Origin of the sequence: Collinsella sp. AF29-7AC, from assembly GCF_003475665.1 — a bacterium.
GTDB lineage: Bacteria > Actinomycetota > Coriobacteriia > Coriobacteriales > Coriobacteriaceae > Collinsella.
On the sequence record NZ_QRQX01000002.1, the window covers coordinates 57672 to 173014 of the forward strand.

At 59.2% G+C, this 115343-nt stretch carries 96 protein-coding genes, 1 pseudogene and 1 riboswitch (2 of these 98 cut by a window edge); of the genes and pseudogenes, 41 read left to right on the top strand and 56 right to left on the bottom strand.

Going from position 1 to position 115343, the window contains the following annotated elements; genetic code table 11:
• The 4 genes from DWZ15_RS01035 to DWZ15_RS01050 all read right to left on the bottom strand — a co-directional run.
• Positions 1-589, bottom strand: the 5' portion of a protein-coding gene (locus tag DWZ15_RS01035; protein ID WP_118448736.1) for a spermidine synthase. 290 nt of this gene lie to the left of the window's left edge; the window shows 589 of its 879 coding nt (coding positions 1-589); the start codon lies at positions 587-589; its stop codon lies beyond the left edge, outside the window.
• Positions 590-2497 (bottom strand): elongator complex protein 3, encoded by a 1908-nt coding sequence (locus DWZ15_RS01040; protein WP_118448739.1) that lies wholly within the window; start codon positions 2495-2497, stop codon positions 590-592.
• A 102-nt stretch (positions 2498-2599) separates the two neighbouring features.
• The gene (locus DWZ15_RS01045) at positions 2600-3499 is read right to left on the bottom strand and encodes a DUF4097 family beta strand repeat-containing protein (RefSeq protein WP_118448742.1); all 900 of its coding nucleotides are present in this window, start codon (positions 3497-3499) and stop codon (positions 2600-2602) included.
• Positions 3496-4212 (bottom strand): helix-turn-helix domain-containing protein, encoded by a 717-nt coding sequence (locus DWZ15_RS01050; RefSeq protein ID WP_118448745.1) that lies wholly within the window; start codon positions 4210-4212, stop codon positions 3496-3498. The genes DWZ15_RS01045 and DWZ15_RS01050 overlap by 4 nt, the downstream gene beginning before the upstream one ends.
• 267 nt (positions 4213-4479) lie before the next feature.
• Here DWZ15_RS01050 and DWZ15_RS01055 point away from each other — a divergent pair, with 267 nt between their 5' ends.
• From DWZ15_RS01055 to DWZ15_RS01065, 3 genes are all read left to right on the top strand, one after another.
• Positions 4480-5352 (top strand): hypothetical protein, encoded by an 873-nt coding sequence (locus DWZ15_RS01055; RefSeq protein ID WP_117563514.1) that lies wholly within the window; start codon positions 4480-4482, stop codon positions 5350-5352.
• Between the two features lie 118 nt (positions 5353-5470).
• Complete coding sequence (locus DWZ15_RS01060) at positions 5471-6310, top strand: tRNA (guanosine(46)-N(7))-methyltransferase TrmB (protein WP_118448748.1); 840 nt, start codon at positions 5471-5473, stop codon at positions 6308-6310.
• Between the two features lie 99 nt (positions 6311-6409).
• Positions 6410-9091, top strand: coding sequence for an RNA helicase (locus DWZ15_RS01065; protein WP_118448751.1), 2682 nt, complete (start codon positions 6410-6412; stop codon positions 9089-9091).
• A gap of 79 nt (positions 9092-9170) precedes the next feature.
• Here the strand turns inward: DWZ15_RS01065 and DWZ15_RS01070 are convergent, their stop codons facing one another.
• The 8 genes from DWZ15_RS01070 to DWZ15_RS01105 all read right to left on the bottom strand — a co-directional run bounded on the left by DWZ15_RS01070 (position 9171) and on the right by DWZ15_RS01105 (position 18331).
• Positions 9171-10928, bottom strand: a complete 1758-nt coding sequence (locus DWZ15_RS01070; RefSeq protein WP_118448754.1) for a DUF2130 domain-containing protein — start codon at positions 10926-10928, stop codon at positions 9171-9173.
• A gap of 140 nt (positions 10929-11068) precedes the next feature.
• Positions 11069-11833, bottom strand: coding sequence for a ChbG/HpnK family deacetylase (locus tag DWZ15_RS01075; protein WP_089573337.1), 765 nt, complete (start codon positions 11831-11833; stop codon positions 11069-11071).
• A gap of 77 nt (positions 11834-11910) precedes the next feature.
• Positions 11911-13359 (bottom strand): PTS transporter subunit EIIC, encoded by a 1449-nt coding sequence (locus tag DWZ15_RS01080; RefSeq protein WP_118448757.1) that lies wholly within the window; start codon positions 13357-13359, stop codon positions 11911-11913.
• A gap of 340 nt (positions 13360-13699) precedes the next feature.
• The gene (locus tag DWZ15_RS01085; protein WP_158572470.1) at positions 13700-14536 is read right to left on the bottom strand and encodes a PRD domain-containing protein; all 837 of its coding nucleotides are present in this window, start codon (positions 14534-14536) and stop codon (positions 13700-13702) included.
• Positions 14537-14609: 73 nt separating this feature from the next.
• Positions 14610-15155: a metallophosphoesterase gene (locus DWZ15_RS01090; protein ID WP_118448762.1), complete on the bottom strand. Its 546-nt coding sequence runs from the start codon at positions 15153-15155 to the stop codon at positions 14610-14612.
• Positions 15156-15221: 66 nt separating this feature from the next.
• Positions 15222-15401 carry a hypothetical protein gene (locus tag DWZ15_RS01095; RefSeq protein ID WP_118065551.1) on the bottom strand — a complete coding sequence of 60 codons (180 nt, stop codon included), beginning with the start codon at positions 15399-15401 and terminating at the stop codon, positions 15222-15224.
• A gap of 264 nt (positions 15402-15665) precedes the next feature.
• On the bottom strand, positions 15666-17045 hold the full coding sequence (locus DWZ15_RS01100) for an aldehyde dehydrogenase (RefSeq protein WP_118448765.1): 1380 nt from the start codon (positions 17043-17045) through the stop codon (positions 15666-15668).
• A gap of 8 nt (positions 17046-17053) precedes the next feature.
• Entirely contained in the window at positions 17054-18331 is a 1278-nt protein-coding gene (locus tag DWZ15_RS01105; RefSeq protein WP_369833162.1) for an iron-containing alcohol dehydrogenase, read from the bottom strand.
• Positions 18332-18527: 196 nt separating this feature from the next.
• Between DWZ15_RS01105 and DWZ15_RS01110 the strand changes: the two genes are divergently transcribed.
• On the top strand, positions 18528-19091 hold the full coding sequence (locus DWZ15_RS01110) for a ferritin family protein (protein ID WP_070097113.1): 564 nt from the start codon (positions 18528-18530) through the stop codon (positions 19089-19091).
• Between the two features lie 242 nt (positions 19092-19333).
• Here the strand turns inward: DWZ15_RS01110 and DWZ15_RS10455 are convergent, their stop codons facing one another.
• From DWZ15_RS10455 to DWZ15_RS01120, 3 genes are all read right to left on the bottom strand, one after another.
• Entirely contained in the window at positions 19334-19951 is a 618-nt protein-coding gene (locus DWZ15_RS10455) for a hypothetical protein (RefSeq protein WP_158572471.1), read from the bottom strand.
• Between the two features lie 21 nt (positions 19952-19972).
• Positions 19973-20215, bottom strand: coding sequence for a hypothetical protein (locus DWZ15_RS10385; protein WP_147352297.1), 243 nt, complete (start codon positions 20213-20215; stop codon positions 19973-19975).
• Positions 20216-20758: 543 nt separating this feature from the next.
• Positions 20759-22195, bottom strand: coding sequence for a PLP-dependent aminotransferase family protein (locus DWZ15_RS01120; protein ID WP_118448774.1), 1437 nt, complete (start codon positions 22193-22195; stop codon positions 20759-20761).
• A gap of 145 nt (positions 22196-22340) precedes the next feature.
• On the opposite strand from DWZ15_RS01120, the gene pdxS reads away from it, so the two are divergent.
• Positions 22341-23231 carry a pyridoxal 5'-phosphate synthase lyase subunit PdxS gene (gene pdxS, locus DWZ15_RS01125; protein WP_117840755.1) on the top strand — a complete coding sequence of 297 codons (891 nt, stop codon included), beginning with the start codon at positions 22341-22343 and terminating at the stop codon, positions 23229-23231.
• A gap of 20 nt (positions 23232-23251) precedes the next feature.
• The gene (gene pdxT, locus DWZ15_RS01130) at positions 23252-23839 is read left to right on the top strand and encodes a pyridoxal 5'-phosphate synthase glutaminase subunit PdxT (protein WP_118270739.1); all 588 of its coding nucleotides are present in this window, start codon (positions 23252-23254) and stop codon (positions 23837-23839) included.
• A 423-nt stretch (positions 23840-24262) separates the two neighbouring features.
• On the opposite strand, the gene DWZ15_RS01135 is transcribed toward pdxT, so the two are convergent.
• On the bottom strand, positions 24263-25171 hold the full coding sequence (locus DWZ15_RS01135) for a hypothetical protein (RefSeq protein ID WP_118448777.1): 909 nt from the start codon (positions 25169-25171) through the stop codon (positions 24263-24265).
• Between the two features lie 152 nt (positions 25172-25323).
• Positions 25324-26739, bottom strand: a complete 1416-nt coding sequence (locus DWZ15_RS01140) for an MFS transporter (RefSeq protein WP_118448779.1) — start codon at positions 26737-26739, stop codon at positions 25324-25326.
• A gap of 204 nt (positions 26740-26943) precedes the next feature.
• On the opposite strand from DWZ15_RS01140, the gene DWZ15_RS01145 reads away from it, so the two are divergent.
• Positions 26944-27354 (top strand): peptide deformylase, encoded by a 411-nt coding sequence (locus DWZ15_RS01145; protein WP_117655208.1) that lies wholly within the window; start codon positions 26944-26946, stop codon positions 27352-27354.
• A gap of 221 nt (positions 27355-27575) precedes the next feature.
• Here the strand turns inward: DWZ15_RS01145 and DWZ15_RS01150 are convergent, their stop codons facing one another.
• A complete protein-coding gene (locus DWZ15_RS01150) occupies positions 27576-29057 on the bottom strand; it encodes an aminotransferase class I/II-fold pyridoxal phosphate-dependent enzyme (protein ID WP_117757320.1) in 1482 nt (493 codons plus the stop codon).
• 202 nt (positions 29058-29259) lie between these two features.
• A complete protein-coding gene (locus DWZ15_RS01155) occupies positions 29260-30117 on the bottom strand; it encodes a LysR family transcriptional regulator (protein WP_117757314.1) in 858 nt (285 codons plus the stop codon).
• 118 nt (positions 30118-30235) lie between these two features.
• On the opposite strand from DWZ15_RS01155, the gene DWZ15_RS01160 reads away from it, so the two are divergent.
• Together DWZ15_RS01160 and DWZ15_RS01165 are read left to right on the top strand one after the other, a co-directional pair.
• Positions 30236-31147, top strand: coding sequence for a DMT family transporter (locus DWZ15_RS01160; RefSeq protein ID WP_118448782.1), 912 nt, complete (start codon positions 30236-30238; stop codon positions 31145-31147).
• Positions 31148-31286: 139 nt separating this feature from the next.
• Positions 31287-33533, top strand: a complete 2247-nt coding sequence (locus tag DWZ15_RS01165; protein ID WP_118448785.1) for a KUP/HAK/KT family potassium transporter — start codon at positions 31287-31289, stop codon at positions 33531-33533.
• A gap of 81 nt (positions 33534-33614) precedes the next feature.
• Here DWZ15_RS01165 and bsh read toward each other — a convergent pair whose 3' ends face one another.
• Positions 33615-34580, bottom strand: coding sequence for a choloylglycine hydrolase (bsh, locus tag DWZ15_RS01170; protein WP_117629622.1), 966 nt, complete (start codon positions 34578-34580; stop codon positions 33615-33617).
• 131 nt (positions 34581-34711) lie between these two features.
• Entirely contained in the window at positions 34712-35131 is a 420-nt protein-coding gene (locus DWZ15_RS01175) for a peptide deformylase (protein WP_117563534.1), read from the bottom strand.
• A gap of 193 nt (positions 35132-35324) precedes the next feature.
• On the opposite strand from DWZ15_RS01175, the gene DWZ15_RS01180 reads away from it, so the two are divergent.
• From DWZ15_RS01180 to DWZ15_RS01200, 5 genes are all read left to right on the top strand, one after another.
• Positions 35325-36638 (top strand): NCS2 family permease, encoded by a 1314-nt coding sequence (locus DWZ15_RS01180; RefSeq protein ID WP_118448788.1) that lies wholly within the window; start codon positions 35325-35327, stop codon positions 36636-36638.
• A 207-nt stretch (positions 36639-36845) separates the two neighbouring features.
• Entirely contained in the window at positions 36846-38618 is a 1773-nt protein-coding gene (locus DWZ15_RS01185; RefSeq protein ID WP_118448791.1) for a carbohydrate-binding domain-containing protein, read from the top strand.
• A gap of 271 nt (positions 38619-38889) precedes the next feature.
• The gene (locus DWZ15_RS01190; RefSeq protein ID WP_158572472.1) at positions 38890-40431 is read left to right on the top strand and encodes a carbohydrate-binding domain-containing protein; all 1542 of its coding nucleotides are present in this window, start codon (positions 38890-38892) and stop codon (positions 40429-40431) included.
• Positions 40407-40679, top strand: coding sequence for a hypothetical protein (locus DWZ15_RS01195; RefSeq protein WP_118448797.1), 273 nt, complete (start codon positions 40407-40409; stop codon positions 40677-40679). Before DWZ15_RS01190 ends, DWZ15_RS01195 begins: the two co-directional genes overlap by 25 nt.
• Positions 40680-40886: 207 nt before the next feature.
• The gene (locus DWZ15_RS01200) at positions 40887-41552 is read left to right on the top strand and encodes an alpha/beta hydrolase (RefSeq protein ID WP_118448800.1); all 666 of its coding nucleotides are present in this window, start codon (positions 40887-40889) and stop codon (positions 41550-41552) included.
• 60 nt (positions 41553-41612) lie between these two features.
• Here the strand turns inward: DWZ15_RS01200 and DWZ15_RS01205 are convergent, their stop codons facing one another.
• The 4 genes from DWZ15_RS01205 to DWZ15_RS01220 all read right to left on the bottom strand — a co-directional run bounded on the left by DWZ15_RS01205 (position 41613) and on the right by DWZ15_RS01220 (position 46174).
• On the bottom strand, positions 41613-42947 hold the full coding sequence (locus DWZ15_RS01205) for a uracil-xanthine permease family protein (RefSeq protein WP_118448803.1): 1335 nt from the start codon (positions 42945-42947) through the stop codon (positions 41613-41615).
• A gap of 122 nt (positions 42948-43069) precedes the next feature.
• Positions 43070-44203, bottom strand: coding sequence for a 5-methyltetrahydropteroyltriglutamate--homocysteine S-methyltransferase (locus tag DWZ15_RS01210; RefSeq protein WP_233544593.1), 1134 nt, complete (start codon positions 44201-44203; stop codon positions 43070-43072).
• A 155-nt stretch (positions 44204-44358) separates the two neighbouring features.
• The gene (locus DWZ15_RS01215; protein WP_118065591.1) at positions 44359-45255 is read right to left on the bottom strand and encodes a LysR family transcriptional regulator; all 897 of its coding nucleotides are present in this window, start codon (positions 45253-45255) and stop codon (positions 44359-44361) included.
• Positions 45256-45265: 10 nt separating this feature from the next.
• Positions 45266-46174, bottom strand: coding sequence for an HAD-IIB family hydrolase (locus tag DWZ15_RS01220; RefSeq protein WP_118448809.1), 909 nt, complete (start codon positions 46172-46174; stop codon positions 45266-45268).
• A 163-nt stretch (positions 46175-46337) separates the two neighbouring features.
• Positions 46338-46448: riboswitch (TPP riboswitch) on the top strand.
• Positions 46449-46499: 51 nt separating this feature from the next.
• Between DWZ15_RS01220 and thiM the strand changes: the two genes are divergently transcribed.
• Genes thiM through DWZ15_RS01235 form a run of 3 tightly spaced genes read left to right on the top strand, consistent with a single transcriptional unit; the run spans position 46500 to position 48376 of the window.
• Positions 46500-47339: a hydroxyethylthiazole kinase gene (thiM, locus tag DWZ15_RS01225; RefSeq protein WP_117736475.1), complete on the top strand. Its 840-nt coding sequence runs from the start codon at positions 46500-46502 to the stop codon at positions 47337-47339.
• 3 nt (positions 47340-47342) lie between these two features.
• Positions 47343-47684 carry a thiamine-binding protein gene (locus tag DWZ15_RS01230; protein ID WP_225093307.1) on the top strand — a complete coding sequence of 114 codons (342 nt, stop codon included), beginning with the start codon at positions 47343-47345 and terminating at the stop codon, positions 47682-47684.
• Complete coding sequence (locus DWZ15_RS01235) at positions 47681-48376, top strand: thiamine phosphate synthase (protein WP_118448812.1); 696 nt, start codon at positions 47681-47683, stop codon at positions 48374-48376. Before DWZ15_RS01230 ends, DWZ15_RS01235 begins: the two co-directional genes overlap by 4 nt.
• A gap of 236 nt (positions 48377-48612) precedes the next feature.
• On the opposite strand, the gene DWZ15_RS01240 is transcribed toward DWZ15_RS01235, so the two are convergent.
• The gene (locus tag DWZ15_RS01240) at positions 48613-49482 is read right to left on the bottom strand and encodes a patatin family protein (protein ID WP_199580000.1); all 870 of its coding nucleotides are present in this window, start codon (positions 49480-49482) and stop codon (positions 48613-48615) included.
• Positions 49483-49801: 319 nt separating this feature from the next.
• On the opposite strand from DWZ15_RS01240, the gene DWZ15_RS01245 reads away from it, so the two are divergent.
• The 6 genes from DWZ15_RS01245 to DWZ15_RS01270 all read left to right on the top strand — a co-directional run bounded on the left by DWZ15_RS01245 (position 49802) and on the right by DWZ15_RS01270 (position 57181).
• Positions 49802-52519, top strand: coding sequence for an EAL domain-containing protein (locus DWZ15_RS01245; protein WP_118448815.1), 2718 nt, complete (start codon positions 49802-49804; stop codon positions 52517-52519).
• A gap of 124 nt (positions 52520-52643) precedes the next feature.
• Positions 52644-54176, top strand: coding sequence for a diguanylate cyclase domain-containing protein (locus DWZ15_RS01250; protein ID WP_118448818.1), 1533 nt, complete (start codon positions 52644-52646; stop codon positions 54174-54176).
• 111 nt (positions 54177-54287) lie between these two features.
• A complete protein-coding gene (locus DWZ15_RS01255) occupies positions 54288-54911 on the top strand; it encodes a flavodoxin family protein (protein ID WP_118448821.1) in 624 nt (207 codons plus the stop codon).
• Between the two features lie 12 nt (positions 54912-54923).
• Entirely contained in the window at positions 54924-55265 is a 342-nt protein-coding gene (locus DWZ15_RS01260; protein ID WP_117746163.1) for an arsenate reductase family protein, read from the top strand.
• A gap of 86 nt (positions 55266-55351) precedes the next feature.
• Complete coding sequence (locus tag DWZ15_RS01265; RefSeq protein ID WP_118448824.1) at positions 55352-56482, top strand: GTP-binding protein; 1131 nt, start codon at positions 55352-55354, stop codon at positions 56480-56482.
• 99 nt (positions 56483-56581) lie between these two features.
• Positions 56582-57181 carry a tRNA (cytidine(34)-2'-O)-methyltransferase gene (locus tag DWZ15_RS01270; RefSeq protein ID WP_118448826.1) on the top strand — a complete coding sequence of 200 codons (600 nt, stop codon included), beginning with the start codon at positions 56582-56584 and terminating at the stop codon, positions 57179-57181.
• Positions 57182-57210: 29 nt separating this feature from the next.
• On the opposite strand, the gene DWZ15_RS01275 is transcribed toward DWZ15_RS01270, so the two are convergent.
• From DWZ15_RS01275 to DWZ15_RS01290, 4 genes are all read right to left on the bottom strand, one after another.
• Positions 57211-59706 (bottom strand): excinuclease ABC subunit UvrA, encoded by a 2496-nt coding sequence (locus tag DWZ15_RS01275; protein ID WP_233544594.1) that lies wholly within the window; start codon positions 59704-59706, stop codon positions 57211-57213.
• Positions 59707-59716: 10 nt separating this feature from the next.
• Entirely contained in the window at positions 59717-60835 is a 1119-nt protein-coding gene (locus tag DWZ15_RS01280) for an AAA family ATPase (RefSeq protein ID WP_089572898.1), read from the bottom strand.
• 93 nt (positions 60836-60928) lie between these two features.
• On the bottom strand, positions 60929-62932 hold the full coding sequence (locus tag DWZ15_RS01285; RefSeq protein WP_118448832.1) for a translation factor GTPase family protein: 2004 nt from the start codon (positions 62930-62932) through the stop codon (positions 60929-60931).
• Positions 62933-63236: 304 nt separating this feature from the next.
• Entirely contained in the window at positions 63237-63725 is a 489-nt protein-coding gene (locus tag DWZ15_RS01290) for an N-acetyltransferase (RefSeq protein WP_117629604.1), read from the bottom strand.
• A gap of 77 nt (positions 63726-63802) precedes the next feature.
• On the opposite strand from DWZ15_RS01290, the gene DWZ15_RS01295 reads away from it, so the two are divergent.
• Positions 63803-64099 carry a hypothetical protein gene (locus tag DWZ15_RS01295; RefSeq protein WP_117629603.1) on the top strand — a complete coding sequence of 99 codons (297 nt, stop codon included), beginning with the start codon at positions 63803-63805 and terminating at the stop codon, positions 64097-64099.
• 48 nt (positions 64100-64147) lie between these two features.
• Here the strand turns inward: DWZ15_RS01295 and DWZ15_RS01300 are convergent, their stop codons facing one another.
• Positions 64148-64852: a class I SAM-dependent methyltransferase gene (locus DWZ15_RS01300; protein WP_118448835.1), complete on the bottom strand. Its 705-nt coding sequence runs from the start codon at positions 64850-64852 to the stop codon at positions 64148-64150.
• Positions 64853-65288: 436 nt separating this feature from the next.
• On the opposite strand from DWZ15_RS01300, the gene DWZ15_RS01305 reads away from it, so the two are divergent.
• Positions 65289-65690: a hypothetical protein gene (locus DWZ15_RS01305; RefSeq protein ID WP_118448838.1), complete on the top strand. Its 402-nt coding sequence runs from the start codon at positions 65289-65291 to the stop codon at positions 65688-65690.
• Between the two features lie 130 nt (positions 65691-65820).
• Here DWZ15_RS01305 and DWZ15_RS01310 read toward each other — a convergent pair whose 3' ends face one another.
• The gene (locus tag DWZ15_RS01310; RefSeq protein WP_118448841.1) at positions 65821-66636 is read right to left on the bottom strand and encodes a putative RNA methyltransferase; all 816 of its coding nucleotides are present in this window, start codon (positions 66634-66636) and stop codon (positions 65821-65823) included.
• 236 nt (positions 66637-66872) lie between these two features.
• Here DWZ15_RS01310 and DWZ15_RS01315 point away from each other — a divergent pair, with 236 nt between their 5' ends.
• Complete coding sequence (locus DWZ15_RS01315; RefSeq protein ID WP_118448844.1) at positions 66873-68255, top strand: MATE family efflux transporter; 1383 nt, start codon at positions 66873-66875, stop codon at positions 68253-68255.
• Between the two features lie 27 nt (positions 68256-68282).
• On the opposite strand, the gene DWZ15_RS01320 is transcribed toward DWZ15_RS01315, so the two are convergent.
• On the bottom strand, positions 68283-69149 hold the full coding sequence (locus tag DWZ15_RS01320) for a LysR family transcriptional regulator (RefSeq protein ID WP_118448847.1): 867 nt from the start codon (positions 69147-69149) through the stop codon (positions 68283-68285).
• A gap of 158 nt (positions 69150-69307) precedes the next feature.
• Here DWZ15_RS01320 and DWZ15_RS01325 point away from each other — a divergent pair, with 158 nt between their 5' ends.
• Positions 69308-70210 (top strand): DMT family transporter, encoded by a 903-nt coding sequence (locus DWZ15_RS01325; protein WP_118448850.1) that lies wholly within the window; start codon positions 69308-69310, stop codon positions 70208-70210.
• 88 nt (positions 70211-70298) lie between these two features.
• Positions 70299-71027, top strand: coding sequence for a uracil-DNA glycosylase (locus tag DWZ15_RS01330; protein WP_118448853.1), 729 nt, complete (start codon positions 70299-70301; stop codon positions 71025-71027).
• A 5-nt stretch (positions 71028-71032) separates the two neighbouring features.
• Here DWZ15_RS01330 and DWZ15_RS10845 read toward each other — a convergent pair whose 3' ends face one another.
• The 8 genes from DWZ15_RS10845 to DWZ15_RS01370 all read right to left on the bottom strand — a co-directional run bounded on the left by DWZ15_RS10845 (position 71033) and on the right by DWZ15_RS01370 (position 84732).
• Positions 71033-75280, bottom strand: coding sequence for a leucine-rich repeat protein (locus DWZ15_RS10845; protein ID WP_147352298.1), 4248 nt, complete (start codon positions 75278-75280; stop codon positions 71033-71035).
• Between the two features lie 15 nt (positions 75281-75295).
• Positions 75296-77608, bottom strand: a complete 2313-nt coding sequence (locus tag DWZ15_RS01340; RefSeq protein WP_118448859.1) for a transglutaminase domain-containing protein — start codon at positions 77606-77608, stop codon at positions 75296-75298.
• A gap of 1 nt (position 77609) precedes the next feature.
• Entirely contained in the window at positions 77610-78782 is a 1173-nt protein-coding gene (locus DWZ15_RS01345) for a DUF58 domain-containing protein (protein ID WP_118448862.1), read from the bottom strand.
• 35 nt (positions 78783-78817) lie between these two features.
• On the bottom strand, positions 78818-79771 hold the full coding sequence (locus DWZ15_RS01350; protein ID WP_118448865.1) for a MoxR family ATPase: 954 nt from the start codon (positions 79769-79771) through the stop codon (positions 78818-78820).
• A 2-nt stretch (positions 79772-79773) separates the two neighbouring features.
• Complete coding sequence (locus tag DWZ15_RS01355) at positions 79774-81417, bottom strand: ATP-binding protein (protein ID WP_118448868.1); 1644 nt, start codon at positions 81415-81417, stop codon at positions 79774-79776.
• A 132-nt stretch (positions 81418-81549) separates the two neighbouring features.
• The gene (locus tag DWZ15_RS01360) at positions 81550-82230 is read right to left on the bottom strand and encodes an SDR family NAD(P)-dependent oxidoreductase (protein ID WP_117805920.1); all 681 of its coding nucleotides are present in this window, start codon (positions 82228-82230) and stop codon (positions 81550-81552) included.
• Between the two features lie 9 nt (positions 82231-82239).
• On the bottom strand, positions 82240-82962 hold the full coding sequence (locus tag DWZ15_RS01365) for a VUT family protein (protein WP_233539975.1): 723 nt from the start codon (positions 82960-82962) through the stop codon (positions 82240-82242).
• 156 nt (positions 82963-83118) lie between these two features.
• On the bottom strand, positions 83119-84732 hold the full coding sequence (locus DWZ15_RS01370; protein ID WP_118448871.1) for a peptide chain release factor 3: 1614 nt from the start codon (positions 84730-84732) through the stop codon (positions 83119-83121).
• 560 nt (positions 84733-85292) lie between these two features.
• Here DWZ15_RS01370 and DWZ15_RS01375 point away from each other — a divergent pair.
• From DWZ15_RS01375 to DWZ15_RS01385, 3 genes are read left to right on the top strand one after another with little or no spacing between them, the layout of a single operon-like run.
• Positions 85293-85673 (top strand): GntR family transcriptional regulator, encoded by a 381-nt coding sequence (locus DWZ15_RS01375; RefSeq protein ID WP_118448874.1) that lies wholly within the window; start codon positions 85293-85295, stop codon positions 85671-85673.
• Positions 85674-85696: 23 nt separating this feature from the next.
• Complete coding sequence (locus tag DWZ15_RS01380) at positions 85697-86578, top strand: ABC transporter ATP-binding protein (protein ID WP_118448877.1); 882 nt, start codon at positions 85697-85699, stop codon at positions 86576-86578.
• Positions 86575-87273, top strand: a complete 699-nt coding sequence (locus tag DWZ15_RS01385) for an ABC-2 transporter permease (RefSeq protein WP_118448880.1) — start codon at positions 86575-86577, stop codon at positions 87271-87273. The genes DWZ15_RS01380 and DWZ15_RS01385 overlap by 4 nt, the downstream gene beginning before the upstream one ends.
• 182 nt (positions 87274-87455) lie before the next feature.
• Here the strand turns inward: DWZ15_RS01385 and DWZ15_RS01390 are convergent, their stop codons facing one another.
• From DWZ15_RS01390 to DWZ15_RS01400, 3 genes are all read right to left on the bottom strand, one after another.
• On the bottom strand, positions 87456-88754 hold the full coding sequence (locus tag DWZ15_RS01390) for a chloride channel protein (protein ID WP_118448883.1): 1299 nt from the start codon (positions 88752-88754) through the stop codon (positions 87456-87458).
• Between the two features lie 125 nt (positions 88755-88879).
• Positions 88880-89413: a TIGR00730 family Rossman fold protein gene (locus tag DWZ15_RS01395; RefSeq protein ID WP_117758274.1), complete on the bottom strand. Its 534-nt coding sequence runs from the start codon at positions 89411-89413 to the stop codon at positions 88880-88882.
• 36 nt (positions 89414-89449) lie between these two features.
• Positions 89450-89875 (bottom strand): potassium channel family protein, encoded by a 426-nt coding sequence (locus tag DWZ15_RS01400; protein WP_055252221.1) that lies wholly within the window; start codon positions 89873-89875, stop codon positions 89450-89452.
• A gap of 213 nt (positions 89876-90088) precedes the next feature.
• Here DWZ15_RS01400 and DWZ15_RS01405 point away from each other — a divergent pair, with 213 nt between their 5' ends.
• Together DWZ15_RS01405 and DWZ15_RS01410 are read left to right on the top strand one after the other, a co-directional pair.
• Complete coding sequence (locus DWZ15_RS01405; protein ID WP_118448886.1) at positions 90089-92893, top strand: transporter substrate-binding domain-containing protein; 2805 nt, start codon at positions 90089-90091, stop codon at positions 92891-92893.
• A gap of 42 nt (positions 92894-92935) precedes the next feature.
• Complete coding sequence (locus DWZ15_RS01410) at positions 92936-93415, top strand: pyridoxamine 5'-phosphate oxidase family protein (RefSeq protein WP_118226627.1); 480 nt, start codon at positions 92936-92938, stop codon at positions 93413-93415.
• Between the two features lie 69 nt (positions 93416-93484).
• Here DWZ15_RS01410 and DWZ15_RS01415 read toward each other — a convergent pair whose 3' ends face one another.
• The 5 genes and pseudogenes from DWZ15_RS01415 to DWZ15_RS10875 form a co-directional block, all read right to left on the bottom strand.
• Positions 93485-95677, bottom strand: coding sequence for an ATP-binding protein (locus DWZ15_RS01415; protein WP_118448889.1), 2193 nt, complete (start codon positions 95675-95677; stop codon positions 93485-93487).
• Positions 95674-96543 carry an ABC transporter substrate-binding protein gene (locus DWZ15_RS01420; protein ID WP_118448892.1) on the bottom strand — a complete coding sequence of 290 codons (870 nt, stop codon included), beginning with the start codon at positions 96541-96543 and terminating at the stop codon, positions 95674-95676. Before DWZ15_RS01420 ends, DWZ15_RS01415 begins: the two co-directional genes overlap by 4 nt.
• A 142-nt stretch (positions 96544-96685) precedes the next feature.
• A complete protein-coding gene (locus DWZ15_RS01425; protein WP_117635836.1) occupies positions 96686-97900 on the bottom strand; it encodes a MalY/PatB family protein in 1215 nt (404 codons plus the stop codon).
• A gap of 112 nt (positions 97901-98012) precedes the next feature.
• Complete coding sequence (locus DWZ15_RS10870) at positions 98013-98192, bottom strand: hypothetical protein (protein ID WP_369833167.1); 180 nt, start codon at positions 98190-98192, stop codon at positions 98013-98015.
• 203 nt (positions 98193-98395) lie between these two features.
• A pseudogene (locus tag DWZ15_RS10875) lies at positions 98396-98758 on the bottom strand (SAM-dependent methyltransferase); the annotation flags it as partial.
• Between the two features lie 129 nt (positions 98759-98887).
• On the opposite strand from DWZ15_RS10875, the gene DWZ15_RS10460 reads away from it, so the two are divergent.
• From DWZ15_RS10460 to DWZ15_RS01455, 5 genes are all read left to right on the top strand, one after another.
• On the top strand, positions 98888-99715 hold the full coding sequence (locus DWZ15_RS10460) for a TipAS antibiotic-recognition domain-containing protein (protein WP_158572473.1): 828 nt from the start codon (positions 98888-98890) through the stop codon (positions 99713-99715).
• Between the two features lie 51 nt (positions 99716-99766).
• Positions 99767-100012, top strand: coding sequence for a glutaredoxin (locus DWZ15_RS01440; protein WP_117854828.1), 246 nt, complete (start codon positions 99767-99769; stop codon positions 100010-100012).
• A gap of 418 nt (positions 100013-100430) precedes the next feature.
• Entirely contained in the window at positions 100431-101717 is a 1287-nt protein-coding gene (locus DWZ15_RS01445) for a hypothetical protein (RefSeq protein ID WP_118226633.1), read from the top strand.
• A gap of 57 nt (positions 101718-101774) precedes the next feature.
• A complete protein-coding gene (locus tag DWZ15_RS10465) occupies positions 101775-102041 on the top strand; it encodes a hypothetical protein (RefSeq protein ID WP_055252529.1) in 267 nt (88 codons plus the stop codon).
• 8 nt (positions 102042-102049) lie between these two features.
• Complete coding sequence (locus tag DWZ15_RS01455) at positions 102050-102316, top strand: ribbon-helix-helix protein, CopG family (protein ID WP_055252530.1); 267 nt, start codon at positions 102050-102052, stop codon at positions 102314-102316.
• Between the two features lie 131 nt (positions 102317-102447).
• Here the strand turns inward: DWZ15_RS01455 and DWZ15_RS01460 are convergent, their stop codons facing one another.
• Positions 102448-103401: a tRNA-dihydrouridine synthase gene (locus DWZ15_RS01460; protein WP_118448895.1), complete on the bottom strand. Its 954-nt coding sequence runs from the start codon at positions 103399-103401 to the stop codon at positions 102448-102450.
• A 123-nt stretch (positions 103402-103524) separates the two neighbouring features.
• Here DWZ15_RS01460 and DWZ15_RS01465 point away from each other — a divergent pair, with 123 nt between their 5' ends.
• Both DWZ15_RS01465 and DWZ15_RS01470 read left to right on the top strand, forming a co-directional pair.
• Entirely contained in the window at positions 103525-104052 is a 528-nt protein-coding gene (locus tag DWZ15_RS01465; protein WP_117635840.1) for a DUF3592 domain-containing protein, read from the top strand.
• Positions 104053-104115: 63 nt separating this feature from the next.
• On the top strand, positions 104116-105249 hold the full coding sequence (locus tag DWZ15_RS01470) for a hypothetical protein (protein WP_118448898.1): 1134 nt from the start codon (positions 104116-104118) through the stop codon (positions 105247-105249).
• Positions 105250-105372: 123 nt separating this feature from the next.
• Here DWZ15_RS01470 and DWZ15_RS01475 read toward each other — a convergent pair whose 3' ends face one another.
• From DWZ15_RS01475 to DWZ15_RS01485, 3 genes are all read right to left on the bottom strand, one after another.
• Positions 105373-106638 (bottom strand): MFS transporter, encoded by a 1266-nt coding sequence (locus DWZ15_RS01475; RefSeq protein ID WP_117635842.1) that lies wholly within the window; start codon positions 106636-106638, stop codon positions 105373-105375.
• Between the two features lie 11 nt (positions 106639-106649).
• On the bottom strand, positions 106650-107714 hold the full coding sequence (locus tag DWZ15_RS01480) for an ornithine carbamoyltransferase (protein ID WP_117635843.1): 1065 nt from the start codon (positions 107712-107714) through the stop codon (positions 106650-106652).
• 121 nt (positions 107715-107835) lie between these two features.
• Positions 107836-109074, bottom strand: a complete 1239-nt coding sequence (locus DWZ15_RS01485; protein WP_117635844.1) for an agmatine/peptidylarginine deiminase — start codon at positions 109072-109074, stop codon at positions 107836-107838.
• A gap of 239 nt (positions 109075-109313) precedes the next feature.
• On the opposite strand from DWZ15_RS01485, the gene DWZ15_RS01490 reads away from it, so the two are divergent.
• On the top strand, positions 109314-109877 hold the full coding sequence (locus DWZ15_RS01490) for a TetR/AcrR family transcriptional regulator (protein WP_117563584.1): 564 nt from the start codon (positions 109314-109316) through the stop codon (positions 109875-109877).
• 202 nt (positions 109878-110079) lie between these two features.
• Here DWZ15_RS01490 and DWZ15_RS01495 read toward each other — a convergent pair whose 3' ends face one another.
• From DWZ15_RS01495 to DWZ15_RS01505, 3 genes are all read right to left on the bottom strand, one after another.
• Positions 110080-111360, bottom strand: coding sequence for an MFS transporter (locus DWZ15_RS01495; protein ID WP_118448901.1), 1281 nt, complete (start codon positions 111358-111360; stop codon positions 110080-110082).
• Positions 111361-111519: 159 nt separating this feature from the next.
• A complete protein-coding gene (locus DWZ15_RS01500) occupies positions 111520-114771 on the bottom strand; it encodes an ABC transporter ATP-binding protein/permease (RefSeq protein ID WP_118448904.1) in 3252 nt (1083 codons plus the stop codon).
• 221 nt (positions 114772-114992) lie between these two features.
• Positions 114993-115343, bottom strand: the 3' portion of a protein-coding gene (locus DWZ15_RS01505) for an FAD-dependent oxidoreductase (RefSeq protein WP_118448907.1). It continues 1341 nt past the right edge of the window; the window shows 351 of its 1692 coding nt (coding positions 1342-1692); its start codon lies off the right edge, out of view — the gene reads right to left on this strand; the stop codon is at positions 114993-114995.

Below are 115343 nucleotides of genomic sequence, written 5' to 3' on the forward strand. Positions count from 1 at the left end.
CGCGCACGGGCTCGGCACCGCCAAAGCAATCGCTCACGATCACGTCGTAGCGACGATGCCCCACGCTCGTCACGCCCAGGTACGAACGCGCCTCGGCAGTAATCACCCGCAGGCGATCGCCCGCCGTGCGCTCCAGCTCGTCTAGGTAGAACCAGCGGCGGGCCAGACGCGTAATCTCTCCGTCATACTCGATGACGTCCATGCGCAAACCCTCGTGCGACATCAGTGCAAACTTGGGATAGGCAAACCCGCCGCCACCCAGCATGAGCATACGGCTGATACCGTGACCATAAACGTCGCGCATCGCATCCTCGGCCTCAAACACGTCGTCAAACGCACGATAGTACGCAAAGGCGGGCTCAGCCCAACGCTCGCCAACGTAACTCGCGCTTTGGTAGACGCCGCCTTGCACCAACACGCGAATCTCATCGCCGCCCTCATCGTGCACGCGTTTCACACGCGCCAACCCATTGCGGGTTCGCGCAACCTGCAGACAGGCAGCACGAACAGCGACGGCGGCCGCACCAAGCGCCGCGGCTCCCAGAGCAACGCCGGCAACGACGCCAGCAGAAACACTCGGCTTGTTCATTTAGAGCTCCTTTTGCAGATAAAGGCCATGATCGTAAAAACCCAAATGCCGATAGTACTCGCGCGTACCAATCGCGCTGATCACGTTGATGCGCGCATAGCCCGCGTCCCGAGCAATATGGCACGCACACTCCACCAGCGACCGTCCCAACCCATGGTGCTGGGCTGCCTGGCCTTGATCCCCCACGCGCGCCGCCATGCCATACACGTGCACCTCGCGAATCATCGCCTCGTCCGGCGTCGTCGGCAACTCGTCCGCATGCGCGGCAACAAATGCGCGATCGGGCAGCGACAGCCGCAAAAAGCCCGCAATCTTGCCCTGCGGCGTCACCCACTGCAAAAAGCGCTCGTGCGTCACCGGCGTCTCGTACGTCACTTCTTCGTCAAGGGTCAACTCGCCCAGGTCGGCACCCGCCGTGCTGATCTCGCGATAGCGAATCTCACGCACCGTCGCACCGTCACCCCGAGCAGCCAGGCGGTTCTCAACGAGCTGACGCAGGTTGGGCTTCTTGTTGCCCACCATAATGTCGTCGGAGCTAAAGTCGCGAATCATGCGGCTGATGCGGCAGAACGCCGGCGTCACCACGATGTCATCGGCCAGTACGTCGAGCAGCTCTTCCTCGGTATAGGGGCGCCACTCGCCACGCTCGTAACAGCCCACCAGGCGCGAACCCTCGATGAGCGCACACGGGTAGACCTTGACCTCGTCGGGCATAAAGGCGCCCTCGGTCATAAAGCGCTCGTAGTCGCGCTTGTCACCCTCGGGCGTGGCGCCCAGCAAGTTGAGCATAAAATGCGCATGGATCTTAAAGCCAAACAGGCGCGCAAGCGAAAACGCGCGCTCGATCTGCGCCACCGAAATGCGACGCTCGTTGATATCGAGCAGATGCTGGTCGAGGCTCTGGATGCCCATCTGGATCTTGGTACAGCCCAGACGACGGATGAGCGTGAGCGCCTGCGGCGTTACAGCATCGGGGCGCGTCTCGATAACGAGTCCCACCACGCGATGCTTCGCCGTCTCGTTGATGCGTTGCTGCTGCTCAAGCTCCTCCATCGTTGCCGCCTGCCACTCGGCGACCTCGCCCCACGGCGTGCCGGGGCCGTACAGACAACGCACCGCGCGGTTATAGCCGCCCACGGCAGCATCCACACGCCCCTGCTCGTCGGCAACGCCGGCAGCGAGCTTGGCCTCGTCTGTCGCAATGTCGGCAGCCCGATAGCGCTCGCGGCGCTCTGTTACCACCGGCGGCAGGGCATCGGCGGGAGCATCATCGAGCAGGCGCCCTGCCTCGGCACGGCTGATGCCCGGACGCGCCAACATGGGGTTTGCCGCCACGCCGGCGACGGCATCGTCATTGAGCGCACGGAAGAGCTCCGACATAAACCATGCCTGATACCCTTGCGGATAGTCGCTCCAGGTACCACCGAGCACGATGAGCTCTATCTTGTCGGTCGCATGCCCCATCTGCGAAAGCGCGGTCAGACGAGCGCTCACCTGCAGATACGGATCGAAGCAGTTTTGCTCCGCACGGGCACACGCCGGCTCAGCGTGCAGATAGCTCTTGGGCATGCGCAGATCGTTGGGACAAAATAGGCAATCGCCCGAGCATGGCCAGGGCTTGGTGATGACGGTAATGGTCGCCACGCCCGAAGCCGTGCGGCGCGGCTTCATGCGCAGCACCTGCAGCAGTTGGCGTTCCAGATCGGAATCGACATTCCACGCAGCCCACCGAGCCGGCTCCTCACGTTTAACCCGCTGGTAGAACGGCAGCAGACGGCGCTTGGCCAAATCACGTTTGTCGGCACCCTCACGGCGCGCCTCGGCATGTATCAGTTTGACGAGCGCTTTGTCATCCACGGTCTCGCCGCGACGCAGAGCCTCGAGTATGTTCAAGATAATCTGTTCCATGCCCCCATTGTAAAGGCAAAGGCGCCGGAGCCGATCTCGGCTTCGGCGCCTTCATCAAACAGCGCGTCTAAGCATCTATGCTTGTGGACCAGCCCGCAGCCATCACTCCGGATCAAACGACATGTCGCCCGAACCGACCTCAAAACGATACGTGGCAGACTTGTCACCGTTATCGAATTCAAGATTCAAAATGGTCTCGCCGTCATAGCCAAGCGGAAGGAAATCGCTCTCGAAGTCGCCGCTGCCCAAGGTGAGGCTCGCCTTAAAGCCCGTCGAGTTCGGAACCGTCATCTCCACATCGCCCGAGCCCACACTCACGTCCATCGACTTCGCGGGGGCCTGGTAAAGCTCGAACGTCACATCACCCGAACCGACCTCAGCGCTGAGCGCATCAGTCACGCTGCCCGTAAACTCTACATCTCCCGCACCCAGGAAAAGATCGAAACCATCACAGATGACACCGGCAATCTGCAGATCGCCCGAGCCCACGTGCGCGTTGACTCCCTTCAGATGTTCGGCAACACGGCGCGGCAGCTCGACCGTAACTGAGCGATCGATTGCCTTACCGTCATCACTTCCAAACTGGGAAACCTTGAGCGTCGAGTCCTCGACGGATGCGATGTTTTGCGTCGCGGCCTTGGAGGCATCCATACCCTCGGCAACGCGCCCCCGCTCGATAACGCGAGTCTTGTTGCCATCAACAACCTTGACGTCCACCGAAGCCGCATTGATATCGAAATCGAGGTAGCGGAACTCATCGGCATCAAAAGTCGTGCTCGAAAGCTGCTGAGGCCGAGCGGAATAGTTGCCGCCATCCAAAAGATCGTCGTCGTCAAGCGCATCGTCCATACCAGACAAGCCGGATACAACATCGTCGAGATTCCACGGACCATCAAAATGAATCAATGTCCGCGAAATGCCAAAGACAAGCCCAATGATGAGCACAAACGCTCCGATGCCAACGCCCAAGCGTACCTTGGATTCATGTGAAAGCTTCATCATTCATCACCCTCTTTGGCAATCGGCTCAGCGGTAGTCGCGGTAGCCACGTCAGCATCAACCGAAGCGGAAACATTCTGAGCCCTAGCTGTCACCGGCGCCGGACCAACCTGGATATCCCCACGCGCCCAATCGCCATCGAGCGCACGTGCCACCCAGTGATAGATGGGGATCGTAAAGAAAATCAGCGCGGCAAAGGGGCCGGCACCAAACGGGAACATCAGCAAAAAGAACAGCAGCCAACACACAGCCCAATACGGGAACGACTGGAACGGGCCCTTCACCGGAGTCGAGCCAACCGCACCGCCACTCGTCGCCTGCGCCGTAGCGGCATTGGCGGCCTGCGCGCTCCAACTTGCCGCTTGCGCCGCCTTGGCGGCGGCATCACTCGCCTGTGTTGCCGCCTCGGTAGCACGTGCCGCTGCCTCATGGGTACGGGCGCGCTCCGCTGCCTCGGCCTCGCGCTGACGGGCGCGGTCCTCGTTCTCAAACTCGATATCGTCCTCGATCTCATCGCTCGGATTAAGGAGCTCGTCCAAACTCACGCCATAGAGTTTTGCGAGCGAGATCAGGTTCTCGGTATCGGGCGAGCTCTCCGCACGCTCCCATTTACTGACCGCCTGGCGCGACAGCCCCAGCTTTCGCGCCAGCCCTTCTTGGCTAAAACCCTTGCTGCGACGAAGGTCGGCGAGCCGCTGCGCAGTTTCTACATTCATGGTTCCTCCTATGCGATGCCAGCCGTGCCGCCGGACCGTTTTTGTTCTTAAGGCGCCTTGCACAGTTAAAAATCTATCCGCCACCGCCAAAAGCATGCCACCTATTCTAGTGAGATTTTTGACAACCGGCGGTTGCGGGCATATATGAGCTGCGGAAATGTGTCCAAACAAAGCAATGACCCGCAGCTCGGTTGTCCCCGTTGCGGCGTTAACGGTAGTATGGTCGTACTGTTTATTCCGCACCGCCAACGGAGGGAGTTCCGCGCCGTGAACCGCGATTTCGCCTCATCGCTCATTCAGCTCAACAATACGTTCTATCGCGAGCACTCCGCCTCCTTCTCCGATACGCGCCAGGCACCGTGGCCCGGCTGGGTACGCACCATGGACATAGCGCTCGAGCAGCTCGACGTCGCCACGATCGAGCATCCCGTCCGCGTCTTCGATCTTGCCTGCGGCAACATGCGATTCGAGAACTTTGCCGCCGGCGGCGCACTTTCCGCCAAGGGCGTCGACGGCGCAAACCCCTCGGCAGATGCCAGTTGCCCGTTTGAGTTCTATGGTGTTGACTCGTGTCAGGATTTGGCTATCGATGCGCACGGTCACGCCCTGCGCATTCCCAACCTGCACTTCCAGGAACTCGACGTACTCGATGCCCTCATGAAGCTCAACCCCGCCGAGACACCCGACGTGCTTTTCGACGCCCCGCTCGCCGACATCTCGGTCTGCTTTGGCTTTATGCACCACGTGCCGTCGTGCGAGTACCGCGTACGCGTGCTCGACGCCCTGGTGCGCCAGACGCGCCCAGGCGGCATCATCGCCATCAGCTTTTGGGAGTTTATGAACGACGAGCGCATGGCGCGCAAGGCCGTTCGCGCCGAAGCCCGCGCCGAGCTCACCCCGCCGTTTGAAAGTTACGATTCCGCGCAGTTTGAAGCCGGCGACCACCTCATTGGCTGGCAAAACGACCGCCACGCCTACCGCTATTGCCATCACTTTGACGATCAGCAGATCACCGACCTGGTGCGCGGCGTGCGCACATTCTACAAGAGCGGCGAGGTCCCCGTGCGCGAGCTTGAGCGCTTCCATGCCGATGGTCGCAGCGGCGAGCTCAACCGTTACGTGATTCTCAAGCGCCTGTAGGCATCGGCGACTTGCCGCCGAGCCGCACCGCAACTTTCGGGCAAGCTATGCCCCACCCTTTTCAACCCATTGATGGAACGTGCTGCCATGCGTTCCATACTCATGATCAAGGAGCCTCATGGGAGCCGTCCACGTTCGCACGCCTAAGAACTTTGTGCTCGAGGAGCGCCTGGAGCGCTACGCCGATGCGATTGAGACGAACCCCGAGGCCTATGCCGGAGATTGGCGCGAGGCTTGCGCGCCAGTTGGCAGCAAGCCCTTCGAACACCTTCACCTGGATCTTGGCTGTGGCAAGGGAACGTACCTTGTAGAGCGCGCGGCCCACGAGCCAAACACCCTCTTTATCGGTATGGACCAGGAGCCCATCTGCATCGCCTATGCCGCACAGAAAATCTGCGAGCAGGAGCTGTCCAACGCACTCGTCCTGCCCCGAGGCGCCGCATCGCTGCCGCAGTTGTTTGCCGCAGGCGAGCTCGATGCCATTACCATTAACTTTCCCACGCCGCAGCCCAAGGCCAAGTACGCCAAAAAACGACTCGTCCATGTCGACCATCTGATGCTCTACCGCCCGCTCTTTTCAGCCGGCGCCACCGTCACACTGCGAACCGACAGTAAGCCATTGCGCGACTACGCCCTGGGGCAGTTTGCCGCGGCCGGCTACGATACACTTTGGGTAAGTGACGACGTTCGCCGCGACCATCCCGAGCATCCCGAGACCGAGTACGAGTGCCGCACGCGCGAAATGGGTGCCGTCGTCTATGGCATTTGCGCCACACCCGGCGCGCAGCCCAGCGACGAACAGCTCGCGGCGGGCCGCGTGCAGGAACAAAGTCTTGCCTGCTACCTACCCAATAACCTCGATGAGCTCACCTATGTACCTCTGGGCATGGAAGAAGCCGTTGAGAACTTTAAAAACCGCGCCCGCAAGGGCAAAAAGTGCCTGCCTCAGGAACGCTAGTACCGCGCGCCCATTTCCTGCATTTTCTCGCGCGCTAGCACCCCGCGCCGCCGCTACGCCATAATAGTTGGCGGACAAACGGCGAGAGAAAGCAAACACATGGCACAGACCACGACAGATACCGCTGCCAGCACCGTCTCCGGTGCCGGCGCCGCCAGCTCATTCTCGGGCGGCACGGGAACCGAAGCCGAATTCGGCTCGCTCGGCGCGCTCTCCCCCACTTGGTGGGAGCCCGAGGACGGCAGCGAGCCCGAACCGTGGCTCACGCCCGATCAGGCCTTCGAGCGCTTCTTTGAATGGACGAGCGGCCGCGGCATTGAGCTGTGGGATCACCAAGAAGAGGCCCTCATGGACCTGGCCGCCGGCGATCACGTCATTTTGGGCACGCCGACCGGATCGGGCAAATCGCTCGTCGCGCTGGGCATGCTCTTTATGGGCATGGCGCAGGGCAAACGTTGCTATTACACGGCCCCTATCAAGGCCCTGGTCAGCGAAAAGTTCTTCGATCTGGTACAGGTGCTCGGCCGCGATAACGTCGGTATGATCACCGGCGACACGCATATCAACACCAAGGCACCCGTCATCTGCTGCACGGCAGAGATCCTTGCCAACGACGCACTGCGCGAGGGCGAAGATGCCGATGTTGGCTGCGTCGCCATGGACGAGTTCCACTACTTTGCCGACCCCGATCGCGGTTGGGCCTGGCAGGTGCCGCTGCTCACCCTGCCTCACACGCAATTCATGCTCATGAGCGCCACACTCGGCGATGTCACTGCCATCGCCGCCTCACTTGAGGAGCACACCGGCGCAACCTGCGACTTGGTTGTCGACGCCCCGCGTCCGGTTCCGCTGAGTTATGACTATGTGACGACCTCCCTCGAGGGCACGGTCGAGCTCGCCATGCGCCGAGGCGAGGCCCCGCTCTATATCGTGCACTTTAGCCAGGATGCTGCCCTTGCGACGGCACAGTCGCTCGCCAATTTTGGCATCGCCAGCAAGGAGCAGCGCGAGGCCATCAAAGAAGCGGCAAAGGGAACGAGCTTTTCCACGGCCTTTGGTAAGATTCTCAAACGCCTGCTTGGATGCGGCGTCGGCGTGCACCATGCTGGCATGTTGCCGCGCTATCGCCTGCTGGTCGAGCGCTTGGCGCAGCAGGGTCTGTTGCCCGTCATCTGCGGCACCGATACGCTCGGCGTCGGCATCAACGTACCCATCCACACCGTGGTGCTCACCGCGCTCACCAAGTTCGATGGCTACAAGATGCGTCGCCTACGCGCCCGCGAGTTCCACCAGATTGCCGGCCGCGCCGGCCGCTCGGGCTTCGATACCGAGGGCATGGTGATTGCCGAAGCACCCGAGCACGAGATCGAGAATGCCAAGCTTATGGCCAAGGCGGGCGACGACCCCAAAAAGCTCCGTAAGATTAAAAAGAAAAAGGCTCCCGAGGGCTTTGTCTCCTGGAACAAGCAAACCTTTGAACGCCTGATCGAGACGCAGCCCGAGACGCTCAAGCCGCGCCTGCGCATCACGCACTCTATGGTAATTAGCGTGGTCGAGCAGGGCGGTAACGCCCGCGCCCGCGTGCACGACCTTATCGAGACAAGCCTGCAGACCCCCGAGGAAAAGGCCAAGCTTGAGGTTCGCGCCGACGAAATCTTCGCCACGCTTATCGATTCCGGCGTCGTCGTGCGCACCGAAGTGCCGCCCGCGCCGGATGCCCCGGCCGACGCCGCACCGGACATCGACTATGCGCTGACGGTCGATCTGCCCGAGGACTTCGCACTCGACCAGCCGCTCTCGCCGTTTTTGCTTGCCGCGCTGGAGTTGCTCGATCCCGAGAGCGAGACCTATACCATGGATCTAATCTCAATGGTCGAGGCAACGCTCGAGGATCCCAAGCAGGTGCTGCGCGCACAGGAGCGCGCAGCACGCGATCGCGCTATGGCCGAGATGAAGGCCGACGACATCGAGTATGAGGAGCGCTTGGAGCGCATTCAAGACGTCACGTACGAAAAGCCGCTCGAGGATTTGCTCGACGCCGCCTTTGACAAGTACCGCCAGGAAGTACCCTGGGCAAACGACTACCAGCTCTCTCCCAAGAGCGTCCTGCGCGATATGCTGGAAAGCGCAAGCGATTTTAAGGGCTACATTCAAAAGCTGGGCATTGCCCGCTCCGAAGGCATTTTGCTGCGCTACCTGGCAGAGGCTTACCGTTCGCTCGATCGCACCGTGCCCATCGAGAAGCGCGACGAGCGTCTGCGCGACATTATCTCGTGGCTGGGCTTTGTGGTGCGCTCGGTGGACTCGAGCCTAGTGGACGAGTGGGAGAACGCCGGCAACCCGGCCGCACTCGACGCCGCGCCGCCGCAGGGCATCGACGAGGTCGTGGCGGACCGCCGTGGCTGCACGCTGCTGGTGCGCAACGCACTCTTCCGCCGCGTGACCCTTGCCGCCCGCGGGCACGTGCGCGACCTAGGTGACCTCGACGACGACTGGGGCATGAGCGAAATCCGTTGGCAAAAAGCGCTCGATGCCTATCATGAGCAGCACGAGGAGATTCTTACCAACGGCGACGCGCGCTCCTCTGCTATGTTCTCGATCGACGAGAGCGACGAGAAGGCCGACCACCTATGGCATGTGCACCAGGTCTTTGCCGACGAGGACGGCGACCACGACTTTGGCATCATGGGCGATGTCGATCTGGACGCCACGCAAGACGGAGGCGAGGTCGTCTTCAAAAACTACCGCGTCGGCTTTATCGAGGACTTGCTCGAGGACTAGCCGAACATATTGAAGCGAAACGAAGCGGGGCCGCTGGCAACATCGCCGGCGGCCCCGCTTTTACACGATCTGCTATGCCCTACTCGGCATCCTCGACCTCATACGAATCTGCCTCGGCCGGATCATCGTTTGTCTCTGGCGCGGCCTCGCGCGCCTCGTCAAATGCGGCCTTCATGGTTTTGTTGCCCCATGTGAGCTTGCGAATGGTAAGCTCATCAGCTTTGTTGTGGGCCAGGCGCAGGTTCTCGGTGCTGCGGCGCAGGTCGTCCTTGGTCTTCTCGAGCTGCTTGATGGCGGCATCGATTTCCTTGATCGCCGACTCGAATTGCTTACTCGCCAGGTTGTAGTTACGCGAGAAGCCATCCTTAAACTTTTCCATCTTGGCTTCGAAGTTCGTAACATCGATATTCTGCTGCTTGTACTCCGCCAACTCCTGCTTATAGCGAAGCGAACCCATGGCGGCGTTGCGCAGCAGTGTGATCATGGGAATGAAGAACTGCGGGCGGATCACGTACATCTTCTCGTAGCGATAGCTCACGTCCACGATCCCCGCGTTATAGAGCTCGCTCTCGGGCTCGAGCAGCGTGCAGAGCACCGCGTACTCACAGCCTTTCTGGCGACGATCGTGATCGAGCTTCTTAAAGAAGTCCTCGTTTTTATGCTTGGTCGCGGTCTCGTCGTTCTCGTTTTTCATCTCGAACATGATCGAAACGATCTCGTTGCCGCTCGCATCGCACTCGCGGAAGATAAAGTCGCCCTTGGTGCCCTCGGACGCATCGTTATCTTTCTCGAAGTACGCGTTAGGAAACGCCGTCATGCGCAGACGGTTAAACTCGGTCTCGCAGTGCTGCTCGAGCGACTCGCCCACCATCTTGGTGGACAGGCGGACTTTCATGTCCTTAAGGCGCTCGATCTCTTCATCCTTGTAGCGAATCAGCTCATCGTTCGCCCGTTTGGTCTGCGCAAGCTCGAGTTCGTGTGCCGCCTTGGCCTGCTCCTCGCGCGAATCGCGCACCGCAAGCTCGCTCGTCAGTTTGGCACGCGCCTCGTCGCGCTCTCGCTCCGCCGCGGCAACCGCCTCCGACAGATTCATTTTTGCCCTCAGTTCCTGCTCGCGCAGCTGGGCGCGCAGCCCCTCGGCCTCCTGCTCAGACTGAGCCTTTGCGGCGGAAAACTTCTCCTGCACCTTAGCCTGATAGTCGGCAAGCGTGCGCTCGGCCTCGCTGCGAGCGGCATCGAGCTCGCGCTGTGACTCAGCCGCGGCAGCGGCAAGCGCCATCTCCTGGGCCTTGTCCGCTGCGGCAAGCTTGGCCTGCAGCTCGGCAATCTGGGCATCACGCACAGCCACATCGTTTTGGGCAGCGTTGCGCGCCGCTGACTCGGCAAGCTTTGCTTCGTCATCCTTGCGCTCTAGCTGCGCACGCAAGTTATCGACTTCGCGTTGGAGCTCAGCATTCTCCTTTTGAGCGTCGGCGCGGGCCTCGACCGCCGCGCGCTGGCTTGCGCTCTCGCGCTCCGCGGCAGCGCCCTCGAGCTTGGCGCGCAGCTCGGCAAGCTCGGCATCGCGCTTGGCGACCTCTTGTGCCAGCTGTTGAGCTGCAGCGTTCTTTTGCTCGACAAGCTGAGCGTTACGCTGAGACTCCGCCTTTTGCAAAGCGGCCGTCGAACGCGAACGCTCAAGCTCCAGCGCCTGCTCGCCCTCGCGCTGGACTGCCTTCACACGCTCTGCCAGGTCGTGCGAGAACTCGGCATCGCGCACTTGCTTGACGATATCCGCATAGCCGGACGCATCGACCTTAAATACTTCGCCGCAATGCGGGCACTTAATCTCGTTCATGGCAGCTCCTCGATGGACGCAAACTTCAACCGCATACACTCTACCGCGCCGCACGGACAAAAAAAGGCGCCGCCGCCATAATGGCAACGGCGCCAGAACCACCACAAAGGTGACTGTCCCCTTTGTGGTGGCTTGGATCCTTACAGGTCGCGGTAGTCGATCAGGCGAAGATTGGGTTGAGACTCAAGCCAAGCGCAAAGCTCGGGGTCGATGAGTGCATCAACTTCCTTGGCACGATCGGTCGTAAGCGAGCTGCTCTCGAGGATAAAACGATCGAGATAGCCCGGATGGCACACAAAGACGACCGTCTCGCCGTCCTCCATCTCTCGAACCGCCTGCATAATCGAGTCCTTGGGTTCGTAGCCCGGCTCCATCGAGTGCATCACCATCCGCAGGTCGGTATCTCCGCAATGCACCACCGCCGTGGGGTCGAAGCTCGCCTTTTGCTCCTTAAGGCCCAGCTCTTGGGCAACCGTCGAGATCGCGCGGTTAAGGTTTTTGCTCATGACGGCATGGGCCTCAAAATAATCGGGTTCGCGGCCCACGATCTCGACAAAGCGGTCATGCTGCGCGCGAATCTCGATGCAGGCCTCGTCGAAGTCTATCAACTCCTCGCCGCGCTTAAAGTGCTCGCGGAAGGTACGGCTGCTATGGAACTCACCGTTCTCGTTGAGCATGCTCGGAATGAGCGCCGGGTCGGCACACGGCTTGCCCAGGCATACGTTGGTATGCTGGCCCACCGCAATGCCGGCATCCGCCACGAGCGACCAGCCGCGCTCAGCTTCGGGCATATTGGGCATCAGGCCCGCCGAGCGCACCAGGCCCTCATTGATACTGCGGGCAATCCCCAAGTCAACGGCATACGAATAACCAATATCATCGGCACGAATGAGCAATTGCTTCATATTGACCCCCATCTATGGAAAGGGGCACTTGAAGTGCAACCAAGTGCCCCAGGCAATTATCTTACCGAACAGACGCTTTAGGCCTTGGCGGCGGCAGCGTCCTCATCGAGCTGCTCTTTGGTGAAACCAAAGAGATAAGCGATGGCGGCGGCGGAAACAAACGCGGCACCCGATGCAATGCACCCCCATACGAGATTGGCAGTTCCGCCGGCAACATATCCGGTGATACCCAGAATATTCGTCGCGCCCAAAACATACGTCGTCACATTGGTAAGAGCCGCGATCAGGCCGCCGATAGCGCCGCCGGCAACCATGGCACCCAAGCAGCGGGTGTACTTAAAGCCGCAGCCATACAGCGCGGGCTCCGTCACGCCGCCGACAATGCCGGAGAGCGAGAAACCAAGCATGGCACCCTTTTCGTCAGTCTCCTTAAGGCGCAGGAAGGCGCCGAAGGCCATGCCCCACGTGGCGAACTGAGCGATAGCACCCGCGACCATAACGCAGGAGTCAGACCCTGAGGTGAGCACCTGCACAATGCCGAGGGCAATCAGAACCTGGTGCATACCGGTCATAACCAGGAACTCCCAAAGCGCGGCAATGGCGACGAGGGAGAGGATCGTGACGATGCCGCCAGCGTTTCCGAGGCCGAACATAAAGTTGCCGACCAGGTCGCCCAGAATGGAACCAATCGGAGCTAGGGCGCACAGGGAAACGGGGGTCATCACAGCCATGGTGCACACGGGCACAAACACCGTGGAGAGCATGTCGGGGATGATCTTCTTCATGAACTTCTCGACGACCATCAGCACCGGCATAGACAGCAGCATGGGAAGCACGGTCGCAGAATAGTTGTTCAGCTGAGCCGGGAGCACGCCGTAAACCATCGTGATCGTAGCACCAGAATCCGCAGCGGCGTTGACCAACGTCATGAACTCGGGGGCAATGAGCACGCCGCCGAGCATCATGCCGAGCGGCTGGCTGCAGCCGAGCTGCTTTGCGGCAGCCCAACCCAGATAGACAGGGAGGAAATAATAGCCGGCGTTGTAAATCCAGTTGTAGAAGAAGTTGTAGATGTCAGAATCTGCAGACCAGATACCGAGCATGCCGTCGCCGCAAAGTACGGCAAGCGTGCGGAACATGGCGGCGCCCATGATAATGGGGATCGTCATGCACATTGTCTTGGACAGGTAGTTAAGGGCCTTCTTGCCCGCAGTCTTGACCGTCAGTGGCTCCTTGGTGCCGTCATCGAGGTTCTCGTCAATGGAGCCTTCGCCCTTGACGCCCAGCGCAATGGCGGCGTCATAGACCTTCGGCACGTTCTGGCCAATGATGACCTGATACTGGCCGCCAGACCACTGTGCGCCCAACACACCCTTGATCTTCTTAACTTCATTATCATTGGGAATGGACTGATCTTTGAGGTTCAGACGCAAGCGGGTCATGCAGTGCGTCGCGTTCGTCACATTGGAGGCGCCGCCGACGGCAGCGAGCACGTCCTCGGCAATCTTCTTGTTATCGACAGTCATGTCGAATCCCTTCTCTTCCAACTAAAGGCCGTGGGACTTCACGGCACCAAGACGCACGATTCCGCTCGCGCCTGCGCAGCGCGCGATACCAGTTGGCAAGAGATTGATTTGCATGTGATTCCCGGGTGGATCGACATGAAAAAAGCCCCGCGCACAACCGACAGAGACCCAATTATGGTCTCGGCAGAATCGGTAGTGCCTCTCGGAGCTGCGCCGTGAGTAACACCCAACACACGGCGAGTATATGCGGCAGATGCGTTCGTTGCGGCTCAGATTACCGACGAACGGTAGCAAACGACCCGCGAACGGTCGCCATGACGGAAAGGAAATACCAGAGAGCCTATTTATCCGAGTGGACAGAAGCCACGCGATTCACATGCATGATCAGATAGACGAGCCCCTCTTGGGCCAATGGCTCGCCAAAGGTCTCTTGAATCAGATCGTCGACACGGTGAGCGCAACGCGATGCCGCCGGATACTGCTCCACGAGCACGTCGTAAAGACCGGAGTTCTCGGTATCGATCGGCTCTTTCTTTGCCACGCGGTCGAGCAGATAGCGCACATGAGTGGCAAAGCGGGCAAAGGCGAACGACGAGCGATCGACCGTCACACCCAACTCTTCTTGAATAATCGCGACCGTCATATCGAGCAGTCGCTCCTCGTGCTGCTCGGCAAGCACGCGCCGCTCGCTCGGCTTAACCGATGCGTTGACAATCGACATGGCAATGCCCGCGGCCTCGCTTCGGGGCATGCGCACATGAAAGCTCTTCTGGATACCGCGAACAGCCAGCTCGCCCAAGCGGTATTCGATGGGATGCAGCTGCTCAAGATCGCGCTCAAGCGGCAACGACACCACCATGTGTTCGCGGGCGCGCTTAATGGCAAACTGAATATGGTCTGCCAATGTAATGGGAAGGTTAGGACTCAATTCGTACGAAAGCTGTCCGGTCGCGATATCGGCCAGCTGAGCAGAAAACTCCAGCACCTCGGGATCGACCTCATCGATAAACGCCAGGTACTTTGAATCGATGCCGTAAAAGGTACGCGTGATGACATCCAGGTCGACCTCATGCGGCATATCGCCAAAGCCGATACCGCGGCCCAGCGCGATAAGCTGACGCCCCGCGCCGTCTTCGCAGATGGCAGCGTTATGGTTAATGCGCTGGATAGCCCTCATGGATTCATCGCTCCTACTGAAACGCGCCGCACAGACCATCCGCGCGGCGCGTTCATTCTACCTGCACTTACAGCTACAGTCCAAAGAAGCCTAGGATTTGGTCACGGCTTACGGGCTTGTACTCGTTGGCATCGAGGCCGACATCATAGCGAAAGATGGGGCGCTCGCGATCGCGGTTGCGCGCGTTGGTGCGGTCTCCCCTGCTGTGAATGTGCCCGTGCAACATGATGGCGCCACGCGCCTTGCCGTTCCAGCTGAGCATGGGGTAATGGCTCATTACCAGGCGATGGCCCTTAGCGTAACCGGGGGCGACCTCCAGATAATCGCGCACCTCATCCCAAATGTGCGGCGCGTCTGGATCTTCCCAGTCGCCGTCATGGTTACCGCAGATGAGCGTTACGTTCTGACATTCGATGCGCTCGCGCAGGCGCACCGCTTCCGCCAGGGGCAATCGATACGTAAAGTCTCCCAGGACATAAAGGCGGTCGTCCACAGCCACGCACTCGTTGATGGCATCGATGACACGGCGGTTCATCTCCTCGACCGAGTCAAACGGTCGATCCATGTCGTGCAGGATATTCGTATCGCCCAGGTGCAGGTCGGCGGTAAACCACATCATCGTCTATGTCCTCATTTCGCAACGCGTATAAGACCTGTCTAGTATACAGACGCAGCGACGAGACAATTACCCAAAGAGCCCACCGAACAGACCTCGGCGGCGCTTGTCCTTTTTATTCGAACCTTTACCCCGGGCGTTCTTATCCTTTTGCTTTTTGCGGTCCTGCTCCAACTCATCGTCATCGAGCAGCGAATCCCACTCAAACGGATCGTCTACCAGATTGAACAGGTCATCGTCATCAAACATGACCGCCTCCATCACCGATTAGCGAGTATCCACCACATAGTTGAGAAGTCTACGGGTTCGTGCGGACACAAATTCACCCCGTCCGTGTCTTTCAATCGTTTGCCGCAACGCTTGCGCAACGGAACGCTTGCAGATAAGATAGGAACACGGATGGCACCCGTGGCAGCGGGTCTTGCCAACTCCGATACACGTTTTCATCGTGAGAAATGGCCGTCTTCGCTTACGCGGGGACGGCCACTTTGTTTATCCCTATGTCATCTGATTCTAATGCACAAACATGCGCACGAACTTGTGCTTCCAGCTTGCGTAAGGAGCATAGCGGAATGGCACGTCGAGCCAGGTTGCCTTGTTCACGATGCTCTTCTTGTGACTAAACGTATCGAAGCTCTCGCGGCCATGGTACTGCCCCATGCCGCTCGCGCCCATGCCACCAAAGCCCATATGGCTCGTAGCCAGATGCATGATCGTGTCATTAACGCAGCCGCCGCCAAAGGGTACGTAGCGCACAAAGCGCTGCTGAACCGCGCGATCCTGACTAAAGACATACAGGGCCAGCGGCGTCGGGTGATTCGTGATGAACGCCTCGGCCTCATCCAAGCTCTCAAACGTCAGCACCGGCAAGATGGGGCCGAAAATCTCCTCCTGCATTACGGCGTCCTCAGGCGCCACGCCGTCCAAAATCGTCGGCTCAATCTTGAGCGAAGTCTCGCGCGCGGTACCTCCAAGCACGACCTTATCGGGATCGATCAGCCCGCGCACGCGCGCAAAATGCTTGGCGTTGACGATATGCCCGTAATCCTCGTTATCGAGCGGATGCTCGCCAAACATACGGCGGACCTCTTCCTTGATGAGACCCAGCAGCTCGTCGTGCACGCGCGTATCGACCAGCAGGTAGTCGGGCGCCACGCAAGTCTGCCCCACGTTGAGCCATTTACCAAAGGCGATACGGCGCGCCGCGACCTTCAAGTTAGCCGTCGCATCCACGATGCAGGGACTCTTCCCGCCCAGCTCAAGCGTCACGGGCGTAAGGTTTTTACTTGCGCGCTCCATAACGAACTTGCCGACCGGAACGCTACCGGTAAAGAAGATCTTGTCCCAGCACTCGTCGAGCAGCGCTTCGTTCTCGGCGCGCCCGCCCTCGACAACCGTCACCAGGCACGGATCAAATGCCTCTTCACAGATCTGCTTGAGCACCGCACTCGATGCCGGAGCATAGGCACTCGGCTTGATGACCACGGTGTTGCCTGCGGCAAGAGCGCCAGCGAGCGGCTCGAGCGTTAGCAAAAACGGGTAGTTCCAGGGGGCCATGATGAGCGCGACGCCATAGGGCACGGCTTGCGTCTTGCACACACTCACGGCGTTGGCGAGGTCGCACGGGCGCAGGCGCGGACGACTCCATCGAGCCACGTGCGCAATCTGATGACGGATCTCGGAAAGCGAGGTGCCGATCTCGCACATATAGGCTTCGTCATGTGACTTACCCAGATCGGTCTTGAGCGCATGGGCAATATCGGCTTCGTGCGCCCGCACTGCGTCGCGCAAGCTCACGAGCGCGCGACGGCGAGCGTTGACATCAAACGTGGCGTGCGTCTTAAAATAGGCGCGCTGATCGGCAACGATGCGCGCGATTTCCTCGGTGTTCATGGGCCCTCCTAGTTCTCGTCTTCAAACATACCACCCGCAACGACCTCGTACATATGCTCGAGCTCCAAACGGTCCATTAAAAGCGGAACGGGGTACAGGGGATTGGCCTCGGCATCGGCATGCGCCGCCATCTCAGGAATGTCGGAGCGGCGAATGCCCGTCACATATTTGGGTATGCCCAAGGCGGCGTTCATGCGGTCGACCCAATCGATAAAGGCCTCAGCAGCCACGTTGTCCAGCGCATTAGCCGGCGCAATGCCGGCCATGCGGGCGAGATCGGCGAGCTTGGGAGCAGCAGCTTCGCCATAGGCGCGAAGCATGTGCGGCAGGATGATGGCGTTGGCCAAGCCGTGGGGAATCCCGTAACGCCCGCCCAGGCTGTGCGCGATGGCATGGACGTATCCAACATAAGAGCGTGTAAAGGCAACGCCCGCTTTATACGCCGCCGAAAGCATATTGCGGCGCGCACGCATGTTGCCACCGCACTCATAGGCCTCGAGCAAATTGTCGTGGATGAGCTGCACCGCCTGGCGCGCCATCTTGCGCGTATAGGGCGTGGTGCTGCGCCCGATAAAGGCCTCGACGGCATGCGTCAGGGCGTCCATGCCCGTTTGCCCCGTAATGGAGGCGGGCAGGCCGCGCGTAAACTCGGGGTCGTGCACCGCAAAGCGCGGGATCAGCACAAAGTCGTTAATGGGATACTTGTAGTGCGTCTCGTCGTCGGTAATTACCGCTGCAAGCGTGACCTCGCTTCCCGTGCCCGCCGTGGTGGGAACGGCGATGAGCAGCGGCAGGCGACGATGGATACGCAACAGGCCGCGCATCTTGTTGATGGGCTTCTTTGGCTGCGCGATGCGCGCGCCCACGCCCTTGGCGCAGTCCATGGCCGAACCGCCGCCAAAGCCGATAATGGCCTGGCAGGTGCTCTCTCGATACAGAGATGCCGCTTCCTCCACGTTTGAGACCGTGGGGTTCGCACGTGTTTCGGCATAGACCGCAGCGCTAATTCCCTTGGACGCGAGCGCTGTCTCGAGCGGTGCCGTGAGCCCCAGACGGGCAATGCCGGGATCTGTCACGATAAGAACATGGTGTATTGAACGCTTTTGAAGCACTGCGGGCACTTCCTCAGCGTGCTCTAAAATGCGTGGCTCGGTATAGGGCAGCACCGGCAATGCGATGCGAAAAACCGTTTGATACGTTCGGCACCAGGCGCGGCGGGCTAGATGCATAAAGGAAGCTCCTTCATTTGTTGATTGGTCAACATTTGCTCGACCGATTGTACTCATCGGAGGTCGCACGAGGTCTAGCAATCGTTAATCAATCAACATCTACACATGCTTAAATTGTTTTATTAAAAATCATTCCTAATAGGCTTCACATTCGGTCTCATTTATGGATAATAGAACTCGTCAAGACGCACGTCCGGAGAGGGCCCTTACGGGACCGGACGAGCGCACCATCGCCATCGATCGAAAGGATCGAATCATGAAGTTTGTTTGCCCCGTTTGCGGTTATGTGGAAGAGTTCGACGGCGACCAGCTGCCCGAGGATTTCAAGTGCCCCCAGTGCGGCGTTCCCGGCTCTCGCTTCCTGAAGCAGGAGGAGGGCCAGCTCGAGTGGGCTGCCGAGCACGTCGTGGGCGTCGCCAAGATGGAGGGCGTCTCCGAGGACATCGTTGCCGATCTGCGCGCCAACTTTGAGGGCGAGTGCTCTGAGGTCGGTATGTACCTGGCCATGGCTCGCGTCGCTCATCGCGAGGGCTATCCCGAGATCGGCCTGTACTGGGAGAAGGCTGCCCACGAGGAGGCCGAGCACGCCGCCAAGTTCGCTGAGCTCCTGGGCGAGGTCGTGACCGACTCCACCAAGAAGAACCTCGAAATGCGCGTTGAGGCCGAGAACGGCGCCACCGCCGGCAAGACCGATCTTGCCAAGCGCGCCAAGGCCGCTGGCCTCGATGCCATCCACGACACCGTGCACGAGATGGCTCGCGACGAGGCTCGCCACGGCAAGGCTTTCGCCGGCCTGCTCAAGCGCTACTTTGGCTAAGCCAGCAGCCTGAGAGATAATCTCTAGCTTCATAAGGCCCGGGCTGCATGGTTCGGGCCTTTTTTCGTGTCTCGAGAACTCGTAAACGCCCTGAAATAGAGCTATCTTCGGCATCGGTCTCTCGTCAAAAACTAAGTGAGTAGACTTTTCGAAACTTGCCGAGCAGACCATCCGTATTGCTTTATAAAGTCACAGGTAAATGACTTGTTTCAAAACGGCCTGGTCGCCAAAGTGCCAAAAGCCTACTCACTTAGAACCGCAGCCGTCCACGATCGAGCTGTTTTGTGTCTAACGGGCATCTTTCCGTCAATTACTCCCAATTTTGTCCAGTCAACGAACAGTTCAGACCGGAGTAATGTCTCAGCCCTTTGCTCATCTGAGCTTTTATCACGATATTCAGCATCGAGCATCCTGCATACGGCCTTAACGATCGCGCGGAATCTATCCTCATCGGATATCTGTCTGTGTGTCAGGAGAATCACGTCGTAGCCCATAGCCTGAAGCGCCGTCATGCGGTCTGCATCACGCAAGCCATCCCCTGCGCGTCCGTGCGAGGCCTTTCCCTGACATTCAATGGCCACTTGTCGCCTGCCGTCCGGCGAAAAAAGAAGTAGGTCGATATATACACGGGACTTTCCCACAATCGCTCGAGCACTTGTGCTTAGCATCACTTCAACATTGAGCTCTATGCCGCAAAAACCTTCGCCTCCCAGGGATCGCGGCAGTGCAAGTAGCAAATACGCCTCGACCTCAAAAGGCGACGCGGCGCCCAATGGAACGAGTTGCGATACCGCTATAAATCTATTGCCGTAACGCATCCCACAAACATCTGAACAAAAACGGTCAAGATCTCCACCCAAAACCAAAGCGTCTCGACGCCATTAATTTGAGGCGGTGCCGTCCTCGGACGGGCAGCGCACCCAACCGAACGTTGTCGAAATCGCGCCCGAATCAATTGCACGCGAAAGCTCCGCCTCAAGTGCCGCCGGCAGGGCACACACCGCAAACAAGCCACACATCTCCGCCAATACCAAAAGAAGCTGAAGATCCGTCAGATGCCGCAACATGATGAATGCCGTCAGTAGAGGAGACGTAATCAAAACCCCATGCTCCGTTTCCAGCACGGATTCCCTGGGAAGCTCACCAAGAAACAGCCGCTGCCTAATGCTGGCAGGACAAGTCCGTTTGTTTCTCGACCGAACCAATGTATACAACGGAAAACCGAGCGCGACCGCAGCCGTCGGGTTGCGGGCGAGATCATATCGCTGCCGGTCTTCTTCCGGTCGTGGAAGCGGCGGACACAAAGCGCGGACTTGAGGAGGCAAACGCCAGTACCTAAAAGCTGATATGTCACAAAGTAGATTCTTCATAGGCACAGGAAAACACGAATTTCAACCCAGTCAGTCACGCATTGGCGCGAACGCACCAAAAATGGCGCCGAACAGACTGCCAAGTTTTCAACAGCCCTCCCCAACTGGCCAAAAGCTTGCCGAGAGCTGGACGAAGCCCTGTTGAAAACCCCATTTTTTTTCTCATGCAGGAGCTTTGCGCGGCAAGTGAGTAGACTTTTTTGAACATCCCGAGCAGGCCGGTCATCCTGCTTTTCAAAACCGCAGGTAGATAGCTTGTTACAAAACTACCTGGTCGCCAAAGTGCTAAAAGTCTACTCACTTAGGTTGCAGAGTGCCCCCCATTAGCTGCAATTCCAAGGTAGTTAGTACTTTTGGACTCAGATCGTCATACTGGACAAGGATTCGAGTCGGGTTTTCAGGGACAGGCGCGTCATCAGCGCACCAAAAGCAGTCATTGATATCGATATAAGGGATGCTCGAGCGCGTGAGGGCCCGTGCAAAAGAGCTTCCGCCCGCGTCACGTTCCACGGCCACGACGCAGTAAAGGCCGGCGTCCGCGTACTCGATCGAGACTTCCCCTGCCGGAAACGCTTTCCGTACAAGCGCCGCCAGGCCATCACGCGCCTCGCGAGCACGAACGCGCACGCGGTTCACATGTCGCTCGTAATCACCCGATTCCAGCAAACGCGCCAAGGCAACCTGATCAACAGAACTTACCGACGAGGCGTAGAAACCAAGGTTGCGTTTAAACCTCTCCATTAGTTCATCGGGCAGCACCATGTACGCCAAACGTAACGCCGATGAAAGGCTCTTCGAAAACGTGTTGGTGTAGATAACCGACTGGGCGGCATCGATCGACGCGAGCGCGGGAATCGGCTTGCCGGCAAGGCGAAACTCACAATCAAAGTCGTCTTCGATGAGATACCGACCTGGCCGCTCGGCGGCCCAGCTCAGCAACGCATAGCGACGTGCAATGCTCGTCACAAGACCGGTCGGATACTGATGAGACGGCATCAGGTGAAGGACATCGGTCCCGGTTTTCTGCAGCGCGCTCAAGTCCACGCCCTCAGCATCCAACGGGACATGCCGCACTTCGCAACCCATGGCCTGATAGATGCGCGTCAAGCGCAAATAGCCTGGATCCTCGACGGCATACACCTTGTCCGCGCCAAGCAACTGAACCAACATGGTATCGAGCAGCTGGGCGCCCGCACCGATAACGATATTGTCGGGATTGACATTCATGCCCCTTGTCCCGCGCAGATGGCGCGCAATCGCACGTCGCAGTCGAGCGGTGCCCTGCGCCGGTGCGGGCGAAAAGATTTCACGTTCGTCTTCGGACGTCAGCGTCGCCCGTAGCGCACTTTGCCAAAGCCGCGCCGCCTCCAAAGCGGAAGGAGAAAGTGCGTCGAATCGCTCTGCCTGCCCCATGGCATCATGCGCGCTGGGACCAACAGGGACAGCATCTCGGTCGATATCCCCCGCAGCCAAAGCCAAAACCGGCGCATCCGGGAGCTCGCACGCGTAGTAGCCACGACGCGGCATTGAGCAAATATAGCCCTCGGCAAGCAACTGGCTATATGCATTCTCGATGGTAATGACACTGATACCCAGATGACTCGCAAAGGCGCGCTTAGACGGCAGATGCTCCCCCGCCGCAATACGGCCAGCAACAATATCATCGCGAATTTGCTGGTAAACATACTCATAAAGCGATGCTTCGCCGCGATTTTCCAAATTGTAGTCAAGCATGGGTCTATCACCTGACCTTATTGAATCATTCAATCTGGCATTAGTCTGACCTTGTTATTATCTCGAAAACTGAGTATTTCGCCATACCCAGCTCCCCGATAGGATGTTCCGTTAAGCAATGCACATGCCAACCAAGGGAGCAACCATGGCAGAACAGACCAGCAAGGCCGATCGCGTCAAACTCAATCGCGAGCTCGCGCAGATGCTCAAGGGCGGCGTCATCATGGACGTCACCACGCCCGAGCAAGCACGCATCGCCGAGGAGGCGGGCGCCTGCGCCGTCATGGCGCTCGAGCGCATCCCGGCCGACATCCGCGCCGCAGGCGGCGTCTCGCGCATGAGTGATCCCAAGATGATCAAGGGCATCCAAAAAGCTGTCTCCATCCCCGTTATGGCCAAGTGCCGCATCGGCCACATTGTCGAGGCGCAGATCCTGCAGGCCATCGAAATCGACTACATCGACGAATCCGAGGTCCTCTCCCCCGCCGATGATGTCTATCACATCGACAAGACCCAGTTTGACGTGCCGTTTGTCTGCGGCGCCCGCGATCTGGGCGAGGCACTGCGCCGTGTTGCCGAGGGCGCCACGATGATTCGCACCAAGGGCGAGCCGGGCACGGGCGACGTCGTTCAGGCCGTGCGCCATATGCGCAAGATCCAAAAGCAGATCCGCGACGTTGTTGCCCTGCGCGACGACGAGCTCTTTGAGGCAGCCAAGCAGCTGCAGGTTCCGGTCGAGCTGGTGCGCGAGGTCCATGCCGCGGGCAAGCTCCCCGTCGTAAACTTTGCCGCCGGCGGAGTCGCGACCCCCGCCGACGCCGCGCTGATGATGCAGCTGGGCGCCGAGGGCGTCTTTGTTGGCTCGGGCATCTTTAAGAGCGGCGACCCCGCCAAGCGCGCCGCCGCCATCGTCAAGGCCGTGGCAAACTTCACCGACGCCAAGCTCATCGCCGAGCTTTCGGAGGACCTGGGCGAGGCCATGGTGGGCATCAACGCCGACGAAATCGAGATCATCATGGAGGAGCGCGGGCGCTAGTCCAGCAGAAAGGATCGCACATGAGCGATTATGCAGACCAAACGGTCGCCGTGCTGGCGGTCCAGGGCGCTTTTGCCGAGCACGAGGCAAGACTGTCCGAGCTGGGCGCACGTTGTATCGAGATGAGGCAGGCGGCCGATTTGCAGCAGAACTTTGACCGCCTGGTCCTCCCCGGCGGCGAGTCCACCGTTCAGGGCAAGTTACTTGCCGAGCTTGGTATGCTCGATGAGCTTCGCACCCGCATTGTTGAGGGCATGCCCGTCCTGGGCACCTGCGCCGGCTTGATTCTGTTGGCGCGCGATCTTGCCGCCCACGACGATAAGGGGACGCCGCGCTTGGCAACCATGGATGTGCTCGTTGAGCGCAATGCTTACGGCAGACAGCTCGGCAGCTTTCGCACCAAGGGGCAGGTAGGCGGTATCGACTGTGAGGTGCCGCTGACGTTTATCCGCGCGCCCCGCATCGTCGAAGTGCACGGCGACACTGAGGCCCTAGCCGAAGTCGACGGTCGCATCGTCGCCGCCCGCCAAGGCAACCAGCTCGGCGTCACCTTCCACCCCGAGCTCGACGAAGACACCCGCCTCCACGAACTGTTCCTGCAAATGTAGGCAGAATTTAAACGAGCGTGGATTTTCGGACATACAACAAATGAGAGTGGATAATCTCCCACTTTGAGCTTGAATGCAGGCTCAAACCGGGAGATTATCCACTCTCATGCTATGTAGTCGTTGGGGACGTTCTTAAACGACTAGTCAAACAAGAACGTCCCCAACGACCATATTGCGATAGACGACCACGTTTGCCCAGATAAAACCGACCAAAATAAACCTGTCCCTTTTTGGTAGGTTTGGATCAAGGCAACGCCGATGCTTTGGTACCGACAGCGAAAACCCGCCAGAGCGAGCAAGGTGCCTTGAAACAAGGCGGCATTGCCTTTTTGGTCATGCCGCCGAAGTTGAAAGGCAGATTGCCGCTCTGGCGGGTTTGCAGCGTCGAGCAGTTACGGCGTTTGGTAAAACGCCGTAACTCAACTAAAAGCGGTTGCCGCGGAAGCCGCCACCGTTGCGGCCGCCACGATCGCCACCGCGACCGCCGCGGTCGTTACCACGGTTGCCGCCGAAGCCGCCACGGTTGCCACCGCGATCGCCATAGCCACCACGGTTGCCGCCAAAGCCGCCGCGACCGCCACGGTCGCCGCCACGGTCACCAAAGCCGCCACGGCCACCGCGATCGCCACCGCGGCCGCCGCGGTCACCGCCACGGCCACCGCGATCGCCAAAGCCGCCGCGGCCGCCACGGTCGCCGCCACGGCCACCGCGGTCGTCACGGCCGCCGCGAGGACCGCGGTCCTCGTCCAAGCCCATGGCGACGAGCGGAGCGATAACCTTATCGAGAGCGGCCATCAGCTCGGTGGCCTCCTCGTAAGAAAGCTCGGGCAGGAGCTTCTCCTTCTTGTTGGCAAGCTCGGTCAGGCCCTCAGCGGCATCCTCGGCAGCGAAGACGACGATCTTGCGCATATCGCCCTCGGCGTCGTCGATGCGGCCGACCAGATCGGCAGCCTCGGCCTCGGCCATCAGGCCATCGAGCTCACGAAGGCGCATGCCCAGCAGGTCGGACATTTCCTTCTGCTCCATCTTGGGCTTGAGGTCAAGAAGCTTGATGGCGCGCTCGATGTTCGCCATGCGCTCGGCCTTGGCTTCCTCCTCCTTGGAAATAGCAAAGCGACGGCTGCGCAGCAGGCGGGCAGCCTTCTGCATCTTGTCCATCAGCTCTTCGTCATCGTAATCAGCGGCGGCCTCGACAACCTCGGCCTCCTCGGCGGAAACCTCGTCAGCAGCCTCAACCTCAGCAGCTTCGGTCTCCACGGTCTCGACTGCCTCGACCTCGGCAGCCATGGTCTCGTTCTCGGTCTCGTTCATGATCTCTTCGTTCTCGGACATGAGACTCCTTCTTGGCCCTCTCGGGCATCATCGCCCCATTCGCGGGGCCCGTCGCGCACTCTTTGCGCTTTATACATTCATGCCTCTCGGCAAAACGTCCATTAGTTTATGGTGTCGCCATCCAATCTAGCTGCAGAATCTATGTGCACACATTAATGCGACATGTGCGACTCGCGGCGAGCGTACACCAGCGACACCGCGAACCCGACAACGGCAATCACGGCCGCCACGCGCACGGCGGCTGCAAATCCTATCGCCTGGGCAACGTCCGACGCAACGCCTGCGGCGCCAGCAGCCACCGCAGAACTCGAAAGCAGGCCGATAAACAGCGACGGACCAAACGACGCGGCAATCATGTTCCACGTGTTAAGCAATGCCGTTCCGTGAGGATGCTCAGCGGCGGGAAGCGTCTCCAAACCGGCGGTCTGCGAGGGGCTCAGTACCAAACCGACGCCGGCATACACCACAACGGTCAGCAGCACGACAACGCCGATGTTCATGCTTGCCGCGGTCATCGAGATTGCCGTCTGCCCCACAGCGATCAGGGCAAAGCCGACCGGCAGCAGCGGCCACGCACCACGGGCATCCATCACGCGTCCGCCCACAATCGAGGTCACGGCGTTGCAGGCAATCGCCGGCAAAATGAGCAAGCCAGCAACAAGTGCGGTCATGCCGTATGCGCCCTCAAAATAGAGCGGCAGCAAAACGCTCATCGAGAACCTCGTCGTCATCGACACCACCACAAGCAGGCACGCAGGCCAAAAACGAACGCTCGCCATGGGGCGCACGTTAAGCACCGGATGCTCGAGCTTGAGCTGACGAACCGCAAACAGGCCGAGCACCACAACAGCGGCGAAAAGCGCCACGATACCGGTCATCACATTGGTCGAGAACTCGCCTACGGAATACACAAACGCCGTAATGCCGACGGCGAGCAAAACAACCGACAGAATATCAAGCGTGGAATTCGAGCGCTTTCCGACATTCCGAACGAGCCTTGCGCCCGCAGCGGCGACCACGACACCGCCCACCAGCGGCACTACGAACACCGCCCTCCAGCCAAACAACGTGCACATAAGACCGCTGATCACGGGTCCGAACGCCGGCCCTAGCGTAATGCAGGCACCGCCCAGGCTCAGATACAGACCGAGTTTCTCGCGCGGGGCGCAAGATAGCACCACATTCATCATGAGCGGAAACAAGATACCCGATCCCGCAGCCTGCAAAATACGACTTGGCAGCAAAACGGCAAACGACGGAGCGACCAGGCACAGGACTTCGCCGGCGACCAGGCATCCGCATGCGAAAAACAGCAGCTTGCGCGTCGAGAAACGACCGGACAGATAGGCCATGATGGCCGTAAAGATCGATGTCACGATCATGTAGCCCGAAACTAGCCACTGCGCCGTGGCGGCACTCACCGAAAAGGCCGCCATGATATCGTGCAGTGCCACGTTAATGATGTTCTCGTTAAACGCGGCAACAAAGGCTGCAATATACATTACGACGAGAAACGCCGAAGTGGCCAATAGCGTTGCTTGAACTTGTTGCTGAGATTTGCTCCCCATGCATTTCCTTCCTCTTGGAACGACAGTCGCATCGCCCCAGAGGAACAGTCCAGGGCGAGCATGAGCCCTAGACTTACGTCAGACGCCGCACGCGACGGATCCGACAACATGGTCCAACGTTGAAAGATTGTAACGCTGACGCGCAGCTTTCCTTCCGCGCTATTATTAAAAGTCCACGAAAGCACGAGACATGAGGAGCCCGCCATGATTAAGCCCATCATGAAATCCGAGTTCTTTTTGCGCCTGCCTTCCGAAGACGCGGGACCCGACGATGCCGCGACCGGGCAGGACCTCCTGGATACGCTCCATGAGCATGAGCACGAGTGCGTGGGCCTTGCCGCCAACATGATTGGCGTGCGCAAACGCATCATCTGCGTAAAGGACGGCAACAGGGCGCTGCTGATGTACAACCCTCAAATTCTTGAGCAGGTCAATTCCTATCAGACGAGCGAAGGATGTCTCTCGCTTTCCGGCGAGCGCCCCTGTACTCGCTATCGCCGCATTAAGGTTGAGTATTTGGACGAGAATTTCGTCCACCGCATCAAAAACTTCTCGGGCTACACCGCCGAGATCATCCAACACGAAATCGACCACTGTTGCGGAATCGTTATCTAGAAAGCCAAGGAAAATGACCTGCTTTCCTCCGTTGCATGCGGATCGTGATAACGATACAGGTTGAGCACACGCCAGCGAGCGAGCCGCATTTGCGCCAAGGTGACGTGAAATGAGAGGGCGCTGACCTTCTGGTCGCGCCCTCGAAATTGAACGTCAGATTGGCGTGAATGCGGCTCGCGCAGCGTCAAGTGGTCCGCCGTTCGGTAGAACGGCGGAACTAATTAGCTCTGGCGGTAATGGTCGAAGAAGTCGGCGAGGTCTTCGAGGGACTCTTTGAGCACTTCCATGCGCGGCAGGTACACGATACGGAAGTGGTCGGGCTCAGCCCAGTTAAAGCCGCCGCCGCGCGTGATCAGGATCTTCTTCTCGTGCAGCAGGTCAAGGGCGAACTGCTCGTCATCGGTAATGTTGAACTTCTTCACATCCATCTTGGGGAAGATGTAGAACGCCGCACGCGGCTTAACCACCGAGATGCCGTCAATCTTGTTGAGCGCCTCATACACAAAGTTGCGCTGCTCGTAGACACGGCCGCCGGGGCGGATGTAGTCGTTGACGGACTGATGGCCACCGAGCGCCGTCTGAACGATCGACTGAGCCGGCACGTTGGAGCACAGGCGCATGTTGGAGAGCATGTTAATGCCCATGATGAAGTCGCTCATGCAGCGCTGGTTGCCCGAAAGCACCATCCAGCCAATACGATAGCCCGCGATCATGTGCGACTTGGAAAGGCCGCTAAAGGTGACGCAGGGCAGATCAGGAGCGAGCGAGGCAATCGAGACGTGCTCGTAGCCGTCCATGCACAGGCGGTCGTAGATCTCATCGGCAAAGATCATCAGCTGATGCCTGCGTGCAACCTCGACGATGCCCTCGAGCACCTCGCGCGGGTAGACCGAGCCCGTGGGGTTGTTGGGGTTGATGATAACGAGGGCTTTGGTCGCGCTCGTGATCTTGGACTCCATATCCTCCAGGTCGGGATACCAATCCGCCTGCTCATCGCACAGATAGTGCACAGGATGACCGCCGGCAAGGGTTGCGCACGCCGTCCAGAGCGGATAGTCGGGGCTGGGGATCAGAATCTCGTCGCCATTGTCGAGCAGCGCGTTCATCGAAAGCTGAATGAGCTCGGACACGCCGTTGCCCGTGTAGATATGCTCCATCTGAACGTTGGGCAGGCCCTTGATCTGCGAATACTGCATGATCGCCTTGCGCGCGGAGAACAGGCCACGCGAGTTGGAATAGCCTTCGCAGTCGGGCAGCTGCTGGCGCATGTCCTTGATGACCTCATCGGGCGTGCGGAAACCGAAGGGCGCCGGGTTGCCGATATTGAGCTTGAGGATGCGCTCGCCCTCGTCCTCCATACGGGCGGCCTCGTCGACGACGGGACCGCGCACGTCATACAGGACGTTATCGAGCTTGGTGGATTTAGAAAAAGTACGCATGGTGGTGCTCCTTGCAATTTGAGCTGAGGGATGGGGTTCGGGCTTGGAATCGTTGCGGGGTGATGATGCCTCGCCTTGATCGGCGTCGCCGGCAAGCAGCCAGGTAACATCGACCTCCAAAATACGGGCGAGCAGCTCAGCCACATCGCGCCGCGGAATCGTCTTGCCGCTCACATATTGGCTCATCTGACTCTTGCCGAGTTTTTTGCCGAGCATCTCCGATGCGCGGATCACGTCCGACTGGCGAACGTCGCGATCGGACATAGCCTGTCGCAGACGATCGCTAAACGTCTCTTGGGCCACTAGAACCTCCTTGCTGGCAAAGTTCAATTTATACAACACGAATTGAACCTGAGTTCAATTTAGGCAGCAGTATAACGCCGTGCTATTTCGAAAAGTTCAATTTCAAAAATAAAATGAGCAAGACCTCGAGATTTATCCCAAGGCGATAACGACGTGCACGCATTTAGAGGTATTCGAGGAAACGAGCGGCGGCAAGCGAAACATCGGCCGTTCGATATATGGCGTTGATCTGCCGATGGGGATGCCCCTCGAGCGGACGCACAGCAACATCGAACTGGCAGCGACGCAAGATGAGCGCGGGAAGAATGCTCACGCCCAGGCCATCCTCGACCATAGCCATAATCGCATAGTCATCCCAAGTCGACAGTTTTGAGCGCACCGCCAGCCCCGCCCGACGGAATAGCGGCGTAATCTCATCATCGGTACCCCGTTCCAGCAGAATAAACTGCTCTCTTGCCAAATCGGTAAGAGAGACGAACTCCGCCGTGGCAAGCAACGAATCTGTCGGCACCACCGCCATCAGCTCATCACACACTAAAGACCGTGATGCCATGCCGTTTTCTCGGGGCTCACGCGGGATAAAGCCCAGGTCGCAGCGCCCCTCCGCCACCCATTGTTCAATCTCTGAGTAATCGCCCATCAGCAACTCATAATCGACGTCCGGGTGATCGGCGCGAAAACGCGCAATGACCGGTGGCAGCACGTGGGTCGCCACACTCGAAAACGTACCAATGCAGATCTTGCCGCGCATGAGCCCACGCATCTCGTCCACGTGTCGCTGCAGGCGGCCAAACTCCTCGCAGAGCGCCTCAACCGCCGGCATGATCTGCCGCCCATCGGCAGAAAGCACCACACCCTCGCGGCTGCGGTCGAGCACCTTAAAACCCCAATCGGTCTCAAGGTCGCCCACCATGCGGCTCACGCCCGACTGCGAATAGCTCAGCCGCTCGGCGGCGCGCGTAAAACTGCCGGCACGCACCGTCTCGAGCAGCACCTGCATCTTTTGAATATTCGTTTCCACGGCACCCCTCCACCTTTACATGAGTTTTTGTCATGTTATCCATGCATTATATTCGCTTTTCTTCTAAAGCCAGTTCACCCATAGTGAACATGCTCGGATATAGAGGGGATGTCAGCACATGAACAACGGATTGTTTACGTACTTAGCAGCATTGCTATTGTTTGGCTCCAACGGCATCATCGCCGCTGCCATCGCGCTGCCGAGCTCCGATATCGTACTGTTGCGCACGTTTTTGGGCGCTCTCACCCTTGCCGCCATCCTCTTCATAACCAAGCGCCATAACCTGCAGGCTCCGTCTCGCCCCCGCGAGGCCGCAGCGCTCATCGTCTCGGGCGCCGCGCTGGGCGCCAGCTGGATTTTCCTGTTCCGCGCCTATCAGACGATCGGCGTTGGTATCTCCTCGCTGTTGTATTACTGTGGCCCCATCATCGTTATGGCCCTCTCCCCGCTCATTTTTGGCGAAAAGCTGACCGGCAGCAAAATCGCCGGCTTTATCGCCGTCGCCTGCGGTGCTTTTCTCATTGCGGCACAAGGTCTAGGCGGCAATATGCCCATTGCGGGTATTGTCTGCGGCATCGTCTCGGCCTTCTGCTACGCATTGATGGTCATCGCTAGCAAGGGTGCGCCACACATCGAAGGCCTCGAGAACTCCACGCTCCAGGTGAGCGCCGCCTTTGTGACCGCGCTGGCCCTCACACTTATCACGCAGGGCGCTCCCTCATTCCTGTCCGCCGGCGTCGCCGCCAGTATTGATTGGCGCGCCGTCGCTATGCTCGGCGTCGTCAACACCGGCATTGGTTGCCTGCTCTACTTTAGCGCCGTCGCCAAGCTGCCCGTCCAGACCGTCGCCGTCGTCGGCTACCTCGAGCCGCTTTCGGCGGTCGTGTTCTCGGCCGCCCTTTTGGGTGAAGCCATAACACCGGTCCGCCTGATGGGCGCCGCGCTTATCATCGGCGGCGCGCTCTTTTGCGAACTCGCCGGCAAACGCGCAAACGTCAAGGCTGGCATCGCCCAGATAGCACGTGCTTAAAAGCCCCTGCTTTGAAATGCTACCTGCGTAGATAAATAATCCCCAGCTGAGGATTATTGTCTAAAATAACCCGATGTGCCAAACTGCTCTTGTATGTATAAAGACGGCATAAAGTTTTTTGTCCTAGACAGATAACCGGATGTCTAAGGGAGTCCTCGTGGCACACAACAAACTGGAGGCAAACCTCCAAGACCAGCGCGGGCAAGGCGGGCACGGAGCCATCCCCCTCTCCGCTGGCATGCTGCTCGTAACGCTCGGCGTCGTCTATGGCGACATCGGCACGAGCCCTATGTACACCATGAAATCAATCGTCGCCAACAACGGCGGCATCGGTACCGTCAGCGAGGACATGATCCTGGGCGCGCTTTCGCTCGTCATCTGGACCATGACGCTCGTGACCACGGTCAAGTACGTGGTAATCGCCATGAAGGCCGACAACCACAACGAAGGCGGCATCTTCGCCCTGTTCAGCCTCGTACGCAAGGTGGCACCATGGCTGATTCTGCCCGCCATGATCGGCGGCGCGGCGCTGCTCGCCGACGGCATCCTCACCCCCGCCGTCACGGTCACCACAGCCATCGAGGGTCTACGCACCATCGAATGGGGCCATGCGCTGCTGGGCGACGGCCAGACCAACGTCATCATCATCACCATCATCATTATCTGCGGCCTATTTGCCATGCAGCGCGCCGGCACCTCGTCAATCGGCAAGCTCTTCGGCCCGCTCATGACGCTGTGGTTCCTGTTCCTGGCAGGCGCCGGTCTGTTCAACATGCTCGGCAACCTGTCCATCTTGCGCGCGCTCAACCCCATCCGCGGCATTATGTTCCTGTTCTCGCCCATCAACCATTCGGGCATTATGGTGCTCGGCTTTGTCTTCCTGTCGACAACCGGTGCCGAGGCACTCTACTCGGACATGGGCCACGTGGGCAAGGCAAACATCTATGCATCCTGGCCATTTGTTAAGGCGGCCCTTATCCTCAACTATCTGGGTCAGGGAGCTTGGCTGCTCGCCAATAACTCCAACCCCCAGATGCTCGCGATGGATATCGTCAACCCGTTCTATATGATGCTCCCCGAGCCCCTACGCCCGTTTGCCATCGTGCTTTCGGCCGTGGCGGCCATCATCGCCTCACAGGCGCTCATCACCGGCTCGTTCTCGCTGGTATCCGAGGCAACGCGCCTCAACCTTATGCCGCACCTGCGCATCCACTACCCCAGCGACACCAAGGGCCAGCTCTATATTCCGCTCGTCAATAACATCATGTGGGTCGGCTGCATCTTCATCGTGCTGCTGTTCCAAAACTCCGAGCGCATGGAGAGTGCCTACGGCCTCGCCATTACCGTGACCATGCTTATGACCACCACGCTTTTGACGAGCTATATCGCCGGCATTCTCAAGCACAAGCTGGGCGCCTGCGTCTTCGCCCTGCTCTTCGGCGCCATTGAGCTGTGCTTTTTCGCCTCGTGCCTCACCATGTTCTTTGACGGCGGCTATGTGATGATCTTCTTGGCCGCACTGCTGTTTGGCCTTATGTATGTGTGGCGTCGCGGCACCGCCATCGAGCGCACGCAGACGATTCTGCTGCCCGTCTCCAAGTACATCGACCAGCTCAATCGCCTGCGCAATGACGAGACCTATCCCGTGCTCGCCGACAATCTGGTATTTCTCACCAACAGCCCCGACCCGCTCACACTCGACCGCGACGTGCTCTATTCCATCCTGGACAAGCACCCCAAGCGCGCCAAGGCATATTGGTTCATCAACGTGCACGTTACCGACGAACCCTATACGCACGAGTATTCCGTCGAGACCTTTGGCACGGACTTTTTGTTCCGCGTGCGCCTGGACCTGGGCTTTAAGGTCAACCAGCGCGTCAACGCCTATCTGCGTCAGATCGTCGGCGACTTGATGGCATCGGGCGAGCTGCCGCCGCAACATCACACCTACTCCATCTACGAGACGCGCGGCAACGTAGGTGACTTCCGCTTTTGCATGCTGCGCAAGATGCTTGCCCCCGAAACGGACATCAACCGCAATGACCACCGCGTGATGGCCATCAAGTACGCCGTCCGCCGCGCCTGCGGAAGCCCGGCACGCTGGTACGGTCTCGAGAACTCGGCCATCATCATTGAGTACGTACCGCTCTTTGCCCGCATGCGCCCGGCCGTCAAACTTGTGCGCACCCAGGTGCCGCTCGAGGTTCAGATCGAAGAGGCCGAGGAAATGGAGGTCGACATCTTCTCGGACGACTTGGTCAACGGCAACGAGGCCGGCAAGAGCATGAACGTCGATCCCACCGAGCTGCTCGAGAGCGTCGCCGATACGCCCGAACAGCAACTCGACGGACTCGAGAGCACCCAGTTCAACGACGCCAACTTCTAACACGCCACCAGCCATTGACGACAACGGCCTCGCATCTCATAGGAGGTGCGAGGCCGTTTTATGTCGCAACGGACCAGTGAGCTACGAACGACGCGGCTCGGGAACCACGAGCCTATCGGGGCTCGCGCCCTCGGCATCCATCAGGCTCACGTAGCGAATCGACGGATCCCCATACATCGCGTAGTAATAATTGCCCGTGCGCGCGCTAAAGCATCCGGTATAGATAGTCTTCTCGAACTTGCCATCGCCCATCCTGGACGCTCCCTCGATCATCACCACGCCCTCGAGCGAACGGAACATGCGAACGACGTTTTCGGTCTCGCTCTCCTTTTGCGGGTAATTGGCATTGAGGTACGCCGCCTTTACAAAACGGCTCGGCGAATAGCAATCGCCCGGAATGCCGCGCATGCCGGCACCGGCTCCATAGGGCTTAAGCTCGGCGCCACGCCATGTCGCCGTCTGCGGAAAATCGCTTGTGGCGGTGATATAGGTGCGCAGGTTTTCCATGTGCCACGGGAAGGTCGGCTGGTTGGCAAGGGTGTCGACCGGATCGTCGTATACATGCAGGCCGTCAGCCATCATCTCGACCACGATGCTGCGCTGGCTGTCGCCGATAATCCAATGGAGCAGCGACACGCCCAGCCCCTCTCCGGCAGATTTGGCGACAATCACCGTGTCGCGCAGCGCGGCCTCGACCTCATCGACCGTCGAGAACGTCGCTGCCACCCACAGGGGAAACTCATAGGCCGCGATATTGTTCTTGCCGTCGACAGGGCCCTCGGCATACTCGGCATAGCCGGGAAAGTTGAGCCCCGCCACAGCCAGACCCGCATCGTTACCACAGTCGAAAAACATGGGATAGTTCTTGTAATCGATGCACATGCCGATTACCGCGTGTGCCGCCGACGCATCGTCGATAAACGAATACGGAATGTGGAACCCGCGCGGCATCACGCGAACCTGTTGGCCGTAGTCAAAGCTCCAGTCGAGGTTGCGGCCCAGATACATGTGGCCAGAATTATCGGTAAATCGAATGCTCGTGCACATAGCGCCTCCTAGCTTTACGGTCCTGCTAAGGTTATTGTCACCAAACAAAAAGGCGCTAAACACAAAAGCCCGGACATGACAACAATGTCACGCCCGGACCAAAAGAGACGAAGTGCGGTGCTTTGGTCCCCTTAGACCAACTTTCCAAGACAGTGGTCGATCATATGCTGGACCATCTGCGCCTCGAAGCCCACAAAGTCCTGCTTGCGCTCGCGCATCTTGCCATCGACGATCTGGTCAAAGGCAACCTTGCACTTGATATAGCGCGTGGACTTGGTGACCTCCTCGTGCGTCAGGCAGCTCTCCTCCATCTTGCTGGCGCCCAGGCCAAACACCAGACGGGGGTTGTAGAGCACGTGGGGCTCGCCGGCGTCGTCCAGGTAGACGCAGACCTTCTTGGTAACGCCGATCTGGTTGGCGGCCAAGCAGCCGGCATCATCGAGCGACTTGATGGTATCGATCAGGTCCTGAGCAACCGACTCGTCCTCGACGGTCGCAACCTCGCAACGCTGGGACAGGATAGCCTCGTCGTGGCAAAGCTCTTTAATCATACGTTCCTCCATAGGGGTCGTTGTAACCGCTTAAGTATACGGTACCCACACATTTTCATGCGATAAATACCGTCCGTCTGTTACAAAGCGCCGAACATCAACATGCGAGGAACAGCAAGGTTGTAAAGGCGATATAGTAAATGAGTTCGTGTCAATCGGCCTAAACTCGGGGCCGAACAAGGAAAGGGTATGCATGGACGAACTTTTTCACGTCAGTGAGCGCAAGTCCACAATCGGGACCGAACTTCGCGCTGGACTGACAACATTCCTGGCGATGGCCTACATCATCGCCGTCAACCCCGCAGTGCTCTCGGGCGCTGGCATTGATGCGGGAGCGCTCGCCTGCGCCACCTGCCTGGGCGCCGGCATCATGACCATCTGCATGGGCATCTTCGCAAACCGCCCGCTCGCCTGCGCGTCGGGCCTGGGCATCAACGCCATGATCGCGGGCATCGCCACCACCATGTGCGGCGGCGACTGGCACGTGGCCATGAGCGTTATCTTCCTCGAGGGCATCGTCATCTTGCTGCTCGTCCTGTGCGGCCTGCGCGAGGCCATCATGGACGCCATCCCCGTGGTCCTGCGCCACGCCATCTCGGTGGGTCTGGGCCTGTTTATCGCCATAATCGGCCTGTGCGACGCCGGCATCATCACCGCTGGCGCCGGTACGCTTGTCGGCCTGGGCGACATCACCTCCCCCACCTTTATCGTCGGCATCATCTCCATCGTCGTGACGGTTGCCCTGGCTTCCCGCAACGTGCCGGGCTCGCTGCTCATCGGCATCATCGTCGCCGTTATCGCCGGAATCCCGCTGGGCGTCACCCATGCGCCCGAGGGCCTCATCGCACCGCTCGACTTCTCGACCTTCGGCGCCCCGTTTGCCAGCACTGCCGACGGCAACCTTGCCATCGTGAAGGTCCTGACCGACCCGATGCTGCTCGTCGTTGCCTTCTCGCTGCTCATGAGCGACTTCTTCGACACCATGGGCACCGCGATGGCCGTCGCCAAGCAGGGCGAGTTCTTGACCGAGGACGGCAATGTCGAGGACATCCGTCCCATCCTGGTCGTCGACTCCGTGGCCGCTGCTGCCGGTGGCTTTATGGGCGTCTCCTCCATCACCACCTTCGTCGAGTCCACCTCTGGCGCTGCCGACGGTGGCCGCACGGGCCTCACCTCCGTCACCACCGGTGTGCTGTTCATTCTCGCCGCGTTCTTCTCCCCCATCGTCACCATCGTTTCCAGCGCCGCCACCTGCGGTGCTCTGGTCTACGTCGGCTACCTCATGATGAGCGAGGCCTCCGAGATCGACTGGTCCGACGTGTCGCAGGGCTTCCCGGCGTTCATGATTGTCGCCGGCGTGCCCTTCACCTACTCCATCTCTGCCGGCATTGGTCTGGGCTTTATCGCCTACGTGGTCGTCGCGCTCTTTAAGGGCGAGGCCTCCAAGATCAAGCCGCTCATGTGGATCGCAGCCCTTGCCTTCCTCGTCTACTTCTTCGTAGCGTAGGCGCAAGATTCGCAATACCAAACAGCAAAGCGCGGAGTCGCATCGAGCGGCTCCGCGCTTTGCTTTTAAAGCCAGGCGCCACACGGACGCGCGATGTATTGCTTCGCAAGTTTTGGACGTTTTGCTCTCCAAACGGCACTACCGCCGGCTACATCCTGCAGATATGCTGGGCGTAATCGCATAGGCCCTATGAGGATGGGAGTAACCATGGCCGCCTTGTTCACGACCCCCAAGCGCAATGACAAAACCTCTGGAGCCCATTTTGTCGAGCCCGACGTGCGCCGTCGCACGCTGCTCGCACACGGCAGCTGGCGCCGCGTGACACGCCGCATCGTTGTAGGCGCCGTATGCGCGCTCACGGTAAGTTCGCTGCTCATGCCGAGCGTCTCGCTCGCGGCCGAGTGGGTGGACGTCGGCGGCACCCAATACAACGCCGGCACCGCGGCGGGCGACGCCGCCGGCACCTGGAGCTGGGACGGCGCCGACGACATGAAGCTCAACGGCTATAACGGCGGCGCGATCGAGGCAGCGGGCAAGCTCAACGTGAGCTACGAGGGCAACAACACCGTCACTAACGACAACGGCCGCGGCATCAAGGTTAAGGATGGCGCGAACGAGAACGCCGAGCTTAATATTCAGGGCGACGCGTCCAGCACGCTCAACGTGACATCTTCTCGTGACGCCATCACTTCCGTCGGCAACATCAACATCGACGGCGCTGGCACTGTCAACGCCACGAGCACCGAGCACGATGCCATCGATGCCGGGGGCGATGTCACCATCAAGGGCTCGGGAAACGTTAACGCCACGGGCGATTCGGATGGCATCAGGGCCGACGGCAACATCACGATCGACAACAGCGGAACCGTCACCGCCAAGGCCACCGAGGATCAGGGTATCGATGCTGACGAGAACCTCATCATAAAGGGCGGCGGCAAGGTAGAGGCAAGCTCTATCAAAGACAATGCGATTTGGGCCGACGGCAACATCGAGATCTCGGGTGGCAGCCAGGTCAAGGCAAGCTCCGAGGAAGACGCCGCCATCGACGGTAAAAACAGCCTCACGGTCACGAACGCTTCCCTCAACGCAAGTGGCGTTGGGTATGGCATCTATGTCTACAAGGGCATCACGCTCGATGGCGCGACCGTGACGGTCCGCGCAAGCTCAGATGGCGGGGAAGCCAGCGCACTCTTCACCGATGAGGACAACATCGTCATCAAGAACGGCTCGACTGTGGATGCGCTCGCAGAAGGCAGGTTCTCGGTTGCAATCTCCACCAGTAATTTCTACTCCGACGAAGCGGGTGGCCATATCTACATCAGCGACTCCGTTGTCAAGGCCATAGCCCGCTATGCCGAGACCGGCGGCGACGGCCCCGACCACTACAGTGGAGACCAAAACGACGAAATCATCCCTGAGTCCGAGGGCCTGAACATCGGCATCTTCGCGCAGACCGAGAAGGGCATCACGCCCGCGACCATCTCGATCGTCCGCAGCAAGGTCACGGCCGAGGGAGACACGGCGGCTATCTTCGCCCTTGCCATGAGCGCGGACGGCAAGGCGATCGGCACCATCGAAATCAAGGACGCCATCATCCAGACGCCTGCAGGCGGCAAAGTCATTGACTATCGCAACAAGGAAGAGCTCAGCGACGGCATCGTCTACGAGGCGGGGCAGACCATTGGCACGGGCGATGCCACGATTGACTCCCCCTATGACGCCGCTGTCGCCAAGAGCACGGTCATCGTGCCTCCCGAGGAGACCAAGCCCGAGGAAAAGCACGGCAAGACCAAGCCCGAGGGTTCCAAGTCCGAGGGCACGAAGACAACCAAGACCGTTGCAGTTGCAGCCAAGGGAGCCAAGACCGTCGGCAAGCTCGCGGCAACCGGCGACACCTCGAACGCAGCCATCGTGGCAGCCGCCCTTGCGGGAACAGCCGCCATCGCCGCAGGCGCCCTGGCGAGTCGCAAACGTTCGTAAACACTTTTTCGCACAGGACGGGTGGATCGCAGCCCTTGCCTTCCCCGTCTACTTCTTCGTAGCGTAAGGGCAAGGCTGCAAAAGCTGAACAATAAAGCGCGGAGTCGCCATGCGGCCCCGCGCTTTTCTTTTAGCGTCGGTCCCTGCGCCGGCGTGCGGCCTATTTCTCCCCCATTTTGGCCATTTTGCCCTCCAAACGGCACTACCGCCGGCAACATCCAGCAGATACGCTGAACCTAGCCGTATAGGCCCTATGAGAACGGGAGCAACCATGGCAGCCTTGTTCACGACCCCCAAACGCAATGACACTACCGCCGGAACCCATGTTGCCGAACCCGACGTTCGCCGTCGCATAGGACTCGCGCACGGCAGCTGGCGCCGCGTGACGCGCCGCATCGTCGTAGGCGCCGTGTGCGCGCTCACGGTGAGCTCGCTGCTCATGCCGAGCGTCTCGCTCGCGGCGGAATGGGTCAAGGTCGGCGAAACCAAATACAACGCCGGCACTGCGGCGGGCGACGAGACCGGCACCTGGTCGTGGGACGGCGCCGACGACTTGAAGCTCAACAACTATAACGGCGGCGAGATCCAGGCCGCAGGCAAGCTCAACGTGAATTACTCGGGAAACAACATCGTCACTGCCGACTGGATCGAAGGCATCAAGGCTTCTCATGGCAAGAATGAGAACGCCGAGCTCAATATCCAAGGCGACGCGGGCAGCACGCTCAGCGTGACATCTACTGAGGACGCTATCCTCTCCACGGGTAATATCAACATCGACGGAGCCGGATCCGTCAACGCCACGAGCGCTGGGTTTGATGCCATCGACGCCGAGGGCGATCTCGCTATCAAAGGTTCGGGCAACGTCAACGCCACGGGCGTATCGGATGGCATCAGGGCAAACGGCAATATCACGATTGACGACAGCGGGGCCGTCACCGCCAGGGCTACCAAGGACAAGGGTATCGGAACCGACAAGAACCTCACCATCAAGGGTGGCGGCACAGTCGAGGCAAGCTCAGCCGATGGTGAGGCCATTTGGAGCGGCGGCAACATCAATATCTCGGACGGCAGCCAGGTCAAGGCGAGCTCCGAGAAAGACGCCGCCGTCGAGGCCAAGGGCAGCCTCGCAGCCACAAACGCCTCCCTCAACGCAAACGGTGTTGAATATGGCGTCTATGCCCACAAGGGCATCACACTCGATCATGCAAACGTGACAGTCCGCGCAAGTAAAGGCAGATACGGTGACGCCATTGCCCTCTTCACCTACCAAGACGATATCGTCGTCAAGAACGGCTCCACCGTGGACGCGTTTGCGGAAGGCGAGGTTTCGGCTGCATTCTCCACCAGAAACGATCGACCCAACGAGGAGGGTGGCCACATCTACATCAGCGACTCCGTTGTCAAGGCCATAGCCCGCTATGTCGAGAACGGCGACGGCCCCATCCCCTACAGCGAAAACCAAGATGGTGAGACGAGCCCCGAGCCCCAAGGCGAGAACATCGGCATCATCGCCCAGACCAGCGAGGGCGTCACACCCGCAGTCATCTCGATCATCCGCAGCAAGGTAACGGCCGAAGGAGATACAGCGGCAATCTTTGCCCGTGCCATGAGCGCTGACGGCAAGACAATCGGCACCATCAAGATTGAGAACGCCGCCATCCAGACGCCCGAAGGCGGCAAGGTCATTGACTATCGCAAGCTCCGTGACGGCATCTACGAGGCAGGCCAAGCCATCGGCACGGGCGACGCTGTGATCGACCCCCCTATAACGAAGCTGTCGCCAAGAGCATGGTCATCGCACCTCCCGAGGTAGCCAAGCCGGAAGACCCCAAGCCCGACGAGACCAAGCCCGCAGAAAGCAAGCCCGCGGAGTCCAAGCAGAACCCCAAGCCTGAGTGCTCAAAGCCGACCAAGGCCGTTGCGGCTTCAATCACGAAAGCCAAGACTACCGGCGTGCTCGCGGCAACCGGCGACACCTCGGGTGCGGCCATCGTGGCAACCGTCCTTGCGGGAACAGCCGCTATCGCCGCAGGCACCATGGCGAGCCGCAAGCGCTCTTAGACGCCTCTGCGCACATGGCAGCTCCCGCGAAGGCCCCGAGTCCCAGCACCGTTTAACAACGCCACCGCCGAGCTCCCCTCCGGCGGTGGCGTTTTCCATATGCGTCCGCAGGGTATGCACGAGATTGTCTTTGGTCTAGCCCAACCTGCATGAGCCGGCGTGCGACAATGGGGGCCGTCGATATCACAACGCCGAGAGAAGCCCGTCATGGAAGCGCATCAAAAGCAGATAACCGTTCATGCACAGCATGCCGAAAGCGCACCAGTCATCTATCTTCCCGTGGTCATGGGCGACGGCACGGAGGTTTATGAACGCTGCCGAGAGCTCAACTGCCCGCCCTTCACGCTTGTCGGCATTGGCAGCCTCAACTGGAATCGCGAGCTGAGCCCCTGGGTATGCGACGGTACCGTGCGCGATGCCGAGCCCTTTGGTGGACAGGCCGCTGGTTTTCTTGACGAGTTGTTGAAGCAGATAATCCCAGAGGCCGAATCATCGCTCCCGCAACCGCCCACCTGGCGCGGCGTTGCCGGCCACTCGTTGGCGGGTCTTTTTGCACTGTGGGCACTTTGGCAAACAGATGTCTTTGAGCGCGCGGCGAGTGCATCGGGGTCGCTGTGGTTCCCCGGCTTTATCGACTACGCGCGCGAGCGCACGATGACAGCTACGCCCGACGCCGTCTATCTGTCACTCGGCAAAAAGGAAACCAAGACGCCCAACCGCATGATGCGGCACGTACTCGACGATACGCGCGCGATGGAAGAGCTGTTTATCGAGCGTGACATTCCAACAACGCTGGAGCTCAACCCCGGCAATCACTTTACCCAAACTGACCTGCGCATGGCACGCGGCATCCACTGGATACTGACGCATTAAAAATGGCATCCACGCGTACATACGCATGGACGCCATTTTTAATTTGGCTGAACGCAGCTGCTATTCAGCAGTCTCCTCAAGCTCGGAAGTATCGAACTCAAAGTCGTTACCGGGCAGGATGGCGTTGAGCACAATGCCCACCAGCGAGCCCACGGCAAGGCCGGAAAGCGAAATCGTCACGCCGCCCAGCTCAAGCACGATGGCGCCGGCGGTGCTGTACGCAATGCCGAGCGAAAGCACGAGCACCAGGGCGGCCACCAGCACGTTGCGGTTGTTTTGGAAATCGACCTGGTTCTCGATGAGGTTGCGGACGCCCACGGCGCTGATCATGCCATAGAGCACGAGCGACACGCCGCCGATTACACACGCCGGCATGGCCGCAATGACAGCCGCGAACTTGGGGCAGAACGAGAGCACAATGGCACAACATGCGGCAATGCGAATCACGCGCGGGTCAAACACACGCGTTAGGGCAAGCACACCGGTGTTCTCGCCATAGGTGGTGTTAGCCGGAGCGCCAAAGAGCGATGCGAGAATGGTCGCCAGGCCGTCGCCAAGCAGCGTGCGATGCAGGCCAGGATCGGCGATGTAGTTACGCTCGCAAGTGGAGCCGATAGCCGAGATGTCACCGATATGCTCGATCATGGTCGCAAAGGCCAGCGGCATAATGGTGATGATGGCCGTCGTGGCAAGACCGCTATCGAACTGCGGGCCAAAGAGCGCAAACACGGTGTTATCCCACACGACGGGCAAGCCAACCCAGGGAGCGGCTGCGACGCCCGAGAAATCAACCTCGCCGAGCGCAGTCGCAACGGCATAGCTCACCACAACGCCCAGCAGAATCGGCACGATCTTGACCATGCCACGGCCCCAGATGTTGCAGATGACGATCACCGCCACAGCGACAACGGCAACAAGCCAATTGGTCTGGCAGTTGGCGATGGCAGAGCTTGCCAAGATCAGGCCGATGGAAATGACGATGGGGCCCGTCACTACCGGCGGGAAGAAGCGCATAACGCGCTTGGCACCAAACGCGCGAAACAGGGCCGCCAGCACCGGATAGAGCAGGCCGGCACAGGCTACACCTAGGCAGGCGTAGGGCAAAAGTTCGGCCTCGCCGTTGGGCGCGATTGCGGCATAACCGGCAATAAAGGCAAACGAAGATCCCAAAAACGCTGGCACCTTGCCGCGCGATAGGAAGTGGAAGAGCAGCGTGCCCAGGCCGGCAAATAAAAGCGTTGCCGAAACCGAAAGGCCGGTGAGCACGGGCACCAACACCGTGGCGCCAAACATGGCAAACAGGTGCTGCAGGCCGAGCAAGAACATGCGCGGGCGACCGAGCGACGACGCATCGTAGATGGCATCGGCGACGGCGGGCGTCGAGGATTGGGACATGGATGTCCTTTCATAATGGAAGGGCGCCCGGGCATATCGGATTACCTGCCCGAACGATACGATCCGAACCATTGTACGCGATGCATGCCGCTCCGACCACGACGCCCCTGCGAACGGCAGCACTACTTCCAGACACGCTCGGCAATGCGCCTAACCAGCGCAATCTTTGCCCACTGTTCGTCCTCGGTCAGCTTGTTGCCGATCTCGCAGCTGGCAAAGCCACACTGGGGCGACAGGTACAGGTTCTCGAGCGGCACGTACTTTGCGGCTTCGCGGATGCGCTCGACGATAACATCCTCGTTCTCGAGCTCTGCCGCCTTGGTGGTTACCAAGCCCAGCACGACCTTCTTGCCCGGGGCAACGTACTTGAGCGGCTCAAAACCGCCGGCGCGCGGCGTATCGAACTCCAGGTAGAATGCGTCGACATCCTCATGTGCAAACAGGTACGGCGCGATGGGGTCATAGCCGCCCTCGAAAGCATAGGTAGAGTGGTAGTTGCCGCGGCACACGTGCGTGTTAATGACGAGGTCGTCGGGCTTGTCCTCGATGGCGGCGTTGTTGAGCGCCACGCCCAGCTCGCTCACCCTTTGCAGGTCAACCGGGCTCATGCCAGTCTTGGACACAAAGTCGGTATCGCAGTAAATGCCCCAGGTGCAGTCATCAAACTGGATATTGCGACAACCGGCAGCGTACAGGTCGGCGATCACCGTGCGATAAGCGGCTGCAATTGCGTCGGCAAGTTCCTCATCGGTCTTATAGACAGCGCGCAGGCTCTCCTGCTGGCCATCGCAGCGGTCGAGCGTAACCTCCGAGAACGTCTGGATCGGCGCCGGAATGGTCTGGCGCGCAACCTGGCCCTCGCCCTCAAGCACCTTGACAAACTTAAAGTGCTCGACGAAGGGGTGGTTCTCGCCGCTGATGGGGCCGGTCACCACGGCGGTGTCAGCCGTGGTCTCCTCGTCGTGGAACATATAGCCCGTACGCGAGGTGCGGCGTTCAATGCCGTTGAGCCCCCACATAAAGTCGAGGTGCCAGTAACTGCGACGAAACTCGCCATCGGTAATCACCTGCAGGCCAGCGGCCTTTTGCTTTGCCACCAAATCGCGAATGGCATCGTCCTCGACGGCCTTAAGCCCCTCGGCATCAAGCGTGCCTGCCGCATAGGCAGCGCGGGCGTCCTTTACGGCCTGCGGACGAAGAAAGCTGCCGACGATATCGGCGCGAAACGGCGCGTTCGGTTGAATCGAAGTGCTCATGGATATCTCCCTTTGCATTGGTTGCTTTACTGGGACAGAGTATGAGCGCTCATATGGCCACCGTAAAATATATGTTTATAACAGTTTGATATAGATGCTTCCTATATCAGCTAGGACTGCCATAAAGAGATTTGATCCGTGCAGAACACAGCAGCTTAGATGTGCTGACGAATCGCGTCAATATAGGCCCGACCGTAGCGCGTAAGCGTCGTGTTCTTGCGCGTGATGATGCCAATCTCCATGTACTCGTCCACATCGAGCGGAATGGAGATAATACCCGGCCCGTTGAGCTCGTGGCTGATCACGCCCGAACACACCGTGTAGCCGTTGAGGCCCATGGCCAGGTTGAACAACGTCGCACGGTCACGTACGCGGATATTCTTGCGACGCTCAAAGGTCGAGGTCAGTTCCTCGGAATAGTAAAACGAGTTATAGCTGCCCTGCTCGTAGGACAGGAACGGGTAGTCTTCCAAGTCCTCGAGCGTCACGCTCGAGCGGCCCGCCAGCGGATGGTCTGCGCACACGAAGACATGCGGCGTGGCGCAGAAGAGTCCCTCGAATACGAGCTCGTTGGCGGCAAGCATGCGCTCGATAACCTCGCGGTTATGCTCGGATAAGTATAGGATGCCCAGTTCGCTTTTCATATGCGCGACATCCTCGATAATCTCGTGAGTCTGCTCCTCGCGCAGGGTAAAGTCGTAACGCGTGGCATCGAACTCGCGGATCACGTCGACAAACGCGTTAACGGCAAAGGAATAATGCTGGCAGCTCACACTAAAGTGCGGCACCTGCTCGGATGCGCCCTTGTACTTGCCCTCGAGCAGGTCGGCCTGGTCGAGCACCTGGCGCGCATAGCCCAAGAAGGTCTCGCCTTCCTCGGACACAACGACGCCCTTGTTAGTGCGCTCAAAGATATGCACACCCATCTCGTTTTCGAGATCGCGGATCGACGCGGTAATCGAAGGCTGCGACACAAAGAGCCGGCGCGAGGCCTCAGTGATGCTGCCGCATTCGGCAACTTTGACGACATATCTGAGCTGCTGAAGCTTCATGGCTTTCTCCCTAGACGTTCGTGACGTCGAAACCCGTCGTGCTCATCTGACGCATAAACGACGGCATCTCCCCCGTCGCGGCGCAGGCGGCAATCTGATGCAGAGCCCCGGCAACCGCATCGTCCACCGCAGCGCCGATATGCCAGCGCGCGGCAGCCGTGACGGCCTCGTTGGCATTGGCGACTGCAACGGAGTTGGGGACGGCACCGATCATGGGCAGGTCGTTATCGGAATCGCCAAATACGGCCACCTCGTCGGACGTCAGGTCCAAAGCGCGCGCCAGCTCCAGCGCAGCGCAACCCTTGTCCCAACCTGCTGGAAGGATGTCGAACAGGCGCACACGATTGTTGGGAAACACGAGCGAGAGTTCCGGCACCTCGGCGGCAACGCACTCGCGTAGCTCCGCGAGCTCCTCACGCGAACGAGCACTCCAGATATTCGCCTTGAACACCGGTGCGTCATCGACGACAGGACGGCACGGGGCCTCTTCGCCCTTGAGCCATGCGTTGCCGCCCGACTCCATGGCGCGGCGCACACGCTCGGGGTCGCTCGTTACACAATAGGCATCGTTATCCCAAAAGTCGTCACCCAGGCTGTAGACCTTCAGATACGTATCGTCGGTCTCGTGCTCCAAGTAGTCAGCCAAGCGCATAAGGGCGGCGTTATCGGTCGCATGCGAGGCTACCACCTCGCCGTCCACAAACATGACCTGGCCGTTGCAGAACGCGCCGGTCGAGAAGCACTCGGCGCGATTGCGGAACATCCAGCCCATCGCGGAGGGCTGGCGACCCGAAACCGGGCCAAAGTGCAGACCCGCCGCCTGCATGGCATGAATGCCCTCGATGGCGTAGTCGCTGGCGCCGTCATGCCCGGCTGGAATCAGCGTATCGTCCATATCGGTCAGCACAAGTTTAATCATAAGGCCCCCTCGGTCATTCTTAATCCCGTCTATTGTACCGACCTGCCAAAAAGAGACAGGTTTATATTGGCAGGTTTTATCTGGGAAAACGCAAAGCCCCAGTTGTTACCTGCCAAAATAAACCTGTCCCTTTTTGGCAGGTGCGCTAGTATAGGGAACAACAGATTCGATGCGGGAGTGCCGGCGGTGCAAACCACAAGGCTGAGAGGGCATAGGGCCCAATCCTTTGAACCTGTCAGTTAATGCTGGCGTAGGGAGCATGCCGCCTTTTTAGGGGCGCTGTCTATGCACAGCGCCCCTTTTCTATGCCAAGGAGGCATGTGCAGTGATCGATTCGGAACAGCTTAAGCAAAATGTGGTCAAGGCCGTGGAGAAGATTCGCGCCACCAATCCCATGGCCGGCTCCATCACCAACACGGTGACGATTGACTTTGTCGCCAACGCGCAGCTCGCCGTGGGCGGTTCGGCCGCCATGGTCTATCTGCCCGACGAGGGCGAGGCGCTCGTTGCCGGCGGCGGCGCCATCTATCTCAACATGGGCACGCTCTTCCCCATCTACGAGCAGACGATTCCCCGCGCGGCCAAGGCGGCACACGACGCCGGCAAGCCCTGGGTGCTCGATCCGGTGGGCCTGGGCATCGGCAGCCTGCGCACCCAGCTGGTAGGCGAACTCAAGCAGTACAAGCCCGCCATCGTGCGCGGCAACGCCTCCGAGATCATTGCGCTCGCCGGCCTATGGGGACTTGAGGGCGAAGCGGCCGATCTGAGCCGCGTGCGCGGCGTCGACACCACCGATACGGTTGACGCCGCCCGCGATGCCGCCGCGGCGCTCGCCCGCTACACCGGCGGCGCCGTAGTGGTCTCGGGCGAAGTCGACCTGATTACCGACGGCACGACCGTGGCCAAGTCCCACGGCGGCAGCCCGCTCATGTCCAAGATCACCGGCTGCGGTTGCTCGCAGGGCGGCGTGTTGGCCGTGTACGCCTGCGCCACCGACCCGTTTACGGCGGCCATCTGCGGCACCGCCGTATACAACGTTGCCGGTACGCGTGCCGCCGCCGTTGCCGATGCCCCGGCAAGCTTTAAGGTCGCCTTTATCGACGAGCTCTACCGCGCAACCGCCCGGGACATTGCCGACAACCAACTCGAGCTCGAGGAGGCATAAGCCATGTCCGAGCCCGCAACCAATGCCGGCATGAACACCCTGGTCGCCGTGGCCATCGCCCCGTGCGGCACCGGTGACGAGCTATCCGCCGAGGTCGCCGAGGTCGTGCGCGTCATTCGCGAGAGTGGCCTTCCTAACCGCACCACCTCGATGTTCACCGAGATCGAGGGCGACTGGGACGAGGTCATGCAGGTCGTGCGCGACGCAACCTTTGTGTTGGCGAGCAAAGGTATCCGTACCGAAGTCGTGCTCAAAGCCGATATTCGCCCCGGTTTTACCGATACCATGACCGGCAAACTCGAGCGCATGGAAGCTCAGATCAAAAAGCAGGAGGAAGCACGATGAGCATCCGCGACAACCTTGATATCTCTGCCTATCTGGTACTCGGCCCCGAAAACACCCTCGGGCGACCCGTGGGCGATGTGGTGGCTCAGGCGCTCGACGCCGGCTTTACCTGCATCCAAGTGCGCTCCAAGGTGGCAAGCGCCCGCGAGATCATCGCACTGACGGGCGATGCCGCGCAGGCCATCGCCCAGGCCGGCAAAACCGGGCAGGTCGCGCTGCTGATCGACGACCGCCTTGACTGCGTACTTGCCGCACGCGAGCAGGGCATCCCCGTCGACGGCGTGCACGTGGGCCAGAGCGATATCCCCGTCGAGGTCTGCCGCAAGCTGCTGGGTCCAGATGCCATCGTGGGCCTTTCCGCCCGCTGCGAGGAGATGCTCGAGTACGTCAAGACCGCCGACATGAGCCTGGTCGATTACCTGGGCGTAGGCCCGCTCCACGAGACCGAAACCAAGCGCGACTGCGGACGTGCGGCCGACGGCTCCATCATCACCAAGAGCTTTGAGGACCTGGCCGCCCTCCATGCGGCAAGCCCCGTCCCCATTGTGGTGGGCGGCGGCGTCAAGACGGCCGATCTGCCGCAACTCAAGTCCACCGGCGTCGACGGCTTCTTTGTGGTGAGCGCCGTCTGCAGCGCCGACGACCCCTACGCCGCAGCCAAGGAGCTCGTCGATACCTGGCAGCAGGCATAAGCCTAGACCGAGCAGTTGCTCCGCAGTCCCATATCTTCAATAGCGGAAAGCGCATCCCAGTTTGGACGTCCATTCTGGGATGCGCTTTCCGCATGAAGCTCCGTTGGGAAACCGCATCCCATTCCAGACGCAAATTCTGGGACGCCGTTTCCAAAACCCGCCGTCCGGGAAACTGCATCCCGTTTTGAGCGCAAATTCTGGGATGCGCTTTCCGCCGACGACCGCGACCGCGGCCCCTACCCCGCCAGATACGCTTCCAACGCCGGCAAAGTCGCCTCTGCATCGTGGCGGCCGACCTGGTAGATGCGCTCGAGCTCATCCGGTTCGCGGCACAGCGACGGCACCTTCACCGATTCGCTCGGCCGCACCACAAAGATTTCCCCGGCAGCCTCTCGACGTGCCAGGTCATCGAGCGTGGCATTGTAGACCTCATGCCGATGCTCAAGCGCTGCAACAAACTCCGGATAGTGACGGAACACGCGCCGCAGCATGGGCATCACGCTGTTGGGCTGCTTCACAAAGCCCGCCGGCTGCGTGAGTACCACGATATTGCGGTCATACCCCTGCGCAAACAGCCATGCGCTGGGAATAGAATCAGCCACGCCACCATCCAGATACTTATGCCCGTCAATAGCAACGGGACGCGTCGCCACAGGAATCGCCGACGATGCCCGGATCCACTCGATATCCCGCTCGTCGCCATAGGGCAGGTCGTGGTAGACGGCCTTGCCCGTCTCGATATCGGTGCACACGCACGTAAACCGCATGGGGCAGGCGCGATACGCCTCCAGGTCGATGGGATCGCGCTCGATGGGCACCTCGTGATAGGCAAAATCGGCATTGAACATATCGCCGGTTCGCAGCCAGCTGGTCACGCTCGCATAGCGTTTGTCGGCGCAATAGGCCTTGTTATAGCGAATGGCGCGGCCGATCTGGCGCGATTTAAAGTTGTAGCCAAATGCCGCGCCCGCCGAGACGCCCACCATATGGTCGCAGGTCAAACCGTGCTCCATCCAAACGTCGAGCACGCCCGCCGTATACATACCGCGGTAGCCGCCTCCCTCGAGCGCCAGCCCCACCGTGCGCCTCATATTTGACTGTGCCATGCGACCATCTCCGTTCCTGCGTTTTAAAACGGAACAAGTATACCCATCAACAAATATCGTCTCAGTCGCATTTTCATCGAACATCGTCGCGTTACCGTTTGGCGAATAATGGCCGCCCGCAACATGGGCACCCCTACATAATTCCATACACTTGTTTATACTACTCAGTAGTTATCAGCCGAGAGCACGAACCGACAAATAAACCCAACGACGCAGCAAGGCGGGGGCTTGGAAACACGCAAGGCGTTGAGCAGCAACGCATGTGCACAACGAGCTCGCCCGACGCAATCCGCCCCGACCTCAGAAAGCCGCTTACAGTATGGATAACGCCAGCAATAATACCGAAACGCTCGAAAAGACCATCCGTGACCTTCTGGAGCGTCAGGACGATCTGATCAGGACCGCCTTTACCGACGAGCTCACCGGACTTGGCAACCGCGGCGGCTTTACCCGTTCCTTAGAGGAACTCTGGGAGCAGGAACTGCCCGTGACCATGGCGTTTATCGACATCGATAACCTTAAGCACTGCAACGACATCTTTGGACATGACGAGGGCAACCGCTATATCTTGCAGGTGAGCCTCTATCTCAAACTGTATATGAAGGTGGACGAGGCGGCATTTCGTCTGGGGGGCGACGAGTTCGCCATCCTATCTACGATTGCGACCGAGGACGACCTTGCCGAACGTCTGGAACACTGCCGAACGGTACTGCTCGAAAACAACGCTTCCAAGATGCCTCACTCGTTTAGCTACGGAGTGGCACACGCCGACCCCGCCCTGGGCGAAGCCCCCAATCGCTTGACGAACGATGCCGATCATCGCATGTACGACTACAAGCTACGTCATGCCGTGCACCTTGATCGACGCAATATCGCACAAGCCCACACCGACGACTTCGAAATAAGCGATCGCATTTTCGACGCCCTTTCGATGCTCAACGAAGGCCGATATTTCTTTATCGAGAACTTGGACAAACATCGAACCCTTTGGTCACAAGGCGCCTTGCGCGATCTTGGTCTTCCTTCGGAGCATATAGACAACTGCCACGATTACTGGAAAACGCGTGTCCATCCCGATGACCTTGAGGCCTATACCAACGACATCGACCAAATCTATGACGGCTCCAAACATCGCCACGTCATGCAGTACCGCGTGCGCAATGCCGCCGGCGACTACATCCTCGGCCGTGCTCGCGGGTTTCGTATCGACGGCGACGGAAATGTCCCCTCGCTCTATGTCGGCGAGCTCGTCAACCACTCGCTTGCCGAGACCGTCGACGCCGCCACGGGTCTCGGAACGCAGCGCACGCTGATCAACGCTATCGATGCCTGCCGTCGCGACCGTTGCGAGACGGGGCTTATAGCAGTGCGCGTTCGCGGCACGGCCAAGCTCAACGAGCTCTACGGGGCCGAGGCCGTCGACAACATGCTCGCCGAATACGCAGGCCGCATGCTGTCAATTACTCGCGGCAGGAGTCGCGTCTTCCGCTCACGCAACGCCCAGTTCGTCGTGCTTAGCAACAATTTGGATCACGAAGCATTCGAGCAACTGATCCAACATCTCAAAGAGGCCGTTTTCGCTCCCGTTCGAATCGCGGACGACACCATTACCCCCGTCTGTCTTGTCGTTCCGGCCTTTTACGAGCACCTGACCAATCAAACGGCCGCCGTTTTAGGCGAACTCGACCGTCGCATTCGCACGGCCGGCGGGCTTGTTCCCAACGACAGCCTCCCCATACCCGAGGTGGAGCGCAAAAGCGCCATCGCCGAACGCATCGATCCGCTCACGGGTCTCTATCGACCCAGCGAGTTTATGCGCCGCGCCAACGAATTTCTCGAGACAAGGCGCAACGGCGCCTGGTGTATCGCCACCGTCGATATGGGACACATGCGACTGTTCAACGAATGGCACGGACAGGCCGAGGGCGACCGCATGCTCGCCGATGTGGGCACGGTCCTCAAAGACATCGAGAATGCCGACATGGGCGTCGCAGGGTACTGGGGCCAAGACGACTTTTGCATACTCATCCCCTTTGAACACGACACCGTCCATCAGATCTATAGCCGCGTTCGCCAGGCCGTGGCCAAGTATGATGACGGCGTGGGATTCTGGCCGTCCATGGGCGTCTACCCCATCGACTCCAACGAGAAAATCACCATCGATGCGCAGGCCAAGGCCATGTTTACCAATCGGCGCGCAAAAAACGACTTTAAGGAGCGTATTGCCATTTTCCGCCCCGAGGAGTACGAGCGCGAAATCGCGTTCCACCGCATGCTGACCGAATTCCAATATGCGCTCTCCAACGGCCGTATTACCTACTACCTGCAGCCCCAGGTCGACATGGAAACCGGCGAGATCATTGGCGCCGAAGCGCTCACGCGCTGGATCGACAAGGATGGCTCCCTCATTTCGCCCGCCACCTTTATCCCCACTCTCGAGGAAAGCGGTTTTGTGGTGACGCTCGACAAATACGTTTGGCAGGGCGTTGCCTTGTGGCTGCGCGAGCGCATCAATCGGGGGCTTCGCGTGGTTCCGATCTCGCTTAATGTGTCGCGCGTGGATATCCTTGCCTGCGACGTTGCCGAGCATATGGGGGCGCTCGCCGCCCAATACAACCTGCCGCCCGAGCTCATGCGCATCGAGATCACCGAGACAGCTTATACGGGAGAGTCCGAGGCCGTGAATAAACTAACGGCCGACCTGCACACCCGCGGCTTCTCGACCTATATGGACGATTTTGGCACCGGCCAGTCCACGCTCGCGATGCTCAAGAACGTCAACGTCGACGTCATCAAGCTCGATCGCACGTTTGTACCCGCCGACGGCGATCAAGGCCGTAGCGCGCAAATCGTTTCATCAATGCTCGAGATGGCGCAGTCGCTCCATCTGCCCGTTGTGATCGAAGGCGTCGAGACCGATGAGCAGGCGAACGTGCTGCGCCAAATGGGCGCCCGCTACGCTCAGGGCTTTCTCTACTACCGCCCCATGCCGGCAAAGGATTTTGAGGCGTTACTCGATGGTGGCGACAACAACTAATACGCTCGTGCGCAAACGCCACCGTCGAGGGAGCGTTTGTTCCCATGAGCTAACTAATACCCCAATCTAAACCGAATTGGGAGTAAGATACAAACCATTGTTCCATTCAAGGAGGTCATCCATCATGAACGAGTCGTATCGCCTGGGCGAGCAATCAATCATCGCTCATCTTCAGCGGCTTGCGAGCGGGGCCTCAACCACCGAGCTCGATGTTGCCGCGCTGCCCCCGGAGCTGTGCGCCATCGGCGAGCAGCTACAGAAGACATTTGCCATCCTGCAGCAAGAACGCGAGCTGCTTGAGCGCGGCGCCTATATCGACTCGCTCACCAATCTTGGCAACCGTGGCGGACTCGACCGCCACGTCGATCAGCTCTGGCGCAAAGGCACCCCCTTCACCTGCGCCTATATCGATATCGACCGCCTTAAGCATTGCAACGATAAGTTTGGCCACACCGAGGGTAATCGCTACATCCTGAACATCTGCCGTGCACTCACCGAGACAATGGAGCCCGATGAGTTGCTGTTCCGTATCGGTGGAGACGAATTTGTACTTATATCCCCCACGACAGACGAAGCCGAGCTCGAGCAGCGCCTGGAGCGGACGCGTGCCAATCTTATCGAGGCAACATCGGACGGCAAGGCGCCCATGATCGCCAGCTTTAGTTTTGGCTGCTCGCGCGTCGACCCGCTTGCAGGCGATACGCGTCGCCAGATGACAAAGGACGCCGACCGCAAAATGTATCGCTACAAGCTCATGTACCGTGTGCAACAACCGGAAGAAGGCGATGCGCCGCAACGCCCGGTCACCGAACAACCCCCCCCCTGCAACGACCGAGTGTTCCAAGCGATCTCCATGAGCTCCGAGACGCGCTATCCGTTCATCATTAACCTCGACACCGGCGAATCGCAATGGTCGGTTAATGCCGTGCGCGATTTTGACCTACCCTCCCAGCATCCCTACAACTCGCTCGATATATGGCTTGCCCGTGTTCACCCCGAGGACCGCGACAACGTACGTGCCGAGCTCGATATGGTGGTAAACGGCACGTGGCACTTCCACTGCATGCAGTATCGCGTCATGAATACCGCCGGAAAATACGCGCTTTGCGACTGCACGGGTTACCGCCTGGACGGCACCGATACCGAGCCCAACATGTATGTGGGCATTGTCACCAACCGAAGCTTGGCAGATACGACCGATTCCGTGACCGGTCTGGGCGATATCCACGCCCTGGTCAACGCCATTGGCGAGATGCGTCGCGTGGCACGAAACGCGGGCTTAATCGCCATTAAAATCGACGAAATCGCACAGGTCAATGCCCGCTTTGGCTTTGATGCAGGCGACCGCGTTTTGGCAGAAAGCGCCGCCTGCCTCATGGATTGCTCGCGCGGCAAGGGTCGTCTGTTCCGCTCGACCGGACCGATGTTCGTGGCGCTCTTTGACGACTTTGATCCCGAAGAGACCGACGCGGTTGCAGACGAAATCGAACGGTTCTTGGGATCGCCCGTGCTCCTCGGCTCATTTGAATATCAGCCGCCCCTTCGCGTGGCCACGCTTCATCTGGACGCCGTCGACCGACAGCCCGTTTCCATTTTGAACGAACTCAATGCGCTGATTAAAGAGGCGCCGCAGGTACCGGGCACCAAGCTGGACTAGCGACGTAGGGCGCGATGTGAAACACAAGCCGTTTCGCATCGCGTCCCGCGCCATCTGCCCTCTCGTGCGATAATCCTCCGCAGAAGTCACCGACAGCAGAGGGAGTTTGTGATGAAGGTTCTTTTGGTCAATGGCAGCCCCAAGGCAAACGGCAACACCGCCCGCGCACTCGCCGAGGTCGCCAAGCAACTTAGGGCCGAGGGCATCGATACCGAGACGTTTCAACTGGGCGCCAAGCCCATCCGCGATTGCATCGGTTGCGGCCAGTGCGGAAAGCTCGATTGCCGCTGCACCTTTGACGACGATGTGGTCAACGAGCTGATTGCCGCCGCCGAGCAGGCAGACGGCTTTGTCTTTGGCTCCCCCGTCTACTACGCGCACCCCAGCGGACGCATCCTCTCGGCACTCGACCGCGCATTCTATGCAGGCAGCAAGGCCTTTGCGCACAAGCCGGGTGCCGCTGTGGCCGTTGCCCGCCGCGGCGGCACGTCGACCACCTTCGACGTGCTCAACAAGTACTTCACCATCAACCAGATGCCCGTGGTGGCCTCCACATACTGGAACAACGTCTTTGGCGCCATGCCGGGCGAGGCCACCCAGGACGCCGAAGGCCTTGCCACCATGCGAAACATCGGCAAAAACATGGCCTGGCTTCTGCATTGTATCGAAGCAGGCCAGGCCGCCGGCATCGAAGCCCCCGAAGCCGATCGCGAGCGCACCAACTTCATTCGTTAGAACGGCGGGGCCATGAATATTCAAATCTTCGGGACTAAGAAGTCCTTCGACACCAAGAAAGCACAGCGCTTCTTTAAGGAGCGCCGCATTAAGGTGCAGTTTATCGACTTGAAGGAAAAGGAGATGAGCAAGGGCGAGCTTACGAGCGTGATGCAGGCGGTCGGCGGCATCGATAAGCTGCTCAACCCCAAAGCAAAGGACGAGGAAACGCTCGCGCTCATCCAGCACCTCACCCCCAGCCAGCGCTTCGATAAGCTGCTCGAGAATCAGCAGGTTCTTGCCGAGCCCATCGTGCGCAACGGCAAGAAGGCCACCGTCGGCTATTGTCCCGACGTATGGGGAGCCTGGGAGTAGCCTGTGTTATTTGCCGGCGCGTGGGTATAAGAGCAGGTGTTTGGCATAAGATTCAACTGTAAGCCATGTCTAACAAAGGAGGGCACATGCCCAACAAACCCGTGAAGATCATCATGCTTACCGGATACCTCGGTGCCGGCAAGACCACGCTGCTCAACCACATCCTCGCTAACGACGGCGGCATCCGCGCCGCCGTAATCGTCAACGATATCGGCGAGATCAACGTCGACGCCAGCCTCATCGCCGACGGCGGCCTTTCCGAGACCGACGACCTCATCCCGCTCACCAACGGCTGCATCTGCTGCACGCTTTCGGACGACCTGGCCAACCAGCTGCAGGGCATCGCCGATTCGGGCAACTTCGACTACATCATCATCGAGGCCTCGGGTATTTGCGAGCCCATCCCCATCGCCTACACCATCTCGAGCTTCTGCGACGAGGCCAAGGTGGGCGGCGAGCCCAAGCTCGCGCTCGACAACATCGTGGCCGTGGTCGACTGCGCCCGCATGTACGACGAGTTCAACGGCGGTCGCGACCTGCTCGCCGAGGATATCGATGAGGACGACATCGAGAGCCTGCTTATTCAGCAGATCGAGTTTTGCTCCACGCTGATCCTCAACAAGACCGATACCGTCACGCCTGAGCAGATTGCCGAGCTCAAGGCCATCGTGCGCAGCCTGCAGAAGGACGCCGTGATTGTCGAGGCCCAAAACGGCGAGGTCCCCATGGAGGAGCTGCTCGACACCGACCGCTTCGACTTTATGCGCGCCTACAACTCCGCCGCCTGGATCGAGGCCATGGAGCATCCCGAGGAGCACGACGACCCCGAGGTGCTCGAGTACGACATCGAGACCTTTGTGTACTCCCGCCGCAAGCCGTTTGACCTGCAGAAGTTCACCGATTTTGTTGAGCAGGAGTGGCCCGACGAGGTCATTCGCGCCAAGGGTCCGCTGTGGCAGACCGGCGATCCGGACATGTGCTACATGTTTGAGCAGGCCGGCCACCAGATGCGCCTGATGGAAAACGGCCTGTTTGTCGATTCTGCGCCCGAGGGCGAGAAGCAGAAGATTATCGACGAGAACCCCGAGATCATGCAGATTTGGGACGACGAGACGGGCGACCGCATGACGAGCCTGTGCGTCATCGGCCGTCACATGGACAAGGACGCGCTCATCGCCGCCCTCGATGCCTGCCTGACCGACTGGCACCGCGCCTAGAGTTATCGAGCGGGCATTTACCGCCCACGTTACCGCCAAACCACCACGAAGGTGCCTGTCCCCTTCGTGGTGGTTTTTCGTTCTATGCCAAGGAGATTCATGTTCAATATCGTGCTGTATGCACCCGAGATTCCAGCCAATACGGGTAATATCGGACGCACCTGCGTGGTTACTGGCGCCCGCCTGCATCTGGTGGAGCCGCTGGGCTTTTCGCTCGATGACAAGACGGTACGTCGCGCCGGCCTGGGCTACTGGCAAAACTTGGACGTGACCACCTATACCGGCTGGGAGGATTTCCTTGTGTGCAACGGCCTCTCCTCCGCCGACGAGCGCCTGCATCTGCTGACCAAAAAGGCGCGCCGAACCTATGCGCAAAGTACCTACTGCGACGGTGACTATTTGGTCTTTGGCAGCGAGAGCTCGGGCATTCCCGAGCCACTGCTTGCCGCGGCGCCCGAGCGCTGTGAGCGCATCCCGATGCTGCGCGATTGCGACTCACTCGATAACGCCGAGGCTTGGGAAGCCCACGAGGAATCGCTCGGACATACCGAAGACAGCCACGAGGCCATCCTTCAGCAGGATATCTGCGGCAATTTCGTCGACCCGGACGATTACCGCATCAGCGCTCTCAACCTCTCCAACAGCGCCGCCATCGTCCTCTACGAGGCCCTGCGCCAAACAGGCTTTCCGGGAATGTGACCAAGGAACTGTCCCTTTGTCACATTCGGTTAGAGGTAGCGACCGGTGATGCTCTTGGAGCAGGCCGCGATGTCGCCCGGCGTGCCGGCGCAGACGACTCGCCCGCCCGCATCGCCACCGCCCGGGCCCATATCGATCACATAATCGGCATTACGGATAAGGTCGAGATCGTGTTCGATCACGACAACTGTGGCGCCCTTGGCGACGAGGCCGTCAAACACACCCAGCAACACCTGAACATCGAGCGGATGCAGGCCGATCGTGGGCTCGTCAAATACGAATACGGCATCGTCCTGCACGCGGCCCATCTCGCTCGCAAGCTTAAGACGCTGCGCCTCGCCGCCCGAAAGCGCCGGCGTGGGCTCACCGAGCGTGAGATAACCCAAGCCCAGGTCGTGCAAGGTCTGCAAGCGCGCCTGTACCTTTTTGAGTCCCAGCGTGGCGTCGAGGGCCTCGTCCACACTCATGTCCATGAGCTGCGGCAACGTCAGTAAGCTCCCGTCCTTGCCCTCGCGATGGATATGCGAAGCCGCGTCTGCATAACGTGAGCCGCGACATGCCGGGCAGACGATCTCGACGTCGGGCAAAAACTGCACGTCGAGCGATATCGAACCCGTGCCATCGCACGTAGGGCAGCGCAAGGCGCCGGTGTTGTAGCTAAAGGCGCCTGCCTTGTAGCCGGCTGCCTTGGCCTCGGGCGTACGGGCGAAGGCGCGACGCAGTTCATCATGGATGTCGGCATAAGTCGCTACCGTCGAACGCACGTTGGCACCGATGGGCGTGGCGTCTATCAGGTTGGCACGTGCAATGCCCTCGGCATCGACCCAACGCACGTGTTTTGGCAGGCGCTCGCTGGCTGCCTGCGCCTTAAGTGCCGGGATGAGTGTCTCGAGCACCAACGTCGTCTTACCCGAACCCGAAACGCCCGTCACCGCGACAAGGCGACCGCGCGGTATATCGACTTCGAGCGGTTTGACGGTATGGATGGCATCGGTCGCCATGCGGATATGGCCCCGGTCAAACATTTCGTCGTCAGGCACCTGCGGACGCAAGCGCTCAGGCTCCGAGCGCAAAAATGGGGCGATGCGGCTGCCCTGCGATTCTTCGACCTCGCCTACCGCGCCCGCGGCGATCACATTGCCGCCGCCTGCTCCGGCAACGGGGCCCATCTCGACCAGATAGTCGGCTTCCGCCAGTACGCGCGTGTCGTGGTCGACAACGACCACGGTGTTGCCGTCATCCACCAAATCGCGCATCACGCCTACCAGGCCGTCGACATTGGCAGGATGCAAGCCAATCGAGGGCTCGTCCAGCACATAGAGCACGCCCGTCGATCGGTTACGCACCACGCGGGCGAGCTGCACGCGCTGACGCTCGCCCGTGGAGAGCGTGGCACCGGCGCGGTCGAGTGAAAGGTAATCGAGGCCCAGATCGACCAGTCGACGGGCCGTGCTCAAAAACGAATCGCAGATATCCGTCGCCATGGGCTGCATCTCGGCCGGCAAGGATGCGGGCACCCCGCGCACCCACTCAATCGCCTCACCCAGCGTCATAGCCGCGGCCTGCGCCAGATTGATACCGCGCACCTGGGGATGGCGTGCGGCCTCGGAGAGACGCGTGCCGCCACAGTCACGGCATGGCCCCTCGCGCAAAAAGCGCGCCACGCGCTTGAGGCCCTTGTCGTCCTTAACCTTGGCGAGCGCATTCTCGACGGTATAGACAGCGTTGTAATAGGTAAAATCGAGCGGCGTGGCGCCCTCGCCGTTTTTGGGAACGTAGAGAATGTGCTTTTTAACCGCCGGACCGTGGAACACGATGTCGCGCTCTTGAGGCGTGAGCTGGTTAAACGGCACGTCGGTGCGCACGCCCATCTCGCCGGCTACCTGCTTCATCAGATCCCACATGAGCGTACCCCAGGGAAGCACCGCGCCTTCGTTGATGGTCTTTGACTCGTCGGGCACCAGGCTCGCTTCGTCCACCTCGCGCATGACACCGGTGCCGCCGCAGGTAGGGCACGCACCGCCGCTGTTAAAGGCAAGGTCCTCGGCACTCGGCGCGTAGAACTCGCGGCCGCATGCGGGGCACGTGAGCGACAGGCCCGCAGCCACGTTAAGGCTCGGCTCCACACGCGCCCCGCAATGTGGGCACACGTGATGGGCACAGCGGCTAAAGAGCAAACGCAGACTGTTGTTGAGCTCGGTCATGGTACCAAAGGTCGAGCGCACGCCTGGCACACTGGGACGCTGATGCAACGCGAGTGCCGCCGGTACGTGCAATACCTCGTCCACCTGGGCGTGCTCGGCCTGCGTCAGGCGACGTCGAGTATAGGTGCTGAGCGCCTCCAGGTAACGGCGCGAGCCCTCGGCATAAAGAACTCCCAGCGCCAGCGAGCTCTTGCCCGAGCCCGACACGCCGGCAATGCCCACGAGCCTCCCCAGCGGAATATCGATATCGATGTCCTTGAGATTGTGAACACGTGCACCGCGCACCTCGATAGCCTGCGGGCTCATCTTCTGTTCCGTCACCTTTATCACCCTACTCATGCCATAAAACGCGGTCGCGGATATACTCGCCCAGCATGGGCACGGTAAACCGCACAAGGCCGTATCCGGCGGCCTCGATGACGCGCTCGCGAATCAGGCTTGCGCGATATTTACTCGCCCAGCTCTGGGTACGGTCGCAGCGCTCAATGATATCCGCCGTGCGCGTCGGCTTGTCCTCGTCAACCGCCATAGCCTCGATAAAGAGGCGCTGAGGGCTGCGCAGACCGTAATACAGAGGTGCGTCAACCGCTTCGTAGAACTCGGAGACGGCATCCGCATGGCCATTCTCGACATCGCGCCTTTCGATGACCTGCGAGCCACGCCGGACAGCAGACCGCCACATGTAATAGCCCACCAGCTGAACCATATAGGGATGCCCCATGCTCTTGCGCGCCGCAAGGTCCGCCGTCTCCGCGTCAACGTAAAGACCAGCGTCTTTGACCGTCTGGATATACGAATCGCGCACTTTGGGCAAAGATATTGCCCCCAACGTACGCTGCTGGGCACGCCGCAAAAACGTCACGCTCGGCTCTTCGAGCAGATCGTCAACCATACTGGGCAAGCCGGCGAACGCCAGCGCAAGACCGCGCTGGTCGCTATCGGGCAAGCCCGTGGCATCCTGGTCTCCGAGCACCTGCTGATAGAGGACGGCAAGAGCCGCCAGTTCCTCGATAGACACCGATTGTGCCTCGTCAATCGCAAACAAGACGCCCTTGCCCGGACCGAGCTTCTTGAGACGCTCGTTGACCAGCCCTCGCAATGTCTCGCCTTTTGCCCGCGCCGCCTCGACCGACATCCGGCCAAACGACGGCCCAAACTCCATTGACGTCACAACGGGTTTATTCGAGCGAAGCGCGTCGGCCAAGCGGTCGCACAAACCAAGCGAAGCGGAATCGGAGACAACCGCCCATCCGCGCTCGCTGGCTAGACGTTGCAGCTCCCGCAGGAGAACCGTTTTGCCACAGCCGCGGTTTCCCGTAATGAGCATGAGCCTGCCCGGCGCTCCGGCGCCGTTGTCGAGCCCTTCCTCAAAATCTTCGATGACCGACTCGCGACCGATGAGTATCGGAGGCCGCTTACCAGCTGTGGGCTTAAAGGGATTTGGATTCATATCGGCCTCCTCGGATTGGCAAACCCTGGTAACAGTTATACCAACTTATACTGAGTTATACCAATAGCATGTGACAAAGGGGCTGTCCCTTTGTCACATGTGGCCGAAAAACTCGGCGTCTGCTGCTCGCCAGGGACGGAAGGTGACGGGATCGATCTTTACGTGCGCTGCGGCGGGCACGTCATACCATTTGACCGTGTAGCCGGCGCCATGAGAGCAAAAGACCGAGTCGGGCGTGTTGGGCAGATCGGCCTCGGGCTCGTAGGCGGCAGCCTCGATTACGCGCTCGCCATCATGGCAAGCCGCATAACCGGCGAACTCCAGGTACAGATGACCGCGCCCGCTCGTGTAGGCAGCCACCTCCAGCGCGTAATCCTGCACCTCGGATGCCGGCACGCGACCCACAAGCTTCGCTCGGTCTCCCGCCATCGTCGGCGGCTCGTACTCGGCACCCATGCGTGTGGCATCTGACAACGCCCGGCCCACGCACTCCCCCGGCACCTCGAGCTCAAAGTGGTACCACGGCTCCAGCAACACGTCTGCGCCGACCTCGCGCGCCTGCATCAAACCCTGGCGAATCGCGCGATACGTGGCCTGGCGAAAATCGCCGCCCTCGGTGTGTTTGGCATGCGCGCGGCCGCCCGTGAGCGTAATGCGCACATCGGTGATGGGCGAGCCCGTCAGCACGCCCAGGTGGTCGCGCTCCATAGCGTTGGTGAGTGCCAAACGCTGCCAGTTAAGATCGAGCTCGTCGGTCGAGGTCACGGTGCCAAACTGCACACCCGAACCCGCCGGCAACGGCTCCAGGCGCAGATGCACCTCGGCATAGTGGCGCAGCGGCTCAAAGTGGCCCACGCCCTCGACCGGCCGCGAAATAGTCTCCTTATAGAGAATGCCGCCGGGCTCAAACGCAACCGAAAGGCCAAAGCGATCGGCCAACACCCGCTGCACGACCTCGAGTTGCACGGCGCCCATCAACTGCAAATGGATCTGCTCAAGATGCGTATTCCAGCTTACGCCGAGCATGGGATCTTCGTCCGCCAACTCACTCAGCGCTTTAAACACCGCATGAACGTCGTGTTCGCCCGGCAGCACCGTATAGGTGAGGACCGGAGCGATGACGGGCGCATCGCCCGCGGGCTCCGTGCCCAGGGCGTCCCCTGGGCGAACGTGCGCAAGACCCGTCACGGCGCAAATACCGCCAGCAGCAACTTCTTGGGCAAGCTCATACTTCTCGCCGTTATAGATGCGTACCTGATCGACCTTCTGTTCCCACGCCTCGGCACTGGAATGCCCGCTGATCATCTGTTTTGCGCGCAGCGTGCCGCCGGTCACTTTAACCCAAGCCAAGCGCTCGCCACGATCCCCGCGGCTGACACGATAGACGCGCGCGGCAAACTCCGGGAGCCACGCCTGTTCACGCATCAGCGCGCACATGCCATCCAGCAGCTCGCCCACGCCCTGGTCCTTAAGCGCCGAGCCGGCAAAGCAAGGAAAGAGCCTGCGCTCGGCAACCATGCGCGACAGCGTTGCGACAGAAAGCTCGCCCGTCTCAAGAAACTCCTCGAGGGCTGCCTCGTCCAACGCGGCAGCGTCCTCCCAAGCGGCACCGCCCGTCAGCAGTTCGTTGGCATCCAGACAGCCCTCGGAAAGACGCTGCCCAAGTTGCGTCAGTAAAACATCGCGGCCGGGATTCTCCAAATCGATTTTGTTGATAAAGACAAACGTCGGGATGTCATAGCGCGCAAGCAGGCGCCACAAGGTTTCGGTGTGTCCCTGCACGCCATCGTTGGCGCCCACAACCAAAATCGCGTAGTCGAGCGCGCGCAATGTGCGCTCTGCCTCGGCCGAAAAATCCACGTGACCGGGGGCGTCCACAAGCATGACGTGGACATCTCCGTGGTCGAGCACGGCCTGCGACGAGAAAATCGTGATGCCGCGCTCGCGTTCGATAGCGCTGGTATCCAGGTGCGAGTCGCCGTCGTCCACACGGCCGCGCTTGCGAATGCGACCCGCATTGAACAGCATGGCCTCGGCCAGCGTAGTCTTGCCGGCATCGACATGCGCCAAGATTCCAACGACCGCTTGCTTCGACATGGCTCTCCTCTTATTGCAAGCCCATCGCACGTGGCAACGGGCACCCTCGTTCCACACTGGATGATACAATTTACGGGCCGGCGGGCGAAGCGGGCCCTATCCCCCGACCGAGCTCATCGCCCCGCGTTGCCGCGCGGCGATTTTCGTAGGTTCGCGCCTTACGAAAGCCGGCACCTCCCCTTTTGTCTGCCCGGTCTCATCTGGGGCGGTAACAATGCGAGTCCCACAACGACGCGTTTTACCAAAAATGGCCCCACGCGGGGCCATTTTCATTTCGATGAAACGCTGGTATGTGACTCGGCCCTTATGCCTCGCGCAGCCAATCGAACGCGACGCGCGGCGTGCCGTCCGACACATACACGACGCCGGCGCGCTCGAACCCCGCCTTCATGCTCGCGCCCTGCATGGGCAGGTTGTCCGCGTGCGTATCGATACGCAGATGGTCGGCGCGCTCCTTGGCAAAGGCAAACATCGCAGCCGCGATACCGTGCACGGTGCCGTCGGACGCCACGCGGTGCAGTACGGCGTACGGAGTGTCGCTACGCCACTGGCCGTCCTCGATGACGTCGTAGCACTCGTCCGGGCCCGGCAAAAAGGCAAACGTCGCCACCACGCGACCGTCGACTTCGCACACATAGCTGCCACCGGCGGCGATATCGGCAGCCAGCTGCTCGGCAGAAGGCGTGCCCTCGGGCCACTGCGTGGCGTTGCCATGCGCACGCATAAAGGCGCGGGCCGCGTCATAGATAGCCATGACGGCGGGAATGTCGGTATCGAGGGTTTTTCTGATCATCACGCGGCGACCTCACGTTTATTGGTATCACTTTGATTGAGCAATGATACCAACGTTTTGAGAAGGGCGCGAAGCAGATGGGTAGCAAAAAGCGAGCCGCCTGGTCAAAAGCCAAAAGCGAGTTTTTAGGCGCTGCCACGGGCGGCGATATGAGCGACCTGTTTGCACGCGAAGACGTGCGCCGCGACGCACTAGACGCCGAGCGCGATGAAGCCTGGCGCTACAAGTCGTGCGAGCGCAAAAACCGTTACGACACGCGCGCCGAGGCCGAGGCAGTTATGGCCGACTGCGAAAACCGCGGACGGCGCGGTTTGGCCTGCTACAAATGCGAATACTGCGGCGGATGGCACCTGACGTCGCACCCTTGGAAATAGGCGCCACTTCGGCACGGCACTGACGGAGCGCCAGCTATCGCGCGCAAGCTACGGGCGCGGCGGCACCAAAATATCGTAACGAACGGCCTTGCCCGCAAGTTGATAGCTCGGCTTAACGCCGGCAAGCAGCGGTCCCTTTACCGGCCGCTTGATAACGACCTTGCGCGGGCGCGCCGCAAGCGCAGCTTTAACCAGCGTCTCCTCATCGGCACACGGCTGTTCCAAATGGTGCAAGAGTTGGAACTTCTTTTTCACCGCCGCGCTCTTGGTGCGCTCGGGAAACATGGGGTCCAGATACACCACGTCGGGAGCGGCAAGCTCGCCCTGCCCGATCAGCTCAGCTGTATGGCGAAGGCCGGCAATGCTGTCCTCGCCCGCATGTAAGTGCATGCGCGCCACGGCGGCCGCAAGCGCCGAATCATCTGCCGCGCGATCCAGGGCATCCTGGAGCAGCGCCGCGATCACGCAGTCCTGTTCATACAGATCGACGGTAAAGCCCGCTGCCGCCAGCAGCAGCGAATCCTCGCCAAAGCCTGCCGTGGCGTCAATCGCCCATGGCCGCTCGATGCCTTTTGTGCGCGCGGCCTTCACCAGTAGCTCTTGCTGCAGACGGCCCTGCTTGAGCCGTGGAAGCATGCGGCCAAAATCGGCACGCAACTCCATCGCACCGTCGGTGAGCGTGAGGCCCTCGGGCTTCCCGATCAGCTCAAGCCCCGCGGCCCGAGCAACAGAAAAGGGATCGACGACGCCCATGGGTACTCCTTAGCAAGCAAAGCGGATACGTGAGCGCCGCATGTGTCGGCACCCAATCGTCCGCTATTGTCCCACATGCGACATGGCCCACAGCATCCCAATGCAAAGCACCGCCATCAATCCCGTGCACACGGCAGCGATCACAGAATCGCTCATGCGCCTTCCCAACGATCGCGGCTCGCGCGCCTGCCCTGTTCCGTACATCATGGCTCCTCCTTAGACCAACTCCTTGTTACATCCTCATCATCGCAGCGCCGCACATGAGCTGCCATCGATTTGACTTACGTCCAGCTTTCCTTTTTGAAAGGTTGAGGTGCGCAGGCCTAAAGCGCTTTCAGACGCATGCGCCGCCGCGTTGAACTACAATGTGCTTCACCATATGTGCAGCACAGGGGGTACGCCAGATCGGCCGTACTCGTATCGAAAGGATCCAGCCATGAGCTACGCTCGCAAGACACTCAAAATCCTTGCCCTCATTTACTTTGTTTTGGGCATCGCCAGCCTCGTCATCGCCGGCGTCGGCATCGCCCGAGGCAGTCTCGATTCCACGTACGGGCCGAACGCCATGCTCGCCGCGGCCGTACTTGTCATCAAGGGTCTTGTCGATCTTGCCGCAGGTGTTGCGGGCATCAAGGGCGCCAACAAGCCTTCGCAGGTGGATGGTGCGTTTAAGCTCGGCATCGTCGCCGCAATCGCCACGATTGCGCAGGCCGTGCTCACGCTTCCCGCGTTTGGCGGCGACGCCATCAACTTTGGCGCCTTTGTCATCGTGGTGTACGACCTGTTCTTTATTCAGCAGGCACACGACATTAAGGCCGAGAACAAGGACCGCCTGTAGACTCCCGCCTTCCACTGCCCCCCTACATCCAAGCAACCAACAAGGGCCGATCGCGCAGCAACGCGGTCGGCCCTTTACATTTGCCCAGATAAAACCTGCCAAAATAAACCTGTCCCTTTTTGGCAGGTTGTTAGCTGTGGCGGTACTCGGCGATGATGAAGTCGATATCGGTCTGAAGGGTGTCCAGGTTTGCCAGGCGCTCTTTGTCGGCAGGGCGCGTGCGGTAGTAGTACGGCGTCATCTGGAACACCGCCTCGATGTCGGCCTGTGTCTGGAGCGTAATGTTCGCAGATACCCGTTGCGTTCCCACCAACTCGAGCTCGGTCGTCTTCGGCAGCTTCTCATCGTTGAGATATGGCGTGTCGTAGAGCACCTCCTTGAGCCCAAAGAGATGCCGAGCGCCCGGCACCACGGTGTAGAGCGAGCCCTCGGGTGCCAGCACGCGGGCAAACTCACGCTCGTTAAAGGGAGCAAAGAGCTCGGTCACCATATCGAAGGCACCATCAGCCACGGGGATGTCCTTCATGTTGGCCACGAAGTAGGTCGCATCGCCGCGCTTGGCAGCCAGGCGCACCATCTCTTTGCCCAAGTCGAATCCGTAAGCATCCACGCCCGGCACCGCACCCATGGCGCTGGTGTAGTAGCCCTCGCCACAGCAGATATCGAGCAAGGTCATGGGACCGCCCGCAGACGCCGCATGCCCAGACACCCGATCGCGCACCAGCTCGACCATCGCATCACGCAACGGCGCATAGTAGCCGCGGTTTAGAAAGTCACGACGGCTGCGCGCCTGCGACTTGGGATCGCCCATGGAGTCGCCGCTCTTGGACGAGCGCAGCAGATACAGATAGCCCTCGCGCGCACGGTCAAACCGATGTCCGCCCGCGCATGCAGCACCGCGCTCATCGTCCACCAACGGCTCATGGCAAACGGGACACAACAACATGGCAACTCCTTAGCGCGGACAACACAACGCCCACCATTGTCGCACGCCTCCCCCACCTAGTCATTGGGGACGTTCTTGTTCGACTAGTCATTTAAGAACGTCCCCAATGACTAGTCTGAAGGAGTGTCCCCAGCTGCCGGCAGAAAAGGAACGTCCCTAAGTGCCGACTGGATGCATTAGGAGTATCATCGTCTGCGCAAATAAGCACGAATGAGCATGTTAGAGATTGAGAGCGTATGACTGATACCGCGTCCAAGCACATTGACATGACCACCGGCTCGCTGTGGCGCAATATTCCCCTGTTCGCCTTTCCCGTCGCCGCCACGAGCATCCTTGAGCAGCTGTCGAACCTCATCGCCACGGTCATCATCGGTAACTTCTCGGGCGACCAGGGAACCCTCGCCATGGCGGCGGTCGGCTCCAATGTTCCGCTTACCAGTCTTATGCTCAACCTGTTTATTGGCCTGTCGCTTGGCTCCAACGTTGTCATCGCCAACGCTATCGGTCGCAACGATCAGAACATGGTCAAACGCGCCGTCCATACCTCGATTTTAATGGCACTCGTGGGCTTTGTCGTCATCGCACTGGGCGAGATCTTTGCCGAGCCCATGCTCGCCGCGCTCAACGTTCCCGCCGAAACCATGCCGCTCGCCGCGCTCTATCTGCGCGTCTTTTTGCTCAGCATGCCCTCTATCTTGCTCTACAACTTTGAGGCCGCGATCTTCCGCTCCGTCGGCATCACCCGCATGCCGCTGCAGGCGCTTGCCGTGTCCACCATCCTCAACATCGGCCTGGACCTCATCTTTGTCCCCGTGCTCCACTGGGGCGTCGCGGGCGTCGCCATCGCCACCGCCATCGCCTACACCGTCAGCGCCGCTACGCTCTTTATCCGCCTGCTCAAGACCGACTCTGTCGTCCGCGTCACCCCACGCGACTTAGGCTTAGACCCCGTCGCCCTCAAGCGCATCGTCAAGATCGGCCTGCCCGCCGGCATCCAAAGCGCCGTCTTCGCCGTCGCCAACATCATCATCCAGTCTGCCATCAACAGCCTGGGCACCGAGGTCATGGCGGCATCGAGCGCCGCCATGAGCCTGGAGTACGTGTGCTACAACCTGCTCAACAGCTTTAGCCAGGCCTGCACCACCTTTGTGGGACAAAACCACGGCGCTCGCCAGATCGACCGCTGCACCAAGACGCTCAAGGTCTGCCTGGTCGAAGGCGGCATCGTCGCGCTCACCACCATCGTCATCATCGTCGGTCTGGGACGCGAGATCCTGGCGCTCTTTAACAGCGATCCCAACATCGTCTCGATCGGCTATATCCGCGTGTGCTCGATCTTCCCGGCATACGCCTTTAGCATGTTCTACGAAAACATGTCCGGTTACCTACGCGGCTTTGGCATCTCGCTTATGCCCGCCCTCATCACCATGATCTGCGTCTGCGGCATTCGCTTCTATTGGGTATTCTGCGTGTTCCCGCACTTCCGCACCTTTGCGAACATCATGATGGTCTACCCCATCAGCCTGGGCACCACGGCGTTCTTTATGGTCGTGGCGGTACTACTCTGCCACCCGGCACGCACCTATCGCGCCGCCCAAGTCAAAGCAACAGCCCGCTAAACACCGCGCCCAACGTCACGTCAGTCATTAATTGACAATATGCGAGCTCATATAGTCGATAAAGCGCCTCGTGGCGATAGGCATGGTGTCCCAGCTGCGCCAGGCTGCCACCACGTCGCGCGAGGGAGCGTGCACGATGGGGCGCACGCAGATATCGGCCTTCATGCCCTCGACCGTACGACGGTAGAGCATGCTCACGCCAAGGCCTTCCTCCACCATCGCCATAATGGTGTAGTCGTCGGTGACCTCACTCGTCACATGCGGCGACAGCCCGTGCGCGGCAAAGGCATCGAGCACCAGACTCTGTTCGCCCTCATCCAGCAGCACAAACGGCTCGGACGCCAGGTCGGCGAGCGTCACCTTTTCCTTTGCCGTCAGCGGATGCGCGGTCGGCAGCAGCGCCACCAACTCGTCGTGATAGACCACGCGCTTCTGGAGCCCCGCGGTAAATCCGCGCGCCGTAAAGCAAAAGTCAACCACGCCATCGTGCACCCACTGGGCGTTGCGCGTGTAATCGCCCTGCTTGAGGGCAAAGCGCACGCCCGGGTGCAGGGCCCCAAAGTCGCGAATCACGCGCGGCAACACGGTACGGCTCACGTTGGTAAACGTCGCAATACGAATATCGGTCGAGGAGAGTCCCAGCAACTCCTGGCGCTTGCCCTCGAGCTCGGCCTCGGCAGTTACGATCTGGCGCAGATACGGAAGATACTGTTTACCGTCGCGCGTAAGCGAGACACCCTGCTTGCCGCGCTCGATAATCGTGGTGCCCAGCTCGCGCTCGAGCGCCTTGACGGCCTGGCTTACCGCACTTTGCGTATAGCCCAGCTCGTCGGCCGCGCCCTTCAGGCTGCCGCAATCGACCACCATACATACAATCTGATACCGCGATGCCATCGTGCCTCCACATCAGTGTAGCCGTAAAACGTTTTGCCAGGGCTTTTTCTTCCAACATTAGTATTTCTTAATCATACTGAAGATACATTCGCTTTACTACATCCATATCTGGGAGCAGAATCCTTTTTGCGAAACCGTTCTGTAACAAAAGGAGTCCCATGGATCGCAAAAAAGCAATCGCGCTCTCATTTTCCGTTCCCGTCGCATGGGGCTTTTCGTACCCCCTCATGAAGATCGGCATGGACAGCATGAACGCCACGAGCATTGTTGCGCTGCGCTGCATCATCGCCTTTGCGGCCTGTCTGCTGCTCTTCCACAAGCACGCGTTTCGCATCAACCGTGACGTGATGGTTCGCTCCGCCATCATCGGCGCCATCATGGCAGCCGAGCTCACCTGCATGTGCTTGGGCTCCAGCCTTACCTCTGCCTCCACCGCTGGCTTTTTGCAGAGCCTGACGGTCGTGATCGTGCCGTTTGCCAACGCAGCCCTGCTGCGTCGCGCCCCCGAGCGCAAGGTGCTCATCGGCACCGCCATCGTCACCTGCGGCATGCTGCTGCTCTCGGGCGCCGACTTTACCAGCCTGAATCCCGGTGCGATGGTCATGCTGCTCTCGGCCTTTATCTATGCCAGCCATATCATTGTGGCGAAGCGCTTTGTCGAAGATGTCGACCCGCTGGCCCTGGGTGTTTGGCAGCTGGGCTTCGGTGGCCTGTTCTCGGGCATCGCCGCATGCACCTTTGGCGGTTTCACGCTCCCCAGCACGCCCAACGAGATCGTCGTTGTCGTTGCGCTCGCACTCATCTGCTCTGCCTACGGCTTTATCACCCAGACGCTCGTCCAGCCCCACGTACCTGCCGAGACCACCGGCTTCGCCTTCTCGCTCGAGCCGGTCTGCTCTGCCGTCTTCTCGTTCTTCCTGGTCGGCGAGGTCCTGAGCCCCATCGCCTTCTTTGGCGCCGCCCTTATCCTCACTGGCGTTATGGTGGCAACCGTCGAGCTTCCGCGCCTTCGCGCACATGGACAGGCTCGCATGGCAGGAGCGCCCGAGCACGTCTCGTAGGCCCCACTCCTTGTGCAGCCGCGGCATACAGGTAACCGGTGCGCCTTTACAATAGATGCCGACATAGCATCTGGCATAAAGGAGCTCCATGGACACCGCAACGCGCGACCGCAACATAGCAACTTGGTTGGGCGATGCGCCGCAGCCGGTACGTGACACGACGAACCAGCTGCTCAAGCGCATCGCCCTTCTGCGTGCCGAGCAGACCATTTACCCGGCACAAGACGATATCCTCAATGCCCTTGCCTACACACCGGCCGACCAGGTCAAGGTTGTCATCTTGGGTCAAGACCCCTATCACGGACCCAATCAGGCCATGGGGCTGTCGTTTTCGGTCCCCGCGACGCAAACCAAGTTGCCGCCGAGCCTGCGCAACATCTATAAGGAGCTCAAGGCCGATCTGGACTGCCCCATCCCCGCCACGGGAGACCTGACTCCCTGGGCACAACAGGGCGTCCTACTCCTCAACACGACGCTCACCGTGCGCGAGCATGCCGCAAACTCGCACGCCAAGCTGGGCTGGAACACGCTCACCGACTACGTTATCGAGCGCTGCTGCCAGCTGCCCCAGCCGGTCGTCTTTTTGGCATGGGGCCGCTTTGCCCAGCAGATGGTCGAGGGCAAGCTCGCCGCGACCGGCGCGGGCAAGGCGGGCGGCAAGTTCTGCCTTGCCTCCACGCACCCCTCGCCGCTTTCGGCCAACCGCGCCACGGCAGAACTCCCCGCTTTTATGGGGTCGCGTCCCTTCTCGGCAGCCAATGAATTGCTCGAGCAAAACGGCAGCAGCCCCATCGACTGGGGCTGCCTCGCTTCATAACCTGCCTAGCCGGCGATCCAATATTGCGGATACTTTTTGATATCAATGGGGTCGCCGAGCTCGCCGATATCGCTTATGGCCTCCATGCCCATCAGCGAGCGCAGGCAATTCTCACACTCCATGATGGGCTCATTTACGGCCTTATTGAGCACATCGAACGTCGGCGACTCAAACGTATCCATGTTGACGTTGCCGAACCACTTGCTCTCAACGTAGTCGGCCTCCTCGTCGTCTGTGGCAACCCCCACCATCTGACGAGACCACGTCTTGAGCAGCGGCTCGCGATCGGCCTCGGCAATATTGAGCGCCACGTTGCCGCCAAACGAGAACGGCATGCTCTCCATCCCGCCCAGCAACTCCGGCAGCAGACAGCCAGTAGGCAGCGTCACCGTCACGCCGCTGCAGCCCGCAAACGCACCGCTCTGGATGCCGACCACCTTATCGCACAGCTCAATCTCGATGAGGTTCGAGCAGTGCGAGAAGGCGTTCGAGTCGATTACGGTTGGCCCCGTCAACACGCTCGCCAGATCGGCACGCTCGATATCGGACGGCGCCGAGACCAGCGTGGCAGTACCGTCACCGTTGTCCTCCATCTCCCATTCATGGCTCTCGGCCGCATCGCCACCCGCCTGTATTACCGTAGAAGCCTCGACCAACGGCAGCCCCATCATGGTTCGCAGGCGATTCTCGGGCTCCAATAGGTTCTGAGCCATCTGCGCCCTAACCGCTTCGGTCGTCGGCTCCGGGCCCTCCCCCATGAACCAATCGGAGAGCATGCCAAATTCCACAACGCCATAATACGTGTCGTAGTCGTCGTAGCCAATGAGTCCGTAGACCCATGCATTGAGGTAGTCCTGCTCCATGCCGCTGGGCAACGACAGGTGAATGCGGCTGGCCTCCTCTTGGACATCGGTTGCGCCGTCCAAGAAGAAACCCACACCCGGCGATGGATAGCCCAGCGTTGCAATACCGGTACCGACGGTCAAGTTCGTAAAGGCGGCATCATTGCCAAACACCGATGACGCCAGGTAGTTTCGAGAGCCCGCACCCGTAGCTGCGTCGTAGTCGCCATTGGTATCCGCCACAAACGATGCACTCGCGAGCCTCGGGCAGTCCATGAATGCCTGGTCGCTGATTTCGATCGTTGCCGCGTGCACAGACGCCGAGACAAGATTCGTACAGCCTTCGAACGCCGACACGCCGACGTAGATATCGTTATCGGGAAGATCGATGTTCAGGTCGCCGGCGATGCCGGAATTCCTGAAGGCATAGCGATCGATATATGCCAGATTGGGAGCCGAAGCCCAATCGACATCCCACGCGCCTCCGGTCCCCTCAAAGGCACCAGGCAGGTCCTTGGCGCCAGACAAGGAATAGCCGCCAAAGATCTCAATCGTACTCGGCAGCAGCTCAATCGTACCGTTGAGCATCGAGGGCGCACCGAGCAGGATGCTTGGCTTGCCTTCCTCGTCGCCATCGTAATAGCCGTAGAGAAGGGGCGCGTCGTCGCTTTGGGCATCGCAAGCAAAATCGTAAATGCCGTCGACAGTGACAAAGCGGCTGTCGTAGCCCTGCAGCTCGCCATCGGGCGCATACCAGGTGCAGCCGGCCGGATTGGGATTCTCGGTCGTGGCAAAGACAGCCTTTTTAGCACGCGACGCCACAAAGCCCAGGCCCGTGCAGCCCTTAAAGACATCGGCACCCACCTCAATGCTATCGGGCGTGCCGATAAACACACCTTGAAGGTTTTGGCAGTTCTCAAACGCGTTACGGCCGATGGCACTCGTCTTCTCGCCCAGATTGACAAACCTGAGCTCCGCATCGCCCGAGAAAGCATACGGTGCGATGGAATCTACTTGGAGCTGCTTGCCGCCATCCGCAAGCAAGGTGCCGTCAAAGGTCGCGGACAGGTTGCCATCCTCATCGCCTGCAGCGGACAGCAAAATCGTCTTGTCGGCGTTGGCATAATACAAGTATCCGTCTTGAGACAGGCTCATCTTAATCACGCGCGCATCGGGTGCACCGGCGGCAGCCTTGCGCTGTTCGACATACGCGACCTGCTCATCGGTTGCGCACACGATGGTCCGCACGGAACCGCCCTCAAGACTGCCGTCCTCGAGCGTCACCTTATCGTCAAACCACGGCATGAGTACCAGCGTGTCCACCGAAGTGTTGCCCGCAAAGGCACCCTTCTTGATGGTGTTGGAAATCTGCACCAGGGCAATATTGGAACCCGTATCGAGCACATAGCACAGGTCGCTTTTGAGCTGCGAATTAATGTTGTACACCAGCCCCTGTGAGTACGTGAGCTGGACACTGGGGTTGGTCGCGGGCGACACGTATACGCCGTAGGCATTCTCTAGTTCGTCCGCGTGCTCGGTAATAAAATCGAGCAGCGCGGCATCGTCGACGACCAGGGTGCAGTCCTGCAGATTGCTCACGTCAATCTGGGGCAACTCGCCCTCTTTGGACGCGTGCAGAACAATACGATCGAGCTTATTGCGATCGGGAATGACGACATGGGCAATATCGGCGGGAACATCGAGCTCGCGCGTATGGTAGGGAACGCCCAGATACTCCTTGCCATCGCGAGAGGTCAAGACACCCTCATCCGTTGCGGCATAGACGGGGTTATCCGACGCGACACGGTAGGCATCGAGCACTTGAAAGCCCGCATTGACGTTGACGTAGTACACCGAGGACGGTAGCTCTAGATTGTTGACCTGCCACGTAAAGACTTCACGCTGACGACTGTCGGTATAGGCGTCGACCGCCTGCACACCCTGCGGAACGCTGAGCGTCTCGCCCCCGCCATCGACCGACACGACCGACTCATCCACATCGACAAGCGTCTGCAGGCGTGAGTTATTGAGGCTGGTAGGGTCGTCGTCAAAGCGATAGTCCTCGTCGAGAGCATAACCCTGAAAACGCACCTTGTAGGCGGGGTCGATGGACACGACGTCGCCGGGAACCACCACATGGCGACCGGGTGTCAGCGTGTAGAAATACGGGACGGCCGCCTCGTTCTCGCGCCACCCCAGCAACAAGGCATTGAGGTAGCCCTCCGAATCGACATGGCCCGCCTGCTTCATAAAGGCTTCTTGTGTGTTGACACCCAGCAGGTTCTCCTTGGAGCTCAGCGTGCTCCAAATCACGCTTCGCTGGCCCATCGAATCGGGCTGGCCGACCACAAACAGGCGCGACCGCGCCGGTTGGATGGTAACGTCACGCGTCGTCCACGCCGTATCCTGCGACAAGCGCAGCGAGACGCTTACCGTGAGCGGCTGGCTCGAGCACAGCGCCGGATTCTGCTCGCCCGCGGCATTGGTCCACGAGTCGATGCGGAGATACGGAAACGAGGCGAACTCGTCCTTGGTGCAGGCAAGATAGTAGAGGCCCTTGTCGTCACTCCAGTGGACATCCATGGCGCAGAACAGCGTCCAGGCGTCGAGCATCTGCCCATCGTAGATTGCATCCTCCATGGGTGAAATCTGCACGTTAACGGGATCGATGAATCCGGCCGCACCGTTAAACTGCGTAAAGAACGTTGTATCTCCCATGGGGGCACCCTTTTGGGGCGCGGGGTCCGCAAGAAGATACTTGTAGGAATTGGCCGTTGAGGTGGCCGAGCCGCCAGAACCACCGTTGCCGCCCGAACCGTTTCCACCCGCACCGCCGCCGGCATTGCCGCCAGACGCTCCACCCCCATTAATGACGGGGACGTTCTGTCCCACGCCCGAGCCGCCAGCGCCGCCCGCGCCGCTGCCCGAACCACCCGCAACTCCTACGCCCGTTCCATCGGCGCTGCCGGTAACGTTGTAGGCGGTCGTGCCGCTTTGCCCCGTCAGATTTACCTGTCCCTGCGCATTATCGAGCCGCGCCTGCTGCTCACGTGCGCTCGTGTCCCGGCTGTCGCTATCCTCGTCATGACGATTTGCCTCGGCATCCGTCGAGAGCGGACTGATCCGATACGCCTCGCCGGACTCCGCGTCACCGTGACTGTATGCAGCGATATACCCCGAAGGATCGAAGCTCAGATTACTCTGGGCCAACTCAAAGGCGACCGTGCCAAATACGCCGACCGCAGCAACCGAAACCGCCGCCGCCACAACGCGCGTTGCAGCCAAAGGCTTGGCGCGATACATATTTTTGGCGGCATGCTGAACGCGCGCGGACGCATTCCGCGGGCCTTTTAGTTTGGCCGACGCCGCGTTCTTGTGCGAAGCCATATGTTGAGGATATTTAGAAAACACGTAGACCTACTCCCTCTACAACGCGTGCAGCATGTAGCGGCGGAAGCGTTCAATAACAGTTTGCGGAGCCGGCATGCTCCGATGCAGGCGTTCGGTAAAACGTCGAAGCGTGCGCAACTCGTTCGGTTTAAGCTGGCGGCCACCAAACGCATAAGCTTGATGAAGTCGAATCGCTCGACGGTATTCCCACGGGTCGATCTGGGGGAACACTGCAGCAAAGGCATCCAGGCAATCGAGCGGCTTGGTCTCGTCAAAGGCGTCGAGACCGCTTTGGTTCATCACAAGGGCAAGATAGCCATAGAGCGCCGGCACGCAGATATCCTGCTCATCGCTCTCGATAGCCCGCGCGCGCCGAGCGCGCAAGACAAACCTGCGAGCAAACAGAGCGAGCAGGGCGGCAATCGCCGTGCCGATCAAACCGACCCCAACTTTGGCCACAACGGGGATGTTATACACTACCGGCACATCCTCGCGATGCTTATCCTCGGCCTGTCCTGCGACCGAGCCCACATCGAGCGTCTTATCGTTGGCGCCGTTGCTCCATGCCTCGCCCACATCGATAATCTTATCGACATCGAGCGTCTGGCTATAGTATCCAGGGGTGACCTCCACGGGCGTCCATCCCTGACCGTCAAGGTAGATTTCGGTCCACGCGTGCGCATCGGCAGCCGTCAAGTTGAGCGCCACGCCTGCCCCAACAGCAGCGGTCAGCTGATCATCTGTTGCCCGATAGCCCTCGACATAGCGTGCGGGAATTCCCTGAGATCGAAACGCGAGCGTCGCCGCCGTGGCAAAGTAAGCAGAGTTGCCCTCGTGCGCCGTGCCCAAGAACCACGCGACAAACGACATCGCCCCGGTATAGGCTGGCGGGTTATCCGTCTGCCCCGCAAGCGAAGCCAACATCGTGCGCACGCGACTGATCACGGCTGTATCCGAAACAGTCGCCCCAGCATCCCAGCTGTCGCTCGAGAACAGGTATGCATCGATGGCATCCCGCTCCTCTTCGCGAACGTCCAAGTAATTATCGCGAACAAAAGCGGCGTACACCCGCTCGCTTTTTGCATAGTCGCTCTTGGAGGACGCCAGCCAGCTCGAATCTGCAATGACGTCATCCACCGGCACGTTATCGACAATCACGCGATACGCCTTAGACGGCAAAAGGTCCATGCTTAGCATCGTCGAGGCCGTCAACATTGCACCGGTACCGCCCAGCGAGCGCAGCGTATAGGGAGCATAGGTGTATCTGCGGTTGGCGCCCGACGCATCGACCGAAATCTCGACCGCCTCGACAGGCTCGCCACCCTCGCGCTCGGCCTCGGCGTCAAACGCGGCGCGCTGCTCGGCTACCGTCAAACCGTTCTGGCGCAGCCAATCACGCATGCCGGACCATTCACCCTCGTAGGACATCCAGTCGCCGCGCCCCCAAGACATGCCATCAAACGTCGTGCCCACAAAGCCCTTCATGAGCAGATCGTCGCCGAGCGTCTTGCTGGCGGCAAGCGACAGCGTCGTGGACTCGCCTTCGTTCATGTCCGCCGCTTGCGAAAGGTCGCCCTCGGGCAGCGAATCGTCCCCAAATCGAACGCCCCGGACTGCTCTGACGGCAGACGCCGACAGGGTGGACAACGCGGGAAGAGGTTGTACAAGGGCAACGGTCAGTGCAAAGAGAACGCCGCATGCAACGCACAGGCCGCCAAGACCAAATAGAACCTGGGGCAAACCTACCGTAGAGCCCCGCAACTCGTCAGCACGGCACTGGACAAGCCAGCCCGCAACGCCCAGCGTCATAGACATCGCAGAATCACCAAGCTGCAGCGCCATGGAAGCCGAGCCGCAGATAACGATGATTAAGAGCGTGGGCCACGAAACGCTCAAGTTGGCAAAAAGCCAGGCGAGTGAGCCAGCAAACATGCCGGCGAGCACCGCCAGCGACACGGCTTCACACAGCAGACCGGCGTCTGCCACCAATGGAATATACAGCTCACAGATCGAGTTGACGCGAGCGATAACGGTATTGACGCACGCATAGAAGCCCCAGCGTGCCGAAGGAATCAAGAGCGTGCATAAAAGCGCTACGGACGCCGCAGCCAAGGCAATCCAGAAGGAAGTCTTTTTCGACGCCAGCGAAACATCCAAAACGCTCAGCGCAACAGCCACGCCAACGGCAACGGCAAGCATGACCCCCATGCACGTTGCACTCAGACACCGAGCAATTGTGCAGCAGAAGCCCGCAGACAGTAAAACCGCGGGAGCCACCGACAGGAACACGGCAACAACGCGGCTATTCGAAGCGACGCGCTCCGTCGAGGTAAGAGTCACAAAGTCCATGTTAGAGCTCCAGACTCTTCATACGGGCCGAGTCGCTCGATACCGGGCAATGGGTGATGATGTAGTTGGCGCCGCGCTCGATGCTATACGACTCGACCGAATCCGACACATGGAGCACCGACAGATCGGTCAGACGGCCCAAATCGATATAGACCTGCTCATCGACGCCCGCCGTCACCAGCACCGTTTTACTAATGCCCTTTGCTGCCATAAGCCTGGCATACTGCTCATTTGATGTTGGATGGGCAGGGCCAAGCGGCGTTGCCGTCAAGGCGTCAAGCATCTTATTAAAACTACGTCGATCATCGACGGGATAGGCGGACAGGGGGCCTTCGGGGGCGGCCACGACCACGTGATGGTACCCCTGGCGCATAAGCGCCAGCGATATCGACGCGGTGAAACCCAGCACCGCAGAAAGAACCTCTGAGCGGCTCGACTGCTCAAAATGGCACGCAAACGCACCAAACAAGACGCCAATAGCGTGGTCTTGGGGGCGCGAAGCCTCACGCACCAGCACGTCGTCAAAGCGTGTCGACAGCTTCCAGTGGATCGACTTAACAGCATCGCCCTCGTGATAGGGCCTCACGTCAAAGACCTCGGAGGCGTCTTGGCCGCTTCGATGGGGGTCATAGCTCGTACCCTCTAAACCGGCAGAAGAACTCTGATGAGGATCAACCTGAATATCGAGTATCTCGGGATAGACCGTAAACAACCCGTGGAAGTCGGCGTCCTCGAGAGCGAGCGACATAAAGCCCATCTCATCGACCAGGCGCGCGGTGTCAAGGGTAATCGTGTGCGCACCGCAGACGGTCGAATCGAGCTCCAGCTCAAACAAAGCGGGCCGACCCATCGCAGGGGCAAGGCTTACGGGACAGACCGTCCGCGTTCCCGTCAGCTGGTTGTATACCGAAAACGACAACTCAACGCGACCGCGAAACATAAGCGGGCGATCCAACGTGATGCGCAATGCAAGAGGCGCGTTTACAATACACGACCGGGGAAGCTCAAAGCCAAGCTTGAGCAGGGCAACGCTCGAGCGGCACGCCGCCACCGTGATCACGGGCATGGCGATCAGTGCCGCGGCAGCAGCGAGCGCAGCCGCATTGGCGGTAAACACAAACGTGGCGAGCAGGAGCGCGACGGACACGATATAGGTAATCTTGTTGGCAATCATGAGCGTAACGTGGGGCGCAAAAGGTAAACGATCCGCTACGAGCGGCCGCGAACCTGACCCATAGACGGGGCGGGAACGGCAGCGAGGATGCGGTCGAGGACGTCGGCGGCGCCAATCGATTCAATACGCGCCTGGGGGCGTAAAACGAGACGGTGGGCGCAAACAGCCTTAAATACCTCGCGCACGTCCTCGGGCACCACATAGTCGCGCTCACGAATCAATGCGCAGGCGCGCGCCATGCGGGTGAGCGCGATAATGCCGCGGGGGCTCACGCCCAGCTCGACAAGATCGTCATTACGGGTCTCCTCGCACAGGCGGACGATATAATCCAGCACCGTGTCGGCAACCTGTACATTGCCCAGGTAGTTTTGGATATCGAGCAGATCATCGCAGGCAACCATGGGCTTAATGTCGTCGAGCGGATTGGCATAGCGACGTGCCTTGAGGATATCGATCTGGTCCTGGCGCGACGGATAGCCAACAGACAGGCGAACCATAAAGCGGTCGAGCTGGCTATCGGGCAGCGGCTGGGTGCCGGCCGAGCCCACCGGGTTCTCGGTTGCGATACACACAAAGGGACGCGGGACCTGATGTGTCTGCCCGTCGATAGTCACCGCGCGCTCTTCCATAACCTCGAGCAGGGCCGACTGCGTCTTTGCGCTGGTACGGTTGATCTCGTCGCCCAGCAGCATGTTGCAGTTGACGGCACCCCACACAAAGCGAAACGTGCCGGTGTCGCGGTCGAACATCGTAAAGCCCGTTATGTCCGAAGGCAGCGTATCGGGCGTAAACTGCACGCGCTTAAAGTCCAGACCCAGCGCACGCGAAAGAGCCAGGGCCAGCGTCGTCTTGCCGGTACCGGGCACATCCTCCAACAGGATATGACCGCCGGCATAGATGGCCATGAGAGCCTTCTCAATCACATCGTGCTTGCCCAGCAGGGCGCGGCTCACTTCGTTGATGATGCTGCTTGACTGTTCGACGATCACGGTTACTCATTTCCTCGGTAAGCTGCCTCGGCCGTCGCGGCCGCCAGCTGTGCTTTCAAAACGTTCAGATCAATGGGCTTGCCCACATGTCCGTTCATGCCCACGCTGCGCGAGCGCTCAACGTCCTCGGTGTAGTCATTGGCGGAAAGCGCAATGATGGGAATGACGGCGGCATCCTCATGATTAAGTCCTCGTATCTGCTCGGCCGCTTCCCAGCCGTTGAGCACGGGCATCTGAATATCCATGAGGATCGCATCGTACGTGCCCGTGGGCATGCCCTGAAATCGCTCAACGACCGCCTGGCCGTTTTCGGCACGATCGACCGCCGCGCCTCGTCTTGCCAGCAACTCAATCACGATCATGGCATTGATTTCGTTATCCTCGGCCAACAGGAATCGCTTGCCCTCAAACTGATAGGTAAACGACGAGTCAATGGAATCGCGCGCCGTCTCGAGGGTCTGCTCCTTACGTTTAAGGTCCTCGATCTGCTCCGGCGTGGCCAGTCGCAGTGGAATGTAGGCCGAAAACGTTGAGCCGCGACCGGGCTCGGTATCGACGACGATCTCGCCGTTCATCAGCTCGACGAGTGCGCTCGTAATGGCCATGCCCAGGCCCGTTCCGCCGTAGCGGCGAGCGATAGTGCGGTCTTCCTGCTCAAACGGCTTAAAGATCTTGCTGGCGTAGCGCGGGTCCATGCCCTTGCCCGTATCGCGCACGCGCAGCATATAGCTCACGCCGCCGTCTGCCTGGTACATCTCGCGCAGGGTTACGGTAACGCTGCCGCCCTGCTCGGTAAACTTGACCGCATTGGAGATAAAGTTGATGACGATCTGCGACAGGCGCATGCGGTCGCCCACGACAAAAACGTTTTCGCAGTCCTCCAGATTGACCGAGTACGTAAGCCCTTTGTCGGCTGCCTGCGAGCTAAACATGCGCTCGATCTCATCGGCAAACAGACGCATATCAAACGGCGCATCGTCAAGGCGCACGCGCCCGCTGTTGAGGCGGCTCATATCGAGCATATCGTTGATAAGCGAAAGCAAGTAGGCCGAAAGCTGCGAGGCGCGAGACAAGTCGTCCATCAGGCGAGGCTCATCTGCATGATGCTCGCGGGCAAGCGAAATCATGCCCTCGATGCCATTGAGCGGCGTGCGGATCTCGTGGCTCATCTGGTTCATATAGTCCGTGCGCGCGTTGGCGGTCTCGACGGCGCGATCGCGCTCGGACTCCGCTTTGGCGATACGCTCGTTTTCGGTCGTCACATCGACTGCAGAAACCAGGTACTGCGTGCCGTCTTGAATGAGCGTAATCGTAAACCTAATGCTGAGCTGCGTTTTTTCTCCATGGGGCGCATGGTAGGAGCACAGAAGGTTCAGCGGAGTCGCGTGGTCCCAGTCCCTCACCTGTCGCTGTATGCGAACACGGTCGCTATCGGGAATAAAACGGTACAGCGTCTCGATGTCGTCGCCAATACGCTCGGGCGATACGCCAAAGACGCGTTCAAAATTTGGGGTGATATAGAGCGGAAGACAGTCGCTGGCACGCAAGACCAGCGCAACGTTGGGCCCTTGCTGCGCAAGCGCCTCTTCAAAAAGTCGACGCGCTCGGTCCGCGTCGCGCTTCTCGTGTGAACCGAACAGCCCCAATATGCCCCCTTTTCATATTTCGGGGTTTAGTCTACCAGCTCAAAGGCACTTTACAGAGATAATACCCAGCTAAAGTTAGCAATTAATGATGCAAAACGCGCCCGAGGCAACCTTGCCATCGGGCGCGTTTTGTTATTCAGGCCAGATAAACTGGGTGCGGCCGGCCTCGCCGCCATCGATCAGCAGGCTCTGCCCGGTCATAAACCGGTTGGTCACGCCCACAAAGTAGATCCACTCGGCGATCTCTTGGGCGGTGGCCCAGCGCTTAAGCGGCGTGAGCTCCATAATCTGGTTCCACAGGCGCTCGTCTTCCATCACGCAACGGTTGAGCGGCGTGATAACGCCGCCCGGGTCCACACTGTTGGCGATGGCCTGCGGCGCCAGGCGGTTTGCAAGGTTTTTGGTGTAGGCGATAACGCCGCCCTTGCTGGCAGCATAGACAGGAAACTCCGATCCCGTATGTCCGCTCGCCGACCCCACATTGACCACGGATTTGATAGCCGGCGCCGGCTTGGCGGCAAGCCCCTCCCCCACAAAGGCGTAGCGCTCAGTCACGTTGATGGTGCCACGCAGGTTGGCGGCAATGTCGTCGGCCGAATCCTGCGTACCGGCAACGTTCACGATTACCTGGGGTTCAAGGTCAACTGGAAACGAGTCCGGCTCGCGGACATCAACGATCAGATGGCGGTAGCGCTCGTGTTCGATCGCCGCCGGCAGCAGATCAAAGCCCACGACCTCGTGGCCCTCGTCCAAAAAGCGCTGCACGCACGCGGCTCCGATACCGCCCGAAGCGCCCGTGATCAAAACCCGCATGCTTGCTCCTTAGGCGGTTGCGTGACGCTCGAGGTACTCGGCACCCACATTCTCGCGCTCCCAGCCGCGCACGACCTTGTAGCCCACGGGGCTCAGGAAGACCTCGCACAGCAGCTCGGCAACAGCGCCGGTCAGCGAGCACATAAGAACCTGCACCCAGGTCCAACCAAAGAACGTGTGGCTCACCACAATGGCAAAGACCAGGTTGTCGACAAACTGGCCAACACCCGTGGACACATAGGAGCGGAAGGCGAAGCTCGCAAAGTTATTCTTTTTGAGCATACGGCCGAGCGACTGGTTGAGCGTGGAGTTAACCACGGCAGAAACGAGCATTGCCAGCGAAGAGCCCAGCACCACGTACCAGGTGCCGCCAATGGTGGCGTTAAGGGCGCTGTTGACCTCGATCATGCCTGTGTCGTAGTAGGCGCCCCACATGCCGGGCGTGAGCGAGCATGCCCAAAAGCACAGGCTCACGGCCAGGTTGACCAGCAGCGCGAGGATAGAGATTTTGATGGATGCCTTGGCGCCAAAGCGCTTGCAGATCATGTCCTGGCACAAAAACGAAACCCAGCTCACCACAAAGCCGCAATCGAGTGCCAGATACGGCAGGCTGATGAGCTCTTTGTTGGCCAGTAGGTTCATCATGATGACGCTCACGAAAAACAGCGAAACCGTTGCCGCGGGAATGCTCCGCAACAGGACCTTGTAGTCCTCCATGACCTTCTTGATCATTATGTACTCCTTTGGTTTTAGGTTTAACGAGCAGGATATCGGACCCGAACTGCTCGGACGCCCCGGTCTTGAGACGACGGTGGGTATGATAGCCGCTCATACGGCATCAGGCAAGTAAACGGCGCGGCAGCCCCGCAGGGCCACCGCGCCGATGCATTAAAAGGCTACGTTGCCAAACTCCGACAGGATAAGATCGGGGTTGTGATCGGTTGCCCAATCCACGTTCCACGGGCTCGTGAACAGCAGCAGCTTACCGCCGCGCATGTCCTCGACGCGCAGCGTGTCACGCGTGAGCGAAAGGCCCGGGATATCAATGGTATCGGGGTCGTTCTGAATCCAGCGGATGTCCGTATAGGGCAGCGGCTGGCGACGGACCTCAACACGATACTCGGCCTTGAGGCGGCGCTCGAGTACCTCAAACTGCAGCACACCGACCACGCCCACGATAACGCTCTCCATGCCGGCACCCAGCTCGCGGAAGATCTGGATGGCACCCTCCTGGGCAAGCTCCTCCATACCCTTGACGAACTGCTTGCGCTTGAGCGTGTCGACCTGCGTAATGCGAGCGAACATCTCGGGGGCAAACGTCGGGATCTGCGGATACTGCACGTGGCGCTTGCCGGAGCACACGGTGTCGCCGATGCTAAAGATACCCGGATCAAACAGGCCCACGATATCGCCCGCGTACGCCTCGTCAACAATCGCGCGGTCATCGGCCATCATCGACGTGCCCGTAGCAAGCTTAAGCTTGCGGTTGCCCTGCACGTGGAAGGCGTCCATGCCGCGCTCGAACTTGCCCGAGCAAATGCGCACAAAGGCGATACGGTCACGGTGGTTCTTGTCCATGTTGGCCTGGATCTTAAACACAAAGCCGCTAAAGTCATCGCGGCAGGGATCGACCGGCTCGCTGGTAAGCGTATCGGTATAGGAGCGCGGCGTCGGGGCCAGACGCAGGAACTCCTTAAGGAAGGGCTCCACGCCAAAGTTGGTAAGCGCCGAGCCAAAGAACGCCGGGCTCAGCTTGCCGCAGGCCACGGCATCCAAGTCGAGCTCGTCGCCGGCGCCATCGAGCAGCTCGATGTCGTCCATCAGGTTCTTATGGTTCTCCTCGCCGATGAGCTCATCCATGGAAGGATCGCCCAACTCGGCCTCGACCTCGGCGACCTTCTTGGTGGCGTTGGCGTGACCGTCGCCCTCAAAGGCGATAACGCGACGGGTCTGACGGTCGAACACGCCGCGGAAGTTGCGGCCGCTGCCGATCGGCCAGTTCATGGGATACGTATTGATACCCAGGACGTTCTCGATCTCTTCCATGAGCTCAAACGGATCGCGAGCCTCGTGGTCGAGCTTGTTCACAAAGGTAAAAATGGGAATATGGCGCAGCGTACAGACCTTAAAGAGCTTTTTGGTCTGGGCCTCGACGCCCTTGGCGCCGTCGATGACCATGACCGCGGCGTCGGCGGCCATGAGGGTGCGGTAGGTATCCTCCGAGAAGTCCTGGTGGCCGGGGGTATCGAGGATGTTGACGCAGGCGCCGTTGTAGGTGAACTGCAGCACCGAGGAGGTGACGGAAATGCCGCGCTCCTTCTCGATGTCCATCCAGTCCGAGACGGCATGCTTGGCCGAGCTCTTGCCCTTGACCGAGCCGGCAGTTTGGATGCTGCCGGTATAGAGCAGCAGCTTCTCGGTAAGCGTGGTCTTACCGGCGTCCGGGTGGCTGATGATCGCGAATGTGCGGCGCGACGAGATTTCATCCGACAGGCTTGCCATGCGGATCCTTTCTTGCATTGAGTGCATTACGTCGATGTAACCGCACTATTGTAGCCGCGAAATCCCGCTCTAGGGCGCCTATCAGGACAAATTCATCAGCCAAGCTCGCTGTGTAGTGGGCAGCCGCCTTACGCACTGTCTCAATCTGTAACAGAAAGACGGGTTTTACCGTTCCTGGTGTTACAGATCGAGATAAACGGCTGGGAAGACCAGCGCCGTCTCAATCTCCGTCTCAATCTGTAACAGGAGGACGGGTTTTGAGCTTCTACCTGTTACAGATCGAGATAAACGCGCAGGCGGGCGACCAATGTCTCAATCTGTAACATCTAGCCACCAAAAACGGGCCTTAGTGTTACAGATTGAGATGAACGAGCAGGAAGGTCGGGACTGTCTCAATCTGTAACAGGTAGACACCAAAATCGGCTCCAGATGTTACAGATCGAGACAAACGAACGAAGAGACAGGCGAGCCTACATTTCTTCTTGCATAACTGTGCATAGTGTATATATACTGTGCTTACCGGTTATATACACGTGTAGCCCAACAGCTAAGGAGCCGCTGTGGACATCATCCTATCCAATTCGAGCGACAAGCCCATCTACGAGCAAATAGCCTCGCAAGTCAAAGCTCAGATCCTTTCGGGCGCGCTCGCTTCGGGAGCCAAACTCCCCAGCATCCGTGCGCTCGCGAGCGACCTCGGCGTGAGCGTCATTACCACCAAGCGTGCCTATGCCGACCTGGAGCAGCTCGGCTTTATCTGCACCGTGCAGGGCAAGGGCTGCTTTGTCGCCGAGGGAAACCAGGAGCTCTTGCGCGAAAACCAGCTCTGCCATATCGAAGAGTTGCTTGCGCAGGCCGCTACGCAGGCCGAAACCCTGGGCGTCACGCGCGACAAATTGCACGAGATGCTCGACCTTGTGGCCCCCGAAACCATGCAGTAGCCATCTGCAAGAAAGGCTATACCATGCAAAACCTTTTAGAACTCAAAGGCATCTCACGCCGTGTGAGCGACCGTTTTTCGCTACGCGATGTCACGCTTACCGTGGAGCCCGGCCAGATTGTCGGCTTTGTGGGCGCAAACGGCGCCGGCAAGACAACGACCATTCGTGCCGCGCTCGGGCTTATAAAGCTCGATGCCGGCAAGGTGCATCTGTTTGGACAGCGCTGCGACACCAACGCGCCCGACGAGACGCAGCGCCACCTGCGCTCCCGCGTAGGCCTTGTCCTGGACACGTGCCCCTTCCCCTCCACGCTCAAGGTGGGCCAGATCGAGAGGCTCGTAGGCCCGGCGTACCCCACGTGGAGCTGCGAAACGTTCGCCGGGTTCATCGACCGATTTGGCCTCGATCCCAAGGCAAAGGTCAAGGACCTCTCCCGCGGCATGGGCATGAAGCTGCAGCTCGCGTGTGCGCTCAGTCACAATGCCAAGCTGCTCGTTTTGGACGAAGCCACCGCGGGCCTCGATCCCATGGCGCGCGAAGAGCTGCTCGACGAGCTGCTCGCCTTTGTTTCCGACGGCCAGCGCAGCGTGCTGCTCTCGAGCCACATTACGTCCGACCTCGATCGCGCCGCCGACCGCGTCATCTGCATCGATAACGGCTCGATTGTGTTTGACCTGCCGCGCGAGGACATTACTGACCGCGCCGGCATCGCCCACTGCACCCAGGCACAGGCCGCCGAGCTTATGGCTTGCGTCGAAGCCGCCCGTGCCGCCCACCACGCCTATAGCGTGGACGTGCTCGTGCCCAACCGTCGCGAAGCGCTCGAGGCCTTTCCCGAGATTCCCTGCGATCGGGCAACCATTGATGACTACCTGCGCCTCACGCTGAAAGGAGCTTCGAAATGAAACGCGCCTTTATGTCCGAGCTCGCCATCGTTCGCACGCTTGTCCCGAGCATCGCGGGCGTCGGCCTGTTCATATTCGTTGTGCTGACGCTCGCCAACACGTCTGGTGGCGACTCCGGCATGAGCGCCGGCGCCTGCGCCGTCAGTGCCATGTCGCCCATCCTATTCATGAACTCACTGGCCGGTTACGACAATCAAAACGGATGGGAACGCTATCGGGCAACGCTGCCTCTCACGCGCAAAGACATTATTTGCGCACGCTACCTGTGCATCGTTGTCTTCTCGGCCATCATGGCCTGCGCCGCCGTGCTTTTGAACATCATCGCCCTTCCGTTCTTCAACAGCGCGGGCGTGACCTCGACAGGACAAACCGTCTTTGAGATTGCAATAGCCTCGGCAGCCTCGATGCTCATCTCCCTCATGATGGTGTTTTTGGCGCAGCCGCTGTTCTTTCGATTTGGACACATGGAGGCGTTGCGCCTATCCGTTGGCCTGTTTGCCCTGCTTGGTTGCGGCACCATGGCCACGCTGAGCTCCTCCAACCCCATCAGCAACTGGCTCATGTCGATTGCCGGGGCAAATCCCGATCCCGCCGTCCTCGGCTGCCTGTGCGCAGGAATTGCCGTCCTGGCCCTCGTGCTATTTACACTGAGCTGCGCTATCAGCACCAAGGTCTATCGAGCGCGCGACCTGTAGGCAGGCGCGGTATCATCGGACATGCGCCACAGATCGGCGTGGCCCATTATTGGGAAGGCGCTCAACCCGTGTCGTGGATTACAGCAGCATTTTGAAAATAACGACCCGTCAAAGGGCACAAGCTCAAGTTGGACACCCTCACACCGGGCTTGAGATGTTTGTATTGACCGTGCGCCGCCGTGCTACTTGCGCAGCGGCTTGGGCAGCGGAATGCCTGCCGCAATGACGGCGGCGATGATCATGCAGACGATGCCCTTGAGCGGGAAGCACATGAGCAGCAGGCCCACGACCATGACGGGTTGGCGCATGACGGCGCCCATCGTCGAGGCGGTGCAGACGGCGACGCAAAAGACCGGATCGGCGCCGGTAAGGATAGCGAAGCCGTAGCCCAGGCTCACGCCCGAAAAGATAACCGGGAAGAAGTGACCGCCGCGCCAGCCCATGTTGATGAGGGCGGGCGTCAGCATGGCCTTGACAAGACCGGTTGCAATAAGCGCGCCAGCGGGAATGGTCATATAGGTCTTCATAAGCACATCGGCCTGCGTCTCGCCGGCAAACATGGTGTAGGGCAGGACCGTGCCGCAGATGGCGAGCGCCAAACCGGCCAGCATGGCCTTGACGACAGGGCGCTCCTCTATGGCGTGGGCCAATGCCTCGCTCGCGTGCTCCGAAACAAAGTACAGCCAGCCACAGGCCGTGCCGACGAACGCCAGGGGAATAAGCCAGGCAAGCTCGAGGTTGCCCACCTGCGCGGCCTCGAACCTCGGCATGCCCATACCGCCGCCCATAAGCCTGCCGAGCAGCAGATAGGTGCCCAGACCGCCGGCAATCGCGATGCCGTAGACCACGGTCTTTTGCGCCTTGGGCAGCTTGATGGTGATCTCATCGGACGCGGAGTCCTCGCCAGCGCCCTGGCCGTCGGCGCTACCGGCGAGCGGCGCCACAAAACCAAAGACGGGCGCGGTAAAGAGCGCCGTCAGGGCGGCCTGGGTACCCAGCAGCGTGAGCTGCCTAAACTCGGCACCAAAGCGACGCATGCGGTCGCCGACCCAGCTGCACAGACCCGCGATAACGCCGGTCAGGCCGGCCTCCGGTCCAATGCTTCCGCCAAACAGCAGCGGCAGCAACGCCGCGAGCGAAAGCTTGCCCAGGTTGTCGTACGGATAGCGACCGTCTTGCTTAACCTTGGCCATTACCTGGTTGAGGTCATCGGTCTTGGTGCCCGTCATCTTTTCGTACAGGCCGATCAGCAGGCCGCCCAGCAGGCAGACGAAAAACGGATACGGCAAAAACCCGAACGGGCCGCTCGCGAGCTCGGGTGAAGCGACGCCCAGCATATGCGGGATCTCGGTCCATAGATAGTCGATACCGCGCTCCATCGCAAAGAAGAACAGCCAGACCGCGGTGCCCGCAAACGCACCGGTCGCAGCCACGCTCACTAAGAACAGCGCACGGTTTTTGGGTTTTGCAAGGGTATCCATCGGGACCTCCCGTGGTCAAATCGACAAAGATACGTTTTATTGTAGGACGAGCAGGCCTCGGGCGGGCTAACCATCTACGCCGCGAACGGTGCCGTTGGGTGCCGCACGAGCGATGAGCCTAAGGCTTAGGCGCCGATAATCGATGCGATTTGACGCAGGTCGTCGGCAAAGTAGATGCCGGTCTGGCGCTGCGGGCTCGATAGGCCCTTGTCGATCATGCGCCCGAGCAGCGACTTAAGATCGTTGTAGTAGCCCCCGAGGTTGTACAGGATGCACGGCGCATCGAGATGCCCCAACGACACGGCGGACATGACCTCGGCAATCTCCTCGAGCGTGCCCGTACCGCCCGGGAAGGCGATGAACGCGTCGCCGAGCTCGATCATCTTGGCCTTACGCTCGGCCATGTCACTCGTCACGATGAGATCGTCAATACCGTCGTGTTGAAACTCTGCCTCGATAAAAAAGCTCGGCTCAACGCCCGTCACATGCCCGCCAGCATTGAGCACGCTATCGGCAAGCGCGCCCATCAGGCCCGACTTGGAGCCGCCGTATACCAGCGCGTGGCCGTTGGAGCCAATCCACGTGCCGAGCTCTCGCACTGCAGGCAGAAACGCCGGGTCGTTGCCGACGCTCGCGCCCAGGTATACCGTGATATTCATATTCAGTCCCCCTCGTCGTGACGCGCGTCGCCCGTTCTAGCGTTGGCGTCGGCGATATTCGCGCACACGGCGCGACAGGTCGGCGAGCTCGTCACGATCGAGCTCTTCCAAATGCTCTAGATCGTCCATAAAGCGCGCCATGGTGTCCTTTTGACGCATCTTGATGAGCGTGTTGCAGTAGTTCACCGCCACGCCCGTGAGCATGGCGATGTAGAAGATGCTGATGACGCTCAAAACGACGGTGATAGCGCGGGCAACCGGCGTCTCGGCCGGGATATCACCGAAGCCGATCGTCGATACGGTCTCAAAGCTAAACCAGAGGCCGTCGCCAAACGTGAGGGTCGTGGGCTCGGACAGCCAGACGGCCGTCGAGCACAGCAGATAGAAGACGAGAAACAGGCCCGTGATGCGCGCAAAGCCAGCCTGGCGCAACACGTCAGCAAGCGTCCTCAACTTGTTCATCGCGACCTCTTTTCCCAGACGCCCAATCACATTCGCTCGGTATTGTCCCACGCCTCCCCCGCAAACGGAACTAGTCATTGGGGACGTTCTTAAATGACTAGTCAAACAAGAACGTCCCCAATGACTACCTGACCGTTTAGCGGTGCGGTGGCTGAGTGGGCAGGTTGAGCTGGTATCCTTATGTGATACTGTCTCGACTCGATAGGATTACATGTGAAACCTTCCGCCATCCTTCGTTTGGCTCTATATCGCACCCTAGCCGTCGCGGTTGCCGTACTCACCGTACTGAGCGCCGTCATGCCTGCCCCCGCCTTTGCCGCCGACTCCGACCAGCAGGTCAAGACGGTTCGCGTTGGCTGGCTCGTCAACAACAAAGGCTTCCAGGAAGGCACGCCGGGCGAGCGCCTCTCGGGATGGGGCTACGAGTACCTCCAGACCCTCTCGTATTACACAAAGGGCTGGCAATACGAATACGTTAGCGGCACCTTCTCCGAGCTTATGGACATGCTCGAGGCAGGCGAAATCGACCTCATGCCCAACATCTCGTATTCGGCAGAACGCGAGCAGAAGCTGCTCTTTTCCTCGAACCCCGAGGGCACCGAGCGCTACTACATCTACGCCAGGCCCGACCGCGACGACCTGGCCAAGGGTGACCCCCAGGCGCTCCAAGGCCTCACCATCGGCTGCAACTCTGGCGTTATGCAAACTATCGTCGGCCAGCAGTGGCTCGCCGACGAAGGCGTTACCTGCACCTATAAAGAAATCGACACCGGCAGTGCCCTCTTTGAGGCGCTTGCAGACGGCGAGGTCGACGCCGTCATCATGAACGACACCATTTCGTCGCCCGATGCGTCACCCATGTTCTACGTAGGCTCGAGCGACTACTATTTTGCCGTTCCCAAAAGCCGCCCTGACCTGATGAACGACATCAACGCCGCCATGACGACCATCGCCCGCGATAACCCGCGCTATAACGAGGAAGTCAAAACGAGTTACTCGACCCAAAACAGTGGCTCGTCATCGCTCACCGGCACCGAGACCACCTGGCTCAAAGAAAACGGCAATACCATCACGCTCGGCTATCTTAAAAACCAACTTCCCTACTGTACGCAAAATGACGACGGCGAGATGGAAGGGTCGCTCGCCTCGCTTGCAACGACGCTGCACGACAAGTTTGACATTACGGTCAAAACAATCGCACTCTCGAACAACAAGCAAATGATCAAAGCCCTTTCCAACGGAACCATCGATGTCGCCCTGCCGTTGTTTCGCGACTACTGGCTCGCCGAGCAGACAGGGGTCATCCAGTCAAACTCGATGGGAACGGTTTCGCTGACCGCCATTCACAATGGCAAAAACCTGAACAGCGACCTTAAGAACATCGCTTGTACAAAGAGCACAATCGTTAACCGTTTTGAGCTCGAAAGTCTCTTTCCGAACGCAACGGTAACCGAGTATTCGAATGACGGCGAGGTGCTCAAAGCCCTCGATGAGGGGAAGGCACGTTGCATCATTGTCCCCAGCACGCGCCTGGAAACTCTCCGCGACATCTACGACATCGAGGATTTCGAAACACAGGAACTCACCAACACGGCACAACTATCGTGTTTAATTTCGCGCGGCAAGCCCGAGCTGCTGGGAATCATCAATAAGGGCATCGTCAATGCAGGTGAATCGCTCTCTGCAAACAGCTATTTCCCCACATCGTACTCGGCGCAAGAATCGGATGCGTTCCGACTTCTCTACCGCAACCGCATCGTCATTGCGGCAGTCGTCATCTGCATTTTGCTCACCGGCATCGTCATCCTTGTCTGGTCGCTTTACCGCGCACAGGAGGAACGGCAGAAAGCCGATGCCGCCAACGCCGCCAAAACCGCTTTCCTCACGCGCATGAGCCACGACATCCGCACGCCGCTCAACGGCATCCTGGGCCTTATCGAAATTGAGGAATTGAGAGAAGGCGACATGCAGGTCGCCCGCGAAAGCCGCGCCAAGGCACGCGTTGCCGCCAATCACCTGCTGTCACTGATTAACGACATCCTCGAGATGGGCAGGATCGAGGAGCGCAAAGTGACGCTCGAGCACGAATCATTCAACCTTAAAGAGCTGTGCGACAATGCGCTCGTACTGTGCAAGCTCCGCGCATCGGACCGCGGCATAACCATGCTCGACACCAGCGAGCCCTACGCTGTCGACCAATATATGATCGGCAGCCCCACCCATATTCGGCAGATCCTTGTCAACCTGCTCGACAACAGCATCAAGTACAACAAGCACGGAGGCACCGTCACGTTCTCATCGACCATCAAGCCGGTCGACGACGAGCACGCCGTGTTTTGCTTTAGCGTCTCGGACACCGGCATCGGCATGTCGCCCGAGTTTCTTAAGCACATCTACGAACCGTTTGCCCAAGAGGGCAACGATGCCCGCAGTAAATTTCAGGGAACTGGCATGGGCATGCCGATCGTCAAATCGCTCATAGACATGATGGGAGGCACGATTGAGATTTCGAGCGAGGTCGGCGTGGGAAGTACGTTCAACGTCCAGATTCCGCTCGATATCGACAAGAACCCTCAGGCAAGAGAAGGTGCGGACGAGCAGGCGATCAGCTGCTCGCTTGCCGGCATGAACGTTCTTTTGGCCGAAGACAACGAGCTCAATGCCGAAATTGCCCAGGCCCTGCTCGAAAGCGAAGGCATCGTCGTAACTCGCGCCGCCGACGGCAAAGAAGCGGTCGAACTATACACTAGTCGTCCCGCCGGCAGCTTCGATGCGATCCTGATGGACATTATGATGCCGGGCATGGATGGCTACGAGGCAACCCGCGCGATTCGCCTGAGCGAGAAGGCCGATGCAGCCGACATCCCCATCATCGCGCTCACCGCCAATGCCTTTGCCGAGGACGTACAAGCGGCACGTGACGCCGGCATGAACGCCCATCTGCCCAAACCGCTCGACTTTAACAAGCTCAAAAGCATGCTCGCCCGCATCAAGCAAAACGGAACTGTTTCGCTATAGTTTGTGCCCAACTGTCATGCACAGTTAGAAAGGAAGCCGACGATGTTTAGACCCTTACGCCGAAAGAAACGTGCCATCACCGACGAGGAGGCGCGCGAGCTGCTGGCCACCTGTAAGCGCGGCGTCTTTGCCGTTAACGGCGATGATGGCTACCCATACGCCATTCCCGTCAACTACTTCTTTGACCCCAAACACGACAAGATTTATTTCCATGGCGCCAAGGCTGGCCACAAGGTCGATTCGCTCAAGCGTGACGATAAAGTCTGCTTTACCGTGTACGGCAACGAGTGGTACAAGGACGACGACTGGGCTCCCTACGTTATGAGCACCGTGGTCTTTGGCCGTTGCCGCCTGGTAGACGAGACGCCTTCGTTTATCGAGGACAAAGTCCGCCAGTTAGCGCTTAAGTACTACCCTTCTGCCGAAGAAGTCGAGGAGGAAATCGCCAAAGACATCAAGGGCGTCCAACTCTACGAGATTTCGATTGAGCATCTTTGCGGCAAGCAGATCCATGAAAAGTAAGCCCAAAAACAGGTCCTGCAAATAGCAAAATGGCTCGGTTCCAACCAACATTGGAACCGGGCCATATGCTTATGAAGCGTCGGCGGCTATGTGCGCAAGCGCCTCAATGAGTTCCTGCGAGCTCACGGGTTTGCTCAGGTGCGCGTTCATGCCCGCCTCGCGCGAAAGCCTACGGTCGTCGGCAAAGGCGTTGGCGCTCACGGCGATGATCGGCGTGGTCGCGGCATCCTCGCGATCGAGTGCCCGAATCTGACGCGTGGCCTCAAGGCCATCGATGCCAGGCATCATGATGTCCATCAGCACCACGTCGTACTCGTGCGGCGCACTCGCGGCAAACGTCTCGACGGCAGACTCGCCATCCTTAACATGCGTCGCGATGGCACCGGCACGGTCGAGCGTAAACTGTGCGATCTCGGCATTCAGGTCGTTATCCTCAACGAGCAAAACGCGCAAGCCCTGGAGCGCGTCGCTGTCGCCCGCACCCACGCGAGCTGCCTGGGGAATCTCGGAGCGCTCGCACTTCTCAAGCGGCAGGCGGATGGTAAACGTCGTCCCCTGCCCCAAGGCGCTCGTAAAGCTCATGGTTCCGCCCATAAGCTCGACCAGCTGCTTGGCAATAGACGCGCCCAGACCAGTTCCCGATGAAGCGCCTTCCACCTGTTGTTCCTCGCGAGTAAACGGCTCGTAGAGGTGCTGCTGGAACTCCTCACTCATGCCAATACCGTTATCGGCGATCGTGTATTCATAGACGGGGACGCCGTCCACCGGCTCCACCTCGCGACACGTCAGGCGAACATAGCCGCCCCGGCGGTTGTACTTGACGGCATTGCCGGCAACATTGACCAACAAGCGCTTGAGGTGCGTCACGCTCGCCCGTGCATAGGGATGATCAAGAGCCTGTTGATCGCAGATAATTGTCACCAGACGCTCCTCGGCCTGGCGCTCCAGAATATCGCGTACTTCACGGGTGAGAACCACCAAATTTGTGGGCACGAGCTCCAGATCGACCTGCCCGCTCTCCAGGCGACTCATATCGAGCGCCTCGTTCGCAAGGTCGAGCAGCAGCCCCGACGCCGTCCAAATCTTTGAGCGGCACTCGGTCTGTTTTTGCAAGTTGTCCGCGTTGGCATCGCCCACCTCGACCATACCGCGAATGCCGTTGATGGGCGTGCGCAGGTCGTGGCTCATACGGCGCAGAAACTCCGTCTTTGCAGAGTTGGCAGACGACGCCTCGCGCGCTGCCTTTGCCAGCTTGTCGCCATAGTTGCGCTCCTGCTGCAACAGGTCGGCAAAGCGTTGACGCTCGGCGCGGCGGCGCGCCAACGCAACAGTGGCTATAACACCGCCGTAGAGCGCCAACACGCTGGCAACAACAACAGCGACGGTCTCGAAGTAACGCCGCGCGGGGGCATAGGTGTACACGTAGAATTGGCGCGCTTTACCAAATGTGCCCAGATACCACTCGCCGTTGGCGTTGACCAATCTGACCTTACCAGCCAGGCAACGCTCCTTGATACCGTCGACAATGACGGCATCCGTCGCAGGCAAATCAAACACGCCCGACATGGTGGGCTCGACAGCGTTGGTCGCAACGACCTTACCGTCGTTTTCGATCACGATATTGCCGCTATCGATGGTCTCGTAACCATCGAGCAAGCTCTGCAACTTGAGCGTATTGCTCGCGACCGCCTTGGCGCTCTGGTGCCTCACCGCGACAACGATGCCCTCGCCGTCCTGCCGGGCCACGCAGCCAATGTCTGCGACCGAATCATCCGCAAGCGTAATGCGGGCGGTATAGGACTTAAGCGGATGAGTCGCCACTTCCAGCACGGGCGTCTCTTTAAGATATGCGGCAAGCGACTCGTAGCCCACGTTATCCGTCGAGGACTCGGACACCAAGTTACCCGATGTGTCCGTCACAATCAGCGCCCTCACGTTGAACTGATCGGCATATTGCTCCAGTGTGGCGTTATCCGCCGAGGCATCGCGCTCTATATCGCGCGCTACCTCTCCGGCAATCTCCATAACGCGAATCAGATTTTTAGTCGCATAGGCGCTGTTGAACGCATCGTAGGAAAGGCTCTGTGTCGCCACGTAATCGACAACGTCGGAAAAGCGCTGCTCGGCTTGGGCCGTCGTGTAACCGTAGCTCATCGCGCCGGCAGCAGCCGAGAGCGCTATCCCCAACAGGGCGGCAAGGAGCCATGCCAGGGCCGAACGGTCGCCCCGCTTCTCTGTGGTGTGGTCGGGTGCATCGATCACGACAGGCCCTCCATATTCAAAAAGGGCGAAGGGTCATCAAAATACTTTGACACCAGGCGCTCCATGGTGCCATCGGCAAGCATTTCTTGGTAGGCATGGGTGAGCTTAACGTCGATGCCGCGTGTGTCGTTGATATCGAAAGCGGTGCCCAAACCAACCTCTAGCAGCGGCTCAGACAAAATGCGATACGTCACGCCATAGTCTTTTTCGTAGGTGAGCAGCGAGGACTCATGCGCGGCGATGGCGTCGACTAGGCCCTCGACAAGCGCCGGGTTCAGGTACGAGCGGTCCGAAAAGCTGTAGAGCTCCTTAATCTGCGGAACGTTTTCATTGGTGTGATTGAGCAGAATCGATTCGGGCTTGGTGGTGGACTGGACCGCCACGACCCTACCCTCAAGATCGGCAAGCGTGTAGATATCGCTTTCGGGATCGACAGCAACCACCTGTCGGCTCGCAAGGTACGGCCCCGCCCAGCGATACTCGCCTTCGCGGCCCGTCATACTAAAGCTGCCCATGACGCAATCGAGCTCGCCGCTCGCCAGCAGCTCTTTCTTCTTTTCCCAGTCGATCAGCTGGTACTTTGGCTTGTAGCCAATGCGGCCCAAAGCCTCGGTCAAAATATCGACATCCAGGCCAACAATATCGCCGTACTCGTTGCTATACACAAACGGTGGATAGAGGTCGCTGCCAACGTTGAGCGTCTTAAGGTTGTCGTCTTTGACCTGCGAGGCGGCTGCGCCTTCTGATGCAGACGCCGCGGCCCCATCATTCAACCCGGAACAGCCAGCTATCGCCACGACAAAGGCGCCCACCACTGCAAGCGCAACAAACAACGATATGGCGGCCGAGCGACGAGGTCTTTTCATCGAGCTCCAGACGATCCTGTTTACAGACTCAAGAGCAAAGATATTAGCAGACAAAACCGCGCTTGCGCTCAATGGTTACAGATGCTTTACCATACGGGGCCTTCCAGCCAATCTGGCAGACAGCCCCGCATGCAGCACTCACTTACCGTGCATTAAAAACGTAGCGGTCCAAGCGGTCGCACGCCTCCCTTACACGCGAAAGCGGCAGCGCCAGATTCACGCGAATGTGGCAAGGTCCATGGAATGGACGGCCGTCCTGATAGCCCACGCCCACACGCGCCCCCTCGTCGAGCAGCCACTGAATATCGTGCCCATGCACGCAGCACCACTCCGTGCAGTCCAGGAACACCATATAGGTGCCCTGCGGGCGCGAATAGGACACGCCCTCAAAATGCTCGTCCACGTAATCGCAGAAGTAGTCAATGTTGCCCTCGATAACCTCGTTGAGCTCATCGAGCCACTCGTAGCCCTGCGGCTGGTAGGCGCCGATAAGCGCATGCATCGAAAGGACATTCATCTCGTTGTAGTGGGTCTTATTGGACACGGCGCACACGCGGTCGCGCAGCGTCTCGTTATAGATGATGTGGTAGCTGCCGACCAGGCCCGCCAGGTTAAACGTCTTGCTGGGCGCATAGAGGGCGACCGTGCGCATGCGGGCATCCTCGCTCACCGACTGCGTCGGGATATGCTTGTGACCGGGCAAGATGATGTCGGACCAAATCTCGTCCGAAATCACCACGCAATCGTGCCGGCGATAGATGTCCATGGCGCGCTCGATCTCGTCGCGCTCCCATACGCGGCCACAAGGATTGTGCGGCGAGCAGAACACCGCGGCGTGGATGTGGTTTTGGGTGAGCTTGCGTTCCATGTCCTCAAAGTCCATGCGCCACACGCCCTGGTCGTCGAGCTTAAGCGGGCTGTGGACAATGCGATAGCCCGCGGCTTCGATGGACTTGGTAAAGCCGATGTAGGTAGGGCTGTGGACCAGCACCGCATCGCCCGGCTGGACATACGCCCGCAGGGTCGACACGACACCGCCCAGCACGCCGTTTTCGTAGCCGATATGCTCCGGGAGCAGACCCTCGACGCCATTACGTCGGCTCTGCCATTCGATGATGCGGTCGAAGTACTCGTCGCGCGGATCGAAATAGCCAAACATGGGATGCTGGGCGCGCTGAATGATGTGCTCCTGGACCGTGGGCACCGTGGCAAAATTCATGTCCGCCACCCACATGGGGATGCGGTCGAAGCCCTCGTCGGGCGCGTTCGGAGCCATGCCAGGGATCTCGCCCCAGGAGTCAACGGCGATGGCGTCCATGCCGTGGCGGTCGATAAGCGAAGTAAAGTCGTATTTCATGCTGAGCTCCCGTGCAAAGCGGATTGTTTTGATAGGCGTTATTGTCCACCAGCGTGGGCGATTTTGGCACGGGGTTTGGCGTTGAATTTGGCGAGCGCCATCGAATGGCTGGCTAGTCCCGCGCGTCGTTGACGGCGGTTACCGTCAACTTGGATCCGTCAACCGTAAAGGATATGTCGAGCCCAGCGTAAGCCAAGTGGTAAATGCGGTTTGGCTCGTGCTTGCTACCCGCGCGGCGCGGATCTTGGCGAAGGACCTCGACCAACCCGGGGAGCTTCGTGGGCGGGACCATCTCCTGCAGCGCTTGCGGGAAGTCAACGTCGAGCTCTTGCCACGGCGCATCCTCAATCCAGCCGCCGGTCGCATCCGAGTGGCAGTCCGCAAACGGAATGTAGGGCTTAATGTCGTAGATGGGCGTGCCGTCACGCAGATCGGCCCTAGCACATGGATGATGGGGCCATCGTCGGTAAGCCCGACATGATCGAGTTTGACGCAGGTAAGCCCAATGGGATTAGGTCGAAACGGGCTGCGCGTGGCAAATACGCCCACGCGCTCGGCTCCACCCAAGCGCGGCGGACGCACGGTCTTCGACCACTTGGCGTTGGTGCCGGACCTATCCTGTGTCTTGGCATCGGCGGCGATGTCTTCGGCCGCGCCGCCGGGTGTTCCGTTTTCAAAGCGCCAGAGCAGCCACAGGTGAGAGAAGGAGTCCAGACCCTCAACTGCCGCGCTGGAGGCAAATTCCGGCTCAAAGACGATGCGTCCCTCAAGATGGGGCGCCAAAAAGCTGTTGCGCGGGATGCCGAACTTTTGCGGCAGGTCGGTATGTATGTGTGCAATAGGTTTCATGCCGGTCATTGTACGGCACGGGCGAGGGCAGCAGGCCGCGATTGCTTGTCATCGCCATCTGCATGCAACCAACGGTTGCTTGGAAGGGCATCGGCTGCCGCGTATGCTTAAGCCAACAAGCAGCAGAAAGGAGCCGTTATGGCCTTTGCAGAAAAACTCATCGCCGTTCGTCGTGCCAACAGCCTCACCCAAGAGCAGCTCGCCGCCAAGCTCTATGTCACGCGCCAGGCCGTGAGCCGCTGGGAGCGCGGCGAAGTCACCCCGGGCATCGACATGATGAAACTCATTGCCGCCGTAACCGGAGAGCCGCTGTCGCACCTGCTCGAAATGCCCGAGCACTATTGCCAGAGCTGCGGCATGGTGCTCACGCCCGATGACTGCGGCACCGATGCCGCGGGCGCCAGGACCGATCATTACTGCAAGTGGTGCTACGACCGCGGCAAGTACACCTATGAGACCACGATGGAGGCAATGATCGAAGATTGTGCCCCGCGGCTGGCACAAAGCACCGGCATGTCGCTCGATGAAGCCGTCTCGCTCATGGGCGCCGTGCTGCCGCAACTGGAGCGCTGGCGCTCCGTGCACGAAAACGAGGAGCGCTACGGTGCCGAGGCGCGGGCGCGCTATGGCGACGAGGCGATCGACGCCGCAAACGAAGCACTGCTGGATATGGATCCCGAGACATGGAACGACATGAAAGAACTCGAGCGCGCGATTTTGGGCCAGCTCTCGATTGCCATGGGCGACGGCAATCCAAAGAGTAACGAAGCCCGCAAGCTTGTCGCAATGCACCGCCGATGGGTTGGCCTTAACTGGGGACACGAGCCCCAGGACGAAGCATACCTGGGCCTCGCCAATGGTTATCTTGCCGACCAGCGCTTTGTTGACTACTACGACAAGCCCTGCGGCACCGGAGCCACGGCGTTTCTGGTACAGGCAATCGAGTCGTCGTTGACGCGTGCATAGACCGCGGCGGCTTTGGGTATTTCAATCGAAACCTCAACCGATTGGAGACCTATGGCTACTGATCACGAACTCGCGCTCTACGTTATGACCGGCTGCCCGTATTGCATAAAGGTCAAGCGCTTCCTGGCCGATAACGGCGTGACCATCCCCGAGCGTAATATCTCGACCGATTCCGATGCCGAGCAGACGCTCATCGCCGTCGGCGGAAAGCGCCAAGTTCCCTGCCTGTTCATTGACGGCACGCCACTCTACGAGTCGGGCGACATCATCGCGTGGGTGCAGGAGAATTTGCTCTAGCGTTCTATTGCGGTCGGCCGGCCCCAACGCACAAACCCATACGAACCAAACATGTACGTCAGCATCCAAAGTCGACATTTTTCGACATCTTTGGATGCTGACGTACAGCTATTTGTGGGCAATCGTTGGGGACGTTCTTAAATGACTAGTCGTTAAAGAACGTCCCCAACGACTAGTATCGATTTAATAGAACATACGTTTGCTTTTTATGCTATACTCGCCTCAAGGCATGAGAATGGTCGAGAGTTCCCGCGGAGGTCCCCAATGACACGCTGGAGCGAGCCCGGTAAGTAAGATCGGTGGTTACCGCACTCGTCCATCTCAGACAGGCTGCGCTCCTGTTCGTCGTCGCCGTCAAAGAACGACACTCACAACCAAACGTTTCCGTTATCCGTGAGCCACACAGGAGTGCATCGTTATGGCAAAAAAGATTCCAACCTTTACGTCCGACACCGTATCAAGCGCCTGCTCAGATATCAGCAAGATCGTTGAAGCCAAGAGTCTCAATCAAAAGAGACTCGATCATGAGACTTCGTTAGAGGGGGCGTTGCTCATTGGGCGCCGCCTCGAACAAGAGACTGCCGGATACCCCATTACTAATCTCAAAGGACTGCTCTCCCCCGTCGGCGGCCATCTACACAAGCACTATGGCCCCCGCCTAGGACAATCCTATCTCGCACGCTGCATTAAGTTCGCTCGCGCCGTTCCCAAATACGCACCTTTTCGATCAGAGCTTGACCTAGCCCACTATGAGGCACTCGCTCGCGTCACAAACGAGTACCTGCGTCTTGAGCTCATGAACGTCGCGGCCGACAACAGGTGGCCCTCATCGCACATCGCGCTTCACGCCAGATACCAGAATCCACAAGATGCTCCAAGCAACAGAGAATTCCGCGAGCTCACAGCGAACCAGGAAGTTTGGCGCTTTGCCCGCGCTTATACAGATGCCTGCGGAATCATTTCGCTCGAGAAGTTTGTTGAGCTTTACAATTCTTGCGCTCCCGAACCAGTCTCGATATTCGAAGTAAATGAAACTATTTGGAAAATCAAAGAGGAGTCGGGGCGCATCGACAACCCCTGCATACTTTCCAAGGACGGAGAGCTGTACCTCATAGCGCCGGAACTAGACGACACGGTCGAAAATAACCCTTATTACTACGACGACTACGGATATTCCTATCGAAGATACGAACGCCATAGCGAGTACACCCAGGAAATGCGCTCGTTACGCGAGCGACGTGTTCAGAGCAGGAGGGCGGCCATATTCACTGGCCATAAGCAGCATCCAATCGAAAAACTAGACTATGAGGACATCGTCTGTGGATATGCCAGCTACACACAATCTGTTAATAATCTCAAATTGTATATCTTGAATGATTCCAAGCTGGGTGCCGCAAGCCTTCACGCAAGAGAGGACGAGTTCGATTTCATCATGGCAAAGCTCTTGCGTTCTATTGGTCTCAACGGCATGCCGACAGCACAACAAACAACCGAAGATGCCGAATTTTTATTGATCGTCGTACGACCCGATTTTTACAAACAAGCGGAGATAAACAAGGTCTCCAAGCTCCTCGCAATAGTCTATGAAAACACTCCCCTCTGGGAGTTCAACGGACGCTCATACACCGAGCTAAAGAGCGAAAAAACGCTAGAGCCTCTCGTGCCAACTATGCAACCAACAGTCCAACCAAAACAGGCTGCTTAACCGTATTAACTGCTTGTATTTTTGTCTACAAAACTGTATACATAAAGAGAGGTCCCTATGGAGCTCATCGCAATCCACCCCCATGCCCTCAAACATGGGCTGACAGAGACGGATATTACCTGCGCTTGGAACTCCGCTTTCGCATGGTTTAGGCGTGATCTTGAAAATGGAGGCATCGATTACGTTCTCGTTGGACTTGATGGAAAAAACCGCCTCATGGAGCTCATTGCTCGATGTTGCCCCGACCGAGATGGTTACATCATTTACCACGCCCTTGTCCCTCCTACGCGCAAGGTGCTCAGGGAAATCGGAATCGATCGATAGGAGGCGCTATGGACGCTAAACAGCTCGAAAAGATGATGGGGTTTGCTCCCGGTGAGCTAGAAAAAGCCGCAGCGGCATACGAAAAAGATGAGTGGCCGAAGGGCCACACCGTCAAGTTGGGAAGGCCGCCGATTTCCGATGAACCAAGCGTTGTTTTATCGGCACGTGTGGGCGAATCGGTTCTTGAAGCATTTGACGCAAAGGCAAAGCGCCATGGGCAAACGCGCACGGAGCGACTCAGGGAACTCATTACACTCGATGCAATGATTGCCTAGTCCCCTGCCGAACCAAACATGTACGTCAGCATCCAAAAACGATATTTTTCGACATCCTTGGATGCTGGCGTGCAGTTTTTTGCATGGGTCCGGCACAGGCGATCCGTTCTTCTCCGTCCCCAAGGGATCATTTAGCCACAAAAGCGGGCGATGGGCGCAAGCTGCTGCTCGCGAAAGACACGGTCGACAGCAGCACGGTATTCATCGACCTTTTTGGTCTTGCGTACGAGTTTGTGAACGGTCGCGGGATCGGCGAAGGCGCATTTGGCGTAGAACCACCACTCCTTCATGCGAAAGACCGCGTTGCCCCCAATCTCGTCCGCATAGGCCGCAAACAGCATGTCATGGAAGCGTTGCAGCTCAGCGGCGGTAGCGGCAGGGTCGCCCTTAACCATGCGAGCCAGCGCGGGATTCGCAAGCAAGCCGCGCCCCAACATTACGTGGCGTGTTCCGGGATAGGCCTTCACCAGCGCATCCATGTCCTCAAGATCAAAGATGTCGCCGTTATAGGCCACGGGGAACGGCGCCCGTTCCAGCGTCTCGCCGTAAAACTCTTTGCGCGGTGAGCCCGTATAACGGTCCTTTTGCACGCGCGGATGCACGATCAACTCCGCCAGCGGCATTCGGCAATAGAGGTCGAGCACGCACTCGTACTCGTCATCGCATTCGAGCCCCAGTCTGGTCTTGACCGACACCGGCAAGGGCGAGCGTTCGCACACGTCGCTCAAGAACACCTCGAGCTCATCCAAATTGCGCAGAAAGCCCGAACCCTTGCCCTTCGCGACCACCGTACCCGAAGGGCAGCCAAGGTTGAGGTTGACCTCGCGGTAACCCATATCGGCAAGCACCTGCGCCGCCCACACAAACTCGTCCGCATTCTTGGACATCAGCTGGGGCACCACGTTAAGTCCCTGGTTGTTGGCAGGATCGACCTCTTTAAACGCCTTGCCGCCAAAGCGATTGCCCACCCGCGGCGGCGGCAAAAACGGCGTGTAATAACAATCGAGCGCGCCGAAGCACTCCGCATGCACGCGACGGAACACATGCCCGGTAATCCCCTCCATAGGGGCCAGCGATAAATACATCAACATCCATTCTCAAATCAATGTGACAAAGGGACTGTCCCTTTGTCACATAATACGCCCACCGAGGGCGGGGGTTCTCTATACTGAGTCACATATGACGGTATCGCGCCAAAGGAGAACGCCGTGACCACGTCGCAGATATCCCTGCTCGCGCTCATCTTGGTTGGGGGCATCGGCATCCTGCTTATCGGAGTGAGCGCGCTCATGAAAGCCGCCGCTCGCAAGAAAGCCAAGGCCTGTACCGCCGTGACCATGGGAACGGTCATCGACCATCGCTTTATGGGCGAAGGCAGGATGTATCCCGTTTTGGAATACGCCGTCGACGGCACGCAATACCGCGCGAAAAAACAATTCCGTGGCATAAAGACCAAAAGCTTGTCGGGACTCCCCATCCGCACGCAAGCCACCGCCTACGAAGACGCCAAGGGCTGGCTGCACGTGCAGACAGGCCCCATCGCCCGCCTAGGCACCCTCGCGGAGCAGCTTTGGCCCCTCGGTAGCCAAATGACCGTGTACTACAACCCCAGCAACCCAGACAAAAGCTATGTCGAACGCCCCATCGTGGGCAACTTTGCCACACTGATGTTTAACATCGCGGGCTTCTTGCTCATCGCGATGAGCATCTTGCTCTATGTTCTTATCCAGCGCTAGCTCAAACTGATGCGCCCCGCACCCCATGCGCCGCAACGACCGCCACGACACCAAGGAGCAGCTATGGCTACACTTTCCGAACAAGAACGCAAGCGCATCCAGCGATACTGCATCTGTCCCAAGGTTGCCGGCGCGGCGCTTGCCATGGCGTTTGTGCTGCCTTTTTTGATCATTCCCTTCGAAATGATTGACGATATCGTCTTCCATCATGAAAGCTTCCAGGAGACGGGCATGATGACCGCCTTGGCGCTCACCGCCGTCGAGCTCATCATCTTCTGCTATTGCGCGCTCGCGCCGCGCTTTGGCATGCGCGGCAAGCAGTGGAGGGAAATGCAGCACCGGCTCGCCGTCGAGCAGAGCGAAAAAGACCGCTCGGCACAAATTGCAGGCGTTGTTGGCACGCAGGCCGCCGCGCGTCTGCTCAAGAACAGCGACAATGAGACCGCACGCAACCTGGGCGGTGCGGCAGAAGTCGCCGCTGCCGTAGGCGCCGTCGCCACCGCGGCAGACGTGCTTGCCGAAAGCTTTGCCAACGCAAAGGCCATGGCAGAGGCCTGTGGCGTGCCTATCCCCCGTGCAAAAAAGTGGATCGTCGCGCTTGTGGCACTGCCCCTCGCAATCGCGTGCGGTGCCTATATCCCGCAGCTGGCGCAGGGAAACATCAAGATGCAACAGAACGCCGCGGCCGCGGCCGAGCAGATCGCCATCGCCCGCAAGGCATTAGAGCCCGCATGCGAGTACGTGTCCGCCGATGACCCCTACGAGCGATATCAAGATTACGGCTATCATGTCCGCGGCTACTTGCACGACGGCGACTCCGATACCCAGAAGACCTATACGTACCTGGATTTCGATAACAAGGGAACGCTCAAGGAAGTGAGTTACATAGCGGAGATCGACCCCGACGCGAGCCTTGAGGACAACCTCGCCCGCATCGAGCTCGACTTGGATGAGCTTTCCTCTGTCGTCCAAACCGTAGACGTCAAGACCGTGAGTCCCGAGCTCCTAGCACCGCAAAAGCTCCCCGAAGAGTTTAGGCAGGCTTTTTTGAACGGTTCGCTCTACGAGAGAATCTCCATCAGGACGAGTGACGACCTCATCAAAACGTACTATTCATTTGACACGGAGCCCGAGGACGAGTTTGACGAGTACACCCATCCAAGCATCCGTATCACGTTGGTGGGCAAAACGAGCTAGGCGCCCAATGTGACAAAAGGACTGTCCCTTTGTCACATTCCATGAAAAAGGGCACCGGCGTTAGCCGATGCCCTAAAGCTGCTGCAGATTAACTCCTGCAGCGTATGACTAAGACGAATCGAACTATTCGTCCCAAGAGAGGCTCTTACCAGTCTTCTTTGCCAGCAGCAAGAACAGACCGATGATGACGTTGCATGCAATACAGAAGATGAAAACGCCCTGGAAGGAGCCGACAAGCTCGTATACCTTCATCATGACGGGCATGCCAAAGGCGCCGACGATATAGCCCACGGAGCAGATGAGCGCGAAGATGCGACCAAAGTCACGGGAGCCAAAGACGTCCATCACCAAAACGGTCAGAGCGGTGCCGGCGATGACGTACATGACGTCGTTAACACCGGCAGCAAGAATGCTGAGCGTCGAGTTGCCGCTGCTCATCATGAGCATGACAAAGGAGAGAATCGAGACGGCGAGCCAGCTCAGAATGGCCTTGGTGCTGCCAAACTTATCGCAAGTGGTACCGACGATCGGGTTGAGGAACAGGTCGAACAGCGATGCGGCGGAAACCATGAAGCCACCCACCATGGGGCTAAAGCCGACCTCGGCGGCATAGGTGGGGAACAGCTGGTTCATGCAGCAAGTAAGCTGAACGAGGCAGAGGAAGCCGATGCAGAAAAAGAATGCAGGCGACTTAATAGCGCGTGCGTAGCTAACGCCACGTGCACTATCCTCGGTCGTCTCCTCGGTCTCGGCGACCGTCTCGCCTTCGACATAGCCATAGGGCAGCATGCCCTTGTCCTGGGGCTTATAGCGGATAATCAGGATGGAAGCGGGAAGAATGAGCACGGCGGAGACGCCAGCGAGCACCAGATAACCAGTCCTCCAGCCAGCAGCCTCAATGACAGAGGTGATGACGGGACTCATGATGAGCATGTAAATCGAGTTCACTGCCCAAGCGAGACCAATTGCCAGGCCGCCAGATTTTTTGAACCACTGGTCAATAACATCGGACATGGCGACGCCGGTAGTGAAGGCGAAGCAAACGCCAATCAAAGCACCAGCTGCGATGAACATCCAGACTTCGGTGTAGAAGGCCATGCCTGCGCCAGCGGCGAGCAGAATAAGCTCGACGACGGGGAGCCAAAACTTGCCAACAACCTTGGGGATGAGTTTTCCGACAAACGGAAGAGCCGCTGCAAGACCAATGAGCGTTGCAGTGAAGTAATACGAGAAGATGGAGTAGTCAAATCCGAACTCCTCGCACACGGGCGCGACGAAGGAGCCAGCGATTACGCTATAGGATCCGGTCGTACCGGCAGACATGAGGCCGAGCGCGATCACGAGAACCCATGCGTAAACCTTGCTGCTCTTTAACTTTGCATTTTCCATTGATACAGCTCCTAGAGACCCAGAAGGGCGCACATAACGGCCTTGATGGTGTGCTGACGGTTCTCTGCCTCACGGAAGATGACCGACGCGTTGGCCTCAAAGCACTCGTCCGCAATCTCAAAGCCCTCGGTGATGATTTCACGATGCAGGTCGTTCTTGCACTGGTCGAGCAACATCTTGCCAACGCGGTGATTTGCGTTGTGAACAGAGGGGAGCTCGTGCATGCAGAAGATGTCGGGGTTGTTGGTGCGCTTGCACAGCTCACTGGTGACGCGATAGGGGTACAGGGACTCGGCGTCGCCAAGCCAAGAGTTGTAGTCGTCAGGGTCCAGAACCTCGTCGCCGCACTCGGGGTTGATGTAGCGCCACTCCTCGGTAACGATTACGTCGACACCGTCCAGAGCATCAAGGTCAGAGGTGATGGTGAAGGTCCTGTTAGGCGCGTACTTGGCGTAGCAGGCCTCAACCTCCTCGATCATTTCCTTGCACATCTGGTGACGGAGGTCGTCGGGGCCGATGGCGAGGAAGTCCATGTCGAGCATCGCGCACAGACGGCCATACCACACGGGGGCGCCGGCGCAGTTGCCAACGAAGGCCATCTTCTTGCCACGGCTCGTGCGCAGACCACCCCACTGCTCCTCCATCGTGAGAGCGTCAGCGAGCATCTGGGTCGGGTGATCGCCGAGGGTGAGGGCATTGATGACTGGAATATCGACCAAGTCGGCGACATCATAGAGGAACTGCTCGTCCTTTTGTGCACGATAGACAATGAGATCATACATGCCGTTGAAGACGCGCATGGCATCCTCGATGGTCTCGCAATCGCCCATGTGGGAGTTGGTCAGATAGGTGAAGCCCATGCCCAGGTCGTTGCAAGAGGTCTCAAAGGCGCAACGAGTGCGGGTCGAGCCCCACTCAAAGTTGGCGAGAACGTTCTTGCCGGGGAAGTAGCGCTGGTCGACACCGGACTTTTTCTGGGCCTTGAGGTTCCAGGCAAGATCGATGAGGTAACGGAAATCCTCAGAGGAAAGATCGTGGATGTTGAGGTAGTCGCGACCGCGAAGGCTGTTGTTCATGCCTATTTCCTTTCAATTGTTTGATGGGTAAGTGTCGAATGCGCCCCCGAGGGAAACACGGATATCCCTCGGGGACTGTAAATGTGGCGCTTGGATCAGGCAGCGCAAGTTTAAGAACTTGCTAGCAGCTGGCGGCCACGTCCTTGGTCCAGCAGTGCACGCCGCCGCCGGACAGGTTAAGCGCGAGAGAGTCGATCATGATGACCTTGCGATCGGGGAAGCAGCTCTCAAGAACCGCCTTGGCCTGCTCGTCCTTCTCCTTCACGACTTCGCTCATGCCTTCGTGGTAATAACGCTGGCCAAGAACGACGCCGTTGCAGATGAGGAAGTTGCAGTAGCTTGCTGCGGCATAAAAGTGAACGGGGCCTTCGGGCCAAGGGGTGCCATCCATGAACTTGCCGCCCATTTCGTCGATGAAGCCCTTATACAGCTCGTAGTCCTCGTCGCCGGGAGCGATGACAACCTCGATCGGCTCGGCAGTGGGCATGCGGACGATTTCGAAGGGCTTGCCCTCCCAGTCCGTCTCGGCGCGTAGAATCTCGTAGGCGGCGTCGATGCGACGATGCGATTCCGCGCCCGCCTTGCTCGAGGCGGCCTCCTCATCGGATACCTCGGCAAGAAGAATCTTGTTCGGGGTGATAAAGCGGCACATCTCATCGATGTGGGCGGCGAAGCTCATGCCGAAGACAGGAGTTCCATCTTCCTTCTCGTCGAGGATGCCCAGTCGATAGTCGTCGTCCTCAAGCATAGGCTGCGGCAGCCAGATAACCTTGTTGAGGTTGTAGATGCGCTTGTACTCGGCCTCCACTTCCTCTTTTGAGAACTCGGGATTGCGCTTGCGGCATTCCGTGTCCTCGATGGCGATCAGGGTGCCGTGACCGTCAAACTCGCGGTCGCCGCCCTCCGAAACCATTTCGGAATTGACGATATCGAAGCACCCGAGCGCAACCGCCATGTGAACAGCTGCTCTGCGTGCGGACTGGCACTCTGGGGAGTTCTTGTCCCACACGCCATAATAGGTCCAAGCGGGGTTGACCATATAGGAATGGCCTTCGTCGTCGACCATGATGCTGGGGCCGTTGTCGCGAACGTAGAAGTTGGAGTCTTCGAACTGCGTAATCTGGATACGGTCGAGATCCACCCCTTCTTCTTTAAGGCGCGAGCAGGCTTCCTCGTAGGAGCCGGGGGTGCCACAGTTGAGATTGACCGTAACGTCGCCATACTCAAGCAAAGCTTTAATTACGTCAACGCAAGGCTGGCGATTATCGAAGCCCTCTGCGCGAATGTAATCGGGAAGCCATGTCACATAGACGTTGGAGCGCTTCTCAAACTCGCCCGGCATACGATAGTTCTCGTACATGGTTGGTCCTTCCGTCGGGTTTCCCGCAATGCTGTCCGGCCGCGACAATAGCGGGGTTACACCAGCTATAGTACTACTATACCTACCGTTCGGTAGGTGTTTTTGTATAATTGCCATTCGCCTGTCGATACCTACCGTTCACCGTTTATAGTGGTCGTGTTCGGACACGAATTGATGTTCCGTTGCCATTCTTAATAATGTTGGCAATGCGGAAGTGATTTGCAATGGAGAAGTGAAGCGTGAGCACAAAGGGAAAAATATTGGACGCAATGTATGATCTTGTGGCAGAAGTCGGTTACGACAAGGCGTCCATTGGAAAAATCTGCGACCGTGTCGGTATATCCAAGCCATCGGTGTACTACTACTTTCCCTCTAAAGAGGATATTTTCACCACGCTCTTAGATAGTATGTTTCCGACTATCGACTATCAGCGCGACTACTCGCTAATAGTCGATAGGGACGGATTCAAGGCGGCGCTTATCGAGCTCGGCAATTCGGTTATAGGTGGCTATCGTAGTGATGAAAAGCGCCGTCGCGTGCTGGCCGAGGTCAGTATTCAGGCAAATCGAATCCCTGCAGTTCAGGAACGTCAGGCAACGGCGATCAACCGAACTATGGACGCGCTTAAAGACATCCTTCTCCATGGCCTAGAAATTGGCGCGTTTTCCGATGAAACAGACGTCATGCTGTACGTGCAGATTCTTTACACCGTACTTGAGGGAGCGAGCAATACCGTTGCCCAAGATGAAGACATCGATGAAAAGGCTGTTTGGGCAGGGATCGTCGAACTCATGTTTAAATAGGCGCGTAATAACAGAGGCACCTTGGCAAGCGCGATGCGACGACTTGTGGGGTCGCGGAATGGTTCGAAACCCGTGTTCGCGATGATTGCAAAAGTTGTTGAATAGAAATTGGGGCCGATTCCAGCTATGTTGGAATCGGCCCCAATTTCGTTTTAACTTGCGGAGACAAATGACAGGGCTGAAGGGCAGTTCGTTGGTCAGGTTATTTCGCGGTAGTCTTATTGAGGATACCGGAAACTAAAGCAAATGTCGCAATCAGAAGGTTGCAGATGATACAGAAGACGAATACTCCTTGGAAAGACCCTGCCATACCGTAAACCTTCATCATGACTGGCATTCCGAAAGCTCCGACAACATAGCCCGCTGAGCAAATAATCGAATAGATCCTTCCAAAATCGCGTGATCCGAAGAGCGAGAGGAGAATCATCGGCATTGCAGTTCCAACGATGGCGAACATGACGTCGTTTACGCCGGCCGCGATGATGGAAACGGTCTCGTTGCTTCCGCCAAAGATGAGAAGTAGGAATGAAAGAATGCTGACTCCCGTCCATGCGACCGTTGCTTTAATAGCACCGAGCTTGTCGCATGTTTTGCCTACGAAGGGATTTAGGAAAATATCGGAGAGCGAAGCCGCCGAAACCATTAGGCTTCCCACGATGGGATTGAAGCCGACCTCGCTTGCATAGGTCGGGAACAGCTGGTTCATGCAGCAGGTGAGTTGCGCCACGCAGAGCAGAAGGGCGCAGAGAATAAAAGATGGCGTTTTCGCGGCATCGCGGAGCGCCATGCCCGAAGAGACATCTTCCTTTTCATCGGCGCTGTAGCTCTCATGGGTTTCGGAGGTAGTCTCTCCGTACGGAAGCATATTGCGATCAGAAGGCTTAAGGCGAATGATAAATGCGCTTGTGGGCAATATCATGGCTGCAGAAACGGCCGCAAGTACGATGTAACCCGTACGCCAGCCTTGCTGCTCGATGACCAGTGTAATGACAGGACTCAATAGCAGCGTGCAGAGAGAATTAACGCCCCACGCAAGGCCGATGGCAAAACCAGACGATTTACTGAACCATTGGTCAATGACATCGGACATGCAGACACCCGTTGTGAACGAAAAGCAGATGCCGATCACTGCGGCGGAGACGATGAACATCCAGACCTCGGTGTAGAACGCCATTGCGGCGCCGGCGGCAATAAGGACGAGTTCAACGCAAATATGCCATGGTTTGCCGATTACTTTTGGAATGAAACGACTCAAAAGCGGAAGCCCAAGCGCAAGGCCAAGAAGAATCGCGGTGAAATAGAAAGAGAAAGAAGTGTAGTCAAAGCCCAGGTCTTCACATACAGGAGCGATGAATGAGCCGGCAATGATGCTGTAGGTGCCGGTTGTTCCCGCAGACATTAAACCGAGCGCAATAACGACAATCCAAGCAAATGCGCCGCTCTCACGGGGGCGGTCCTTTTCGGCTGGTGCGATGAGAGTCATGGTTACTCCGTTTCTATCGGCAATGCAACCTATATGCCTACCGATAGGTATATAAAGATGGAGATTCTTCGTCAAGTGTTAAGCGGGGAGCGGGGACCCTTAACGTGCCGAACGGTAATTGGGCCCCCAATGCGACAAAGGGACTGTCCCTTTGTCGCATTATTCGGAGCGCAGGGCCTCCACGGGATCCTTCTTGGATGCGCTACGGGCCGGCAGCAGGCCGGCGACAACCGTCAACAGCACCGAAATCGCGATGAGCATCAGCGCGTCTTGAACGGGCAGGCTCATCAGGTTGGGCACCTGCTTGGCCGCAAGCGCCCAGGCATTAACCGGAAAGCTCACGGCCACCACGACGACAATGGCAAAGACGCCGGCAATGAGGCCTTCGATAAAGGTCTCGGCATTAAATACGTTGGCCACGTTGCGCTTTGACGCGCCGATCGCGCGCAGGATGCCAATCTCCTTTTTGCGCTCCAGCACGCTGATGTAGGTGATGATGCCGATCATGATGGAGCTCACCACCAAACTGATACTCACGAATGCGATGAGCACCAAGCTGATAGTATTCACGATGTCGGTCACCGAGCCCATGATGATGCCCATGTAGTCGGTATACGAGATTGCCTGCTCATCGTGGCCAGCAGCTTTGACCTGCTTGTTGTACGCATCGATGTAATCGAGCACGCGCTCCTTGGCCTCAAAGTCGCGCGGGAAAATCTTGACCGAAATGGGGTCCGCCTCGTCCGCATAGCCCAACGTGGTCAGATTGTTGTCGTAGGTGAGCTTCGACGCCTTGGCATAGCTCATCATGAGCGAGCTCAGGTCCTCGGCGTCCATGTTGAAGTGGATGGCACGAGCAAAGGCGCCCGCATCCACGCGCATGGCGCTCGCCAGGTTGGCAAAACTCGAAGACATCTGCGTCGCCATTTGGTCCATGAACCCTGCCGCACCCGCCTTGAGCTGGGTTGATACCGTCGTCGCAATCTGCTCGCTGACCGCCTTCATCACCTGATCCATAGACTGCTGCAAATACGGAGCCAGCTGCTTTTGCACATAGTCGCCCATCGCCCGCTGCAGGCGCTCGGCCAAGGCATCGCCGCCCAACGCCTTGAGCTGAGCCAGGCATTGCTGGGCTGCGGCATCATTCTCAAGATACGCCGAGAATGCGGCAGCAAGCTTTGACGCGTCCTTAAGATCTTCGGGCGACAGCGCCTTAAACTGATCAGACTGCAGAAAGCCCTCAAACAGCTGGTTGGCAAGCGTTCCTACCTGCTGCATCTGCTCGGGCGTGAGTTCCAGACCGTCAAAGATGCCCGAGAAATCTGGGGCCGGCGCTTTGGCCATGATGTCGCTGAAGTCAATGCCCTTCCCAACGCCCGAAAGGTCAAGGTCCAGCCCGGACAAGTCGATACCAGAAAGGTCTATACCGCCGGCCGCACCCGAGAGCGCCGACGAATCGAGAGAGAACGCACTCTTCAGCGCCGCTTCGTCCACACCGAACATGCTGCCCAGTTCCACGCTCTGTTTGGCCTCGCCTTGCAGTTCATCGAAAGACTTGCCCGTAAAGACATCCGTCTCGGGGTGGGCAAGCTGCTCCTGCACGATTTGCGAATCGGCAGCACGCTCCATAAGCTGGCGAGTCAGCGCATGCGTATAGGCAATGCCCGGGGACAATGCGCTCGCGTTTGCCGCCTCGTTGGGTCGCACCACGCCCACAATGCGCACGTCAATACCGTCGGCAACCTTGGCCGCCATAAAGTCGGCATCGCCAGACATGTCAGTCCACATGCCGGTCTCTTCGTTTTTGCGATAGGCATCGGACGGCGACAGCACCTTAAACGTCGTGGACAGCGCATCGTCGTAGGTAAAGTCGGTGCCGGCCTTGGGCGTCTCGACCTTGCCGTCGGCCGTCATGGCACTGTTAACCAGGTCGTTAAGCTCATCGATATCCAGCGCACCGATGCTATAGAGGGTGTAATCGCCCACCGTGCCGCGGCTCGAAAGCACCATCACGGCCTCGTTGGCAGACGTAGGCCAATGGCCGGCAACGACATCGTACTGGCTGTCGAGCAGGCTCTGGTCGTCAATCATCTCGTTAAAGACCGAGGTCCCCATGGAATCCATGCTCACCGTTGCCGCCGAACTTGCGCCGCCGCTCATGGCCTCGGTCATGGCGTTGGGCACCAGCCGGACAGGCTTCTCATCGCCCTTGCCGGCACGATAGACAACCGGCGATACACCGTAGCCGTACTGAATGGCGTTGACCTCTTTATCGATGCCGTCGCCACCGGCATCGAGCCATGCCTTAAAGCTCGTCATGTCGTTGGACTTAACGCTTGCGAACATGTCTTTTACGGCCGTGACCACAGGGATCTTATCGGTTCCCTTATCTTTGCCACCGGTGGCGTCGGATGAGTCCTCGCCCTCGGACACCTCATCATCCGTAGCCCCATGCCCGCCCATCATGGACGACAGGTCATAATCTTGTTTGGAAATCGTCAGCGGGTAGCTCGAGAGCGTGTCCTCCTCGACCTTTTTGATGTAGTCGTTTACGCCGTTGGAGAGCGCCAGGATCGCCGCAATGCCGATAATGCCAATCGAACCTGCAAAGGCCGTCATGGCCGTGCGGCCCTTCTTGGTCATGAGATTTCGGGCAGAAAGCCCAAGCGCCGTCACAAAGCTCATCGAGGTTTTGCGCGTGGGCTTGGCCTCGCGACGCGCGGCCTCGGCAGCATCAAAGGGATCTGAATCGTCGGTGACCTTGCCGTCCGCCAGGTTGACAATGCGCGTGGCGTACTTGTACGCCAGCTCGGGATTGTGCGTGACCATGATGACCAGACGGTCGCGCGCAACGTCCTTGAGCAAATCCATGACCTGGACGGACGTCGTTGAATCCAAGGCGCCGGTCGGCTCGTCAGCCAGCACAATCTCGGGGTCATTGATCAGGGCGCGGGCAATGGCCACGCGCTGCATCTGCCCGCCCGAAAGCTGGCTCGGGCGCTTGTCAACGTGCTCGCCCAGACCGACTGCCTCGAGCGCCTTGCGCGCACGTTGGCGGCGCTCGGCATGCCCCACGCCCGTGAGCGTAAGCGCCAACTCCACGTTTTCCAAAATGCTCTGATGCGGAATGAGGTTATAGCTCTGGAACACAAAGCCGATGCGATTATTGCGATAGGCATCCCAATCGCGGTCGTTGAAGTCCTTGGTCGAGATGCCGTCGATCAGCAGATCGCCCGAATCGAAATGATCGAGTCCACCGATGACGTTGAGCATCGTAGTTTTACCCGAACCCGAGGGACCCAGAATGGCTACGAACTCGTTATCGCGAAAAGACAGGCTTACGCTGTCGAGCGCTACCTGCGTAAACGACTGCGTAACGTACCTTTTGCAAATAACTCTGAGATCCAGCATGGACGGCAACCTCTCTCGCGCGGGCGCGCTCGCCCGCTCCCCCGCCGTTCACGTTCGGCGCGTTTGTCCTACTCTATCCTCATTTTTAGCCGATACCAGTGAGAAGTGTAACGAACCGCGCCAAAAAACGAACGGGACAGCACGCCGCATGGCGCACCATCCCGCATATAACATCCCCGATGCGACAAAGAGGCTGTCACTTTGTCACATTCCAATGCGCGCTACTTTTCGAGCCCGCACGGCATAACGTTAGCGCTGCCGCGGCGAGCCACAGTCACGGCTGCAAAGAAGCGATAGCCGCCCGAGAAGTTAAAACACTCAAAGCCATACTGCGCCAAAATGCGGCAAGCAATGTAGCTGCGAATGCCGCTCTGGCAAATCACGTAGACCGGCTTGGCCCGGTCGAGCTCGCCCAGGCGATTGCGCAGATCATCGACGGGAATGTTTACGAAACCATCGATATGCCCGCGCTCGTACTCCCCTTCCGTACGAACATCGAGCAGCTGCACGCTGCCATCGCGTGGCAAGTTGGGCTCATCCTCCCAATGCCACTGCGCCAGTATGCCGCGATT

Coding starts and splice junctions, on each gene's coding strand:
- DWZ15_RS01195 (WP_118448797.1), top strand. CDS start 40,407: ATGGTCATCGCACCTCCCGAGGTAGCCAAGCCGGAAGACCCCAAGCCC.
- DWZ15_RS01280 (WP_089572898.1), bottom strand. CDS start 60,835: ATGAATCCAAATCCCTTTAAGCCCACAGCTGGTAAGCGGCCTCCGATA.
- DWZ15_RS01085 (WP_158572470.1), bottom strand. CDS start 14,536: ATGAGGGCTATCCAGCGCATTAACCATAACGCTGCCATCTGCGAAGAC.
- DWZ15_RS01410 (WP_118226627.1), top strand. CDS start 92,936: ATGTTTAGACCCTTACGCCGAAAGAAACGTGCCATCACCGACGAGGAG.
- DWZ15_RS01065 (WP_118448751.1), top strand. CDS start 6,410: ATGGCACAGACCACGACAGATACCGCTGCCAGCACCGTCTCCGGTGCC.
- DWZ15_RS01360 (WP_117805920.1), bottom strand. CDS start 82,230: ATGCGGGTTTTGATCACGGGCGCTTCGGGCGGTATCGGAGCCGCGTGC.
- DWZ15_RS01385 (WP_118448880.1), top strand. CDS start 86,575: ATGAAACGCGCCTTTATGTCCGAGCTCGCCATCGTTCGCACGCTTGTC.
- DWZ15_RS01315 (WP_118448844.1), top strand. CDS start 66,873: ATGACTGATACCGCGTCCAAGCACATTGACATGACCACCGGCTCGCTG.
- DWZ15_RS01095 (WP_118065551.1), bottom strand. CDS start 15,401: ATGTTTGATGACGATGACCTGTTCAATCTGGTAGACGATCCGTTTGAG.
- DWZ15_RS01470 (WP_118448898.1), top strand. CDS start 104,116: ATGGCTACACTTTCCGAACAAGAACGCAAGCGCATCCAGCGATACTGC.
- DWZ15_RS01220 (WP_118448809.1), bottom strand. CDS start 46,174: ATGATTAAACTTGTGCTGACCGATATGGACGATACGCTGATTCCAGCC.
- DWZ15_RS01320 (WP_118448847.1), bottom strand. CDS start 69,149: ATGGCATCGCGGTATCAGATTGTATGTATGGTGGTCGATTGCGGCAGC.
- DWZ15_RS01180 (WP_118448788.1), top strand. CDS start 35,325: ATGGACGAACTTTTTCACGTCAGTGAGCGCAAGTCCACAATCGGGACC.
- DWZ15_RS10870 (WP_369833167.1), bottom strand. CDS start 98,192: ATGGTCCCGCCCACGAAGCTCCCCGGGTTGGTCGAGGTCCTTCGCCAA.
- DWZ15_RS01305 (WP_118448838.1), top strand. CDS start 65,289: ATGAGCTACGCTCGCAAGACACTCAAAATCCTTGCCCTCATTTACTTT.
- DWZ15_RS01100 (WP_118448765.1), bottom strand. CDS start 17,045: ATGAACACCGAGGAAATCGCGCGCATCGTTGCCGATCAGCGCGCCTAT.
- DWZ15_RS01325 (WP_118448850.1), top strand. CDS start 69,308: ATGGATCGCAAAAAAGCAATCGCGCTCTCATTTTCCGTTCCCGTCGCA.
- DWZ15_RS01400 (WP_055252221.1), bottom strand. CDS start 89,875: ATGAACAAGTTGAGGACGCTTGCTGACGTGTTGCGCCAGGCTGGCTTT.
- DWZ15_RS01460 (WP_118448895.1), bottom strand. CDS start 103,401: ATGTATTTATCGCTGGCCCCTATGGAGGGGATTACCGGGCATGTGTTC.
- DWZ15_RS01135 (WP_118448777.1), bottom strand. CDS start 25,171: ATGTCCGAGAACGAAGAGATCATGAACGAGACCGAGAACGAGACCATG.
- DWZ15_RS01250 (WP_118448818.1), top strand. CDS start 52,644: ATGAACGAGTCGTATCGCCTGGGCGAGCAATCAATCATCGCTCATCTT.
- DWZ15_RS01270 (WP_118448826.1), top strand. CDS start 56,582: ATGTTCAATATCGTGCTGTATGCACCCGAGATTCCAGCCAATACGGGT.
- DWZ15_RS01255 (WP_118448821.1), top strand. CDS start 54,288: ATGAAGGTTCTTTTGGTCAATGGCAGCCCCAAGGCAAACGGCAACACC.
- DWZ15_RS01080 (WP_118448757.1), bottom strand. CDS start 13,359: ATGACTGTCGATAACAAGAAGATTGCCGAGGACGTGCTCGCTGCCGTC.
- DWZ15_RS01310 (WP_118448841.1), bottom strand. CDS start 66,636: ATGTTGTTGTGTCCCGTTTGCCATGAGCCGTTGGTGGACGATGAGCGC.
- DWZ15_RS01160 (WP_118448782.1), top strand. CDS start 30,236: ATGAACAACGGATTGTTTACGTACTTAGCAGCATTGCTATTGTTTGGC.
- DWZ15_RS01300 (WP_118448835.1), bottom strand. CDS start 64,852: ATGGGCGTCGTCGATCCCTTTTCTGTTGCTCGGGCCGCGGGGCTTGAG.
- DWZ15_RS01145 (WP_117655208.1), top strand. CDS start 26,944: ATGATTAAGCCCATCATGAAATCCGAGTTCTTTTTGCGCCTGCCTTCC.
- DWZ15_RS01120 (WP_118448774.1), bottom strand. CDS start 22,195: ATGCTTGACTACAATTTGGAAAATCGCGGCGAAGCATCGCTTTATGAG.
- DWZ15_RS01190 (WP_158572472.1), top strand. CDS start 38,890: ATGGCAGCCTTGTTCACGACCCCCAAACGCAATGACACTACCGCCGGA.
- DWZ15_RS01480 (WP_117635843.1), bottom strand. CDS start 107,714: ATGAACAACAGCCTTCGCGGTCGCGACTACCTCAACATCCACGATCTT.
- DWZ15_RS10460 (WP_158572473.1), top strand. CDS start 98,888: ATGGCCTTTGCAGAAAAACTCATCGCCGTTCGTCGTGCCAACAGCCTC.
- DWZ15_RS01215 (WP_118065591.1), bottom strand. CDS start 45,255: ATGAAGCTTCAGCAGCTCAGATATGTCGTCAAAGTTGCCGAATGCGGC.
- DWZ15_RS01365 (WP_233539975.1), bottom strand. CDS start 82,962: ATGATCAAGAAGGTCATGGAGGACTACAAGGTCCTGTTGCGGAGCATT.
- DWZ15_RS01060 (WP_118448748.1), top strand. CDS start 5,471: ATGGGAGCCGTCCACGTTCGCACGCCTAAGAACTTTGTGCTCGAGGAG.
- DWZ15_RS01045 (WP_118448742.1), bottom strand. CDS start 3,499: ATGATGAAGCTTTCACATGAATCCAAGGTACGCTTGGGCGTTGGCATC.
- DWZ15_RS01105 (WP_369833162.1), bottom strand. CDS start 18,331: ATGAGTACAATCGGTCGAGCAAATGTTGACCAATCAACAAATGAAGGA.
- DWZ15_RS01245 (WP_118448815.1), top strand. CDS start 49,802: ATGGATAACGCCAGCAATAATACCGAAACGCTCGAAAAGACCATCCGT.
- pdxT (WP_118270739.1), top strand. CDS start 23,252: ATGAGCGATTATGCAGACCAAACGGTCGCCGTGCTGGCGGTCCAGGGC.
- DWZ15_RS01295 (WP_117629603.1), top strand. CDS start 63,803: ATGGGTAGCAAAAAGCGAGCCGCCTGGTCAAAAGCCAAAAGCGAGTTT.
- DWZ15_RS01090 (WP_118448762.1), bottom strand. CDS start 15,155: ATGATGTGGTTTACCGCCGACCTGCACCTGGGCGATACGAATATCCTG.
- DWZ15_RS01140 (WP_118448779.1), bottom strand. CDS start 26,739: ATGGGGAGCAAATCTCAGCAACAAGTTCAAGCAACGCTATTGGCCACT.
- DWZ15_RS01200 (WP_118448800.1), top strand. CDS start 40,887: ATGGAAGCGCATCAAAAGCAGATAACCGTTCATGCACAGCATGCCGAA.
- DWZ15_RS01420 (WP_118448892.1), bottom strand. CDS start 96,543: ATGAAAAGACCTCGTCGCTCGGCCGCCATATCGTTGTTTGTTGCGCTT.
- DWZ15_RS10465 (WP_055252529.1), top strand. CDS start 101,775: ATGGAGCTCATCGCAATCCACCCCCATGCCCTCAAACATGGGCTGACA.
- DWZ15_RS01455 (WP_055252530.1), top strand. CDS start 102,050: ATGGACGCTAAACAGCTCGAAAAGATGATGGGGTTTGCTCCCGGTGAG.
- bsh (WP_117629622.1), bottom strand. CDS start 34,580: ATGTGCACGAGCATTCGATTTACCGATAATTCTGGCCACATGTATCTG.
- DWZ15_RS01495 (WP_118448901.1), bottom strand. CDS start 111,360: ATGACTCTCATCGCACCAGCCGAAAAGGACCGCCCCCGTGAGAGCGGC.
- pdxS (WP_117840755.1), top strand. CDS start 22,341: ATGGCAGAACAGACCAGCAAGGCCGATCGCGTCAAACTCAATCGCGAG.
- DWZ15_RS01230 (WP_225093307.1), top strand. CDS start 47,343: ATGTCCGAGCCCGCAACCAATGCCGGCATGAACACCCTGGTCGCCGTG.
- DWZ15_RS01285 (WP_118448832.1), bottom strand. CDS start 62,932: ATGTCGAAGCAAGCGGTCGTTGGAATCTTGGCGCATGTCGATGCCGGC.
- DWZ15_RS01150 (WP_117757320.1), bottom strand. CDS start 29,057: ATGTCCGATCGCGACGTTCGCCAGTCGGACGTGATCCGCGCATCGGAG.
- DWZ15_RS01345 (WP_118448862.1), bottom strand. CDS start 78,782: ATGATTGCCAACAAGATTACCTATATCGTGTCCGTCGCGCTCCTGCTC.
- DWZ15_RS01380 (WP_118448877.1), top strand. CDS start 85,697: ATGCAAAACCTTTTAGAACTCAAAGGCATCTCACGCCGTGTGAGCGAC.
- DWZ15_RS01370 (WP_118448871.1), bottom strand. CDS start 84,732: ATGGCAAGCCTGTCGGATGAAATCTCGTCGCGCCGCACATTCGCGATC.
- DWZ15_RS01440 (WP_117854828.1), top strand. CDS start 99,767: ATGGCTACTGATCACGAACTCGCGCTCTACGTTATGACCGGCTGCCCG.
- DWZ15_RS01185 (WP_118448791.1), top strand. CDS start 36,846: ATGGCCGCCTTGTTCACGACCCCCAAGCGCAATGACAAAACCTCTGGA.
- DWZ15_RS01075 (WP_089573337.1), bottom strand. CDS start 11,833: ATGAAGCAATTGCTCATTCGTGCCGATGATATTGGTTATTCGTATGCC.
- DWZ15_RS01485 (WP_117635844.1), bottom strand. CDS start 109,074: ATGTACGAGAACTATCGTATGCCGGGCGAGTTTGAGAAGCGCTCCAAC.
- DWZ15_RS01290 (WP_117629604.1), bottom strand. CDS start 63,725: ATGATCAGAAAAACCCTCGATACCGACATTCCCGCCGTCATGGCTATC.
- DWZ15_RS01260 (WP_117746163.1), top strand. CDS start 54,924: ATGAATATTCAAATCTTCGGGACTAAGAAGTCCTTCGACACCAAGAAA.
- DWZ15_RS01500 (WP_118448904.1), bottom strand. CDS start 114,771: ATGCTGGATCTCAGAGTTATTTGCAAAAGGTACGTTACGCAGTCGTTT.
- DWZ15_RS01240 (WP_199580000.1), bottom strand. CDS start 49,482: ATGGCACAGTCAAATATGAGGCGCACGGTGGGGCTGGCGCTCGAGGGA.
- DWZ15_RS01265 (WP_118448824.1), top strand. CDS start 55,352: ATGCCCAACAAACCCGTGAAGATCATCATGCTTACCGGATACCTCGGT.
- DWZ15_RS01390 (WP_118448883.1), bottom strand. CDS start 88,754: ATGGATACCCTTGCAAAACCCAAAAACCGTGCGCTGTTCTTAGTGAGC.
- DWZ15_RS01050 (WP_118448745.1), bottom strand. CDS start 4,212: ATGAATGTAGAAACTGCGCAGCGGCTCGCCGACCTTCGTCGCAGCAAG.
- DWZ15_RS01205 (WP_118448803.1), bottom strand. CDS start 42,947: ATGTCCCAATCCTCGACGCCCGCCGTCGCCGATGCCATCTACGATGCG.
- DWZ15_RS01040 (WP_118448739.1), bottom strand. CDS start 2,497: ATGGAACAGATTATCTTGAACATACTCGAGGCTCTGCGTCGCGGCGAG.
- DWZ15_RS01070 (WP_118448754.1), bottom strand. CDS start 10,928: ATGAACGAGATTAAGTGCCCGCATTGCGGCGAAGTATTTAAGGTCGAT.
- DWZ15_RS01210 (WP_233544593.1), bottom strand. CDS start 44,203: ATGAGCACTTCGATTCAACCGAACGCGCCGTTTCGCGCCGATATCGTC.
- DWZ15_RS01175 (WP_117563534.1), bottom strand. CDS start 35,131: ATGATTAAAGAGCTTTGCCACGACGAGGCTATCCTGTCCCAGCGTTGC.
- DWZ15_RS01475 (WP_117635842.1), bottom strand. CDS start 106,638: ATGGAAAATGCAAAGTTAAAGAGCAGCAAGGTTTACGCATGGGTTCTC.
- DWZ15_RS01425 (WP_117635836.1), bottom strand. CDS start 97,900: ATGAAATACGACTTTACTTCGCTTATCGACCGCCACGGCATGGACGCC.
- DWZ15_RS01445 (WP_118226633.1), top strand. CDS start 100,431: ATGGCAAAAAAGATTCCAACCTTTACGTCCGACACCGTATCAAGCGCC.
- DWZ15_RS01235 (WP_118448812.1), top strand. CDS start 47,681: ATGAGCATCCGCGACAACCTTGATATCTCTGCCTATCTGGTACTCGGC.
- DWZ15_RS01165 (WP_118448785.1), top strand. CDS start 31,287: ATGTCTAAGGGAGTCCTCGTGGCACACAACAAACTGGAGGCAAACCTC.
- DWZ15_RS01330 (WP_118448853.1), top strand. CDS start 70,299: ATGGACACCGCAACGCGCGACCGCAACATAGCAACTTGGTTGGGCGAT.
- DWZ15_RS01395 (WP_117758274.1), bottom strand. CDS start 89,413: ATGAATATCACGGTATACCTGGGCGCGAGCGTCGGCAACGACCCGGCG.
- DWZ15_RS01340 (WP_118448859.1), bottom strand. CDS start 77,608: ATGGACTTTGTGACTCTTACCTCGACGGAGCGCGTCGCTTCGAATAGC.